At 69.2% G+C, this 111238-nt stretch carries 111 protein-coding genes and 4 pseudogenes (2 of these 115 running past the window's edge); 42 read left to right on the top strand and 73 right to left on the bottom strand.

The window, feature by feature from the left end; all coding sequences use genetic code 11:
* On the top strand, positions 1 to 556 hold the 3' portion of the coding sequence (gene lexA / locus ABIC28_RS05760; protein WP_097211233.1) for a transcriptional repressor LexA. It extends 176 nt beyond the left edge of the window; only the last 556 of its 732 coding nucleotides appear in the window; its start codon lies beyond the left edge, outside the window; it ends in the stop codon at positions 554 to 556.
* 78 nt (positions 557 to 634) lie between these two features.
* Here lexA and ABIC28_RS05755 read toward each other — a convergent pair whose 3' ends face one another.
* Together ABIC28_RS05755 and ABIC28_RS05750 are read right to left on the bottom strand one after the other, a co-directional pair.
* Positions 635 to 1780, bottom strand: a complete 1146-nt coding sequence (locus tag ABIC28_RS05755; protein WP_027499503.1) for an acyl-CoA dehydrogenase family protein — start codon at positions 1778 to 1780, stop codon at positions 635 to 637.
* 122 nt (positions 1781 to 1902) lie between these two features.
* Positions 1903 to 3180, bottom strand: coding sequence for a uracil-xanthine permease family protein (locus ABIC28_RS05750; RefSeq protein ID WP_502944995.1), 1278 nt, complete (start codon positions 3178 to 3180; stop codon positions 1903 to 1905).
* A gap of 147 nt (positions 3181 to 3327) precedes the next feature.
* Here ABIC28_RS05750 and ABIC28_RS05745 point away from each other — a divergent pair.
* Positions 3328 to 3987: pseudogene (locus ABIC28_RS05745) on the top strand (pyridoxamine 5'-phosphate oxidase family protein); the annotation flags it as partial.
* A gap of 282 nt (positions 3988 to 4269) precedes the next feature.
* Here the strand turns inward: ABIC28_RS05745 and ABIC28_RS05740 are convergent.
* The 3 genes from ABIC28_RS05740 to ABIC28_RS05730 all read right to left on the bottom strand — a co-directional run bounded on the left by ABIC28_RS05740 (position 4270) and on the right by ABIC28_RS05730 (position 7286).
* Positions 4270 to 5280 (bottom strand): PHP domain-containing protein, encoded by a 1011-nt coding sequence (locus tag ABIC28_RS05740; protein ID WP_269588122.1) that lies wholly within the window; start codon positions 5278 to 5280, stop codon positions 4270 to 4272.
* 60 nt (positions 5281 to 5340) lie between these two features.
* Positions 5341 to 6669, bottom strand: coding sequence for an alpha/beta hydrolase (locus tag ABIC28_RS05735; RefSeq protein WP_097211230.1), 1329 nt, complete (start codon positions 6667 to 6669; stop codon positions 5341 to 5343).
* An 83-nt stretch (positions 6670 to 6752) separates the two neighbouring features.
* Positions 6753 to 7286 (bottom strand): PadR family transcriptional regulator, encoded by a 534-nt coding sequence (locus ABIC28_RS05730; protein WP_354577887.1) that lies wholly within the window; start codon positions 7284 to 7286, stop codon positions 6753 to 6755.
* A gap of 97 nt (positions 7287 to 7383) precedes the next feature.
* Here ABIC28_RS05730 and ABIC28_RS05725 point away from each other — a divergent pair, with 97 nt between their 5' ends.
* Positions 7384 to 7944, top strand: a complete 561-nt coding sequence (locus ABIC28_RS05725) for a hypothetical protein (RefSeq protein WP_097211228.1) — start codon at positions 7384 to 7386, stop codon at positions 7942 to 7944.
* Between the two features lie 37 nt (positions 7945 to 7981).
* Complete coding sequence (locus ABIC28_RS05720) at positions 7982 to 9277, top strand: carotenoid oxygenase family protein (protein WP_269588124.1); 1296 nt, start codon at positions 7982 to 7984, stop codon at positions 9275 to 9277.
* Between the two features lie 26 nt (positions 9278 to 9303).
* On the opposite strand, the gene ABIC28_RS05715 is transcribed toward ABIC28_RS05720, so the two are convergent.
* From ABIC28_RS05715 to ABIC28_RS05680, 8 genes are all read right to left on the bottom strand, one after another.
* Entirely contained in the window at positions 9304 to 10362 is a 1059-nt protein-coding gene (locus tag ABIC28_RS05715) for a beta-ketoacyl-ACP synthase 3 (protein ID WP_354577884.1), read from the bottom strand.
* A 94-nt stretch (positions 10363 to 10456) separates the two neighbouring features.
* Positions 10457 to 11512: a hypothetical protein gene (locus ABIC28_RS05710; protein ID WP_354577882.1), complete on the bottom strand. Its 1056-nt coding sequence runs from the start codon at positions 11510 to 11512 to the stop codon at positions 10457 to 10459.
* Complete coding sequence (locus tag ABIC28_RS05705; RefSeq protein ID WP_097211226.1) at positions 11505 to 12446, bottom strand: hypothetical protein; 942 nt, start codon at positions 12444 to 12446, stop codon at positions 11505 to 11507. Before ABIC28_RS05705 ends, ABIC28_RS05710 begins: the two co-directional genes overlap by 8 nt.
* A gap of 86 nt (positions 12447 to 12532) precedes the next feature.
* Positions 12533 to 14032, bottom strand: a complete 1500-nt coding sequence (gene hflX, locus ABIC28_RS05700) for a GTPase HflX (protein WP_097211225.1) — start codon at positions 14030 to 14032, stop codon at positions 12533 to 12535.
* Positions 14033 to 14077: 45 nt separating this feature from the next.
* On the bottom strand, positions 14078 to 14947 hold the full coding sequence (gene dapF / locus ABIC28_RS05695) for a diaminopimelate epimerase (protein ID WP_097211335.1): 870 nt from the start codon (positions 14945 to 14947) through the stop codon (positions 14078 to 14080).
* A gap of 134 nt (positions 14948 to 15081) precedes the next feature.
* Positions 15082 to 15927: a TrmH family RNA methyltransferase gene (locus ABIC28_RS05690; protein ID WP_097211224.1), complete on the bottom strand. Its 846-nt coding sequence runs from the start codon at positions 15925 to 15927 to the stop codon at positions 15082 to 15084.
* Positions 15924 to 16841 (bottom strand): tRNA (adenosine(37)-N6)-dimethylallyltransferase MiaA, encoded by a 918-nt coding sequence (gene miaA, locus ABIC28_RS05685; protein ID WP_097211223.1) that lies wholly within the window; start codon positions 16839 to 16841, stop codon positions 15924 to 15926. Before miaA ends, ABIC28_RS05690 begins: the two co-directional genes overlap by 4 nt.
* Positions 16838 to 17551 carry a class III extradiol dioxygenase subunit B-like domain-containing protein gene (locus tag ABIC28_RS05680; RefSeq protein WP_097211222.1) on the bottom strand — a complete coding sequence of 238 codons (714 nt, stop codon included), beginning with the start codon at positions 17549 to 17551 and terminating at the stop codon, positions 16838 to 16840. The genes miaA and ABIC28_RS05680 overlap by 4 nt, the downstream gene beginning before the upstream one ends.
* Positions 17552 to 17712: 161 nt before the next feature.
* On the opposite strand from ABIC28_RS05680, the gene ABIC28_RS05675 reads away from it, so the two are divergent.
* Positions 17713 to 19062, top strand: a complete 1350-nt coding sequence (locus ABIC28_RS05675; RefSeq protein WP_354577878.1) for a DUF349 domain-containing protein — start codon at positions 17713 to 17715, stop codon at positions 19060 to 19062.
* Here the strand turns inward: ABIC28_RS05675 and ABIC28_RS05670 are convergent.
* The 4 genes from ABIC28_RS05670 to ABIC28_RS05655 all read right to left on the bottom strand — a co-directional run bounded on the left by ABIC28_RS05670 (position 19059) and on the right by ABIC28_RS05655 (position 22709).
* Positions 19059 to 20000: a tellurite resistance/C4-dicarboxylate transporter family protein gene (locus ABIC28_RS05670; protein WP_097211220.1), complete on the bottom strand. Its 942-nt coding sequence runs from the start codon at positions 19998 to 20000 to the stop codon at positions 19059 to 19061. The genes ABIC28_RS05675 and ABIC28_RS05670 overlap by 4 nt on opposite strands.
* Before the next feature lie 97 nt (positions 20001 to 20097).
* Positions 20098 to 20673, bottom strand: coding sequence for an Rv2732c family membrane protein (locus ABIC28_RS05665; RefSeq protein ID WP_097211219.1), 576 nt, complete (start codon positions 20671 to 20673; stop codon positions 20098 to 20100).
* Positions 20670 to 22220 (bottom strand): tRNA (N6-isopentenyl adenosine(37)-C2)-methylthiotransferase MiaB, encoded by a 1551-nt coding sequence (gene miaB / locus ABIC28_RS05660; protein WP_354577875.1) that lies wholly within the window; start codon positions 22218 to 22220, stop codon positions 20670 to 20672. The genes ABIC28_RS05665 and miaB overlap by 4 nt, the downstream gene beginning before the upstream one ends.
* Before the next feature lie 57 nt (positions 22221 to 22277).
* Positions 22278 to 22709 carry a group III truncated hemoglobin gene (locus tag ABIC28_RS05655; protein WP_097211217.1) on the bottom strand — a complete coding sequence of 144 codons (432 nt, stop codon included), beginning with the start codon at positions 22707 to 22709 and terminating at the stop codon, positions 22278 to 22280.
* A gap of 167 nt (positions 22710 to 22876) precedes the next feature.
* Here ABIC28_RS05655 and ABIC28_RS05650 point away from each other — a divergent pair, with 167 nt between their 5' ends.
* The 4 genes from ABIC28_RS05650 (at position 22877) to ABIC28_RS05635 (ending at position 26198) form a co-directional block, all read left to right on the top strand.
* Positions 22877 to 23605 carry an amino acid ABC transporter ATP-binding protein gene (locus ABIC28_RS05650; RefSeq protein WP_097211334.1) on the top strand — a complete coding sequence of 243 codons (729 nt, stop codon included), beginning with the start codon at positions 22877 to 22879 and terminating at the stop codon, positions 23603 to 23605.
* A gap of 73 nt (positions 23606 to 23678) precedes the next feature.
* Positions 23679 to 24512 (top strand): glutamate ABC transporter substrate-binding protein, encoded by an 834-nt coding sequence (locus tag ABIC28_RS05645; RefSeq protein WP_097211216.1) that lies wholly within the window; start codon positions 23679 to 23681, stop codon positions 24510 to 24512.
* A 100-nt stretch (positions 24513 to 24612) separates the two neighbouring features.
* Positions 24613 to 25293, top strand: a complete 681-nt coding sequence (locus ABIC28_RS05640; protein WP_097211215.1) for an amino acid ABC transporter permease — start codon at positions 24613 to 24615, stop codon at positions 25291 to 25293.
* Complete coding sequence (locus ABIC28_RS05635) at positions 25290 to 26198, top strand: amino acid ABC transporter permease (RefSeq protein ID WP_097211214.1); 909 nt, start codon at positions 25290 to 25292, stop codon at positions 26196 to 26198. Before ABIC28_RS05640 ends, ABIC28_RS05635 begins: the two co-directional genes overlap by 4 nt.
* A 20-nt stretch (positions 26199 to 26218) precedes the next feature.
* Here ABIC28_RS05635 and ABIC28_RS05630 read toward each other — a convergent pair.
* Positions 26219 to 26988, bottom strand: a pseudogene (locus tag ABIC28_RS05630) (alpha/beta fold hydrolase).
* Positions 26989 to 27153: 165 nt separating this feature from the next.
* Between ABIC28_RS05630 and ABIC28_RS05625 the strand changes: the two are divergent.
* The 3 genes from ABIC28_RS05625 to ABIC28_RS05615 all read left to right on the top strand — a co-directional run bounded on the left by ABIC28_RS05625 (position 27154) and on the right by ABIC28_RS05615 (position 28750).
* Positions 27154 to 27612, top strand: coding sequence for a pyridoxamine 5'-phosphate oxidase family protein (locus ABIC28_RS05625; protein WP_209926145.1), 459 nt, complete (start codon positions 27154 to 27156; stop codon positions 27610 to 27612).
* A 50-nt stretch (positions 27613 to 27662) separates the two neighbouring features.
* Positions 27663 to 28145, top strand: coding sequence for a hypothetical protein (locus tag ABIC28_RS05620; RefSeq protein WP_209926144.1), 483 nt, complete (start codon positions 27663 to 27665; stop codon positions 28143 to 28145).
* A gap of 164 nt (positions 28146 to 28309) precedes the next feature.
* A complete protein-coding gene (locus tag ABIC28_RS05615) occupies positions 28310 to 28750 on the top strand; it encodes a DUF6841 family protein (RefSeq protein ID WP_097211210.1) in 441 nt (146 codons plus the stop codon).
* Here the strand turns inward: ABIC28_RS05615 and recX are convergent.
* The 5 genes from recX to ABIC28_RS05590 all read right to left on the bottom strand — a co-directional run bounded on the left by recX (position 28747) and on the right by ABIC28_RS05590 (position 32994).
* Positions 28747 to 29307, bottom strand: coding sequence for a recombination regulator RecX (gene recX, locus ABIC28_RS05610; protein WP_097211209.1), 561 nt, complete (start codon positions 29305 to 29307; stop codon positions 28747 to 28749). The two genes, ABIC28_RS05615 and recX, sit on opposite strands and share 4 nt — an antisense overlap.
* Positions 29308 to 29314: 7 nt before the next feature.
* Complete coding sequence (recA, locus tag ABIC28_RS05605) at positions 29315 to 30358, bottom strand: recombinase RecA (protein ID WP_077041372.1); 1044 nt, start codon at positions 30356 to 30358, stop codon at positions 29315 to 29317.
* Between the two features lie 234 nt (positions 30359 to 30592).
* Entirely contained in the window at positions 30593 to 30787 is a 195-nt protein-coding gene (locus ABIC28_RS05600) for a DUF3046 domain-containing protein (protein WP_209926143.1), read from the bottom strand.
* A gap of 22 nt (positions 30788 to 30809) precedes the next feature.
* Positions 30810 to 31958 carry a glycosyltransferase gene (locus ABIC28_RS05595; RefSeq protein ID WP_097211207.1) on the bottom strand — a complete coding sequence of 383 codons (1149 nt, stop codon included), beginning with the start codon at positions 31956 to 31958 and terminating at the stop codon, positions 30810 to 30812.
* A gap of 52 nt (positions 31959 to 32010) precedes the next feature.
* Positions 32011 to 32994: an LLM class F420-dependent oxidoreductase gene (locus tag ABIC28_RS05590; protein WP_179800505.1), complete on the bottom strand. Its 984-nt coding sequence runs from the start codon at positions 32992 to 32994 to the stop codon at positions 32011 to 32013.
* Between the two features lie 165 nt (positions 32995 to 33159).
* On the opposite strand from ABIC28_RS05590, the gene ABIC28_RS05585 reads away from it, so the two are divergent.
* Entirely contained in the window at positions 33160 to 33780 is a 621-nt protein-coding gene (locus ABIC28_RS05585) for a pyridoxamine 5'-phosphate oxidase family protein (RefSeq protein ID WP_097211205.1), read from the top strand.
* Here ABIC28_RS05585 and ABIC28_RS05580 read toward each other — a convergent pair.
* The 3 genes from ABIC28_RS05580 to ABIC28_RS05570 form a co-directional block, all read right to left on the bottom strand.
* A complete protein-coding gene (locus tag ABIC28_RS05580) occupies positions 33777 to 34331 on the bottom strand; it encodes a DinB family protein (RefSeq protein ID WP_097211204.1) in 555 nt (184 codons plus the stop codon). The genes ABIC28_RS05585 and ABIC28_RS05580 overlap by 4 nt on opposite strands.
* Positions 34332 to 34454: 123 nt before the next feature.
* Positions 34455 to 35960, bottom strand: coding sequence for a glycerol-3-phosphate dehydrogenase/oxidase (locus ABIC28_RS05575; protein WP_354577868.1), 1506 nt, complete (start codon positions 35958 to 35960; stop codon positions 34455 to 34457).
* A gap of 8 nt (positions 35961 to 35968) precedes the next feature.
* A complete protein-coding gene (locus ABIC28_RS05570) occupies positions 35969 to 36574 on the bottom strand; it encodes a TetR/AcrR family transcriptional regulator (RefSeq protein ID WP_097211202.1) in 606 nt (201 codons plus the stop codon).
* Positions 36575 to 36660: 86 nt separating this feature from the next.
* Here ABIC28_RS05570 and ABIC28_RS05565 point away from each other — a divergent pair, with 86 nt between their 5' ends.
* Together ABIC28_RS05565 and ABIC28_RS05560 are read left to right on the top strand one after the other, a co-directional pair.
* Positions 36661 to 38241, top strand: a complete 1581-nt coding sequence (locus tag ABIC28_RS05565) for an FAD-binding oxidoreductase (RefSeq protein WP_354577989.1) — start codon at positions 36661 to 36663, stop codon at positions 38239 to 38241.
* Positions 38238 to 39122, top strand: coding sequence for a diacylglycerol kinase (locus ABIC28_RS05560; RefSeq protein ID WP_097211200.1), 885 nt, complete (start codon positions 38238 to 38240; stop codon positions 39120 to 39122). The genes ABIC28_RS05565 and ABIC28_RS05560 overlap by 4 nt, the downstream gene beginning before the upstream one ends.
* A 62-nt stretch (positions 39123 to 39184) precedes the next feature.
* Here the strand turns inward: ABIC28_RS05560 and ABIC28_RS05555 are convergent, their stop codons facing one another.
* The 3 genes from ABIC28_RS05555 to ABIC28_RS05545 are packed head-to-tail and all read right to left on the bottom strand — an operon-like array spanning position 39185 to position 40627.
* Positions 39185 to 39676, bottom strand: coding sequence for a hypothetical protein (locus ABIC28_RS05555; RefSeq protein ID WP_354577865.1), 492 nt, complete (start codon positions 39674 to 39676; stop codon positions 39185 to 39187).
* 24 nt (positions 39677 to 39700) lie between these two features.
* A complete protein-coding gene (locus ABIC28_RS05550) occupies positions 39701 to 40408 on the bottom strand; it encodes a PIG-L deacetylase family protein (protein WP_097211198.1) in 708 nt (235 codons plus the stop codon).
* A gap of 45 nt (positions 40409 to 40453) precedes the next feature.
* Positions 40454 to 40627, bottom strand: a complete 174-nt coding sequence (locus tag ABIC28_RS05545; protein ID WP_169310579.1) for a hypothetical protein — start codon at positions 40625 to 40627, stop codon at positions 40454 to 40456.
* Between the two features lie 227 nt (positions 40628 to 40854).
* Here ABIC28_RS05545 and ABIC28_RS05540 point away from each other — a divergent pair, with 227 nt between their 5' ends.
* From ABIC28_RS05540 to ABIC28_RS05530, 3 genes are read left to right on the top strand one after another with little or no spacing between them, the layout of a single operon-like run.
* Positions 40855 to 41460, top strand: a complete 606-nt coding sequence (locus ABIC28_RS05540) for a biotin transporter BioY (protein WP_097211197.1) — start codon at positions 40855 to 40857, stop codon at positions 41458 to 41460.
* Between the two features lie 8 nt (positions 41461 to 41468).
* The gene (locus tag ABIC28_RS05535) at positions 41469 to 42149 is read left to right on the top strand and encodes an energy-coupling factor ABC transporter ATP-binding protein (RefSeq protein WP_097211196.1); all 681 of its coding nucleotides are present in this window, start codon (positions 41469 to 41471) and stop codon (positions 42147 to 42149) included.
* Complete coding sequence (locus ABIC28_RS05530; protein ID WP_097211195.1) at positions 42146 to 42751, top strand: energy-coupling factor transporter transmembrane component T family protein; 606 nt, start codon at positions 42146 to 42148, stop codon at positions 42749 to 42751. Before ABIC28_RS05535 ends, ABIC28_RS05530 begins: the two co-directional genes overlap by 4 nt.
* Here the strand turns inward: ABIC28_RS05530 and pspM are convergent.
* The 5 genes from pspM to pgsA all read right to left on the bottom strand — a co-directional run bounded on the left by pspM (position 42748) and on the right by pgsA (position 46250).
* The gene (gene pspM / locus ABIC28_RS05525) at positions 42748 to 43599 is read right to left on the bottom strand and encodes a phage shock envelope stress response protein PspM (protein WP_245220902.1); all 852 of its coding nucleotides are present in this window, start codon (positions 43597 to 43599) and stop codon (positions 42748 to 42750) included. The two genes, ABIC28_RS05530 and pspM, sit on opposite strands and share 4 nt — an antisense overlap.
* Positions 43600 to 43622: 23 nt before the next feature.
* On the bottom strand, positions 43623 to 44456 hold the full coding sequence (locus ABIC28_RS05520) for a PspA/IM30 family protein (protein ID WP_097211193.1): 834 nt from the start codon (positions 44454 to 44456) through the stop codon (positions 43623 to 43625).
* A gap of 186 nt (positions 44457 to 44642) precedes the next feature.
* The gene (locus tag ABIC28_RS05515) at positions 44643 to 45020 is read right to left on the bottom strand and encodes a helix-turn-helix domain-containing protein (RefSeq protein WP_097211192.1); all 378 of its coding nucleotides are present in this window, start codon (positions 45018 to 45020) and stop codon (positions 44643 to 44645) included.
* Between the two features lie 91 nt (positions 45021 to 45111).
* Positions 45112 to 45612, bottom strand: coding sequence for a CinA family protein (locus tag ABIC28_RS05510; RefSeq protein ID WP_097211191.1), 501 nt, complete (start codon positions 45610 to 45612; stop codon positions 45112 to 45114).
* The gene (pgsA, locus tag ABIC28_RS05505; protein ID WP_097211333.1) at positions 45609 to 46250 is read right to left on the bottom strand and encodes a CDP-diacylglycerol--glycerol-3-phosphate 3-phosphatidyltransferase; all 642 of its coding nucleotides are present in this window, start codon (positions 46248 to 46250) and stop codon (positions 45609 to 45611) included. The genes ABIC28_RS05510 and pgsA overlap by 4 nt, the downstream gene beginning before the upstream one ends.
* 147 nt (positions 46251 to 46397) lie before the next feature.
* Here pgsA and ABIC28_RS05500 point away from each other — a divergent pair, with 147 nt between their 5' ends.
* Positions 46398 to 46922, top strand: a complete 525-nt coding sequence (locus tag ABIC28_RS05500) for an amino-acid N-acetyltransferase (protein WP_077041355.1) — start codon at positions 46398 to 46400, stop codon at positions 46920 to 46922.
* Positions 46923 to 46956: 34 nt separating this feature from the next.
* On the top strand, positions 46957 to 47238 hold the full coding sequence (locus ABIC28_RS05495; protein WP_097211190.1) for a YciI family protein: 282 nt from the start codon (positions 46957 to 46959) through the stop codon (positions 47236 to 47238).
* Positions 47239 to 47319: 81 nt separating this feature from the next.
* On the opposite strand, the gene ABIC28_RS05490 is transcribed toward ABIC28_RS05495, so the two are convergent.
* The 3 genes from ABIC28_RS05490 to ABIC28_RS05480 all read right to left on the bottom strand — a co-directional run bounded on the left by ABIC28_RS05490 (position 47320) and on the right by ABIC28_RS05480 (position 51848).
* The gene (locus ABIC28_RS05490) at positions 47320 to 48300 is read right to left on the bottom strand and encodes a TerC family protein (protein WP_097211189.1); all 981 of its coding nucleotides are present in this window, start codon (positions 48298 to 48300) and stop codon (positions 47320 to 47322) included.
* A 202-nt stretch (positions 48301 to 48502) separates the two neighbouring features.
* Positions 48503 to 51163 (bottom strand): DNA translocase FtsK, encoded by a 2661-nt coding sequence (locus ABIC28_RS05485; RefSeq protein ID WP_269588142.1) that lies wholly within the window; start codon positions 51161 to 51163, stop codon positions 48503 to 48505.
* Between the two features lie 61 nt (positions 51164 to 51224).
* Positions 51225 to 51848, bottom strand: a complete 624-nt coding sequence (locus tag ABIC28_RS05480) for a TIGR03085 family metal-binding protein (protein WP_097211188.1) — start codon at positions 51846 to 51848, stop codon at positions 51225 to 51227.
* Positions 51849 to 51928: 80 nt separating this feature from the next.
* Here ABIC28_RS05480 and ABIC28_RS05475 point away from each other — a divergent pair, with 80 nt between their 5' ends.
* Complete coding sequence (locus ABIC28_RS05475) at positions 51929 to 52693, top strand: sulfite exporter TauE/SafE family protein (RefSeq protein ID WP_179800513.1); 765 nt, start codon at positions 51929 to 51931, stop codon at positions 52691 to 52693.
* Between the two features lie 67 nt (positions 52694 to 52760).
* On the opposite strand, the gene ABIC28_RS05470 is transcribed toward ABIC28_RS05475, so the two are convergent.
* The 3 genes from ABIC28_RS05470 to thyX all read right to left on the bottom strand — a co-directional run bounded on the left by ABIC28_RS05470 (position 52761) and on the right by thyX (position 56513).
* Positions 52761 to 54791 carry a ribonuclease J gene (locus ABIC28_RS05470; RefSeq protein WP_097211186.1) on the bottom strand — a complete coding sequence of 677 codons (2031 nt, stop codon included), beginning with the start codon at positions 54789 to 54791 and terminating at the stop codon, positions 52761 to 52763.
* Positions 54788 to 55693, bottom strand: a complete 906-nt coding sequence (dapA, locus tag ABIC28_RS05465; RefSeq protein WP_354577855.1) for a 4-hydroxy-tetrahydrodipicolinate synthase — start codon at positions 55691 to 55693, stop codon at positions 54788 to 54790. The genes ABIC28_RS05470 and dapA overlap by 4 nt, the downstream gene beginning before the upstream one ends.
* A 67-nt stretch (positions 55694 to 55760) precedes the next feature.
* Positions 55761 to 56513, bottom strand: coding sequence for an FAD-dependent thymidylate synthase (gene thyX / locus ABIC28_RS05460; RefSeq protein ID WP_354577853.1), 753 nt, complete (start codon positions 56511 to 56513; stop codon positions 55761 to 55763).
* A 166-nt stretch (positions 56514 to 56679) separates the two neighbouring features.
* On the opposite strand from thyX, the gene ABIC28_RS05455 reads away from it, so the two are divergent.
* The 3 genes from ABIC28_RS05455 to ABIC28_RS05445 all read left to right on the top strand — a co-directional run bounded on the left by ABIC28_RS05455 (position 56680) and on the right by ABIC28_RS05445 (position 58534).
* Positions 56680 to 57486: a tyrosine-protein phosphatase gene (locus tag ABIC28_RS05455; protein ID WP_354577851.1), complete on the top strand. Its 807-nt coding sequence runs from the start codon at positions 56680 to 56682 to the stop codon at positions 57484 to 57486.
* Between the two features lie 47 nt (positions 57487 to 57533).
* Positions 57534 to 58010 carry a toxin-antitoxin system HicB family antitoxin gene (locus ABIC28_RS05450; RefSeq protein WP_097211183.1) on the top strand — a complete coding sequence of 159 codons (477 nt, stop codon included), beginning with the start codon at positions 57534 to 57536 and terminating at the stop codon, positions 58008 to 58010.
* Between the two features lie 89 nt (positions 58011 to 58099).
* On the top strand, positions 58100 to 58534 hold the full coding sequence (locus ABIC28_RS05445) for an SRPBCC family protein (RefSeq protein ID WP_097211330.1): 435 nt from the start codon (positions 58100 to 58102) through the stop codon (positions 58532 to 58534).
* Between the two features lie 27 nt (positions 58535 to 58561).
* Here ABIC28_RS05445 and ABIC28_RS05440 read toward each other — a convergent pair whose 3' ends face one another.
* Positions 58562 to 59782, bottom strand: coding sequence for a winged helix-turn-helix domain-containing protein (locus ABIC28_RS05440; protein WP_209926095.1), 1221 nt, complete (start codon positions 59780 to 59782; stop codon positions 58562 to 58564).
* Between the two features lie 195 nt (positions 59783 to 59977).
* Between ABIC28_RS05440 and ABIC28_RS05435 the strand changes: the two genes are divergently transcribed.
* A complete protein-coding gene (locus ABIC28_RS05435) occupies positions 59978 to 60496 on the top strand; it encodes a DUF2231 domain-containing protein (protein WP_097211181.1) in 519 nt (172 codons plus the stop codon).
* Between the two features lie 135 nt (positions 60497 to 60631).
* Here ABIC28_RS05435 and ABIC28_RS05430 read toward each other — a convergent pair.
* Positions 60632 to 60856: pseudogene (locus ABIC28_RS05430) on the bottom strand (glutathione-dependent formaldehyde dehydrogenase); the annotation flags it as partial.
* Between the two features lie 161 nt (positions 60857 to 61017).
* Positions 61018 to 61350, bottom strand: a complete 333-nt coding sequence (locus ABIC28_RS05425; RefSeq protein WP_097211180.1) for a MerR family transcriptional regulator — start codon at positions 61348 to 61350, stop codon at positions 61018 to 61020.
* A gap of 393 nt (positions 61351 to 61743) precedes the next feature.
* Here ABIC28_RS05425 and ABIC28_RS05420 point away from each other — a divergent pair, with 393 nt between their 5' ends.
* The 4 genes and pseudogenes from ABIC28_RS05420 to ABIC28_RS05405 all read left to right on the top strand — a co-directional run bounded on the left by ABIC28_RS05420 (position 61744) and on the right by ABIC28_RS05405 (position 64068).
* On the top strand, positions 61744 to 62190 hold the full coding sequence (locus ABIC28_RS05420) for an STAS domain-containing protein (protein ID WP_097211179.1): 447 nt from the start codon (positions 61744 to 61746) through the stop codon (positions 62188 to 62190).
* A gap of 21 nt (positions 62191 to 62211) precedes the next feature.
* Entirely contained in the window at positions 62212 to 62394 is a 183-nt protein-coding gene (locus tag ABIC28_RS05415; RefSeq protein WP_097211178.1) for a hypothetical protein, read from the top strand.
* Positions 62395 to 62610: 216 nt separating this feature from the next.
* Positions 62611 to 63144 (top strand): phosphodiesterase, encoded by a 534-nt coding sequence (locus ABIC28_RS05410; RefSeq protein ID WP_257017337.1) that lies wholly within the window; start codon positions 62611 to 62613, stop codon positions 63142 to 63144.
* Between the two features lie 506 nt (positions 63145 to 63650).
* A pseudogene (locus tag ABIC28_RS05405) lies at positions 63651 to 64068 on the top strand (Hsp20/alpha crystallin family protein).
* Between the two features lie 522 nt (positions 64069 to 64590).
* Here ABIC28_RS05405 and ABIC28_RS05400 read toward each other — a convergent pair.
* From ABIC28_RS05400 to ABIC28_RS05370, 7 genes are all read right to left on the bottom strand, one after another.
* Positions 64591 to 65226 (bottom strand): superoxide dismutase family protein, encoded by a 636-nt coding sequence (locus ABIC28_RS05400; RefSeq protein WP_354577846.1) that lies wholly within the window; start codon positions 65224 to 65226, stop codon positions 64591 to 64593.
* 46 nt (positions 65227 to 65272) lie between these two features.
* Positions 65273 to 66421 (bottom strand): carboxylate-amine ligase, encoded by a 1149-nt coding sequence (locus ABIC28_RS05395; protein ID WP_097211175.1) that lies wholly within the window; start codon positions 66419 to 66421, stop codon positions 65273 to 65275.
* Between the two features lie 81 nt (positions 66422 to 66502).
* A complete protein-coding gene (locus ABIC28_RS05390) occupies positions 66503 to 66985 on the bottom strand; it encodes a CinA family protein (RefSeq protein ID WP_097211174.1) in 483 nt (160 codons plus the stop codon).
* On the bottom strand, positions 66975 to 67484 hold the full coding sequence (locus ABIC28_RS05385) for a flavodoxin family protein (protein WP_097211173.1): 510 nt from the start codon (positions 67482 to 67484) through the stop codon (positions 66975 to 66977). The genes ABIC28_RS05390 and ABIC28_RS05385 overlap by 11 nt, the downstream gene beginning before the upstream one ends.
* A 40-nt stretch (positions 67485 to 67524) precedes the next feature.
* Complete coding sequence (locus ABIC28_RS05380; RefSeq protein ID WP_097211172.1) at positions 67525 to 67995, bottom strand: hypothetical protein; 471 nt, start codon at positions 67993 to 67995, stop codon at positions 67525 to 67527.
* Positions 67992 to 68735 (bottom strand): 4-hydroxy-tetrahydrodipicolinate reductase, encoded by a 744-nt coding sequence (gene dapB, locus ABIC28_RS05375; RefSeq protein ID WP_097211328.1) that lies wholly within the window; start codon positions 68733 to 68735, stop codon positions 67992 to 67994. Before dapB ends, ABIC28_RS05380 begins: the two co-directional genes overlap by 4 nt.
* A 79-nt stretch (positions 68736 to 68814) precedes the next feature.
* The gene (locus ABIC28_RS05370) at positions 68815 to 69264 is read right to left on the bottom strand and encodes an SgcJ/EcaC family oxidoreductase (RefSeq protein WP_097211171.1); all 450 of its coding nucleotides are present in this window, start codon (positions 69262 to 69264) and stop codon (positions 68815 to 68817) included.
* Between the two features lie 91 nt (positions 69265 to 69355).
* Here ABIC28_RS05370 and ABIC28_RS05365 point away from each other — a divergent pair, with 91 nt between their 5' ends.
* On the top strand, positions 69356 to 69859 hold the full coding sequence (locus tag ABIC28_RS05365) for a MarR family winged helix-turn-helix transcriptional regulator (RefSeq protein WP_354577841.1): 504 nt from the start codon (positions 69356 to 69358) through the stop codon (positions 69857 to 69859).
* On the opposite strand, the gene ABIC28_RS05360 is transcribed toward ABIC28_RS05365, so the two are convergent.
* From ABIC28_RS05360 to ABIC28_RS05325, 8 genes are all read right to left on the bottom strand, one after another.
* Positions 69807 to 70730 carry an esterase/lipase family protein gene (locus ABIC28_RS05360; RefSeq protein WP_354577839.1) on the bottom strand — a complete coding sequence of 308 codons (924 nt, stop codon included), beginning with the start codon at positions 70728 to 70730 and terminating at the stop codon, positions 69807 to 69809. The two genes, ABIC28_RS05365 and ABIC28_RS05360, sit on opposite strands and share 53 nt — an antisense overlap.
* 58 nt (positions 70731 to 70788) lie before the next feature.
* Positions 70789 to 71895 (bottom strand): alcohol dehydrogenase catalytic domain-containing protein, encoded by a 1107-nt coding sequence (locus ABIC28_RS05355; protein ID WP_097211168.1) that lies wholly within the window; start codon positions 71893 to 71895, stop codon positions 70789 to 70791.
* A gap of 4 nt (positions 71896 to 71899) precedes the next feature.
* Positions 71900 to 72277 (bottom strand): VanZ family protein, encoded by a 378-nt coding sequence (locus ABIC28_RS05350; RefSeq protein ID WP_257017334.1) that lies wholly within the window; start codon positions 72275 to 72277, stop codon positions 71900 to 71902.
* Between the two features lie 3 nt (positions 72278 to 72280).
* Positions 72281 to 73612 carry a M16 family metallopeptidase gene (locus tag ABIC28_RS05345; protein ID WP_097211167.1) on the bottom strand — a complete coding sequence of 444 codons (1332 nt, stop codon included), beginning with the start codon at positions 73610 to 73612 and terminating at the stop codon, positions 72281 to 72283.
* Positions 73613 to 73748: 136 nt separating this feature from the next.
* The gene (locus tag ABIC28_RS05340; protein ID WP_209926087.1) at positions 73749 to 76031 is read right to left on the bottom strand and encodes a polyribonucleotide nucleotidyltransferase; all 2283 of its coding nucleotides are present in this window, start codon (positions 76029 to 76031) and stop codon (positions 73749 to 73751) included.
* 374 nt (positions 76032 to 76405) lie between these two features.
* Positions 76406 to 76675: a 30S ribosomal protein S15 gene (gene rpsO, locus ABIC28_RS05335; protein WP_097211165.1), complete on the bottom strand. Its 270-nt coding sequence runs from the start codon at positions 76673 to 76675 to the stop codon at positions 76406 to 76408.
* 135 nt (positions 76676 to 76810) lie between these two features.
* Positions 76811 to 77791, bottom strand: coding sequence for a bifunctional riboflavin kinase/FAD synthetase (locus tag ABIC28_RS05330; protein WP_179800502.1), 981 nt, complete (start codon positions 77789 to 77791; stop codon positions 76811 to 76813).
* 43 nt (positions 77792 to 77834) lie between these two features.
* Positions 77835 to 78569, bottom strand: coding sequence for a TetR/AcrR family transcriptional regulator (locus ABIC28_RS05325; protein ID WP_245220901.1), 735 nt, complete (start codon positions 78567 to 78569; stop codon positions 77835 to 77837).
* 177 nt (positions 78570 to 78746) lie between these two features.
* Here ABIC28_RS05325 and ABIC28_RS05320 point away from each other — a divergent pair, with 177 nt between their 5' ends.
* The 4 genes from ABIC28_RS05320 to ABIC28_RS05305 all read left to right on the top strand — a co-directional run bounded on the left by ABIC28_RS05320 (position 78747) and on the right by ABIC28_RS05305 (position 81596).
* The gene (locus ABIC28_RS05320; RefSeq protein WP_097211163.1) at positions 78747 to 79472 is read left to right on the top strand and encodes a metal-dependent transcriptional regulator; all 726 of its coding nucleotides are present in this window, start codon (positions 78747 to 78749) and stop codon (positions 79470 to 79472) included.
* Positions 79473 to 79485: 13 nt separating this feature from the next.
* Positions 79486 to 79857, top strand: a complete 372-nt coding sequence (locus ABIC28_RS05315; RefSeq protein WP_209926082.1) for a hypothetical protein — start codon at positions 79486 to 79488, stop codon at positions 79855 to 79857.
* A gap of 123 nt (positions 79858 to 79980) precedes the next feature.
* Positions 79981 to 80745 (top strand): DsbA family protein, encoded by a 765-nt coding sequence (locus ABIC28_RS05310; protein WP_354577833.1) that lies wholly within the window; start codon positions 79981 to 79983, stop codon positions 80743 to 80745.
* The gene (locus tag ABIC28_RS05305) at positions 80745 to 81596 is read left to right on the top strand and encodes a cytochrome c biogenesis CcdA family protein (RefSeq protein ID WP_097211160.1); all 852 of its coding nucleotides are present in this window, start codon (positions 80745 to 80747) and stop codon (positions 81594 to 81596) included. Before ABIC28_RS05310 ends, ABIC28_RS05305 begins: the two co-directional genes overlap by 1 nt.
* A 16-nt stretch (positions 81597 to 81612) precedes the next feature.
* On the opposite strand, the gene ABIC28_RS05300 is transcribed toward ABIC28_RS05305, so the two are convergent.
* Entirely contained in the window at positions 81613 to 83562 is a 1950-nt protein-coding gene (locus ABIC28_RS05300; protein WP_354577830.1) for an AfsR/SARP family transcriptional regulator, read from the bottom strand.
* Between the two features lie 111 nt (positions 83563 to 83673).
* Between ABIC28_RS05300 and ABIC28_RS05295 the strand changes: the two genes are divergently transcribed.
* A complete protein-coding gene (locus ABIC28_RS05295) occupies positions 83674 to 84552 on the top strand; it encodes an alpha/beta fold hydrolase (RefSeq protein ID WP_097211325.1) in 879 nt (292 codons plus the stop codon).
* Between the two features lie 3 nt (positions 84553 to 84555).
* Here ABIC28_RS05295 and truB read toward each other — a convergent pair whose 3' ends face one another.
* The 11 genes from truB to rimP all read right to left on the bottom strand — a co-directional run bounded on the left by truB (position 84556) and on the right by rimP (position 95321).
* Positions 84556 to 85476 (bottom strand): tRNA pseudouridine(55) synthase TruB, encoded by a 921-nt coding sequence (gene truB, locus ABIC28_RS05290; protein ID WP_097211158.1) that lies wholly within the window; start codon positions 85474 to 85476, stop codon positions 84556 to 84558.
* An 11-nt stretch (positions 85477 to 85487) separates the two neighbouring features.
* Positions 85488 to 86156, bottom strand: coding sequence for a 4'-phosphopantetheinyl transferase Npt (gene npt / locus ABIC28_RS05285; protein ID WP_097211157.1), 669 nt, complete (start codon positions 86154 to 86156; stop codon positions 85488 to 85490).
* Positions 86153 to 87079, bottom strand: a complete 927-nt coding sequence (locus ABIC28_RS05280; protein ID WP_097211324.1) for a metallophosphoesterase family protein — start codon at positions 87077 to 87079, stop codon at positions 86153 to 86155. Before ABIC28_RS05280 ends, npt begins: the two co-directional genes overlap by 4 nt.
* A 5-nt stretch (positions 87080 to 87084) precedes the next feature.
* Positions 87085 to 88452 (bottom strand): MATE family efflux transporter, encoded by a 1368-nt coding sequence (locus tag ABIC28_RS05275; RefSeq protein WP_269588150.1) that lies wholly within the window; start codon positions 88450 to 88452, stop codon positions 87085 to 87087.
* 6 nt (positions 88453 to 88458) lie between these two features.
* The gene (locus ABIC28_RS05270) at positions 88459 to 89439 is read right to left on the bottom strand and encodes a DHH family phosphoesterase (RefSeq protein ID WP_097211155.1); all 981 of its coding nucleotides are present in this window, start codon (positions 89437 to 89439) and stop codon (positions 88459 to 88461) included.
* 8 nt (positions 89440 to 89447) lie between these two features.
* Entirely contained in the window at positions 89448 to 89921 is a 474-nt protein-coding gene (gene rbfA / locus ABIC28_RS05265) for a 30S ribosome-binding factor RbfA (RefSeq protein ID WP_077041329.1), read from the bottom strand.
* A 76-nt stretch (positions 89922 to 89997) separates the two neighbouring features.
* Complete coding sequence (locus ABIC28_RS05260) at positions 89998 to 90288, bottom strand: DUF503 domain-containing protein (protein WP_097211154.1); 291 nt, start codon at positions 90286 to 90288, stop codon at positions 89998 to 90000.
* 77 nt (positions 90289 to 90365) lie between these two features.
* Positions 90366 to 93227, bottom strand: coding sequence for a translation initiation factor IF-2 (gene infB / locus ABIC28_RS05255; RefSeq protein WP_354577825.1), 2862 nt, complete (start codon positions 93225 to 93227; stop codon positions 90366 to 90368).
* A gap of 69 nt (positions 93228 to 93296) precedes the next feature.
* The gene (locus ABIC28_RS05250; RefSeq protein ID WP_097211153.1) at positions 93297 to 93671 is read right to left on the bottom strand and encodes a YlxR family protein; all 375 of its coding nucleotides are present in this window, start codon (positions 93669 to 93671) and stop codon (positions 93297 to 93299) included.
* Positions 93672 to 93715: 44 nt separating this feature from the next.
* A complete protein-coding gene (nusA, locus tag ABIC28_RS05245) occupies positions 93716 to 94747 on the bottom strand; it encodes a transcription termination factor NusA (RefSeq protein ID WP_097211152.1) in 1032 nt (343 codons plus the stop codon).
* Between the two features lie 4 nt (positions 94748 to 94751).
* The gene (gene rimP, locus ABIC28_RS05240; RefSeq protein ID WP_097211151.1) at positions 94752 to 95321 is read right to left on the bottom strand and encodes a ribosome maturation factor RimP; all 570 of its coding nucleotides are present in this window, start codon (positions 95319 to 95321) and stop codon (positions 94752 to 94754) included.
* Positions 95322 to 95485: 164 nt separating this feature from the next.
* Between rimP and ABIC28_RS05235 the strand changes: the two genes are divergently transcribed.
* Both ABIC28_RS05235 and ABIC28_RS05230 read left to right on the top strand, forming a co-directional pair.
* Positions 95486 to 96001 (top strand): hypothetical protein, encoded by a 516-nt coding sequence (locus ABIC28_RS05235; protein ID WP_097211150.1) that lies wholly within the window; start codon positions 95486 to 95488, stop codon positions 95999 to 96001.
* A complete protein-coding gene (locus tag ABIC28_RS05230; protein WP_097211149.1) occupies positions 95998 to 96456 on the top strand; it encodes a ferritin-like domain-containing protein in 459 nt (152 codons plus the stop codon). The genes ABIC28_RS05235 and ABIC28_RS05230 overlap by 4 nt, the downstream gene beginning before the upstream one ends.
* Before the next feature lie 11 nt (positions 96457 to 96467).
* Here the strand turns inward: ABIC28_RS05230 and ABIC28_RS05225 are convergent, their stop codons facing one another.
* On the bottom strand, positions 96468 to 97901 hold the full coding sequence (locus tag ABIC28_RS05225) for a DHA2 family efflux MFS transporter permease subunit (RefSeq protein ID WP_354577821.1): 1434 nt from the start codon (positions 97899 to 97901) through the stop codon (positions 96468 to 96470).
* Positions 97902 to 98047: 146 nt separating this feature from the next.
* On the opposite strand from ABIC28_RS05225, the gene ABIC28_RS05220 reads away from it, so the two are divergent.
* The 4 genes from ABIC28_RS05220 (at position 98048) to ABIC28_RS05205 (ending at position 101590) form a co-directional block, all read left to right on the top strand.
* Positions 98048 to 98671, top strand: a complete 624-nt coding sequence (locus tag ABIC28_RS05220; RefSeq protein WP_420030199.1) for a TetR/AcrR family transcriptional regulator — start codon at positions 98048 to 98050, stop codon at positions 98669 to 98671.
* Between the two features lie 115 nt (positions 98672 to 98786).
* Positions 98787 to 99287 (top strand): nuclear transport factor 2 family protein, encoded by a 501-nt coding sequence (locus tag ABIC28_RS05215; RefSeq protein ID WP_097211117.1) that lies wholly within the window; start codon positions 98787 to 98789, stop codon positions 99285 to 99287.
* On the top strand, positions 99284 to 100132 hold the full coding sequence (locus tag ABIC28_RS05210) for an SDR family NAD(P)-dependent oxidoreductase (protein ID WP_373560239.1): 849 nt from the start codon (positions 99284 to 99286) through the stop codon (positions 100130 to 100132). Before ABIC28_RS05215 ends, ABIC28_RS05210 begins: the two co-directional genes overlap by 4 nt.
* A gap of 147 nt (positions 100133 to 100279) precedes the next feature.
* On the top strand, positions 100280 to 101590 hold the full coding sequence (locus tag ABIC28_RS05205; RefSeq protein ID WP_097211116.1) for a condensation domain-containing protein: 1311 nt from the start codon (positions 100280 to 100282) through the stop codon (positions 101588 to 101590).
* Between the two features lie 376 nt (positions 101591 to 101966).
* Here the strand turns inward: ABIC28_RS05205 and ABIC28_RS05200 are convergent, their stop codons facing one another.
* Positions 101967 to 103388 (bottom strand): MFS transporter, encoded by a 1422-nt coding sequence (locus ABIC28_RS05200; protein ID WP_245220897.1) that lies wholly within the window; start codon positions 103386 to 103388, stop codon positions 101967 to 101969.
* Positions 103389 to 103488: 100 nt separating this feature from the next.
* Between ABIC28_RS05200 and ABIC28_RS05195 the strand changes: the two genes are divergently transcribed.
* Complete coding sequence (locus ABIC28_RS05195; RefSeq protein ID WP_245220896.1) at positions 103489 to 104145, top strand: TetR/AcrR family transcriptional regulator; 657 nt, start codon at positions 103489 to 103491, stop codon at positions 104143 to 104145.
* A gap of 118 nt (positions 104146 to 104263) precedes the next feature.
* Here the strand turns inward: ABIC28_RS05195 and ABIC28_RS05190 are convergent, their stop codons facing one another.
* Positions 104264 to 111238: the final stretch of a non-ribosomal peptide synthase/polyketide synthase gene (locus tag ABIC28_RS05190; RefSeq protein ID WP_354577816.1), read on the bottom strand. Its footprint extends 19863 nt past the window's final position; the window shows 6975 of its 26838 coding nt (coding positions 19864-26838); its start codon lies beyond the right edge, outside the window; its stop codon occupies positions 104264 to 104266.

The raw sequence follows: 111238 nt of genomic DNA, 5'->3' as shown, positions 1-111238 counted from the left end.
CTCGTCGGTCGCGCACCAGCTCCGCACGCTCGAACGCAAGGGATTCCTGCGACGCGATCCCAACCGTCCGCGCGCCGTGGACGTCCGCGGGCTGGACGACGGTGTGGCGGCCTCCGACACCGAGGCCGGATTCGAGCACGCGGCGCAGCCCGCGGGCGAGGGCACCGAGACCCAGCTGCCGAAGCCGACTTTCGTCCCCGTGCTCGGACGGATCGCCGCAGGCGGTCCGATCCTCGCCGAGGAGGCCGTCGAGGACGTGTTCCCCCTCCCCCGCGAGCTCGTCGGCCAGGGATCGTTGTTCCTGCTGAAGGTGGTCGGCGAATCGATGATCGAGGCGGCGATCTGCGACGGCGACTGGGTGGTCGTCCGGCAGCAGAGCGTGGCCGACAACGGCGACATCGTGGCCGCGATGATCGACGGCGAGGCGACCGTCAAGACATTCAAGCGGAGCAAGGGCGAGGTGTGGCTGATGCCGCACAATCCGCTGTTCGAACCGATCCCCGGCAACGACGCGGCCATTCTCGGCAAGGTCGTCACGGTGATGCGCAAGATCTGATCGGCCGAGACCGAACCCCGGTACGCACGAGAAAGGCCGCGGCACCCGGTGCCGCGGCCTTTCTCGTGTCCGGTCCGATCAGGACAGGTTCAGTCCCCGGCCGATGATCTCCTTCATGATCTCGGTGGTGCCGCCGTAGATGGTCTGCACGCGAGAGTCCATGTACGCCTTGGCGATCGGGTACTCGCGCATGTAGCCGTAGCCGCCGTGCAGCTGAAGGCAGCGATCGATCAGCTTGACCTGCGCCTCGGTGGTCCACCACTTGGCCATCGCGGCCTCCTGGACGGTGAGCTTGCCTTCGTTGAGCTGCTCGATGAACTTGTCCACGAGGATCCGCACGGCGGTGGTCTCGGTGGCGAGCTCGGCGAGCACGAAGCGGGTGTTCTGGAAGCTGCCGATCGGCTTGCCGAACGCCTTGCGGTCGCGGACGTACTGCATCGTCATCTCGAGGCAGGATTCCATCGCTGCGGCGGCGACGACGGCGATCGACATGCGCTCCTGCGGCAGGTTCTGCATCAGGTAGATGAAGCCCATGCCCTCCTCGCCGAGGAGGTTGGCAGCGGGGACCCGCACGTCGGTGAAGCTGAGCTCGGCGGTGTCCTGCGCCTTGAGGCCGATCTTGTCCAGATTACGACCGCGCTCGAAGCCCTCCATGCCGCGCTCGACGACGAGGAGCGAGAAGCCCTGGGCGCCCTTGTCCGGGTCCGTGCACGCGACCACGACCACCAGGTCGGCGTTGATCCCGTTGGTGATGAAGGTCTTCGAGCCGTTGAGGACCCAGTGGTCGCCGTCGCGCACCGCGCGGGTCTTGATGTTCTGCAGGTCGCTGCCGGTTCCTGGCTCGGTCATCGCGATCGCGGTGATGATCTCACCGGAACAGAAACCGGGCAGCCAGCGCTTCTTCTGCTCCTCGTTGGCCAGCTTGAGCAGGTACGGCGCCACCACGTCGTTGTGGAGCATGAAACCGACGCCACTGAAACCACCACGGGTGGTTTCCTCGGTGATGATGGCGTTGTAGCGGAAGTCCTCGACGCCGCCGCCGCCGTACTCCTCGGGCACGTCCATGCCGAGGAAGCCCTGCTCGCCCGCCTTCTTCCAGACCTCACGGTCGACGATGTTCTGCTCTTCCCACTTGTCGTGGTTGGGAGCGACCTCCTGCTCGAGGAACTTCTGGTAGGACTCCCGGAAGAGAAGGTGCTCGGGCTCGAAAAGCGTGCGTTCCATCAAGGCTCCTGTGTGTCGACGTAGCTGCCTGCCAGGCTAGGCGTCGTCCGACTCGGCGGTCGATGACCCTAGCGAGCGCAATCTGTGACCAACAGCGACTCCCGGCCGCGGCGACGAGTGGGTCACCCACGCAGCCGCGCCAGCGCCCGCATCAGCGGGTACCCGACGAGGATCCCGACCGAGCCCCACGCGATGCCGCCGAGCTCAACCGAGCCGACCATCAGGGTGAGGTTTCCGATGCCTGCCACCAGCGCCGCGGCGACCACCGTGAGATTCACCGGATCGGTGAAGTCGACCATGGCCTCCATCCAGATCCGCACGCCGAGAATGCCGATGAGCCCGTAGAGCACCAGCGTCGCGCCGCCGATCACGCCGTCCGGCACGGTGAACACGAGGGCACCGAACTTCGGCGAGAACGCGAGCACGATCGCCGTCGCCGCCGCCACCCAGTAGGCGGCGGTGGAGTACACCCTGGTCGCCGCCATCACGCCGATGTTCTCCGCATAGGTGGTGGTGCCGGAGCCACCGCCCGCGCCGGCGAGGGTGGTGGCGAGACCGTCCGCGAAGAGCGCGTCGCCCGCGACGTCGTCGAGCGACCGACCGGTCATCGCCGCGACCGCCTTGACGTGACCGACGTTCTCGGCGATCAGCACGATCACCACTGGGAGCGCGAGCGCGATCGCCGACCACTGGAAGCTCGGCCCCCGCAGGTGCGGCAGGCCCACCCAGGCCGCCTCACGCAGCGCGTCCACCCGCTCGGTCGACAGGCCGCCGGTGACCGCCGCGAACACCCACCCGATCACCACGCCGACGAGGATTCCCAGCCTGCCGAGCAGCCCAGGACCGGCGGCGGTGACGACGAGGATCGCGACGAGGGTGACGGCCGCGATCAGCGGCTGGGCCTGAAACGAGCCGACCGCCGCAGGCGCCAGGTTCAATCCGATCAGCATGACCACGGCACCGGTCACCACCGGCGGCATCACGGCGTCGAGCACCCTGGCGCCCGCGAGCTTGACCACGATGCCGACCAGCATCAGCACGACGCCGACGGCCAGCACCGCGCCGAGCTGCGCGGCGGGTCCGTCGGCCGCCGAGGCGGTGAGCGGAGCGATGAAGGCGAACGACGAACCGAGATAGCTCGGGATCCGGCCCCTGGTGATGACGAGAAACAGCACGGTGCCGATCCCCGAGAACAAGAGCGTGGTCGTCACCGGGAATCCGGTGATCGTCGGCACCAACAATGTCGCGCCGAACATCGCGATCACGTGCTGCATGCCGATTCCGACCGTGCGGGGCCACGACAGCCGCTCGTCGGGTGCCACGACAGCACCGTCTGCGATTCGCTTGCCGTCGCCGTGCATCTGCCAGCGGAATCGGGATCCGCCGGCGCCCGTCGTCATCTCCTGCTCAGTCACGGGGGCCAATTCTAGGACGCGACACCGCATTCGCGCCCATGGAGGAAACGGTGCGATCGATCGGCCCCTCGGCTAGCGTTACCGCCCATGAACGGGCCAGCTGGTCCGTGACTTCCGTTCCCGAGGAGTTCCATGTCTATTCGTCCCACTTTGGGGAGTGTTGGCGAACATGAACTGCAGAACGAATTCGGCACGACAGAACGTGCCGAGCGGTTCTATTCCGATCAGATGCTCAATCACCTGAACCCGACAATGATCGAGTTCGTAGCCCGGCAGGAAATGGCGTTCATCGCGACCGCCGATGCACACGGCGAATGCGACTCCACATTCCGGGCGGGTGAACCGGGCTTCATCCACGTCATCGACCCGCGGACCGTCGCGTATCCGGAGTATCGCGGCAACGGGGTGATGGCCAGCCTCGGCAACATCAGGGAGAACCCTCATGTCGGGATCCTGATGATGGATTTTGTCCGCGACCTGATCGGTCTCCACGTCAACGGTTCGGCCCGCATCGTCGAGGACGTCGACCTCCGTGCCCAGCTGGCCGACCTGCCCGACACACACGCCAACGGCCGCACGCCCGAACGCTGGGTGGTCGTGGATGTCGAAGAGGCATACATTCACTGCCGCAAGCACATTCCACGGATGGCGCCCGTCGACCGGGATCGGTCCTGGGGCACCGATGACGTGCGCCGAAAGGGTGGCGACTACTTCGACGCCAAGGGAACCCCGCACGAGCTGCCGGAGCCGGTCGCGCCGGCCGCAGAGATCCCGGCCGAGCCCGCGAAGGCGCCCGCGCGGAAGCGGACCTCGAAGAAGGCGGCCAGCGGAAAAGCCCCTGCCAGCAAGACGACTCCGGCGACCAAGACTCCGGCCACAAAGACACCGGCGGCCAAGACACCAGCCAAGAAGGCCCCCGCACGAAAGGCCGCTCCACGAAAGGCGGTCGCCGCGACGGCTGCCACCTCACGGACCCCGGTCAAGAAGAGCGTCACCCAGAAGACCACCGCCGCACGCATTGCGGCGAAGCGGGCGGGCGCTTCGGAGCCGGCCGTCAAGGAGTGACCGGAGGATCTACTGCCGGGTCCAGGCGATCAGATCGTCGGCGGTCCACGTGTTGACCACCCGGTCGGCCCCGATCCCGGCCGCCTGAGCCCGCTCACACCCGTATCCCTGGAAGTCGAGCTGGCCGGGCGCGTGCGCGTCGGTGTCGATCGCGAACAGGCAGTCGCGTTCGAGTGCCAGCTCGATCAGGCGCGCGGGCGGATCACGACGCTCGGGCCTGCTGTTGATCTCCACCGCCGTGCCGAACTGGCGGCACGCCTCGAACACGACCTCCGCGTTGAACTTCGACTCCGGCCTGGTCCCTCGGGTGCCCTCGACCAGCCTGCCGGTGCAGTGCCCGAGCACGTCCACATGCGGGTTCGCGACGGCCCGCACCATCCGTCTGGTCATCGCGTCGGACTCCATCGCGAGCTTCGAGTGCACGCTCGCGACAACGATGTCGAGTTCGGCGAGCAACTCCTCCTCCTGATCCAGGGAGCCGTCATCGAGGATGTCCACCTCGATCCCGGTCAGGATGCGGAACGGCGCGAGCTCCGAGTTCAACTCCGCCACCACCTCGAGCTGTCGGCGCAACCGCTCCGCGGATAGTCCGTTCGCCACCGTCAGCCGCGGCGAATGGTCGGTCAGTGCGCAGTACTCGTGACCGACCATCGCGGCCCGGCGCATCATCTCCCCGATGGGGCTACCGCCATCGGACCAGTCCGAGTGCGTGTGCAGGTCGCCGCGCAGCGCCGCGAGCAGCGCCCGCCCACCCTCACCGATCTGGCCGGCCTTCGACTTCACCTCGGTCAGGTAGGCGGGCACCCCGCCCGTATACGCCTCCGCGATCACCGCGGCCGTCTTGGGCCCGATCCCGCTCAGCGCGGCCCAGGTCCCGGTGCGGCCGAGCCGGTCCCGCTGCTCGTCGCTCAGTGCCTCGACGATGTCCGCGGCGCGGCGGTAGGCCTTGACGCGGTGCGTCTCGGCCCGCGATCGCTCGAGCCAGTATGCGATCTCCCGCAACGCCTCGACAGGGTCCATGTGTACATCCTGAGCCTTCGGTGGTGGCCTGGCCACCGATTACGAACAACGCCCGTCGTTCTACTGCGCGAGCAAGCCCGTGCGCTCGGCGACCCAGTCGAGCTCGCGGGCCAGCGCTGGTCCCCACACCTGCGGGCTGTGGCCCCCGGGCAGCTCGTAGTAGCGGACGTTCATCCCGGCGGACCTCGCTGCCGCGAACATGCGCTGCTGTTGGGGTCGGTACTCCTCGTCACCGCTGCCCGACACGAACACCCCGGCCAGCTGCGGCATGGAGGTCACGGCCAGCAGGTCGCGCGCGTTCACCGCAGCGAACGCGGACTCGTCGCCCCCGAACGTCGCGGCAACCGTGCTCGCGTGGTCACCGAGGGACGGCTCGTCCTGGCCCGAAATGTCCACGAAGGTCGGATAGACGTCCGGGTGGCGGACCGCCAGCTGGACCGAGCAGGTCCCGCCATAGGAGAAGCCCCCGATCGCCCGGTGCTCGGGATCGTTGTCCACCTGGAGGTGGCCTGCGATCCAGTCCGGCACGTCCCGCGCCAGATAGGTGTCCACGTTTCCGAGCTGTGAATCCAGGCACAGCGGCAACGCATCGGTGGCGCCGAGCGCGTCCGGGACCACGACGACCGGGGCGAGTCCGTCGTGTTCGGCGGCGAATGCGGTGACCGTCTCGGCCAAAGCGCCGAGGGTGAGCCAGTCGTCCGGCTTCCCGGGATTGCCCGCCACGAGTACCAGCACAGGAAGCATCGCCCGCGGGGAATCCAGATAGGCGGGCGGCAGGTAGAGCAGCGCGGGCCGTGACGCGAAACCCGACACCGCGCCAGGGATCTCGACGTGCGTGAGCATCCCGTCCCGGGTCGAGCGCAACGGCCGTCGCCAGACACTGGCCACGGGATCACCCGTCTGGACCGCGGCCTGTGGTCCTGGCACCGCGGCGAAATCCGTCGCCAGAGCGCCGGGGGGCGCACGATGGCCGATCACCGCACCGAGGGTGGGAAAGGTGCCGAGATCCTCGTTCACCACTCCTGCACCGCACGCGAGAAGCGCCGTGGCCGTCGCGAACGCAAGCGCCACCCTCCCACGACCCCGGGGACGAAGCAGGCAGACCGCTGCCGCGAACACTCCGAAGAGGCCGACTGCGATCCCCAGACAGCTCTGCACCGACAATTGAGGTGGCAGCGGTCGCAGTGCCGACCACACCGCGACCGCGATGCAAGCGGATGTCGCCACGGCGAGGCCCGCGACCGTCCCACGCACCCGAATCGAGACCCCTCGCAGCGCCGTGCTCGCGCCGACAAGCCCTCCCACCCCAAGAACGACAACAGCGGTCGCTGCAAGGGCGCCGGTCATCGACACCTGCGAGAGCGCGCTCAACACGGCATTGGCGTACATCGGACCAGTATCACGAGCGGTCCGGTCCCGACACCAATCGGACAATCGTGGCCGCCTGCGCCGGCGTGGCGCTCGGCGTCGAATCAGGTCCGACGACTGGCGCGGGGCGTTAGCTGAGTTTGCGCCCACTCCGCCCACTCGCGGTTCATGGTGTGGAAGCGTTCGCCCCACTCCATGGCGATCCGACCGTAGACCGACAGATCGGTGTCGTCCCAGTCGATGGTGGTCTTCAGTGCGGCCAGCTCGCCGTGTGCTTTGAGTGAGCGATCCTCGACATCGCGGAGGTACTGGCGAGCATGCTCCTGGGAGTCGACGCCGAGGAAGAACACGCGCAGCAGCATTTCGTTCCGCGCCACCCGCTTGGGTTTCGTGGTGGTGAGCCAGGTGCGCAGGTCATCGAGCCCGGCGTCGGTGATCGTGTATTCCTTGCGCCCGCGCGGACCCTCGTCGGTGACGGCGATCAGTCCGGTATCGGCGAGTTTGGTGAGCTCGGTATAGATCTGGCTCTGGGTCGCGGGCCATACGTTCGCGAGGGACTCCTTGAAGCGCCGTAGCAGGTCGTAGCCGCTGGCCGGTCGATCGGACAGCAGCCCTAGCAGCGCGTAGCGGAGACTCATGACATTCACTCTACATTCCAGTATTGACATGTCGAGACTGGAGGCTCATTGTTTGACATGTCAGAACTGGAATGTCAACGGCTAGGAGCCTGACGAGATGACGTACCTTCGCACTTTCGCCCCGTGGATCGTCTACGCCGTGATTCCGTCGCAGCACTGGCAGTGGTCCGCGGTGATCGCGCTCGTCATCGCGCTGGCCGGTATCGCCCAGCAGATCCGCGCCGGGCAGCGATGGGACGCGCTGATCATCGATATCGGATCGGCGGTGTTCTTCACCGCACTGACGGTCCTGGCGCTCACCGATCCGGACACCGCGCTGCATCCGTACATGCCCGCCATCTCTTCCGGGGTGCTCGCGCTGATCGCCGGCGTCTCGCTGCTCGTGCGGGTGCCGTTCACCCTGCCGATCGCCAAACAGACTACGCCGCAGGAGTTCTGGGATCAGCCGATGTTCATCCGGACCGCCTACATCCTGACCTCGGTGTGGACGGCGAGCTTCGCGATCGGCTGCATCGCGCTGACCGCGCTCGCCCATTCCTCCTCGGGCCTGCGCACCACGGTGCAGGTGCTCGCCTTCGTCGTCCCGGTGTTGTTCACCCTCCGCTACGTCGCCCACATCCAGGCCAAGGCGAAGCTACTCGGCCAGCCCGCAGCCTGACCCTTCGCGAATCCCTTCGAAAGAACAGGTACGGATCATGACCGTCCCACATCTGACCGGCAATTACGCACCGGTCACCGAGGAACTCACCGCCTACGATTTGCCCGTCACCGGAACCATCCCGGCCGAGTTGACCGGCTGGTACCTGCGCAACGGCCCCAACCCACACGCCGCGGCCTCCAAACACTGGTTCCTCGGCGACGGCATGGTGCACGGCGTGCGTCTCGAAGGCGGACGTTCAGTCTCCTACCGCAACCGGTGGGTCCGCACCACGACCTTCACCGAGGGCGCACACGGTCGTGACAGTCGGGGCAATCGGGATCTCGTTGCCGGCGTGGCCAATACCCACGTCATCCGGCACGCGGGGCGCACCCTCGCACTGGTCGAATCCTCGTACCCGTACGAATTGACCTGCGACCTCGACACTGTCGGCCCGCACGACTTCGACGGCAAACTGACGACCGCCATGACCGCGCACCCCAAGACGTGCCCGATCACCGGCGAACTGCACTTCGTCGGCTACGACGTCTTCGAGCCGTATCTGACCTATCACCGCGCCGATGCCGCAGGCAACCTCGACGTGAGTCGAGCGGTCGAGGTGCCGGCCGCCACCATGCATCACGACTTCAATCTCACCGCGCAGCACGTCGTATTCATGGATCTCCCGGTGTGTTTCGACCTGGAGTCCGCGCAAGCCGGAACGGGTATGCCGTTCCGGTGGAACGACGACCATCAGGCCCGGCTGGGCGTACTGCGCCGCGATGATCCATACGGTGAGATCCGCTGGTTCCCGATCGACCCTTGCTATGTCTTCCACGCGCTCAACGCGCACGACGAGCCCGGACGAATCGTCCTGCACGTCATGCGGTATCCGAGCATGTGGCGGGCCGATTCGCACGACTTCGAGCAGGCCACACTGTGGCGGTGGACCATCGATCTGGTCGCCGAAACGGTTCAGGAGGAGCAGCTCGACGACCGTGTCGCGGAATTTCCTCGGATCGACGATCGGCTCGCCGGTCTCGACACCCGATTCGGACATGCCAGCGTCTCGGGCAGCAGTGGCGCACTGATCCGTTACGACTTGCACAAGGGGTTCAGCTCGGCTCACGAATTCGGCCCCGGCCGGATTCCGGCCGAGGCGTCATTCGTCGCCGCCGATGAAAACCCCGGCGGCGACGGCTACCTCATGACCTATCTCTACAACGCCGACAGCGATCGCAGTGATCTGGTCATCCTCGATGCGGGCGATCTCGCCGCACCGGCGGTTGCGACCATTCACCTACCGAGCCGGGTGCCCTACGGGTTCCACGGTAATTGGCTCGCCGACAGCTGAGGTCGATCGGCGCGCTGCGTGTCAGCTCAGAAGCTCGTTTCGACGGGCACCGGCGGCAAGGTGACGACCTGGCCCGCGTAGCTCAGCCCGGCGCCGAAGCCGAGCAGCAGGGCCAGCTGTCCGCCCTTCGCCTTGCCCGTCACCAGCATCTCCTCCATCGCGAGCGGAATCGACGCGGCGGACGTGTTGCCGGTGTTCTCGATGTCGTTCGCGACGGGCACGCCGTCCCCGAGGCCCAGGTTCTTCTTCATGAGGTCGTTGATCCGGGCATTCGCCTGGTGAGGGACGAAGACCTCGATGTCCTCGATCGCGACGCCGGACTCCGACAGGATGCTGCCGAGGGCCTTGGGCAGGGTGATCGCGGCCCATCGGAAAACCCGGGGGCCCTCCATCGACACCACCATGCGGCCGATCTGCTCGGCGTCCGCGCCCTGGGCCTGCAGGGCCTCCGCGCGGTCCATGTAGGCGGGGATGTCGTAGTTCTGGCTGATGGCGGCGGAGTTCTCGCCGTCGCTACCCCACACCGTCGGCGAGATGCCGTTCCGCTCGCTGGGGCCGACCACCACCGCACCCGCGCCGTCGCCGAAGATGAAGGCGGTGTTGCGGTCGGTCGGTTCCATCACCACGGACATGGTCTCGACACCGATGACCAGGACATACTCGGCCGAGCCGGACCTGATCATGTCGGTGGCCACGCCCAGCCCGTAGCCGAAGCCGCCACAGCCGGACGCGAGGTCGAACGCCGCGATGCCGTTGATCCCCAGCTCGTGCGCCACCTGCGGGGCGCCGTGCGGGATCTTCGTCTTCCAGCTGCCGGTGGCGAGGACGAGCGCGCCGATCTGCTCCTTGTCGATGCCGCTGTTCTTGATCGCCCGCTCGGCCGCGGCAACGGCCATCGACTTCGCGGTCTCGTCGCCGCTGATCCAACGACGGTTGCGGATCCCGCTGCGCTCGTAGATCCACTCGTCCGACGAGTCGAGTACCTCGCACACCTCGGCGTTGCTGACGATCCGCTGGGGCCGGTAGGCGCCGATACCGAGCAGCGACACGTTCTCGTGCCCCTTCTTGACCGCAATGTTGAACATCTGGAGCTTGCCCCTTCGCCGCTGTGAGAGTTGTCCGCCGTTCGGCTGACGTGTGAATCGGCATGGAGCCTACCGACCCGAACCCGACAACTGTTCAGTTCCGTCGACGCCGCGAGCGGATCCGCCACCACAGCACGCCGCCGACGATGACCACGAGCCCGGTGCCGACGGCCGCGGCGATCAGCGCCGCGGGGTCCACCTGCAGCGCGTACCCCACCGACGCGGCCCCGGGGGTGACCAGCCCCTCCGCCCCGTACAGGACCCGGATCGGTGGCAGCGGTCCGCCGTTCGCCTCGGACGCGCTGAGCAGGTCGCCTGCCGGGGTGAAGGCGATGGCCTCACCCTGCGGCTGGTCCGACATCGGCACCCGGGTCGGTTCGGCACCGGTCAGCGCCGCCACGACGTCGCCGTCCGGCGCCGGGTACAGGTACACGTCGGTGTAGGTGCGCAGCGCCACCACTGTGCCGTCCGCGCTGACCGCGCCGCCGGTGATCATGGTCGAGGCAGCGAACGGGATCGGGCCGCCGGGCGTCTCGGTGGGCTCGAATCCGATCTGCCCCACCCGTTCCAACGCGGTGGGTCCCGGGCTCGGCAACTGCTCGGCGCGTAGTGCGCCGGCGGGACGGTAGATGCCGCTCGCGCCGAACAATTCCTTCGTCACGAGCACCGGGACCCCGTCGCTGCCAAGGAGGATCGCCTCCGCGTCGTGAGCGCCGTCCGGGTAGGTGAGCCGGCGCAAGGTGCCTGCGCCGGTGCCGGTGTCCATGTCGGTCAGCGCGACGGTGGTCCGCGCACCGGCGTTGTCGCCGGTGTCCGAAAGCCACAACCGCCCGTCGGCCTGGGCGAGGTCTTCCACGTCGAACGGGTCGACGGGCAGGGGCAACGTGCCGGTCACCCGGCACTGATCGTCGAGGACCCGGATCGCATCGTCCGTCCCGCTGTCGGCTGCCGCGTAGATCCCGTCGTCGGTGACGGCCAGACCGGACACCTCCTCCAACGCGGGATCCGTTGGAGTGCAGAGGTTCTCCCACGCGACATCGACGGTCTCGATGGGCCCGGGCGCCGAGCTCGGCTGGGCCGCCGCGGGCAGCGTGCTGAGAACGGCCGAACCAAGGACAGTGACGGCCACCGCCGCGAGGCGGCTACGCACCGAGGTCGACCAGTCCGGTGGCGCCGCGCAGGACCTGAATCGGCGGCAGCGGACCGCCGTTCGTCTCGGACGCGCTGAGCAGGTCGCCGTCCGGGGTGAACGCGATGGCCTCACCCTGCGGCTGATCCGGCATCGGGACCCGCACCGGCGTCGCGCCGGTCAGCGCGGCCGCGATGTCGCCGTCGGGCGCAGGGTAGAGGTAGACGTCGGTGTAGGTGCGCACCGCGACGACCCGGCCGTCGGCGCTGACCGCGCCACCGGTGACCAGGATCGACCCCGCGACCGGCATCGGGCTGCCGGGAGTGTCGGTGGGCGCGTACGCGATCTGCCCGATGCGTTGCAGCGGCGCCGGGCCGGGGCCGAGCTGGTCCAGGGTTGCGCCGCTCGCCGGTCGGTAGATACCGCTGGCCGCGAGGATCTCCTTGGTGACGATCAACGGTCGGCCGTCGTGGCCGACCAGCAGCGTCTCCGCGTCGTGCGCGCCGTCCGGGTAGGTGAGCAGGTGCCTCGCGCCTGCGCCGGTGACGGGGTCCACGTCGGTCAGCGACACCTGCTGGCGGACCTTGGTGTTGTCGCCGGTGTCCGAGAGCCAGAGCCGACCGCCCACCATGGCCATGTCCTCGACGTCGACCGGGGTCGGCGGCACGGCCACCGTGCCGGTGACCCGGCACTGGTTGTCGAGCACCCACACGACGTCGTCGGTGCCACTGTCACCGATGGCGTAGATCGTCTCACCGGTAGAGACCAGCCCGGAGATCTCCGCGAGCCCGGGATCGGTTGGGGTGCAGAGCGTCTCGAAACGCGCGTCGGACGCCTCGGAACCGGTCGAGGAGCCGGCGGACCCGCTCGAGCCCGGCGCGGCCCCGGCCGAGGCCGCGGTCACCACGGCCGACGCGACCACCGCCAGCGCGAGTACCGCCAGCCTGCTATGCATCGGCGCAGCAGCAGGATCCGGCCGCGGTGCCCGCAGCCTCGAGACAGGCAGCAGCGCCCGGTTCCGTCATGTCCGTTCCCGTCCGGTCAGGCGCTGTGTCGGTACTCCTGGAGTGCGGAGGCCAGCGCCTCCGGCACCTTCGCGCGCACCAGTGTGCCTTCCGCCTCGTGCGAAGACCCGAGAATTCGCCCATCCGAGTGGATGCGGGCCACCAGGTCGCCGCGGGTGTACGGCACCAGCACGGTGACCTCCACCTCCGGCGCCTTCACGATCTCGGCGAGGCACTCCCTCAGCTCGGCGATCCCCTCACCGGTCCGCGCGGAGACGAACACCGCACCGGGCAGCAGCCCCCGCAACTGGGTGAGCATCACCGGATCCGCGGCGTCGATCTTGTTGACCACCAACAGCTCGGGCGGCGCAGGCGAATCGGTCTCGCGGAGCACCTCGGTGACCACCTCGCGCACCGCCTTGATCTGATCGGTCGGCAGCGGGTCGGAGCCGTCGACGACGTGCAGCAGCAGGTCGGCGTCGGCGACCTCCTCCAGCGTCGACCGGAACGCCTCGACCAGCTGGGTCGGCAGGTGCCGGACGAAGCCGACGGTGTCGGTCAGCACGTACTGGCGGCCGTCCTCGAACTCCGCCTTGCGGGTGGTCGGGTCGAGGGTGGCGAACAGTGCGTTCTGCACCAGCACGCCCGCCCCGGTGAGCGAGTTGAGCAGGCTGGACTTGCCGGCGTTGGTGTATCCGATGATCGCGACCGAGGGCACCTCGTTGCGCAGACGCTGGGTGCGTTTGGTGTCGCGGGCGCCCTTCATCTCCTTGATCTCGCGGCGCAGCTTCGCCATCCGCTCGCGGATCCGGCGGCGGTCGGTCTCGATCTTGGTCTCGCCCGGTCCGCGCGTTCCCACGCCGCCGTCCTTGCCCGCGCGGCCACCCGCCTGCCGGGACATCGACTCACCCCAGCCGCGCAGCCGCGGCAGCATGTACTGCATCTGCGCGAGCGCGACCTGCGCCTTGCCCTCGCTGGAGGTGGCGTGCTGGGCGAAGATGTCGAGGATCAGCGCGGTCCGGTCGATGACCTTGACCTTCACGACCTTCTCCAGCGCGTTGAGCTGCGCGGGGGTCAGCTCGCCGTCGGCGATGACGGTGTCGGCGCCGGTGGCGAGCACCACCTCACGCAGTTCGTTGGCCTTGCCGGAGCCGATGTAGGTGGCGGCATCGGGCTTGTCGCGGCGCTGCACCAGCCCCTCGAGCACCTCCGAACCCGCGGTCTCGGCGAGCGCGGCCAGCTCGGCCATGCTCGCCTCGGCCTGCTCGGCCGTGCCGTGGGTCCAGACGCCGACCAGCACCACCCGCTCGAGGCGGAGTTGTCGGTACTCGACCTCGGTGACGTCGGTGAGCTCGGTGGACAGTCCGGCGACCCGGCGCAGCGCCGCGCGCTCGTCCAACTGCATCTCGCCGACCGAGGGGTCATGGCCCGCCCAGTCGGTGTCGCGGTCGGTGGCGTCGTGGCCATCGGCGCCGTCGTGCTCGGCGTCGATGTGATCGAGGATCGGTGTCTTCGTGATACGCGGTGTTTTCGTCATACAAGACCCATGGTCCCACGACCGACCCTCCTGGTGCACGCGCATTTACGCGAGCGCGTTCCACCAGTCGTCGTCGATGCGCCCGGAGCCGACCAGAACCGACGGCCCCCGCAGTTCGGCGGCGCCGTCGCGCACGGCGACCAGGACCTCCCCGCCCGGCACCCGCACCCGGACCTCGCCCTCCTCGCGCCCGTCGGCCCGCAGCGCAGCGGCGGCGGCCGCGACGGTGCCGGTACCGCAGGACCGCGTCTCGCCGACCCCGCGCTCGTACACGCGCATGTCGACGACGCCGTCGACGAGCGGCGTGAGGATCTCGATGTTGACCCCGTGTGGGAAGAAGTCCGCCGCGAACTCGGGCGCGGCGGTCAGGTCGAGCGCGGCGAGCTTGTCGGCGGTGAGCGACTCCTCGACGCAGGCCAGGTGCGGATTGCCCACGTCGATGCCCAGCCCGGTGAACGTCTGGCCGCCCACGGTGGCGCTGGAGGACCCGAGCTCGGTGACCGTGCCCATGCCGACGCTCACATCGGCCGTCCATCCGTCGCAGCGGTGCACGACCACGGGCCTGGCACCCGCGCGGCTGCCGACCACGAATTCCGCGGCTCCCTCGAGGCCGGTGGCCCGGAGGTAGTGCGCGAACACCCGGACCCCGTTGCCGCACATCTCGGCGATCGAACCGTCGCCGTTGCGGTAGTCCATGAACCAGTCGTCCTCGCCGACGCCCTCGGGCAGCGCGTCGAGGACGCCTGCCGCGCGCAGGGCGCCCGCCCTGGCGACCCGCAGGACGCCGTCGGCGCCGAGTCCTCGACGCCTGTCGCACAGCGCGGCCACCCGATCGGCGCGAAGGTCAAGGCGCACGTCGAGGTCTGGCAGCACCACGAAGTCGTTCTCGGTGCCGTGGCCCTTGCTGAATTCCATGCCGATCATGCTACCGAGCGGCGGGTACGGTTCGCCGACCCCGGCGAACAGCGCCATCCGCGCGGCGAGCCGGCCCGCGAGGGCCGCCGACGACCCGTCCGGGTGCGACGTCCAGTCCGAATCCCACTCGTCGCTCATCCGCGCTGCCTCGCAATCTCGTAGAGGCAGACCGCGCCCGCGCTCGGCGCGCCGAGGGAGCTGGCCGCACCGCCGATCGGGATGCTCACGGTGACGTCGCAGGCCGCGCGCCAGGAGGCGCTCATCCCGCGGGTCTCGTTGCCGATGACCAGGATCGTGCCCCCGGTGAAGTCGTGCTCGAAGATCGGCACGTCGCCGTCCTCGTCGGTGCCGACGATCCGCAGCTCGGTGCCGCCGTCGCGGACCCGCGCCCGGTAGGCCAGCACCTCGTCGGCGTCGGAGGCCGTCAGCACGGGTACGGCGAACAACGATCCCGTCGAGGCGCGAACGCACTGCGGGTCGTAAGGATCGGCCGCGTGCCCGGCGACGATCACCGCGTCCGCGCCGAAGGCATTGGCCGACCTGATGAGGGTGCCAAGGTTGCCGGGCGAGGAGGGCCGGTCGAACACCACGAGCAGGGGCGACGCACCGGTGAGGTCAAGCGAACCCAGCCCGCGATGCCGCTGCTTCGCGACCGCGATCAGTTCGGGTGAGGCGTCCTTCTCCCCCAGCTCCGCCATGAGTTCGCCACTGACGCCGACCTTCTCGTGCTGCCAACCGTCGAGCACCCCGCGGGCCCAGGACGAGAGCGGTGGCCCGTCGATCCGGTACAGCAGAGCCTCCAACGGCCAGTCGTGCTCGATCGCGAGCGTCAGCGGTCGCACGCCCTGAATCAGGAACCGCGCCGACTTCGTCCGCTTGGCGCGGGTGTTCAGGTACGACTCCCACTGCTGAAAGCGCGCATTGCGCACCGTGACCCGCGCCTCACGGGCCGCGAGTCTGCTCACCGGCTTCTTGCTCACTGGCTCCCCACAATCGTCATTGCTCTAGAGATCACATCGCGGTCACCGCCGTCGAGCCAGTGCACCCGCTGGTCGCGCCGGAACCAGGAACGCTGCCTGCGGACGTACCGCCTGGTCCCGATCAGGGTCCGCTCCCTGGCCTCGTCCATGTCGTACTCGCCGTCGAGGGCGGCCAGCACCTGGGCGTAGCCGATGGCCCGCGGGGCCGTCACACCCTCGCGCAGTCCCACCTCGATGAGGCCGAGAACCTCCTCGACGAGACCGCCGTCGAACATCAACCGGGTGCGCAACCCGATTCGTTCGTCGAGCTCCGCGGTGTCGCGATCCACACCGAGAATAACCGTCCCCCAACGCGGTTCGCCGATGGCCGGTGCGGAGGCCGCGAACGGCCTGCCGGTGAGCTCGACGACCTCGAGGGCCCGGACCATCCGCCTGCCGTCGGTCGGCAGGATCGTCGCGGCGGCCTCGGGGTCCGCCTTGAGGAGTTCCGCGTGCACCCCCGCCACCCCGCGCTCGGCCAGCACGGCCTCCCAGCGTGCCCGCACGGTGGGATCGGTTGCGGGGAACGACCAGTCGTCGAGCAGGGACTGCACGTACATCATCGAGCCGCCGACGATGATAGGCACCGCACCGCGGGCTGCGATCTCCTCCACGTCCGCCCTCGCCGAACTCTGGTAGTTCGCGACGGTGGCCGTCTCCGTGACGTCGAGCACGTCGAGCTGGTGGTGCGGGATGCCGCGGCGCTGATCCGGTGGCAGCTTGGCGGTCCCGATGTCCATGCCGCGGTACTGCTGCATCGCGTCGATGTTGACGATCTCACCGCCGAGCCGCTCCGCGAGGTCGAGTCCGAGGTCCGACTTCCCGGTCGCGGTCGGGCCGACCACCGCGACCGGTACGGGTGTGCGCTCGCTCACGGCAACCACATGCCCACGTGGTAGCCGACGCCGAACGGCGCGCCCCGGTAGTAGGTCCGGCACTCGCTCGGAGCGCCCCTGAACAGCCCGGCCAGCACCTGCCAGGCCGCGCGCCCCTCGATCCCGATGTCGAGGCAGACCACCGGATCGAGTTCCGCCAGGTACTCGGCGTCGCCGGAGTCCAGTGCCCGGTCCAGCTCGGCCTGCGCCTCGGGCGCCCGCTCGTCGAACGAGCCCGGCGCCTTGGCCGTGAGCGTCCGGGCGCCGTCGGCTACCACCAGCACGCCGTGGGGTCGGGGGTCGGCCTCGAGGCGATCACGCAGCCGGGCGCCGAGTTCGGCGCAGTACACCGGCGAGGTGTCCTCGGCCACGATGATCGCGTCCACGACGGTCTCGGCGGGCGCCGCGGCTCGCAGCCAGCCGGCCATCAACGCGGCCAGCGGCAGCTCCGGGTCCAGGCCCGCGGCGGCGGGCGACAGCGCGACGCGCACGTCCGCCCCGTAGCCGCGGAAGGTGCCCGCCGCGGTCGCCGGGATCTCGCATTCGGTGCGTCCGACGCCGATCGCGGTCCAGCGGGTCGCGAGCGCGCCGAGCCGCGCGGCCACGTGCTTCGAGGCCAGTCGCAGCTCGTCCGTCTCGGTCGCCGCGCCGCCCGCCAACTCGGGTATCAGCAGGGGTGGCGAGGGGATGAGAGCCGCGGCGGTGAACACACTGGGCCACGGTAGTCGACGGCGGAATCCCCGACTTCGGGGTCTGACCTGTTTCAATAGTCCTGGCCACGTGCAGCGGGTTGAATGGAACCCACATGTACGAGTGGCACTGAGACCTACGACGCAACGGCAGCCGTGACGCGCGGCAGAGATGAGGAGTCATGACCGACAGCAGCGCACCCAAGCCAGGCGCCCCGAAGCCAGGAGCGCCCAAGCCCGGCGCCCCCAAGCCCGGCGCGATCAAGCCGTTGGCCGCCGCCCCCGCCGTGGCGCACCCGCCCACCCTGGCTCCGCCGAGCGACCCGAGCCTCTTCGGCCGGGTGGACGAGGACGGCACCGCCTGGGTCAAGACCACCGACGGCGAGCGCCAGATCGGTTCCTGGCAGGCCGGTGACGCGGCCGAGGGCCTTGCCCACTTCGGTCGCCGATACGACGACCTTGCCACCGAGGTCGGATTGCTGGAGGCCCGGCTCGCCTCGGGCGCCGGCGACGCGAAGAAGACCAAGGCCGCCGCCGTCGCGCTCGCGGAGTCGCTGCCGACGGCCTCGGTGATCGGCGACATCGATGCGCTCGCCCGCAGGCTGGACGTGATCGTTGCCGAATCCGATCAGGCCGCGGCGGCCGCGAAGGTCGAACGCGAGCACGAGCGGGAGGAGCACACCCACCGCAAGGAGGAGCTCGCCGCTGAGGCCGAGCAGATCGGCGCCGAGTCCACCCAGTGGAAGGCCGCGGGCGATCGGCTGCGCGAGATCCTCGACGAGTGGAAGACGATCCGCGGCGTGGACCGCAAGATCGACGACGCGCTCTGGAAGCGGTACTCGAAGGCCAGGGAGGCGTTCAACCGGCGTCGCGGCGCGCATTTCGCGGAACTCGACCGCGACCGTGCCTCCGCGAAGGTCGTCAAGGAGGAGCTCGTGGTCCGCGCCGAGGCGCTGTCCGACTCCACCGATTGGGGCCCGACGGCCGCCGCCTTCCGCGATCTGCTCACCGAGTGGAAGGCCGCGGGCCGGGCGCCGCGCGACGCCGACGACGCCCTGTGGAAGCGGTTCAAGGGCGCCCAGGACGTGTTCTTCGCAGCCCGCAACGCCGCGGCGTCCGAGCGCGACGCCGAGTTCGACGAGAACGCCACCGCGAAGGAGGCGTTGCTGCGCGAGTTCGGCGACATCAATCCCGAGAAGGACCTCGAGGCCGCCCGCGCCGCGCTGCGGGACCTGCAGGACAAGTGGGACGCCATCGGGAAGGTGCCGCGCGAGCGCATGCACGATCTCGAGGGCAAGCTGCGCGCGATCGAGAAGAAGGTCCGCGACGCCGTCGATTCCCAGTGGCGCCGGACCGATCCCGAGGCCATGGCCAGGGCCGCGCAGTTCCGCGAGCGGGTCGCGCAGTTCGAGGACCAGGCCGCGAAGGCGACCGCCGCGGGCAAGACCAAGGACGCGGAGAAGGCCCTCGCCCAGGCGCAGCAGTGGCGCGAGTGGGCCGAGGCCGCCGAGGGCGCGGTCAACGGGCTCTAGCCGGCGCTGGTGTCCGCGGATCCCGCGGACACCAGGTGCCCGGCCGAGGCCACCAGCAGGATCACGCACACCACCGCCGCGGGCCAGATCAGCACCAGCCCGATCGATCTGAGCCAGGGCGCTCCGATCGCGTCGGCGACCGTGATCGTGGCCGCGGCGGTCATCCCCATCGGAAACGCGGTTGACCAGCGCCGCACGTCGAATCCCAGGCGCGGCCACCGCACCTCACAGATCACCAGCGCCACGTACCCGGCGAGGTCCAGGGCCAGGATCACCGCCGCGGCGACCCGGATCACGGTGTGCGGCCAGCCATTCCAGCCGGCCGCGTCCATCGCGACGATGAGCTTGCCCGCCGCGAGCGCGCTGATGGCCAGTCCACCCGCGCACACCCAGTGGTCACCCGCGCCGGTCTTGAACTGCGCGAACGAGAACCGCGAGAGCACCACGAGGTACGCGATCAGTCCGAGGACGAAGGTCGCCGCCGCCACCGGGGTGAGCCAGGACGCCGGGAGCGCCACCGCGAGGGTCGCGCCGAGGACCACCAGTCCCTGCGTCGCCACGCACAGCAGGAAGTGCGCCCCGACGGTCGGTCCGGTCCAGTGCCCGATCACGGCGGGCATCAACACCGCCCAGACGAGAGCGGCCAGGCACAGCGCGAGCACCGCGATCGCGTCCCAGCCGAGCGGGGCGACCCGGGTGCCGAGGACCGTGGTCGCCGCGACCGCCGTCAGGGCTGCCGGGGTGTCGGCCTCCGCCACCCAGCGGGCCCGGTCCCCGACCAGTCGCGTGAGGAAGACGCCGACGAGCACCGCCCAGATGCCGGCCCCGATGACCAGCCAGATCCTGGAGAACCACTCGATGTCGGCCAGGTGCAGCGCGACCGACACGATCCCGGTCGCCATGGCGGCGGCACCGGCCCCAGGCGGCACGGCGCTCATGGCGCGGTCCGCGGCGACTACATCGTGATGGTGACTGCGCACCGACCCAGCATGACGGCAGCCACGGCGCCGCGCCGGACGAATCCGGTCGGGCCGGTCAATCCTTCTGGTCGCCCCAGATCGTCCGCTGCTCTGCCTCGGCCGTCTTCTGCCTGCGTTCCTGCTCCGCGGCCAGCTGCAGCGAGGTGCGGCTCCAGACCACCTTGAGCCAGTGGAAGGTCAGCACCAGCACCGCGATCCAGCCGAGGATCAGGCCGATGCCGGGCCCGCCGCCCGTGCTGGTCGGGGGCAGCGTCTGCCGCGACCAGATGGCCAGCATGCCGAACACGAAGGCCACCGCGCAGCCGGCCGACGCGATCCAGGCCAGCGCCCAGCGGCGGGTGACCAGAGCAAGCACGCTCACCCCGACGCCGAACACCATGGCGAGCCACACGAATATGCGGGACGGCAGCGCGATCGACTCGGCGATGGCGGTGTCGTCGCCCGCGAGCACGTCCCACCCGTTCGCGGACCCGGCGTGGGGCAGCATGAACGAGAGCAGGAGCACCAGCACGGCCACCGCGACGACGACAGCGCGCATCCCGGGGTCGATCTCCCCGGCGACCTTCCGCTCGGCCGCGTCGATGTCCTTGCGGTACTGCTCGATGGGGTCCTCGTGCGCGTCTTTGCTCATGCTCCACATCCGGTTGCGGTGGGCAGCGGCGCGGGCGCGCCGATCTGCGGTAGGCCCAGCCCCACGCCGATGGGCGGCGTCTTGGGGGTGATGCCACGTTCGTGCGAGTCGCCCGCCCTGGTGCGGCGGTGGCTGAGCACCGGGCCGTCGGCGATCAGGTGGTGCGGGGCGGCGCCGGTGATCGTCGCGGTGATCACGTCGCCGGGGCGGATGACGCCGTCGAGCCTGCCCTCCGGGCGGAAGTGCACCAGCCGGCCGTCGCGGGCGCGCCCGCTCATCCGCTGGGTCGCCTCGTTCTTGCGGCCCTCGCCCGCGGCGACGAGCAGCTCGACCTCGGCGCCGAGCAGCTTCTGGTTCTCCTCGAGGGTGATCTGCTCCTGCAGCGCGATCAGCCGCTCGTACCGTTCCTGGACGACCGCCTTCGACAGCTGGCCCTCCATCTCGGCGGCGGGGGTACCGGGACGCTTGGAGTACTGGAAGGTGAAGGCGCTGGTGAAGCGGGCCTTCCGGACCACGTCGAGGGTCTCCTGGAAGTCCTCCTCGGTCTCCCCGGGGAAGCCCACGATGATGTCGGTGGTGATCGCGGCGTGCGGCATGGCCGCCCGGACCTTCTCGATGATGCCGAGGAACTTGGTCTTGCGGTAGGAGCGGCGCATCGCCTTGAGCACGCGGTCGGAGCCGGACTGCAGCGGCATGTGCAGCTGGGGGCACACGTTGGGGGTGGTGGCCATCGCCTCGATCACGTCGTCGGTGAACTCGGCGGGGTGCGGGGAGGTGAAGCGGACCCGCTCCAGACCCTCGATGTTCCCGCAGGCGCTGAGCAGGGCGGCGAAGGCGCCCCGATCCCGGGGGACCTCGGGGTCGGCGAAGGAGACGCCGTAGGAGTTGACGTTCTGGCCGAGCAGGGTGACCTCGAGGACACCCTCGTCGACCAGGGCCTGCACCTCGGCGAGGATGTCGCCGGGACGGCGGTCCACCTCCTTGCCGCGAAGCGCGGGCACGATGCAGAACGTGCAGGTGTTGTTGCAGCCGACCGAGATGGACACCCAGCCCGCGTAGGCGGACTCCCGCTTGGCGGGCAGGGTGGAGGGGAAGGCCTCGAGCGACTCGAGGATCTCCACCTCGGCCCTCTGGTTGTGCCTGGCCCGGTCGAGCAGGGTGGGCAGCGAGCCGATGTTGTGGGTGCCGAACACCACGTCCACCCAGGGCGCCTTCTTGACCACGGTCTCGCGGTCCTTCTGAGCCAGGCAGCCCCCGACGGCGATCTGCATGCCCGGGTGCGATGCCTTGGTGGGTCGGAGCATGCCGAGGGTGCCGTACAGCTTGTTGTCGGCGTTCTCGCGGACGGCGCAGGTGTTGAACACCAGCAGGTCGGGCTCGGCCCCCGGCTCCGCCTTGGTGTATCCGGCGTCCTCGAGCAGACCGGACAGGCGCTCGGAGTCGTGCACGTTCATCTGGCAGCCGAACGTGCGTACCTCGTAGCTACGCGCCACCTGGTCGTCGGAGTCGCTGTACGCCGCGGGGGTCTCTCGGTCGATCGTGTCCACGTCAACAAGGGTACGGCCCCGTCAGGGGGCGCTCGCACGCCCACGTTTGCCTGCGGCTCAGGCCGGCGGGGCCGACCCCGGTACGCCGAGCCGCAGTGCTTCCGCGGCGACGCTCGGCAGCCCCGACAACCGCCGGTTCATCGAGGTCGCGATCCCGGCGCCCTGGACCTTGGCCCGGTCCGCGTGCGGACCCGCGAACATCTCGTCGACGGTGCGGTGCCAGAGCTCGAGCCAGCGGTCGAAGTGGGCGGCCCCGAACGGATGCTGTGACCGGACCCGCTGGTGCACCCGGAACGCGCTCCCCCGGTACGTCCCGGCGCCGAACAACACCGTCTCCCAGAAGTCGCACATCACCGGCAGGTGGGACTCGAGGCCCTGTTCGCGCACCTCCGTGAACGGCTCCGCGAGCAGGTCGTCGACCAGGGCCCGGCCGTAGAACCGTCGGAGCAGGGCCTCCACGTCGGCCCGGCAGGTCAGGTCCCCGGTCATGCGCTCCCCTTTGCTTCCTGGCGTGTTCGGCCCGGCAAACCTACCGGGACCACGGCGCGGCGCGGCCCGCAAAGGTCGCGGTGCGCCGTCCCGACCCCCTAGGGTCTTGGGCTATGACGAACGCGGGTGAATCGGGGGCTGCCACCTCGGTGGCCGACTCCCCCACCATGATCTCGATGAAGTCGGTCCAGAAACACTTCGGTGACCTGCACGTGCTTCGCGACATCGACCTGGAGGTCCCGACCGGTCAGGTCGTGATCGTGCTCGGGCCGTCGGGGTCAGGAAAGTCCACGCTGTGCCGAACGATCAACCGGCTCGAGCCGATCGACTCCGGAACGATCGCGATCGACGGCAAGGAGTTACCCGCCGAGGGCCGGGCGCTCGCCGCGCTGCGGGCCGACGTCGGGATGGTGTTCCAGTCCTTCAACCTGTTCGCGCACAAGACGATTCTCGAGAACGTGATGCTCGGGCCGATGAAGGTGCGCAAGAAGAGCAAGAGCGAGGCCAAGCAGCGGGCGACGGAACTGCTCGAGCGGGTCGGCATCGCCAACCAGGCGGACAAGTATCCGGCCCAGCTCTCGGGCGGGCAGCAGCAGCGGGTGGCGATCGCGCGGGCGCTCGCGATGAACCCCAAGGTGATGCTGTTCGACGAGCCGACCTCCGCGCTGGATCCCGAGATGGTCAGCGAGGTCCTCGAGGTGATGATCTCGCTGGCGAAGGAGGGCATGACGATGCTCGTGGTCACCCACGAGATGGGGTTCGCGCGCCGCGCGGGCAATCGCGTCCTGTTCATGGCCGACGGCCTGATCGTCGAGGACACCGATCCCGAGACCTTCTTCACCGCACCGGAGACCGACCGCGCCAAGGACTTCCTTGGCAAGATCCTGGGCCACTGAGCTCGGGACACTCCTCCTGGCAGGGCCCCACCCGCCACCCTTCACCACCGTTCTGACCACAGAGAGGAACACCATGAGGATCACTCGCGCACTACGACTCGGCGTCGGCATGGTCGCGATCGCCGTCGTCGCCACCGCATGCGGAGGCGACGAGCAGAAGAACGCCTCGGAGAGCGCCGAGAGCGGCAAGCTGACCGTCGGCATCAAGTTCGACCAGCCCGGACTCGGCCTGCGCAATCCGGACGGCACGTTCACCGGCTTCGACGTCGACGTCGCCACCTACGTGGCCGACAAGCTGGGAGTGCCCGCCAGCGGGATCACCTTCAAGGAGTCCCCCTCCGCCCAGCGCGAGACCCTGATCCAGAACGGCGAGGTCGACTACATCGTCGCGACGTACTCGATCACCGATGCCCGCAAGGAGAAGGTCGACTTCGCAGGCCCGTACCTGACCACCGGCCAGTCCCTGCTGGTGCGCTCGGACAACACCGACATCACCGGCCCCGAGTCCCTCAACGGCGGCAAGAAGCTGTGCTCGGTGACCGGTTCGACGCCCGCACAGAAGGTCAAGGACAACTACGCCAAGGACGTGCAGCTGCAGGAGTTCGACACCTACTCGGCCTGTGTCGAGGCGCTCCGCAACGGCGCGGTGGACGCGGTGACGACCGACGCGGTCATCCTGGCCGGCTACGCCGCCCAGTACCCCGGCCAGCTCAAGGTCGTCGGGCAGCCGTTCACCACGGAGAACTACGGCATCGGACTCGCCAAGGGCGACACCGAGACCCGCAACAAGATCAACGACGCGATCGAGGCGATGATCGCGGACGGCTCCTGGCAGGCGGCGCTGGAGAAGAACGTCGGCCCGTCCGGCTACCCGATCCCGGCTCCGCCCACCGTCGACCGCTACTAGCCGGCGCTACGCGCCAGTGGTGCGGTTACGGAGGGCCTGCTCTCTGTAACCGCACCACTGCGGCGCAGCCGCATCATCTTCACGACTCGGGAGAGGCCGCGTGGACATACTCAGTGAGTATTGGGATCAACTGATCTCCGCATTCTGGATGACGATCAAACTGACCGCTCTGTCCGCGGTTGGCGCGCTCGTCCTCGGCACGATTCTGGCCGCCATGCGTGTCTCCCCCATCCCGGTGGCCCGGTGGATCGGCACCGCCTACGTGACCATCTTCCGCAACACCCCGCTGACGCTGATCATCATCTTCTGCTCGTTCGGCCTGTATCAGACGATGGGCGTCAGCCTGGCCCCGGAGAACTCACCGACCTTCCTCGTCGACAACAACATTCGGCTCGCAATCCTGGGCCTGAGCGTGTACACCGCCGCGTTCGTCTGCGAGTCGCTGCGCGCCGGGATCAACACCGTGCACGTCGGACAGGCCGAGGCCGGGCGCTCGCTCGGCCTCACCTTCGCGCAGAACCTCCGGTTGATCGTGCTGCCGCAGGCGTTCCGGTCCGTGATCGCGCCCCTGGGCAGCGTCCTGATCGCGCTGACCAAGAACTCGACGATCGCCTCGGTGATCGGTGTCGCCGAGGCGTCGCTGCTGATGAAGTCGATGATCGAGAACGAGGCCGCGATCTTCGTGGTCGGCGGCATCTTCGCCCTCGGGTTCGTGATCCTGACACTGCCGATGGGACTGCTCTTCGGCTATCTGGGCAAGCGGCTGGAGGTCGCCCGATGAGAGCCGAACCGACCCTCCTCTACGACGTGCCCGGCCCGAAGGCACGCAATCTGTACCGACTGCTGTCGGTGGCGGTGGCGGTGGCGCTTGGCGTCATCGGATACCTCGTCTACCGCGCGCTGGACTCCAAGGGCCAGCTCACTTCCGAGAAGTGGAGCCCCTTCACCGAATCCACCTCGTGGACGACGTACCTGCTCCCCGGCATCCGAGGCACCCTGATCGCCGCTGCCCTCTCGATCGTGCTGGCGCTGATCCTCGGCGCGGTGCTCGGCATCGCCCGACTGTCCGATCATCGGGTGATCCGGAGCGCGGCCGGTTTCTTCGTCGAGCTGTTCCGCGCGATCCCGGTGCTGATCCTGATGATCTTCGCCTACCAGCTGTTCGCCGACTACCAGGTCTTCAAGGCGAAATATCTGGCGCTCGCGGCCGTGGTCACCGGACTGACGCTCTACAACGGCTCGGTCATCGCCGAGATCGTCCGCGCGGGCATCAAGTCGCTCCCGAAGGGTCAGACCGAGGCCGCGAAGGCGCTCGGCATGCGCAAGAGCATGATCATGCGGACCATCCTGTTGCCGCAGGCGGTGACCGCGATGCTGCCCGCACTCATCTCCCAGATGGTGGTCGCGCTGAAGGACTCCGCGCTCGGTTACCTCATCGGCTACGTCGAGGTGGTCCGCTCGGGGCAGCAGCTCGGCTCGTTCTATGGCAACTATCTACCGGCCCTGCTGGTGGTGGCCGCGATCATGATCGTGCTGAACTCGGCGCTGACCCTCCTCGCCACCCGGGTCGAGAAGCGGTTGCGCACCGGCAGGCGCGGCCGCGCCGCTGTGGTCCCGACCGCCGTCCCTGTCACCGCTGTACCGGGGATGGACCTGACCGGCAACGAACCCGAGGTTCGCGGCTAGCCGGCGAACCCGAGACTCGTTCAGTTCGACTCCGGCGCAAGATCGTTCGCCACCAGCGCGAGAATGTCGTCCGCATGGCTGACGGCGATGAAATGGCCACCTGCGTCGATCGGGTGCCAGAGCGCCCCCGGGGTCTTCTCCGCCACCGTCTTGTTGATGATCTCGGGCACCAGGGCGTCATCGCTGCCCTGCCAGAAATGCACCGGGCGCGTCACGCTGGTCATGTCGAACGGCCAGGCCTCGTAGAGCATGGTGGCGTCTACCACGAGGCCGTCCGCGCCGTGCAGGAAGCACTCCCGGCTCGCGCCGAGAAACAGCCCGAGGACGTCCTCATCGGCCAACACCTCCCGATCCGCGATGCTGACCGACTTGGTGATCGCCTTCGCATAGCGATCCTCGAAGTGGGTGGCGCTCATACCGAGCAGGTCGTACATGAGGGTGAAGCCGGGGTGGAAGTGCAGCGCCAGGCGGCCGCGAGGGCCCACGGTCCACCCTCGGACCAGCCGGTCACCGCGAATCGGTGTGCGCCCAGGGAGTCGGCCAGTAACAGGAGGTCATCGGTCCAGCCCTCGAAGGTGCGGCCGGGCTGAGGATCGGACCCGCCCATGCCCGGCCGATCCGCGCACACGAATCTCACTCCGTTGGCCTTCGCGGACGAATCGAACAGCTCGGCCTCGAGTCGACTCGAGGGTCCACCGTGGTTGTGCAGGACGAGCGGGCCGCCCGAGTCACCGACTTCGAGATAGGTGACGGTCCGGTTGCCTGTCCGGATACTTCCCTCTCGAGTCATGTGGACTCCTCACAGTGTTGGCCGGACACTCCCACTGGGGTGGTCAGGCGTCGAAACTGCAGGTACTCCGATCTCCTCCATCGTAGGCACCACCGAGGCCCTGGTCGGACCTCCGGAGGATGAGGTTGTCGGAATACCTGGGCGCACACGAAAGTTGACCACGTCATGGCTCAAGGTCCAGCACCCCGCACCCTGTCCGACGACGCACTCTCCGAGCTGCTGCGCACTCAGCAGTTCGGCACCCTTGCCACCAATAAGCGCAGTGGCCATCCCCATCTCACGACCATGCTCTACAACTGGGACGCCGAAGCGCGCATCGTGCGGTTCTCCACCACGGCCGACCGCATCAAGGTCACGCAACTTCGACGTGACCCGCGCGCGGCCGTACATGTTCCTGGCGGCGACGTATGGTCGTTCGCCGTGGCCGAGGGCGAGGCCGAGGTCTCCGAGATCACCACGACGCCGGGTGATGCGATCGGGCGAGAGCTACTCGCGATGGTTCCCGAGGCCGCGAAGCCGGAGGATGAGGATGCGTTCCTCGAGCAGTTGGTCGCCGAGCGTCGCGTGGTGATCCGGCTGAAGGTGGATCGGCTGTACGGGACGGCACTCGACATCGACGGCTAGGAGACCTAGTCGTCGAGCCCCGAACCGGCCTACCCACCTAGAGTTGGATCGTGAGCAACATCGATCTGAGTTTGCAGGTGGACGAGGACGGTTTCGTCTGTGTAGTCGCACCGGATACCTATCGCGGGTTCGTAGATGAGGATTGGGCACTCGACGACCTCCTTGCGCGTTTCGTGGAGCAGATGAACCGAGGTTCACTATTCGTCGCTTATCCTGGCTCCGACAACGCGAACAGCAACCTGATTGTTGAGTCCGAGTCTTCGCCCGTGCAGGCACTCCGCGAAGCTTCTGGCATTGTGCAAGTCGGCGCTGAAGGCCTCTGGGTCACGGACTACACCCAGTTGTCGATGGCCGCTCAGTTCGCAGATGAGTCGCCGCTCGCAGGATATTCGCAGCGACTTCCGGCAGAGCCTGGGATGTATAGGGTCACTCTGCGCGAGGACGCCGAGAACGGCTCCACATTCTTGCTCACCATATCGCTGACAAGCGCGGACACGGCCTTGGAGCACCTCTCGGTCCCCTGGTTCGACTAGATCAATCAGCGACTGCGTCGCTCGCAGCGTGAGCAACGATCTGAGGAACGATTCGCCCAAGGTTCGCGCACGATGAGTGTCGATGACCTTAGGCACTTCTTCACTAGCCGCAGTGCGGCGCGCCTAACGCCGAATCGTCTTCCGCCACGGTATAATTAGAGTGCATGCAATCATGCGATTCTGCTCAGATCGAAGCCTTCCTCGCGCGCTACGCCAACGCTGACAGCGCCGAACAATTCGCGCCGCTCTACGAAGACCAGGTACTGGTCGGAGATCCGGACGGCAACCAGCACATCAGCCGCGAACAGTTGCTCGCCGGCATCTCCGCACGTTCGGAGCTGTTCGAGGCGATCGGCTACGGCGGCACCACCCTCGCCTCGCACTCCGCCACCTGGCTGGGCGAGCACTACTGTCTCGCCAGCACCACCTGGTCCATCCCGCTACGGCCACGCTCCTCGGACCCCGTCACCCTCACGATGGCTTCGGACTTCCTGCTGCGCCGACGCGGCGATGAACTGCGGATTGCGGCGTACCTGACCCGCACGTCGATGCTGGACGAGCTCAGGAGGGTGGGGGTCCTCCCGGCCGCGGGAGGGACGCCCTAGCCGTCCACCAGGCCGTCGAGCTCCGAACCGGCCTGCGCGAGTTCGCTCTTCACCACATCGAAGGCCATCGACTGCGGGTAGCCGCGGCGGGCCAGCATGGACACCAGCCGGCGTACGGCCCGGTCCCGTTCGCTGCTGCGCCCGCCAGGTCCGTCCACCTCGAAGTCCAGGGACATGGTGCGCAGCTTCCGCTGCACCAGTTCGATGGCGCGGGCACGCTCGTCGTCACCGTCGATCTGGTCGAGCGCCTGCGCGGCGATCTCCGGCGCGACCCCCTTGGTGCGCAGTTCCATCGCAAGCGCGCGCTTCCCCTTGCCGGAGAAGGTGTGCCGCGAATGCACCCATTGGGCGGCGAAGGACGCATCGTCGATCAGGCCGACCACGGTGAGCCGATCGAGCACCCGCACGGCGACATCCTCGTCGAAGCCCTTGTCCGCGAGCTTCTTCGCCAGCTCCGCCCGGCTACGCGCCCGATCCGTCAAGAGGCGCAGGCACACATCCTTTGCCTGCGCCTCCTGAGCGGCGGGAGTCCGGGGGGCATCGTCACCGGAGCGCACGGTGGTCCTAGAAGTCGACCGGGGCAGCAGGCGCCGCGTCCGCCGTCACGTCGGCGCCGATGCCCAGCTTTTCCTTGATCTTCTTCTCGATCTCGTCGCGGATGTCGGTGTTCTCCAGCAGGAACTTCCGGGCGTTCTCCTTGCCCTGGCCCAGCTGGTCGCCCTCATAGGTGAACCAGGAGCCCGACTTCCGGATGAAGCCATGCTCGACGCCCATGTCGATCAGCGAGCCTTCCTTGCTGATCCCGTGACCGTAGAGGATGTCGAACTCGGCCTGCTTGAACGGCGGCGCCATCTTGTTCTTGACGACCTTGATGCGGGTGCGGTTACCGACCGCGTCGGAGCCGTCCTTCAACGTCTCGATTCGCCGGATGTCCATGCGGACGGACGCATAGAACTTCAGCGCCTTACCACCGGTGGTGGTCTCCGGCGAGCCGAACATGACACCGATCTTCTCGCGCAGCTGGTTGATGAAGATGACGGTGGTGCCGGAGTTGCTCATCGCACCCGTGATCTTGCGCAGCGCCTGGCTCATCAGGCGGGCCTGCAGACCGACGTGGCTGTCGCCCATCTCGCCCTCGATCTCGGCGCGCGGCACCAGCGCCGCCACCGAGTCGACTACCAGGATGTCGAGCGCGCCGGAACGGATCAGCATGTCCGTGATCTCCAGCGCCTGCTCACCGGTGTCCGGCTGGGAGACCAGCAGCGCATCGGTGTCGACGCCGAGCTTCTTGGCGTAATCCGGATCGAGCGCGTGCTCGGCGTCGATGAAGGCCGCGATTCCGCCGTTGGCCTGTGCGTTGGCGACCGCGTGCAGGGCGACCGTGGTCTTACCGGAGGATTCCGGACCGTAGATCTCGATCACACGACCGCGCGGCAGACCGCCGATGCCGAGGGCGACATCCAGCGCGATCGAGCCGGTCGGGATCACCGCGATGGGCTGACGAGACTCGTCCCCGAGGCGCATCACCGAACCCTTGCCGAAGTTCTTGTCGATCTGCGCCAGTGCGAGCTCGAGCGCCTTGTCGCGATCGTGTGCCTGTGGTGCCATCTTCGGTTCTCCTTAAGTCAACGACTCGTCCAGCGATCTGGGATTCATCAGCGATCTGTTTCAAGCGATGCCGTCACGTTAGAGCGGGGTACCGACAAGTTCGTGATCAGTCGACTTGTCCAGGGACAAGGTCACCGATCCGGGCGATCACCGAACACACCCCAGCATAGGGGAACACCTGTTCGAGTCAACATCCGCGGCGGCGTGGCGCCGGACCGATCGACGGATCCGGTTTCACCAGCGGGCGCGCGGGACCTCGAACTCGGCACACAGCGCGCGCCAGACCTCGCGGGGATCGCGACCTGCCTCGATGGCCTCGGCCGCGGTCTTGCCGTCGAGGCTGATCAGGACGTGGTCCACCAGCAGCGAGTCGCCGTACAGTCGGCCGAACTCGCTGTGGACCATCTCGTTGAACTCGGTCAGTCGCACACGGCAACGGTAGCGCGCACCGTCACCGGGCCGCCGCCCTGCACACCGCCACCGGGTCCGCCACCTCGGTCAGGCCTGCCGCCGCGCCCGCCGCGGCCGCTCCGAACCCGGGTTCGGACAGCACGCGCAGGACGGCCTCGCGCAGGGCGTCCACCCCGAGCGGGCGCACCACCACCGCGCTGCCCTGCCTGGACGCGCGGTTCGCCAGTTCCCATTGGTCCCCTCCGCCGGGCACCGTGACCGCGGGAACCCCGGCCAGCAGGGTCTTGGCGAGCATGCCGTGCCCGCCGCCGCACACGACAGCGGCGGACTGCGCGAGCAACGCGTCCTGCCTGCCCAGCCCGGCTCGGGCCCAGTCGGGCAGGTCGGTCGGCGGCGCGTCGAGCATCGAGGCGACCACCCGCACGCCCGCGCCGTCGAGGGCCTTCAGCGCCGTCTCCAGCATGCCCTCGGCGCCGGTGAACGCGGTCGAGGGCGCGATCATCACCAGCGGCTCGTCGCCCGGCGGCGGCGTCAGCAGGTCCGAGGTCGGCTCCCACAGCAGCGGGCCGACCACGTGCGCGTTCTCCGGCCAGTCCGGCCGCGGTACCTCCAGCGCGGGCAGGGTGGCGATCAGCCGGGCGACCGGGCCGGGGTCCGTCGCGGGCAGCCCGACGCCGACCCGGGCGGCGGATCGCTGGCGTGCGCCCTGGCGGATCGAGCGCGCGGTGGCCGCGCGCATCAGCGCGTCCCTGGCCTGGCCACGCAGGCCCTCGCCCGGCGCGAGGCCGCTGCCGATGGGCGGCAGCCCCTTCGATGCCGAATACAGGGGGTGCGGCGACAGCTCCACCCATGGCACGTCGAGGCGTTCGGCCGCCATCCCGCCGCCCGCGGTGAGGATGTCGGACACCACCAGGTCAGGGAGCATCGCGCTCAGGTCCGGCAGCACCTCGGTCGAGATGTGCGCCGCCCGCGAGTGGATGCGCTGACCCGCGTCCATGTCGTCGTCCTCGGGGCGCGGCGCCAGGCCCTTGAGCTTGCGCGCGGTGATGCCGGCCTCCCGCGCCGCCTCCAACCAGCGGACCCCGGTGAAGAGAACGGGATCGTCACCGGCCGCAATGAATCTCAGGCAGAGCGCAATGGCTGGAATGGCATGACCCGGATCCGGTCCGGCGACGACGGCGACTCGCATCCGGTCAGCGTGCCACAGCGGCCCGAGCGCCATGACCGCCGCTCGCCTCCTCCTAGCGGCGCACCAACCCGCCCAGGGTCCGGCCCGCCAGCTCGACGATGCCCGGCTCGTGGCCGTTCGCGACCAGGTTGATGATGACGCCGTCGATCCCGCGATCGAGGACCCGCGACGCGATCTGCTCGGCCACGTCGTCGGGATCGCCGACGAACTGCCGGTCCGTCGCGGCGGCGCGTTCGTCCTCGTCGAGCGCGCTCAGGTCGATGCCGCGGGCGAGCAGGAAGTCCCGTTGCAGGCGGCGGGCGCGATCGCCGTCCTCGTCGATCATCACGAACGCCAGGAAGCTCGTCTCCAGCGTGCTGCGGTCCCGGCCGATCTCCGCGCAGCGCGCCTCGAGCGCGTCGAGTTTGCGGGGCAGCTCGGATGCGTTGCAGATGACGTTGAGATGGTCGGCGAACCGGGCGGCATATGCGAAGGTCTTCTTCTCTCCGCTGCCGCCGATCAGGATGGGGAGATCGTCGCGGATCCGCGGTTCGTTGATCGCCGCCTCGGTCCGGTACCACTTGCCCTCGAACGTCGGCCGCTGCCCGCGCAGCATCGGCACGATGATCTCCAACGCCTCGCCGAGCCGCTCGAAGCGATCGGTGAAAGTGCCGAACTCATAACCGAACTGGCGGTGTTCGAGCTCGAACCAGCCGGCTCCGATGCCCAGCACGGCCCGCCCGCCGCTGACGACGTCCAGGGTCGTCACCGTCTTGGCGAGCATGGGCGGGTTGCGATAGGTGTTGCCGGTGACGAGCGCCGAGAGCTGGATGCTCTGGGTCGACGCCGCCAGCCCTGCCAGCGCGGTGTAGGCCTCGAGCATCGGTTCGTCGGGCTCCCCGATGCCGGGCAGCTGATAGAAGTGGTCCATCACGAACGCGGTGTCGAATCCGGCCGCCTCGGCCTCGCGGGCTTGGGCGATCACGGTGGGGAACAGCTCCCGCACCGACCGCGAGTAGCTGAAGTTGGGCATCTGATATCCGAGTCGAATGCTCACGAACTCCGACGCTACTCCCGGCGGGCCGGATCCGCGCGGCACCGAGGCGGGCCACCCCGAGGGTGGCGGATCGTCACCCCAGGGTCGGTGGTGGCGGACCCTGGGGCGGACGGAGCATGAGGGTGATCGCTTCGCACCACATGCCTCGACTCGAGGAGAACCACGATGTCCAGCGCCGAACTCCCGGCGAACGGAACCAACGGCGAGCGGACGATGCAGGACGACCTGGGGACCTCGTTCCGCGCCGACCGTTTCTACGACCGCCAGATGTGCGCCCACCTGAACCCCGCGATGATCGAGTTCATCGCGAGAATGGACCTGCTGTTCGTCGGCACGTCCGCGTCGGATGGAACCTGCGATGTGTCGCTGCGGGCCGGCCCACCGGGCTTCGTCCAGGTCTTCGCCACGGACCTCGTCGGATATCCCGAGTACCAGGGCAACGGGGTGATGGCCAGCCTGGGAAATATCGTCGAGAACCCGCACATCGGGCTGTTCATGGCGGATTTCGTCACCGATCTGATCGGCCTGCACGTCAACGGCACGGCGCAGATCGTCGCCGATGACGAGCTGCGCCGCGCGCACCCGGACATTCCGACGGAGCGGGTGCGCGGCCGCCGCGCGGAGCGGTGGGTCCTCGTTCACGTCGAGGAGGCATACATCCACTGCCGCAAGCACATCCCCCGATTGGTGCCGATCGACAGGGTCCGCGCGTGGGGCACCCACAACCCGGAGCACAAGGGCGGCGACTACTTCGGAGTCGCCGCCGAGCGCGACCTCCCCCGCTAGAACTCCATGCCTGCGTCGGCCCCCATCTGCATGGTGGTGTTCCCGCCGTCGAGCGACTCGCGGATGATGTCCGCGTGACCCGAGTGCTGCGCGGTCTCCCGGAGGATGTGCAGCAGGATCTTTCGGGCCGTCCACCACTCGCGCTCGGGGGCCCACGGCGCGGTCGGCATCGGGATGAGCGCGCCCAGGTCCGGCACCCCCGACACCGCGGCCTCCGTCGCGCGCGCGACTGCCGCGTAGTCCTCGAGCAGCGAGGCCAAGGTCTCGTCCTCGCCCACGGTCCACGCCGCGGTGGCGGTCTCCATGTCGAACTCGGCGTTCTCGTCGGGCTCGAGCATCGTCTCGATCCAGTGCCGCTCCACGGTGGCGACGTGCTTGACGAGGGCGATCAAGGTGAGTTCGCTCGCCGTCGACCGCGTCCGAGCCTGCGCGTCGTCGAGTCCCCGAAATGTGATGAGGAACGTCTGGCGCTGATCGGCCAGCATCGCCAGGATGTCGGCATGCTCTCCGGTGACGGTGGACTGTGCGGCGGCGTTCTGAACGGTGCTCATGTGATCGGCCTTCCCTTGTCTGTTGGTAGGGATGACGCTACGAGCAATTGCGGTCAGAAACGGTCCTCAATTGCCGGGGTCGCGGACAAACCCCGAAAATCCTCGCCGTCAACCGTTCAGCCGTCAGCCGTTGAGCGCGGCCTCGGCCGCCTCCGTCGCACGTTCGCGATCCGCGGGCACCAGCCCGATCCGGGTCCGCCGGTCCAGCAGGTCGTCGACGTCGAGGGCGCCCTCGTGGCTGACCGCGAAGGCCAGCTCGGCGTGCGTGACGTCGATGCCCTCCGCGATCGGGGTGAGCTCGCCCGCAGCCGCCACCTGTGCCGACTCGCTGCCGTAGCGGGCGACGAGCGAGGCGGGCAGGTCGCCGGCGACCGGCCCCGCGCCGACCACCGGGAGCTTCGTGGTCACACACGGCCGCGCCACGAGACCTCCCGCGCGGACGGCCGCGTCGACCGCGTCCTGCGCCATCTTCCGATAGGTGGTGAGCTTGCCGCCGACCACGCTGATGACGCCGTTCGACGAGCGGAGCACCGCGTGGTTGCGCGAGAGATCGGCGGTGGAGCCCTCACCGGTGTCGAGAAGCGGCCGCAGGCCCGAATAGGTCGCCAGCACGTCCGCTCGGGTCAGCGGCGTACCCAGCGCGGTGTTCACCGTGTCGAGCAGGAAGTCGATCTCGAAGTCCGCCGCCTGTGGCACGTCGGGGATCTCGCCCTCGATCGCCTCGTCGGTCAGGCCGAGGTAGACCCGCCCGAGCTGCGCGGGCAGCGCGAACACGAATCGGTTGGTCTCGCCCGGGATCGGCACCGTCAGCGCAGCGGTGGGATTCCCCAGCGCCTGCGCAGGCAACACCAGGTGGGTTCCCCGGCTCGGCTTCAGCCGGATGTCGGGATCGACCTGCCCGGCCCAGACCCCCGCCGCGTTCACCACCGCGCGCGCCCGGATCGTCAGTTCCTCGCCGGTCTGCTCATCGCGCAGCCGCGCCGAGGTACCGGTCACGTCGTACGCGCCCACCCGGGTCAGCACGGTGGCGCCGTGCTGCGCAGCGGTGCGCGCGATGGCCACCACCAGCCTGGCATCGTCGATCAGCTGGCCGTCGAACGCCAGCAGCCCGCCGCGCAGGCCGTCCCGCCGGACCGCGGGCGCGAGCTCCGCGGCGCGGTCGGCGGACACCCGGCGCGAGCGCGGCAACACCTTCGTCGACGTCCGGGCCGTCGCCCGCAGCACGTCGCCCGCCAGGAATCCGGTTCGCACCAGGGTCTTCTCGAAGGCCCCGACCGACGGCAGCAGCGGAACGAGCTGCGGCATCGCCCGCACCAGGTGCGGCGCGGTGCTCGTCATCAGGATCCCGCGCTCGACGGCGCTCTCCCGCGCGATGCCGACATTTCCCGAGGCCAGGTAGCGCAACCCGCCGTGGGCGAGCTTGGAACTCCACCGGCTCGTCCCGAACGCCAGGTCGTGCTTGTCGACGAGCACCACCCGCAGGCCGCGCGAGGCGGCGTCGAGGGCGGTACCGACACCGGTGATGCCGCCGCCGACGACGAGCACGTCCACCGCGGTCCCGTCGCCGAGCCCGGACAGTTCCCGGCTGCGCCGGTCCGCGTTCAGCGCCGACTTCGATTGCTGGTTCACCGTTGCTCCTATGTGAGGGGTGGTCTGAGGTACGCGTCGACCGCGTGCGCAAGCTCCGCGATCAGCGCCTTCGGCGGCAGAATCTCCGCGACCATGCCGGCGGACTGCACGGCCGACTGCGCCATCAGCAGGATCATGGTGGCGATGCCGGTGGCATCACCCGCGCGAATCGAGCCGTCGCGTTGCCCGACCAGAACGACCGGGGTGAGCGTCTCGACGATCGCCCGCTGGCTCGCCCCGAGCCGGTCGACGATGTAGGTGATGAGCAGTTCGGGGTCCGAGCGCAGGATCTTGACGAACAGCGGGTGGGTCCGGACCGTCTCGGCGGTCTCCGCCACGCCGCGCACCAACAGCTCACGCGCATTCCCCGACCCGGACATCTCCGGCAGCGCCTGCTCGATCTCCCTGGTCAGCAGGTCCGCGACGACGGCCTTGGTGTCGGGCCAGCGGCGGTACACGGTGGGTCGGCTCACCCCCGCGCGGCGGGCGATCTCGGCCAGGGTGGTCCGTCTCAGGCCAAACTCGAGCACGCAGGCTCGGGTTGCGTCGAGAATGAGGTCGTCGACGGTGGGCGCTGCAGCTGCAGTCTGCGGATCAGCGTTACGGATAGACATCGTATGTAACACTGTAACGCATGCCCGACACCGCAGCTCCGCAATCAGCCTCCACTCCGCAGTTCCCCGACACCGCTGCACCCACCATGGAGTGGGACGCCTGGGGAGTCGCCGAGTTCCGCAAGCAGCTCTCGCCGCAGGTGCTCACCCTGCTCCGATCCGCACTCGGCGTCAGCGCCGAGCAGTCGCCGCCGCCCGAGGAGTCGGCCGCGGTGCTGCGCCCGACCAGCCTGACCGAGGGCCACCGCACCGACCTCGACGAGCTGATCGGCTCCGAGCACGTGCACACCGACGACGCGACCCGGCTCCGCCATGCCGGCGGCAAGAGCACGCCGGACCTGTTGCGCCGCAAGGATACCGAGCCGCAGGATGCCCCCGACGCGGTGGTCATGCCCGGCTCACACGACGAGGTGCTCGCCCTGCTGCGGTACTGCGCGGCCGAGTCGATCGCGGTGGTGCCCTTCGGCGGTGGCACCAGCGTCGTCGGCGGCGTCGACCCGGCGCGCGGCGGATTCGACGAGGTGATCGCCCTCGACCTGCGCCGCCTGGACGCGCTGCTCGAGCTCGACACCGTGTCCGGCATCGCGACCCTGCAGGCAGGCGTCACCGGCCCGCAGGCCGAGCAACTCCTCGGCACGCACGGCTTCTCGCTCGGCCACTTCCCGCAGAGCTTCCAGTTCGCCACGATCGGCGGGTTCGCCGCGACCAGGTCCTCCGGCCAGGCCTCCGCCGGTTACGGCCGCTTCGACGACATGGTCCAGCGGATCCGGGTCGCCACCCCCACCGGCGATCTCGATCTCGGCCGGGCGCCCGCGTCCGCCGCCGGACCGGACCTGCGCGAGCTGTTCGTCGGGTCGGAGGGCGCGTTCGGGATCATCACCGAGGTCGCCGTTCGGGTGCACCCGGTCCCCGAGACCACCGCCTACCGGGCCTGGTCGTTCCCCGATTTCGAGACCGGTGCCGCCGCGCTGCGCACGGTGATCCAGACCGGCGCGACCCCGACCGTGATGCGACTGTCCGACGAGGCCGAGACCGGCCTCAACCTGGCGCTGGCGGGCGACGTCGGCGGCGAGAGCCCCGCGGCGGGCTGCCTGGCGATCACCACCTTCGAGGGCACCACAGCGCACGTCGAGTCCCGGCACACCGAGGCGAGCGCACTGCTCGCCGCCGCGGGCGGCACCGACCTGGGCGAGCAGCCCGCCAGGGCCTGGGAGCACGGCCGCTACGACGCGCCGTACCTGCGCGATGCGCTGCTCAACGCGGGCGCCATCGTGGAGACCCTGGAGACGGCCACCACCTGGTCGAACCTGTCGAACCTGCGCACTGCCGTCACCAGCGCGCTCACCGAATCGCTGACCGCACAGGGCACCCCGGCGTTGGTGATGTGCCACATCTCGCACACCTACCCGACCGGCGCCTCCCTCTACTTCACCGTGGTCTGCGCACAGACCGCCGATCCGCTGCCCCAGTGGGCGGCGGCGAAGAAGGCCGCGGGCGACGCGATCGTCTCCGTCGGCGCCACCATCACCCACCACCACGCCGTCGGGCGCGATCACCGTCCGTGGATGTCGGACGAGGTCGGCGAGCTGGGCGGACGGGTGCTCCAGGCAGTCAAGGACGCCGTTGATCCCACCGGAATCCTCAACCCTGGCAAGCTGATTCCATGAGATCAGTCACGGTTCTGACGAACCCCGCCGCAGGCAATGGCCACGCCCCTGAGGCCGCCGCGGCCGCGATCGCCCGACTACGCGAGCTCGGCGTGCAGGTCTCCGAGATCGAGGGAGACTCCGCGGCCGAGGCACTCGAGCTGGCACGGAAGGCGGTCGCCGACGGCACCGACGCGTTGGTCGCGGCCGGCGGCGACGGGCTGATCAGCATCGCCTGGCAGGCCCTGGCCCAGAGCGGCATCCCGCTCGGCATCATCCCCGGCGGCACCGGCAACGACCACGCCCGGCTGTTCCACATCCCGGTCGACGACCCGGCCGCCGCCGCCGATGTCATCGCCCGCGGCACCACCGAGACGATCGATCTCGGCAAGATCGGCGACCGCTGGTTCGGCACCGTGCTCTCCAGCGGCTTCGACTCGCTTGTCACCGACCGGGCGAACCGGCTGCGGTGGCCCCGCGGTCCGATGCGCTACAACGTCGCGATGCTCGTCGAGCTGGCGCAGCTGCGCCCGATCCCCTACCGGATCGTGCTCGACGACCAGACGATCGAGCTGGACGCGGCGATGGTCACGGTCGGCAACGGCACCTCCTATGGCGGCGGCATGCTGATCACCCCGAACGCGGAGGTCACCGACGGACTGCTGGACGTCACCGTGGTGGCGGCGAGCAGCCGGTTGCGGCTGGTTCGCCTGTTCCCGACGGTCTATAAGGGCACCCACGTCGACCTGGACGAGGTTCAGACGTTCCGGTCCCGCCGGGTCCGGCTCGAGGCGGCGGGCATCACCGCGTACGCCGACGGCGAGCGGGTCGCCCCGCTGCCGATCGACATCGAGGCGGTCCCCGGCGCCGGATCCGTCATCGTCGGGGCACCGATCCGCTGACGGTCCGCTCGCCGAGGTGGGCGTTCAATCCACCTCGGCGAGTGCATCGGCCGACTGGTCGATCAGGAATCCCGCGGACGGATGGCGGTGGCGATTTCCTCAGCGCTGGGGTCATACCAGTCTCCGCCCGGACTTCGGCGACGGTTGAACAGCTGTGGACGGTATCGGGTGCAATTTCGACGCAACAGCGCGGCATACCAGCGATCGAGATACGGACCGAAGCTGCCGGCGAAACCGTCTGCGATGGGCACCGGGTGTGTCATCGCCCGGTGAACCAGTGTTATCAGCTCGGCATATGAGATGTCTTCCACGACTGGCGGATCCGGGAGACTGAGCCGAAAGGCGAGGACCTCCTCGCCTTCGCTTTCCCATGCGTAGAGAAGCTCGGAAGGCTCGACCGTCTTGGACGTGAGCCGTCTGATGTCTTCTGCGGCGCGTTCAGACGCCGGTCCCCCATCACCGTGCTCGTCGACCTCGCGCATCAACTGCGTCATGCGGGCGAGAACCCTTGGATACAACCTCTCTGCTTCGTCCATGTTCGGTTCGAGTTCCACACGCAGTTGCCCATCCACTGGTCGTCAGAACTGGAACAGCTCGAAACCGACGGCACGATCGGCCGCGAAACCGTCCCTCGGACCGGTCGCCATCTCGATCTGCGCCCGCGCCTGGTCCAGCACCGGGACGTCGCTGAGCGCCTGCAGGTAACGGCTGTGTTCGGCGAGCGACGCCACCGCGGTGTCGATCGCGGCGCTGACGTCGACGGCGTGCGTGGCCCCGACCATGACGTTGACCGCCACCCACTGCACGCCCGTCCACTGCGGTTCGGTGAGCTCGGGAAAGATCCACTCGTTGGCCGCGTCGGACACCGCGTCGAGCACGCTCTGCCCGAGCGCCCGATGGTCAGCACTGTTGAGGAAGCCCGGCCCCCAGGTCTCGCGATGATTCATGGTGAGCACGAACTCGGGCCGATGCCGCCGGATCGCCCCCGCCAGATCGCGTCGCAGGTCCAGCCCCTCCTGGAGTCTGCCGTCGGGGTGGCCAAGGAATTCGACCTCGTCGACACCGACGACGGCCGCCGAGCGACGTTCCTCCTCCTCGCGCAGCGGCCCACACTCGGCGGGCGGCAGGCCCGCGATGCCCGCCTCACCGCTGGTCGCGAGGACGTACCGGATGTCCTTGCCCTGTCCGGTCCAGCGGGCCACCGCCGCGGCGGCCCCGTACTCGATGTCGTCGGGGTGGGCGACGATGACGACGCCCCGCTTCCAGTCCTCGGGAATCGGCTCCATGCGCCTCAGCATGCCCGGCCCCGGGCGGTACCGCGCGGCGCCGCGCTAGAGCCGGGTGACGTCCTTCGTGTCGCTGTCGGACATCGCCTTGAAGAGCAGGTACAGCCCGAATACCACCGCACCGACGACCAGAACCCAGAACAGCCCCTTGACCAGCGCGCCGACCACGGCGAGCGCGATCCAGACGAGGGCGACAATACCTACGATCTTCCAGAACACCGGGTTCTCCGTTCACTCGATCCGACCGCCGCACTTGACGGCCCGATGCGTCCAGCCTGGCAGGACTCGATAAGAAAAGCACCAGCTCAGAGGCAAGATCAGGGAAAGATCAGGGTGATCCCTTAGGGCGCCGACGTCGCGGCGGTCCGGGTGAACACCGCGGGTACCTGCCGCTGGCATAGGCTCAGCGGGTTGTCCCCACGTACTCGCAAGGAGCTCGACCGCTCGTGTCTACACGCACCGCAGGCGCCCCCCGCAACACCGCTCGTGACCTCGCCCAGGTCGCGGTGTTCGCCGCCCTGATCATCGCCCTCGGGCTGCCCGGCACGATCACCATCGGCTCCTCCGGCGTCCCCATCACGCTGCAGACGCTGGGCGTGATGGTCGCGGGCGCGCTGCTGGGACCCCGCAAGGGCGTCCTGACCGTGCTCACCGTCATCGTGCTCGGTCTGGCCCTGCCGGTGCTCGCGGGCGGCCGGACCTCGCTCACCTCGCTGTCCAGCGTCACCGGTGGATTCCTCATCGGCTGGATTCCGGCTGTCGCGCTGATCGGCTGGCTCACCGTCAAGATGCTGCCCCGCTACAACGTCTTCATCGGCATCGTCATCAACGCGCTCGGCGGGATCGTGGTGATCTACGCCTTCGGCATCGCGGGCATGATGCTCCGCAGCGACCTCACCTTCTGGCAGGCGCTGAGCGCCAACGGCACCTTCGTCCCCGGCGACCTCCTCAAGGCCGTCATCGCGGCGGTCGTGGCCGCCCAGGTGCATCGCGCCTACCCGGCGTTGCTGACGTCGGCGGCACCCGCCCGCACGCCCGCCGACGTCGTCTAGTCCCGCCGATGCCCGAGATCCGCTTCGAGTCCGTCGCCCACCACTACGGTGAGCGCGCCGTGCTCGCGGATGTCGATCTGGTCCTCACCGAGGCGCGGATCGGGGTCATCGGCGCGAACGGCAGCGGCAAGTCCACCCTGGCCCGGATGATCAATGGCCTGGTGACACCGAGTGGCGGTCGGGTCACGGTGGACGGCCTCGACACCGCGCGCGAGGGCCGCAAGGTGAGGCGCAAGGTCGGCTTCGTGTTCACCGACCCTGACCATCAGATCATCATGCCGACGGTCGCGGAGGACATCGCGTTCTCGTTGCGCCGCAGCTCGATTCCCGCTGCCGATCGGGCGGCCCGGGTCGCGACGGTGCTCGAGACGTTCGGGCTGGCCGGGCACGCCGAGCACCCGACACATCTGCTCTCCGGTGGCCAGAAGCAGCTGCTCGCCCTCGCCGCGATCATGGTCACCGACCCCGAGCTGATCGTTGCCGACGAGCCGACCACACTGCTCGACCTGCGCAACACCAGACTGGTCGCCGAGACCTTTGCGACGCTGAGCCAGCAGGTGATCGCGGTGACCCACCAGCTAGACCTGCTCGGCGACTTCGACCGGGTGCTGGTGATCGATTCGGGCCGCGTGGTCGCGGACGGCGCCCCGGACGAGGCGATCGGCTTCTACCGGCGACTGATCGGATGACCACGCTCGGCATCTACCACCCTGGCTCCTCGCTCCTGCACCGAGCGCCCGCAGGAGCCAAGCTCGCCTGCCTCGTCGTGGCGCTCATCGCGCTCGCGGCGGCGGTGCGCTCCCCCTGGCAACTCGTCCCCGCCGCGCTGCTGGTGGCGGCGGGATTCGCGACGGCGCGCATCCCATGGCGGCTCACCCTCGGGCAGCTGCGCCCGGCCATCTGGATGCTCCTGTTCGTCGGCGCCTTCCAGGTGATCTTCACCGGTTGGCAGCGCGCACTGGTGGTGTGCGGGGTGCTGCTGCTGTCGGTGGCGCTCGCCGCGCTGGTCACGCTCACCACGAGGGTGATGGACATGCTGGACGCGGTGGCGCGAATGCTGGCCCCGCTGAGGCGGTTCGGCGTCAACCCGGAGCGGGTGGGACTCGTGCTCGCCATGACCCTCCGGTGCATCCCCCTGCTCAGCGGCCTCGTCTCCGACGTGACGGAGGCGAGAAAGGCCAGGGGCCTGGGATTCTCGCTGCGCGCACTCGCGGTGCCGGTCGTGGTGGGCGCGCTGCGCACGGCCGACGCGATGGGCGAGGCACTGGCCGCGCGCGGCGTCGACGACTAGGCGCGGTGCCTGCGCCTGATCGCCTCGATCTCCTCGAGCGCCCCGGCCAACCCCTCCAAACGATCCGACGCCGACAGCATCTCGGACCGCTGCCTTTCGAGGGCTCCGAGCGAATCGGCCGTGGCAGGCACCGTCATCTTCGCCACGGAGGCGAGGAGCTCCTCGTACTGCTCCACGCCTGCCGACAGCCGGGCCGCCGTGGCCTCGATCGCGTCGCCGAGCTGCAGCCCGGCCGTCGTCGCACCCGCCCGTTCCATCGCGATGACGTCATCGGCGACCGCGAACAGCGCCTCGGCGGCCGACGCCGCGGTCTCGCCGATCTGCTCGATGTCCTCCTCCGCGACCAGCGCGGACCTGGTGAGCACTCCCAGCAGCTCCTGCAGACCCGTCTGTGCGCCGAGCAGCCGACCAACCGGCTCGCGTGCCGCCGACCCGACCGGTGGCAGTGCCCGTCGCGCCGGGGCGCGCGCGGGCAACGGAATCTCGTTGAGCCGCCGGTAGGTTCGCCATGCGGCGACCGCAGGAACCGCGAACAGCGCGGTGGCGCCGCCACCCACGATCAGCGACCATTCCGGCGCCGACGCCACGGCCAGGCCCACCGTGCCCACCGCCGAGGCACCCGAGACGGTGCCGTACCGCATCCGACGCCGATTGGCGCGGCGCCGCCTGCGGAGCAACTTCGCACGGGGATCGGACCATTTCCGCACGGCCGACGCCACCGACCCGCTCACGGTGCGGGCCGCCTCGGAGGCCGCGACCACGCTGGAGGCGCCGTTCGCCGCGACGGCGAAAAAGGCAGCGGCCGAACGGGAATCACTTCCCGCTCGGCCGCGCCTCGAACTCGTCATCTCACCCTCATCGGACCACGCGACTACTGCGCGGCAGGTCCCGCTGCATCGGGCTTGGCCGCCGGGGTGGCGGGTGCTGCCGGGGTGGCGGGGGCTGCGGCGGGGGTCGCCGTGCCGCCGGTGGGCAGCGCGTCGCCCTTCATCGAGGCCCGGATCTGCTCGAGCCGGCTGTGCCCGGCCATCTGGACGCTGGCCTGCTGGACCTCCATCATGCGGCCCTGCACCGAGTTCTGCGCCAGCTCGGCGGAACCGAGCGCATCCGCGTAACGACGCTCGATCTTGTCGCGGACCTCGTCCAGGTTCGGGGTGTTGCCCGGCGCGGAGAGCGTGCTGTCCATGGAGCGCAGCGAGTCGCTGACCTTCTCCTGCATCTTCGCCTGCTCGAGCTGGCTCAGCAGCTTGGTCCGCTCGGCGACCTTGGCCTGCAGGGCCATCGCGTTCTGCTCGACGGCCTTCTTGGCCTGGGTGGCGGCCTGCAGCGACTGGTCGTGCAGCGCCTTGAGGTCCTCGACGCCCTGCTCGGCGGTGACGAGCTGCGCGGCGAACGCCTCGGCGGCATTGGTGTACTGGGTGGCCTTCTCGACGTCACCGGCCGTGGCGGCCTGATCCGCCAACGTGACCGCCTGACGGGCATTGGCGTTGAGCTTCTCCACCTCGTCGAGCTGGCGGCTGAGCTTCATCTCCAGCTGGCGCTGGTTACCGATCACCGACGCGGCCTGCTGGGAAAGTGCCTGGTGCTGACGCTGCGCGTCCTCGATCGCCTGCTGAATCTGAACCTTCGGGTCGGCCTTCTCGTCGATCTTCGCATTGAAGAGCGCCATCAGGTACTTCCATGCCTTGACGAACGGATTAGCCATGGGTTGATCCTGCCTCCATTTGATGCGCCGCGCGATGCGCGACCCGATGCGCGACCGTCACGCACCGGAACACGGGCACTGCCCTACCTGCTGGTCGGACCCACCAGTCGAGCACTGGTGGTCACACACAAATCTATCGGTTCGGACGACCGCTGGCATCCTCGCCACGGCCCAATTGTCAAGAACTTATGCGGCGGCGAGCGCGGTGGCGTTCGGAGCCGGGATCACCATGCGGGTGTCCTCGGCGATGCGTGGCGAACCGCCTGCCACACCGGGGGTCGCGCTCGCGGGGGCCACGTTGGAGTTCGCCGGGGCGCCGCGATCGGCGGCGGAATCCGACAGCGACTCGCTGACGTCGTACAGAACCTCGGACAGGGGCACTTCGAGGGCATCGCAAATGGCCGCCAGCAGCTCGCTGGAGGCCTCCTTGCGCCCGCGTTCCACCTCGGAGAGATAGCCCAGGCTCACCCGCGCCGTGCCCGAGACCTCACGCAGGGTTCGGCTCTGCGAGACCCTCGCACGCCGCAGACTGTCACCGATTGCTTCACGCAACAGCACCGCCATGTGGCTCCTCCTTCATCTCCGCCCAACAGCTTGTTCAACGCCCGAGGGTTCCGAAATGGTTCCCGGTGGCCGCGGCTTGAGCAAACCGAGCCTATCCCGCCGCGGCCGCGCGCATGCGGACTAGGAGTGCCGACACGGCCGATCTGACCGCGCCGCTCCGAATCGCCCACCGATCACCGGCGAGTTCGAGCCGCTCCGCCGAGACCCCGTCGGGTCCGGCGATACCGAGGTAGACCGTGCCGACCGGCCTGCCATCCTGCGGGTCGGGTCCCGCGACACCGGTCAAACCCACACCCCAGTCGGCCCCGCACCGGGCCTGCGCGCCCACCGCCAGCGCCCTGGCCGTGCTCGCGGCGACAGGACCGTCCGAGGCCAGCACCGCGGGATCGACGCCCGCGAGGCCGGCCTTGAGATCTGTCGCGTACACCACCAGGCCGCCGCGCAGCACCAGGCTCGCGCCCGGAATACCGGCGATGGTGGCCGCGAGCAGCCCCGCGGTCAGCGACTCCGCGGTGGCGACCGTCTGGCCCCGCGAGGTGAGAGCGGACACCAGATCAGCCGCCTCGGTCCCGGCGACCAAGGGGTCGGTCATCGCCCGGGTTCGTGCGGGTGAACGCCTGCCCTGAGGCGAACCGCCTGGATCACGTAGTCCAGTCCGGTCACGACCGTGAGGAAGACCGCCAGGCCCATCGCGATCGCGCTCACCGTCGCCCAACCGGCGGGCAGCGGCAGCAGATACATGCCGATGGCAAGGGATTGCACGAGCGTCTTGAGCTTGCCGCCCCGTCCCGCGGGAATCACTCCGTGCCGCAGGACCGCGAAACGCATCAGGGTGATCCCGAGTTCGCGGGCCGCGATGATCGCCGTGACCCACCAGCTGAGATCGCCGAGCACCGACAGCCCCACCAGTGCGGCACCGATCAGGGCCTTGTCGGCGATGGGATCGGCGAGCTTGCCGAAGTCGGTGACGAGTCCGTACTTCCGCGCGAGCTGGCCGTCGATCCGGTCTGTGATCGCCGCGACCGCGAAGACGATCGTGGCGATGATCCGCCAGAAGGTCGAGTGCCCGCCGTCCATGAACAGCGTCACCAGGAAGACCGGGACCAGGAAGATGCGGAGCACGGTGAGGATGTTGGCGATGTTGACCACGGGCACCGGCTTCTCGTGCGGCACGCCGCCGGAGACCGGTGCCACCTCAGTCCCCGAGTCCCGGCGCCCGCCGGACGCCATCTCGTCGTGCGACTGCGCGGTCACCGGGCCGCCACCCACGCAGCGCGAGACGCCACCCCGTAGAAGAGGGTTTCGTCGCGGGAGCTGTCTAATCGGGCGGGCACATGGCTAAGAATATCGGTTGGCTCCATGACTACTCTTCACCACATGACCTCTGGGCCCATGACCTCCGATCCAGACGCTCCGACCGTCCGCCGCGCGCGAACCTCCGACGTGCCGCAGATCAAGCGCCTGATCGACATCTACGCGGGCCGGATCCTGCTCGAGAAGAACCTCGTGACCCTCTACGAGGCCGTTCAGGAGTTCTGGATCGTCGAACTCGACGGCGAGGTGATCGGTTGTGGCGCACTGCATGTCCTGTGGGCCGACCTCGGCGAGGTACGCACGGTCGCCGTCGACCCGAAGGTCAAGGGCCGCGGCATCGGGCACCTCGTGGTCGCACAGCTCGTCCAGGTCGCGCGCGAGCTCGAACTCGGGCGCGTGTTCGTGCTCACCTTCGAGGTCGACTTCTTCGGCAAGCACGGTTTCGTGGAGATCGAGGGGACCCCGGTGACCGCGGAGGTGTTCGGCGAGATGTGCCGGTCCTACGACACCGGCGTGGCGGAGTTCCTCGACCTCAGCTACGTGAAGCCGAACACGCTCGGCAACACCCGCATGCTCCTCACCCTCTAGAGACCCGCCAACCCCTCACCGAAAGCGAGCCCCCATGCCCATCGTCGCCGTCGAGTACACCTACAGCGAGGCCACCACCGCCGCCAGGGACGAGATCCGGCCCGACCACCGCGCGTGGCTGTCCGGACTGGTCGAGCGCGGCACCGTGCTGACCACGGGACCGTTCGCGGACGGCAGCGGCGCACTGATCCTGGCGACGGCCGAGGACGTCGCGGCCGTGCGCTCGCTCTTCACCAACGACCCGTTCGCCAAGGCCGGCCTCGTCGAGGCCGCACGGTTCACCGAATGGACGCCGGTGATGGGCGCATTCTCCTGATACAGCTGCGCCGCGGGTGGTGCGGTCACGAGTCCTCGGACTCCGTGATCGCGCCACCGCGGCGTCAGCGTATTGCTCGGCTTACTTGGCGGCGGTGTTGCGGGTCTTGAGCAGGCTCGCCACCGCGGTCACCACCAGCACACCGAGGATCACGAGCAGCGAGAATCCCGTGGAGATCACGGGGACGCTCACGGGCTCGCCGCCGTTGATGAACGGCAGGGTGTTCTCGTGCAGCGCGTGCAGCACCAGCTTCACGCCGATGAACGCGAGGATGATCGAGAGGCCGTAGGACAGGTACACCAGCCGCTCGAGCAGCCCGCCGATCAGGAAGTACAGCTGCCGCAGGCCCATCAGCGCGAACGCGTTCGCGGTGAACACGATGTACGGCTCCTTGGTGAGGCCGTAGATCGCCGGGATGGAGTCGAGCGCGAACAGGATGTCGGTGAACCCGATGGCGACGAGAGCCAGGAACAGGGGCGTGACCAGACGCTTGCCGTCGATCCTGGTGGTCAGCCGGTCGCCGTCGAACTCCTCGGTGGTCGGCAGGAACCGCTTGGCCAACGCGATGATCTTGCTCTCGCGTTCCTCCTCGACCTCCGCCTCGTGACCTGCCTCGCGGATCAGCTTGTACGCGGTGTAGACGAGGAAGATGCCGAACAGGTAGAAGACCCAGCTGTACGCGTTGATCGCCGCCGCGCCGACGGCGATGAAGGCACCGCGCATCACCAGGGCCATCACGATGCCGATCAGCAGCACCTTTTGTTGGTACTGACGGGGAATGGCGAAGGTCGACATGATGATCACGAACACGAACAGGTTGTCGACCGAGAGGGCCTTCTCGGTGACGTACCCGGCGAAATACTCACCGCCGTAGGTGCCGCCCCAGCCCCAGATGATCACGAAGCCGAACAGGATCGCGATGCAGATGTAGACGGCCGACCAGAAGGCGGATTCGCGGAAGGTGGGCTCGTGGGGGGTGCGCACGTGCGCGAAGAAGTCGAATACGAAGAGCCCCAGGATCACCAAGATGGTGACGATCCAGATGAGCGGAGTGACATGCATCAGCCAACGACCTCCGGTTGCCGATAGGTAGGGCACCGGAGGTCTCTCCCGCCGACGGTGCAGTCGACCGGCAACCCCGGAGCGGCAATGGTGCCGTTCGTGCTGACGAGGTTGCCACAGGAATGGGGGATACTCCCCTCCAAGGCCCGTTCATTCAACCACAACGCGGCCGGCCCGCCGGTCAGGCGCGAGCCGTTCCGACTCAGTCCTCCGGCTCGGACTCCGGGTCCCCGCCGCGGATCGACCACAGCAGCCCGTCCAGCTCGTCAGGCTTGATCAGCACGTCGCGGGCCTTGGAGCCCTCGCTGGGGCCGACCACTCCCCTGGTCTCCATCAGGTCCATCAGGCGACCCGCCTTGGCGAAGCCGACCCGGAGCTTGCGCTGCAGCATGGAGGTCGACCCGAACTGGCTGGTGACCACCAGTTCGACCGCCTGCAGCAGCACGTCCATGTCGTCACCGATGTCGGGATCGACGTCCTTCTTGTCTGCCGCCTTCGAGGCCGTGACGCCCTCGGTGTACTCGGGCTCGGCCTGGTTCTTGGAGAAGTCGACGATCGCGGAGATCTCTTCGTCGGTGATGAAGGCGCCCTGCAGACGGGTCGGCTTGCCTGCCCCCATCGGCAGGAACAGCGCGTCGCCCATACCGATCAGCTTCTCCGCCCCCGGCTGGTCGAGAATGACCCGCGAGTCCGTGAGCGAGGACGTCGCGAACGCAAGGCGGGAGGGCACGTTGGTCTTGATCAGTCCGGTGACCACGTCCACCGACGGACGTTGGGTGGCCAGCACCAGGTGGATGCCCGCCGCGCGCGCCTTCTGCGTGATCCGGACGATCGCCTCCTCCACGTCCCTCGGCGCCGTCATCATCAGGTCCGCGAGCTCGTCGACGATGGCGAGGATGTACGGGTACGGCCGGTACACGCGCTCGCTACCGAGCGGCGCCGTGATCTCCCCCGAGCGGACCTTCTTGTTGAAGTCGTCGACGTGCCGGACCTTGTTGGCCTGCATGTCCTGGTAGCGCTGCTCCATCTCCTCGACCAGCCACGCCAGCGCGGCCGCCGCCTTCTTCGGCTGGGTGATGATCGGGGTGATGAGGTGCGGGATGCCCTCGTACGGGGTCAGTTCCACCATCTTCGGGTCGATCAGGATCATCCGGATCTCGTCCGGGGTGGCCCGGGCGAGAAGCGAGACCAGCATGGAGTTCACGAAGCTGGACTTACCGGAGCCCGTCGAACCCGCAACCAGCAGGTGTGGCATCTTCGCCAGGTTGGCGCTGACGAAGTTGCCCTCGATGTCCTTGCCGAGGCCGATCACCAACGGGTGGTGATCCTTCCGGGTCGACGGCGCCGACAGCACATCCGCCAGGCGCACCATCTCCCGGTCCGAGTTCGGCACCTCGATGCCCACCGCGGACTTGCCGGGAATCGGCGCGAGCAACCGGACGTTGTCGGTCGCCACGGCGTACGCGATGTTGCGGGCCAGGGCGGTGATCTTCTCGACCTTGACGCCGGGACCGAGCTCCACCTCGTATCGGGTGACCGTCGGGCCGCGGGTGAAACCGGTGACCGCGGCGTCGATCTTGAACTGCTCGAGCACCTCGGTGATGGCCTCGATCATGGTGTCGTTGGCCGAACTGCGGGTCTTCGGCGGATCGCCCTCGATCAGCAGCGACGTCGGCGGCAACGTGTAGTCGCCCTCGATGACGCGGTCCGGGATCAGCATCGCGGGCGTCGTGTCCTCGGCCGCGGCCGGGGCGGGGGTCGGCTTCGGCTTCGGCCGCGGTCGGGCCGGGGGCGCCGGAGCGGCGGGCGGCGCCGCGATGACCTCGGTGACCGCCTCGTTCGCGGTCTCCTCGACCGGGTAGTTCGCGGCGGGCCCCACCGGCTCCTCCACCGGGTAGCCGTCGGCGTCGAACAGGGCCGGGTCGAAGTCCGACGGGTCCTGGCGCGCCCGACGGGATCGGCGCGCCGGCCGCAGGTTTCGCAGGTCCTCGAGGTCGTCGTGCCCCGGGTCGTCGTGCCCGTGGTCGTAGCCGTCCTCCGGGTCGTACGGCTCGTACTCGTCGGCGTGCCCGTGCACGCCGAACAGCGTCCGCATCCGCTCCGGGACCTCACGGACGGTGGTGCCGGTGACAAGCAGGACCCCGAACCCCATCGCCAGGATCAGCAGCGGGATGGAGAGCCACATGGTGAGGCCGTCGGTCAGCGGTCCACCGATGACATATCCGAGGAACCCCGCCGCGCCGGCCCTGCCCTCCGCATCGACGGGCGCCCCGCTGATGACGTGCCACACGCCCAGCGCGGGCAAGCCGATCAGCAGCGAACCGAGGATCAGCCGTGGCCGCACCTCCGGGTGCGGTTCCGAACGCATCAGCACCACCGCGATCGCGCCCGCGATGATCGGCAGGACCGCGCCCGCGCCACCGAAAAGCGCCCGCACCCCGGTCTCGATCCAGTCCCCGACCGGGCCGCCCGCGGCGAACCACATGGCGGCCGCGACGATCGCGCTGCCCGCGACGAGGCCGAGCGCGATTCCGTCCCTGCGGTGTCCCGGCTCGATGTCGGCGGCCTTGCTGACCGTCCTCGTCGTCGCGCCGACGCCGCGCGCCATCAGGGCCCAGCCGCGGCCCAGCCCTCGCCCGGCGGCCTTGAGCGGGCTCACCGGCGCCTTAGCGGCCGGCTTGCGCCTCGCCGCCTGTGCGTTGCTGCGCGGCGCCGTCGGCCTCCGCGGGGTGGTCACCGTCTTGGTGGTCCGGCCGCCCGACCGCGCCTTCGAACCACCCGACGCCGACGATCCCGAGCTCGCGGAGGACCGCGGCGAGGATGACGCGCTCTTGGTAGTTCTGGTCCCGGTCTTACCTGCCATGCACGTCAGGTTAGTCGCTGAGGCCCCATCAGGACCATCCGCAACACCCGCAACAGGGCTTCTAGATGCCGCGATCGAGCGACATCACACCCTGGACGGCCTGATCGGGGCCGGTGGCCTCGAGCCGGACCGCGTCGCGCCCGAAGGCGTGCAGGGCGAGCTCCGCGGGGTCACCGCGCAGCACCACGGTCTCGCCGCCTGCGCTGCGCACCGTGGCCCGACGTCCGTCCGGGCGCTCCAGCACGACCGAGCAGGACGCCAGTCGATATGCGCGCCTGCCCATCCGCCGGGCAACCGCCCACAGCGGACCCGCCCAGGCCGGATCGAGGATCCGGGGCTCCCAGTCCGGACCACCGCGCCGCACGTCCTCGTGGTGGACGAACATCTCGGCCAGATTCAGCTGCTCGTCGAAGGGCCGCATCAGCGACCACACGGGCGGACCCGTCCTGATCTGCTCGAGGAGGTCCTCGAAGGAACCGCGGGCGATCGACGCCTGCACCCGCTCGGTGTACCCGGAAAGGGCGGAGACCATGATGCCCGCGGCCGCATCGGGCCGTCGTTCGCGGAGCACCAGGTGTGCGGCCAGATCCCGGACGGTCCACTCGCCGCACAGCGTTGGCGCGTCGGGCCCGAACTCGGCCATCGTGACCACGAGCGCGAGACGCTCGTCGTGGGCCAGCTTCATGCCCGCCACGCTACTGCCGCGGCGGCCCGTCCGCGCGCTGACACGCACCCAGTACCGTCCCTGCGGTGCCCATCACCGAGATGATCGTCATCGCCCTCGCCGGTTTCGGCGCGGGCGCGATCAACGCCCTCGTCGGCTCGGGAACCCTGATCACCTTTCCCACCCTGGTCGCGTTCGGCTATCCGCCGGTGGTCGCCACGATGTCGAATGCGGTCGGCCTCGTTGCGGGTGGCGTGTCGAGCACCTGGGGATACCGCCGCGAGCTCCGCGGCCAATGGGACCGGCTGCGCTGGCAGATCCCGGCATCGCTGGTGGGAGCGGGCCTCGGCGCCTGGCTGCTGCTGCACCTGCCCGAGAAGGCGTTCGTCACGATCGTGCCGGTGCTGTTGGCACTCGCACTGATCCTGGTGGTCGCCGGTCCGCGGATCCAGGCCTGGGCCCGCGAGCGCGCGGAGGCCCAGGGCCGGGACGCCGAGCACGTCGGGCCTGGCCGGATGGCCGCACTGACCGCGGGTACCTTCGCGGTCGGGGTGTACGGCGGCTACTTCACGGCCGCACAGGGAATCCTGCTGGTGGGCGTGATGGGCGCCCTGCTGCCGGAGTCGATGCAGCGGATGAACGCCGCGAAGAACCTGCTCTCACTGCTGGTCAACATCGTTGCCGCCACGGCGTACACCCTGGTGGCCTTCGACCGGATCAGTTGGGCCGCAGCGGGACTCATCGCCGTCGGATCGCTCATCGGCGGAGCCATCGGCGCCAGGTACGGCCGACACCTCTCCCCGACGGCGCTCCGCGCCGTCATCGTCGTCGTCGGCCTGATCGGACTGTGGCGACTACTGTTCTGACACCCGCGCGCGGGCCGGCCCGGTGATCGAACCGGGCCGGCCGTCGCGAGGAGTGGTGGTGCGGCGGCTAGACGCCGATGACGGTCGGCACGATCATCGGCCGACGCCGGTACTTGTCCGCCACCCAGCGACCGACCACGCGCCGAACCGCCTGCGCGATCCGATGGGTGTCGGTGATGCCCTCGGACGCGAGCCGGGCGAGCTCCGCCTCGACGAGCACCGCGGCCTCCTTGAGCGCCGCCGGGTCGTCGGAGAAGCCGCGCCCGTGCACCTCGGGGGTGCTGACGGCCTTGCCGGTGTGCGTGTCCACGGCGAGCGAGATCGAGATGAATCCGCCCTCGCCGAGCACGAGCCGGTCCGAGAGGGTCGAGTCACCGACGTCGCCGACGGAGTTCCCGTCCACGTAGACCATGCCGACCGGGACCCGGCCCACGATCTCCGCGAGGCCGTCGACCATGTCCACCACGACGCCGTCCTCGGCGAGCACGATGCGCTCCTCCGGGACACCGGTGGCCTTGGCCAGCGCCGCATTGGCCCGCAGGTGCCGCCACTCGCCGTGCACGGGCATCGCGTTGGTCGGCCGCACCGCGTTGTACAGGTACAGCAGCTCGCCCGCCGAGGCGTGACCCGAGACGTGCACCTTCGCGCTCTGCTGGGTGACGACGGTGGCGCCGCGCTTGGCGAGGCCGTTGACCACCGCGAACACCGAGTTCTCGTTGCCGGGGATCAGTGAGGACGCGAGGACCACGAGGTCGTTCGCGCGGACGTTGATCTGCCGGTGCTCCCCACGGGCCATCCGCGACAGCGCGGAGAGCGGTTCGCCCTGCGAGCCGGTGGAGATGAGCACCAGCCGGTCGTCGGGCAGGTTCGCCGCGGTGTCGACGTCGACGACGACGCCGTCGGGAACGGACAGATAGCCGAGGTCCTGGGCGATCTGCATGTTGCGGACCATGGACCGGCCGACGAACGCGATCCGGCGGTTGTACCGCACCGCGACGTCCACCACCTGCTGGATGCGGTGCACGTGGCTGGCGAACGACGCGACGATGACGCGCTGCTTGGCCTTGCCGATGACGTTGTCCAGGACACCGCCGATCTCCCGCTCGGGAGTGACGAAGCCGGGCACCTCGGCGTTGGTGGAGTCCACCAGGAAGAGGTCGACACCCTCGTCGCCGAGCCGCGAGAAGCCCGCGAGGTCGGTCAGGCGGCCGTCGAGCGGCAGCTGGTCCAGCTTGATGTCGCCGGTGTGCAGCACGACGCCCGCGTCGGTGCGGATGGCGATGGCGATGGCGTCCGGAATCGAGTGGTTGACGGCGAAGTACTCGCACTCGAACGGGCCGTGCGTGGTGCGCTGACCCTCGATGACCTCGATCAGGTTCGGCCGCTGCCGGTGCTCGCGGCACTTGGCGGCGACCAGCGCGAGGGTGAACTTCGAGCCGATGACCGGCAGATCCGGGCGCAGGCGCAGCAGGAACGGGATCGCGCCGATGTGGTCCTCGTGACCGTGCGTGAGCACCACGGCCTCGACGTCCGCCATCCGGTCCTCGATGTACGCGAAGTCCGGGAGGATCAGGTCGACACCGGGCTGCTGGTCCTCGGGGAAGAGGACGCCGCAGTCGACGATGAGGATCTTGCCCTTGTGCTCGAAGACCGTCATGTTCCGGCCGATCTCGCCGATGCCGCCCAGCGCGACGACCCGCAGGCCGTTACGGGGCGCCTTCGGCGGGAGGCCGAGCCGTTCGGTCGGGTCGACGCCGACGCGGCCGTCCGGGCGCTGCCCACCGCCCGCGTTCTTCGGCTGCCGCTGCGGACGTCCCGAACCGCCCTGCGAACGAGACTTGGGGGCGTTGCCACCCTGCGACTTGGCGGCGGCGCCGCCCTGCGACTTCGCGCCACCGCGGCGACGCTTGGGTGCCTGCTCCTGCGCCGCAGGTGCCGACTCGGCCGGTGCCTGCTGCTGCGGCTGTTCGGGAGCAGGGGCCGGCGCCTGCTGCTGCGGGGCGGGGGCCTGCTGCTTCGGGGCGGCCTCGGGAGCCGCGGTGGGAGCCGGGGGTCCGGCCTGACGGCTGGCGCTGCGACGACGCGGCGGGCGAGTCATGACAGCACCCCTGCCGCGCGCAGGTCGGCGGCGAGGACCTCGACCTGATCCGGGCTCGGCGGCACCTGTGGCAATCGTGGGTCACCGACGTCGATGCCCTGCAGTCGCAGCCCGGCCTTCGAGGCCGAGACGCCACCGAGCAGGCCGAGCGAACGGATCAGCGGGAGCAGGCTCACGTTGATCTCACGGGCGCGGTCGTTGTCGCCCGCCAGGAACGCATCGCGCAGCTCGCGCAGGCGCCCCGGGACGAGGTGACCGATCACGCTGACGAAACCGGTGGCTCCGACGGAGAGCCACGGCAGGTTCAGCGGGTCATCGCCGGAGAAGAACTGCAGGTCCGTGTTCGCGATCAGCTCCGCGCCCGCGTTCAGGTCGCCCTTCGCGTCCTTGACCGCCAGGATCCGCGGGTGCTCGGCGAGCAGGTAGATCGTCTCGGTCTCGATCGGCACCACCGAGCGCGGCGGGATGTCGTACAGCATCACGGGCAGGTCCGTCGCGTCGGCGACCGCGGTGAAATGCGCCAGCAGGCCGGCCTGCGGCGGCTTCGAGTAGTACGGGGTGACGACGAGCAGTCCGTGCGCGCCCGCCCGAGCGGCGTCACGCGCCAGCTCGACGCTGTGTGCGGTGTCGTTGCTACCCGCGCCCGCGATGATCCGGGCCCGGCTGCCGACGGCGTCGATGACCGCGCGCATCAGCTCGAGCTTCTCGTTCTCCGTGGTGGTGGGAGATTCACCGGTGGTGCCCGCGAGCACCAACCCGTCGCAGCCGCCGTCGACGAGGTGCGTCGCCAGCCGAACGCCCGCATCGACGTCCAGCTTCCCGTCGCCGGTAAACGGGGTCACCATCGCGGTCAGGATGGTGCCGAACGGATGCTCGACGGGGGCGGATTCACCGTTGGTCATGGTCAGAAGGTTACCCGGTGGGCAGGTGAAGATTGAACACCGCAGTGCCCGTGCCGAATCGCCCCGCTCAGTCGCGGTTGTCGAACTCGCTCACCGCGACCTCGGTGCCGTCCGGCAGTGTCGCGATCTCGAAGTCTCCGAACACATTCGGTGCTGCCTCCGTGAGCTGACGAAGGCATTCGATTGCCAGGCTGCGAATCTCCACGTCGGCATGCTCGGAGGCACGCATCGCGATGAAATGCCGCCACGCCCGGTAGTTGCCGGTGACGACCACCCGGGTCTCGGTCGCATTGGGCAGCACGGACCTCGCCGCCTGCCGCGCCAGGCGCGCCCGCAGCGACCCGTTCGGGACGTGCGCGAGCTTGGTCTCGAGCGCCTCGAGCAGTTCCACGTAGGCGGCGCGGCTGGCATCGGTCGCCGCCACGAACAGCGCTTCGAGTTCGGGGTCGCCGACCACGGCGGGCGGCACCACGACGTTCGCGTCCCGCTCGGTGACCGATCGCTGCGAGAGCTGCGAGTACGACAGGTGCCGATGCCGGATCAGCTCGTGCGTGCAGGAGCGCGAGATCCCCGTGATGTAGAAGCTCACGCTGCCGTGTTCGAGGACCGACAGGTGCCCGACCTCGAGCAGGTGACGCAGGTAGCCGGCGTTGGTCGCGGTTCTCGGGTTCGGCTTCGACCAGCTCTGATAGCAGGCCCGACCGGCGAACTCGACGAGCGCCTCGCCGCCGTCGGCATCGGTCTCCCACGGCACGTCCGCCGGTGGGGCGAACTCCGTCTTCGCGATGAGTTGCACATTCAGGGACACCGCTTGCCGCACTGCGTTCCTTCCTTGTCCTGCTCGTCCTGCTGAGTCCTGCTCGCCGAATCACCGCACCCTATCGGCGCGACTCCTCGCGTTCACCTGAACGGTGTACCAACTCCTGTGTCCGAACGTCTTGGATCACCGCGCCGTGATCCGCGCCGACCCCCCATGGAGACACCTCGTGGCCCTCACCCCGAACCGTGCCCGCGTCCTGCGCGCGGCCGCCGCCCTCGCCATCGGAACCTCGATCTTCGTCGGTTCCGCCGCAGGCACCGCACTCGCCGCGGCGCCGGCGGCCGTCGAGCAGTCGACCTTCGACCGGTCTCTGCACCTCGACGGCGCCAAGAACGCCCGCGACGTCGGCGGATACACCACCGTCGACGGCCGCACGGTCAAGACCGGGCTCGTCTTCCGCACCGATGCGCTGAACAAGCTGTCCCCCGCCGACCTCGCCAGGCTCGAGGGCCGCAACGTCAAGGCCGTCGACGACCTGCGCACCGTCTACGAGCGGGCCCTGCAGCCCGACCTCGTACCCGCAGGCGCCAAGGCCAACTGGTACGACGTGCTCGGCGCCTCACCCGTCACCACGCTGGTCGACCTGAACTCGGCGTACCGCGCCTTCATCACCGGCCCCGGTGCCAACCAGGCCTTCGCCGCCGTGCTCCGCGACATCCGCGACACCGACGGCGCGGTACTCTTCCACTGCAGCGCGGGCAAGGACCGGACCGGCTGGACCGCGGCGGTGCTGCTGACGATCCTCGGTGTCGACCGCGCGACGGTGAACGCCGACTTCATGCTCAGCAACGTCTACCGCGGGGTCGACGCAACCAGCCCCACCGCGATGCTCGACGGCGTCAAGCAGGAATGGCTCGACAGCGCCTTCGCCACCGCCGACGAGCGGTACGGCAGCTTCGACAACTACGTGTACCAGGGCCTCGGTCTGACCGACGCCGACATCGCCGCACTCAAGGCGAAGCTGCTCGCCTGACGCCATGGCATCTTGACCGACGTCAACAATGGCGTCACACTGACGTCATGGAACTGTCGGAGTACACCACCACCCTGCGTGACGACCTGATCGCGGCGGCCGCCCTCGGCGACGAGAACACCAAGAGGATCGCCGAGGCGCTGGCCGTCGCGGCCGAGAACTCGGCGCGATTGATGCTGCTGTCCGCGCTCTCCGACCTGGCGGCGGAGGTGTCGACCGCGCTCGGCGACCGGACGGTGCACGTGCGACTCGACGGCGATCGAACGCATGTCGAGGTGGCTCGCCGTGCGCGGCCCGGATCCGGCCCGCGCGGCGAGAGCACGACGAGCGACTACATCAATGACGCCGTTGATGACGTCACCGGTGACATCTCCCGGGTGACCCTGCGCCTGGTGGATCAGATGAAGTCACGCGCGGAGGAGGCGGCATCCGAGAACGGGATGTCACTGAATTCCTGGGTGTCGCAGGCCGTCCAGGGCGCGCTCCGGGACCAGGTGCGCAAGGGCAGGCGTACGGAGGAATGACCTGGACGCGCGTCCGCAACCCAGGACGGTCCCGGAGTGATGTAATGACGCACTGAGTTTGGACGCAATCGCATTAAGGGGTGGGCTCGATGGCCGTGTCAGGCAACAAGGAATTCCACATCAAGGCCGATCCGGCCAAGGTGATGGAGGCGATCGTCGCGGTGGAGCGAGTACCGGAGTGGTCGTCCTCGCACAAGTCGGTGATCGTCGAGAGCACCCACCCCGACGGCCGTCCGCTGCGCGTGCGCATGAAGGTCTCGGTGCTGGGCGTCAACGACGAGCAGGTCGTGGACTACCAGTGGGTCGGCGACGAGAAGGTGAGCTGGAGCCTCGTGGAGAGCGACCAGCAGAAGACCCAGGACGGCTCGTACACGCTCGTCGCGGACGGCGACGGCACGAACGTGACCTTCGATCTGACCGTCGACCTGAAGATCCCGATGCCCGGGTTCATCGTCAAGCGCGGCCAGAAGATCGCCCTCGAAACCGCCTCGAAGGGCCTGACGAAGTTCGTCGAAACCCTCTGACCGACAACCGGATCCGATCCGGCGTGATCAGACCCGATCGGCGAGCGCGGCGGCGAGATCGCCGCGCTCGCCGACCCTGACGTCCGAGAGCCCGAGCCAGTCCGCCATCTCGCGCAGCGACGAGGCCAGCGACTCCACCACGCGCCCGTCCCCGCCCTCGCCCTCGCCCTCCGCGAAGGCGCCGTGCACCTGGAGCGCGTCGGCGCCGCGATCGGCCTTCAGATCCACGCGGGCGACCAACTCGCCGTCGAGCAGGAACGGGAACACGTAGTACCCGTGCACCCGCTTGTGCTGGGGCGTGTAGATCTCGAGCCGGTAGTGGAAGTCGAAGATCCGTTCGGTTCGCGGACGGAAGAACACCAACGGGTCGAACGGGCACAGCAACGCCGCTCCGGTGATCCGACGCGGCGTCCGCGCCTCGACGTGGCGGTAGGCGGGCGCTCCCCAGCCGCGCACGGTCACCGGGACCAGAGTCCCCTCGTCCACCAGGTCCGCGATCGCGGCGGCGGCCTGGGCGCGCGAGAGCCGGTAGTAATCGCGCAGGTCCGGCTCCGTTCCGACGCCGAGTGACCGCGCGGCGCGACGGATCAGTTCGCGCACCGCGTCCGCGTCGTCGATCCGGCTGGACACGACGCCTGCCGGGAGCACCCGGTCGGCGAGGTCGTAGTGCCGGACGAAGCCGACCCGCCTGTCCACCGACAGCGCACCCGCCGCGAAGAGTTGCTCGCAGATGACCTTCGTATCGCTGCGATCCCACCACGGCCCGGCCCTGCGACCGCGGTCGATCTCGAGGTGCCGCTCGATGTCGCCCGCGCTCGCCGACCCGACAGCCGAGATCACGTCGACGACGTCGCGAATCAGGGCCGGGTTCCGCTCGAGCACCTGACGTTCCCCGGCCCAGCGACCGCCCTCGTAGGCGCGCATCCGCCAGCGCAGCAGCGGCCAGTCCCCCACCGGGATCAGCGCGGCCTCGTGGGCCCAATACTCGACCAGCGCACGGGGCTTCGCGGCGGTGTGCCGCCACGCGGCGTCGTCCAGGAGGCCCCGGTCGTAGGCGCCGATCCGGCTGAACACCGGCATGTAGTGCGCCCGTACGGCCACCGCGACCGAATCGATCTGCAGTAGCGAGGTCGTACCGACCGCCTTGAGCAGGTGCCTGCGGGTGGGCGCGGTGGTCGGGCGCGCGTCGGCGAACCCCTGCGCGGCCAGCGCGGTTCGCCTGGCGGCGGCGGCCGTCATCTCAAGCATGTCCCCACCCTGCCATCGGGGTCCGACATCAGCCCGAGAGCGAGGGGCAGATTCACCGCTGCAGACGGGATCTCAGGTTGGACAAGGGTAAGGGTCGTGAGGATTACCGAACGTCGGTGTGGGTACCCGCTGGAAGGCCAATGGTGATGTGACGGTGGCCCTGACCGGGCCGGCCCCGAACAGAAAGTCGATGTGATGAAGGTTCATGAACTCCTCGACCTGCCCGAGTCGGTCGACGCGCTGGATCGGGTCAGCGCACCTCTTCAGCAGCGTCTCGACGGACTGCTCGATCACGGTCCGACCGCCGGGTTCCTGCGCGGTTCCTGGCTGGGCCACCCGATACACCCGATGGCGGTCACCGTCCCCGTCGGCGCATGGACAGCGGCGGTCGTACTGGAGACCGTCATGCGCGACCACCACGCGGCGCGGCGCCTGATCGGTCTCGGGCTCGCCGGAGCGCCATTCGCGGTCGTGACCGGATGGGCGGATTGGGTGGAGCGTGACGAGGCAGACCGCCGGGCCGGGCTGATCCATGCGCTCGGCAATACGGCGGCGGCCACCGCGATGCTCGTCTCGTTTCGGCTGCGCAGGCGCGCACCGAGCGTCCGCGCGCAGGCCTGGAGCTGGACGGGTCTGGCGGCAGCTGCGGCCAGCGGCGCCCTCGGCGGTCACATCGCGTTCGGGTCGTCCCGCCGGGCAACGGCCTCCGAGTAGGCAGGGTGCGGGTCGACAAAGCTCCCGCGCGCGACATCAACGGGGCTGCCACGCCAGAGGGCAGCAGTCCTGCCGCCGTTACACCGGTTCCATCCCCGCTATACCGCCCGTCGCAGGCGATCGGGCACCAGATCACCCGGGCACGGCGACGGCATCGTCGGCCGGGATGTCTGCGTCCTCGACTGCCTGAAATACGGTCGGCAACACGTCCGAGAGGAATCGAATCGAGAATCTTGTGGGCCCTCGGACACCAGGACGTGGGTCGAGTCCGCGAACGGGTTTCTGGGGTACTCCGAAAAGCGCTGCCCCAGTGCCATGCTCGCGAACCTGGGTGGTCTCGCACTGTGATTGCAGTCCTCGCGCAGAATCCGATCGTTTCGGCACCACCGCACGGGAGGCCGAGTTCGGTGAGACCCTCGATGAGCGGCTCGCCCAGGAGGAGCCCAAGGACGGGTGATTTTAGGTGGCGCGCCCTGTCAGGTCGACGTCTTGCTGATGCAGTTCATGACCGTCTGGACCACTCATTTGACGCGCTCGTTGTCGACCGGCCGGGCTTCGCGCTCTGCCCGTAGGTCTGCGTTCTCGATCTCCAGTCGGAGTTTTTCGGCCTCGAGTTGCAGGATCCGCGCAATTCCCGCAAGGTTGATTCCGCCGGCGACGAGTTCGGCGATATGACGCAAGGCCATCAGGTCGTCGTCACTGTAACGCCGAGTGCCGCCCTCGGTCCGGGCCGGGGCGAGCAGTCCCCGCTGCTCGTACAGACGCAATGTCTGCGGATCGATGCCCGACAGTTCAGACGCGACCGAGATGCCGTAGACGCCCAGCCGCGAACGAGGGGTGGACTCTTGCGTCATTGCGGTACCTCCAGCGTCTGATGTCCTCTTGCACCAGGCTAGCAGCAGTGGCACCATAATCTGTGCCCGCGATAAGAGATAACTTTACACTTGAAGCTTTGATTATCCAGCGCCGCTTCCATCAGTATTGACCCGCCTGGAGGTGACGGTGATGTTGATGCCCGCAGACCAGTTTCGCGGAAGCGACCGCCTCGCTCGGCAGAAGGTGCAGAGGGTGGCTCGTCCGGCAGTGATACCAGCGGACATGTGGCGCACCGCGCACAGGACCTGACTCCGATCGCATTTCAGCGCTATTCGATCTCGCGGCTACTCACGCACGATCCCTGACCCTGTTCGGCTACCGATGCCTGCTTCTCGCTCTCACAGCGCGACCCGAGTGGAGGAGGTCTGGAAATGCACATTCACATTCGTCAGTACAGCCGCTTGGATGACTGTCTCTGCGAAGCACGGGGCCGAAGCCGGGGCCCTGGATCAACTGTTGTCGAAGTCGGCGGTGAACTCGACTACACGTCCGTCGAAGCTCTGCGATCGGCCCTCGAAACCGGCATCGACACAGCGGTCATGAGCCTGATACTGGATCTGACCCACACGACTTTTCTCGGGATTTCTGGTGCACAGTTGCTGGCGCGAGCGAACATCCGCGCCTCCGCCAATGGCCTCCAACTCCTTCTCGTCGCACCTGCGCGCGGTGTCGTGCGCGCGCTTGATGTGGCCGGCTTGGCGAACCAGTTCCGAATCTTCACGACGATTCAGGACGCGGTCGATGAGAACCGGCGCCTACGCCTGGCTCCAGCCGAAACGCCAGAAGTGCAACTTTTCCCAGCCCCAAGAGGGGCATGAGATCGCCCTGGCAGACTCGACCTGATCTGGTTCACGGAAGCGTGTCTGACCAATGCACTCGAGATGGATTCCTTCATCTCTGATGCCGAACGTTGCGGCGACACGGAAGTGGCCGACTTCTTCCGACGCGCGCAGGCAGACAGCAGGAAGGGCGCGGAGCAAGGCAAGCAACTGATGCTCAGCAGACTTGGCGCCACTGGCTGAGTCCTTCGGCTCCCGAACTCCGGCATGCTCGCCCGATTGCATCCCGCTTTCGCGGGTACCCGGTCTGGCATGAAGGAACTCGATGCAGTGCTAGGTGCCCCGTTCACGTTCGCCTCAGCGTTCCGCCGAGCGCGTATCTTCCACCCGCGTGGGGTGCTCACCCAGGGGCACGCGGAACTGGGAGCGCACTGGTGGCCGGTTCAAGGACGGATACCGGTGACCGCCCGACTCTCCCGGGGAATCGGTCTCCCCGGCGTGCTACCGGACATGATGGGTCTCGCAATTCGTTTACACCTGATCGGTGGGCCGTGGGACCTGCTGCTGGTGTCGGCCCAGCTGTCCACGCGGGTGGTGCTGTGGCCGGCCCGCGGCTGGTCCAGCGCAAGATACAGCAGCGTCACCGCCTATTGCGCGGAGGACGGACCTGCTACCTGGGTTTTCGCCGTGCCGGACCACGGGCAACCACGAACGGGTTCGACGTCGGCGCTGATCGACGGCGGCCCCTTGCACTTCACGCTCTCCCTGGCGACTGCCCGCGGCAAGGCGACCCCGGCGGGCCGGATCTGGCTGGACTCTCCGAGCGCAGTCGCCGACGACGCGCAGCCCGCGTTCGATCCCGTGATCAACCTCCCGCCCGAGCTGCGGATGTGGCCGGAATGGCTTGCCACCCCGCGGAGGACGGCGTACTGGGCGAGCCGAGTCGGGCGCGGCGCCGCGCTCCCCGTACCCGAAGCCGAACCGCGCGCGTAGCGCGCCCTCCCGGCACTGCTTACCGCCAGCCCGCGCGTCCGGAACAACACTCATAGAGGTCGTTCCCACACCACCGCGCCCTGCTCACTTGAGGTCGCCTCTGTGCAGTGAAGTGTCATCTTCGGGTGAGTCGTCACCGCTCGAACCGTCGATTCCCTCTTCTGCTTGCTCTCCATTGCCCACGATGTCCCCGTCCATGAAGAGGATCCCGTGTGCGACAGCCCTCCATTTCGGAATCGATCGCAGAAGAAATCCAGGTCCATGCTGAAGTGCTGGTCAAATCGCATGCTGGCCCCTCTGGATGTGCACCCGCACTCGAGGGTTCCATGGGCGTCCCGCGGCGCGTCAGCGGTATCGGGAGGGCGAGTACGCGAGAGGCTCCTGCATCTCTTGCACCAGGAAGGTGAGGAGTGCCAAAATAATCTGTGGTGGGAATAGAAGATAACCTAAGTACGTTGACACTGGTATCAACTGTTCATTTGGGAAGTTGCCTGGAGGTGACGATGATGTTGATGCGTACTGATCCCTTCCGTGACTTCGACCGGCTCGCCCAGCAGGTCTTCGGCACAGTGGCGCGTCCGGCTGTGATGCCGCTGGATGCATGGCGCGACGGCGACAGGTTCATCGCCGAATTCGACCTTCCCGGTATTGAGGCCGACTCGATCGATCTCGACGTCGAGCGAAACGTCCACCGTTCACGCGGAACGCCCAGAGTTGAGCGGGGATTGCGAACTGGTCTCCGCCGAGCGGCCCCGTGGCGTGTTCAGTCGACAGCTGTTCCTCGGCGAAACCCTGGATACCGACGGCATCGAGGCGAGCTATGAGGATGGCGTCCTGAGGTTGTCCATCCCGGTGGCGGAGAAGGCGAAGCCCCGCAAGATCGAGATCGCAGGCAAACATGAACAGAAGGTGATCGACGCCTGACAGGCGCGTTGTCCCCAACAGTCCAGGTGCTCTTGAAGTTCAGGCGAATGCGGAATCGAAACCATCGCCGCGGCTCCCCTGGCACTGCCCTGGCGGCTGGAGCCGATTTGAGCGGTGCCATACGAGGGCATTCCCAGCTTCGATCGATTCGCCACGGATGCTGCGGAATTCACTTCCCGCGCTTGGTTCTTTGCATTGTGCGCGTTCCTCGTGGTCTTCTGGGTGCCGTCGATTGCCGGTGCTACCCACGTGGCTGTTGCGCGCCGCTATCAGATTTACGCGAACCTTCTCCCGGAATGTCGGACGGGCCGTCGTGATCGAAAACCACCCGAGACCACCACTGGTCGAGGGGGCTCGATTCCGGCCAGATCACTGAGTCCTGGGCTGTCTCTGGCTGGCGTCGCTCACCCGTACGGGACGACCGATGAGTTGTACGGTCCACAACCTCGCCTCCCCATCTACCCCGCGCAGAAATACCATCGTTCGCCGGTTCGGAACCGGCACAGCGGCTTTGGCGAACCGTCACAGATCCTCGTCGATACAGGCCAGGCGGTCACCGGCCATGCCGGCCACGCCGGGACCGGTCTTGGTGCGCTGTGCGTGGAGGACGACGGAATTGGCCTCGTCGTCGCGAAACTCCCAGTTGACGGCCGTCGACGACTGCGCGTTGCCGTTCCCATCGGTGGTGACGTCGAGCCAGATCTCGTTCTGTGGGTTCGCGTAGGCAGGATCCGACGACGGCGATTCCGGGGTGGCCATCGGATCGACATCGTTCTGATAATGCGGACCCGAATCCGACGGTTCCCGCCCACACGCCCGCGTGTGCACCTGCACGCCGAAGTCGCGGTTGGGCGCGAGGCCGGTCGCGCTGAATGTGACCGTGGTGCGGCCATCCTGCTCCTCGGAGTCGACGTTCACCGACGAACCCACCGGGACGGCGGCTTCGTCGTAGGTGAAGGCATTGTCGGTGCCGCCTTCCACCGGCAAAGTGAAGCCGCCGCGGGGGGTGAGCAGGCTGGTGGTCGCCGTTTCGAGCGACGTCGGAGGCGTCTCGACTGTCGCGCTGTCGTCAGTCGATTCATCGTCGTTGCCGCACCCCGCGACGACGAGGACAGTCACGGAAGCCCCTGCAATCAAGGTCGCGCATCGTGTGTACATGACTAGGCACTACCCACAATGCGGGGTGCTGAACCACGACCGGCGCTCACCAGCGTGCGATGTCCTGAACCGTGCGGGTGACCGCGAGTTTCACGACCTGCGTGAGGTCACCGGATCGGAGCAGGGTTCGATGCTGCCAGTCGGCGCCGTTGCCGTCCTCGAGCCGGTTCGCGAGGGCCGACTTCACCCGTCGATATTCGCCGAGCTCGTCGAGCGCATCGTGTACGTGATCGAGCAGGGCTCCTACGAGGGCGGCCGGCGTCTTCGGTCTACCGGTGTGCGGGTCCAGGGCCGTTCCGGACACTCCCACCCGAGCGGCCGCCCAGCTTGCCGCGCGCAGTGTCTCGAGCGCAACCGGCGGCGCACCTGCGCCACGTTCGATCGCGCGAGTCGCAGTCATCACGAGCGCCCGGACGATGGTGGCCAGAAGCACGGCGTCATCGACCGTCGGCTGCACGTCACTGACCCGGACCTCGACCGTCGGAAGATGACTGGACGGTCGAACGTCCCAATACACCATCCGTTCATCCATGATCGTCCCGCTGTCGACCAGCATGTCGACGAGTGCCTCATAGTGTCGCCGTGAGTCGAAGTAGGGTGGCGGCCCCGACACCGGCCATCGAGACCACAGGATCCATCGCCAACTGGCGAAACCGGTGTCCAGGTCCCGGTGGATCCGTGAGTTTCCTCCGAGGGCGAGGAGAATCGGCAGCCACGGCCGCACATGGTTGCAGACCTCGATCGCCGTCTCGCGCTCCGGGACGTCCACATGGACGTGGCAACCACAGATGCCCTGCTCGAGTGCAAGCGCGCCATACCTCTCCGCCATGGCGCGATAACGATCGGAGTCGGTGACACTGATCCGCCACGGACCGATCAGGGGTGCCGCCGTGGCCACCAGCCGGCAGTCGTGGCGCAGAGCTGCGGCCGCGGCCACTGTGCGCATCCGAAGTAGGTGCGCGCGCAGTTCGCGGGCATCGTGGCAGATGGGGGTGTTCGTCTCGACCTGGCATTGGGTGAGCTCGAGTTGCAGCTCGAGTCCGAGTTCGGAAGCGCTACGGGCGACGGCAGCGTTGTCCATACGCAGCATTGCCGTGTGTGCGTCGACGAGCAGGAATTCCTCCTCGACGCCGATCGTCGGGCCACTCGAACCCTGCCGAGATGCCCGGGAACCGCTGCCCAGAATTCTGCTCATCCCCGCGACTACCCGCCCGAAAGGTCCCGGAAACGTGATCGGCGATGTTTGAAGGGACGCCTGTTCAAGCGCTGTGGTTGATCATCCGATCGCACACTGCGCCAGCAATTCCAGTGCCCGCTCCAGCGATGCCTGCACCACCTCCGCAGGTGTCCCATCGAAGCGGCTCATCTCGCAGAACTCGGCGACGGGCGAGGTCACCGCCAGCCAGACGGTGCCGGGTTCCTGCCCGTCTTGCCCCTCGGGCCCACCCGCGCCCGTCACGCTCACAGCAAGATCGGCGCCGAGCAATCGGGCGACCCCCGTGGCCATACTGCGCGCCGCGGCCTCCGATACCACCGGCCCGTCGGGCACCCCGAGCACCGACCGCTTCACGTCGCTCGAGTAGGCAACGACTCCACCACGGAACCACAACGAGGCATCCGGCGCCGCGCCGAGTGCGGCCGCCACCTGTCCCGAGGTGAGGGATTCCGCGGTAGCGACGGTCCAGCCCCGTCCGGAGACTGAGCCGGCGACCCGTTCCGCCAGATCACTGACCGAGACCGATTTCGATTCATTTCCCATCGCGACCTCCCGATCGGCGTGCCGCCTGGGCTTCCGCCAGCGTCACCGCAACGGTCGCCCCCAGCTCGTAACAGAGTTCGCGGGCGCGGGCATCGATCCCGTCGGTGACCTCCACCGTCTGCGCCACCTTCGTCAGCGCGAGCCCGGCGACGATCTTGTCCACCGACCGCACCGCCCCGGCGGTGTCGTTGTTGCCGTGCACCCACAGCCCGTACGGGCGGCCCGCGACGGCGTCGAGGCACGGGTAGTAGACGGTGTCGAAGAAATGCTTGAGCGCCCCCGACATGTAGCCGAAGTTCGCCGAGGTGCCGAAGACGTAGCCGTCCGCGGCCAGCACATCCGGGATGGTGGCCCCGAGCGCGGGCAGCGAGCGCACGGTGACCCCCTCGATCTCCGGGTCGTTGGCACCGCCCAGCACCGATTCGAGCAACTCGCGGGTGGCGGGCGAGGGCGTGTGGTGCACGACCAAAAGGGTTGGCTGCCTGCGCTCGTCCGTCACGCGGTCCAGAGTACGGCCGAGGCGGGACCGACGGTGCGGGTCAGCCCTGCTCCCGCTCGGCCTGCTCCAGCGCGACGGCCCGGCGCATGGTGTCGCGGGCCCGGCCGCGATCGCCCGCGTAGTCGTACGCCCGCGCGAGCCGGTAGGAGTTGCGCCAGTTGTCCGGATCGGCCTCCCACTCCGACTTCACCTGTGCGAAAAGCTCATCCGCGGCATCCCTGTCGATCCGACCCGAGGGCCGCCTCGGCAGCTCCGACACATCGAGCTCGAGTCCCTCGTCCGCGATGCGCTGCGCGAGGTGCTGGTGCTGGAATCCGGCACGCAGCGTCACCACCACGATCCAGACCCCCAGCACCGGCAGCAGGAGCACGCCGATGCCCAGTCCGATCGGCGCCACTCCCCCCTCCCGGATCAGGTCGAGGCCGCGCTGGCCGAGCAGCACGAAGTAGAAGCCGAGCGCGAGGACGATCGCCGCGATGGTGACGACGACCTTGGTGGTGCCGTTCTTCACAGGTCGAGCAGGGGGTCGATGCCGACGGTGAGCCCCGGACGACCCGCGATCTCCCGGACACCGAGCAGGACGCCGGGCGCGAAGGAGTTGCGGTCGATCGAATCGTGCCGGATGGTCAGCGTCTCGCCCTGGGTTCCGAGCAGGACCTCCTGGTGCGCAACGAGTCCCGCGAGGCGGACCGAGTGAACCCGGACCCCGTTCACGTCGGCGCCGCGCGCACCCTCGAGCTCGGTGGAGGTCGCGTCCGGGCTCGGCCCGCGGCCGGCCTTCTCGCGTGCCGCCGCGATCAGCGCGGCGGTGCGGTAGGCGGTGCCCGACGGGGCATCCGCCTTGTTCGGGTGGTGCAGCTCGATGACCTCGACCGAGTCGAAGAAGCGCGCTGCCTGCTCGGCGAACCGCATGGACAGCACGGCGCCGATGGCGAAGTTCGGCGCGATCAGCACGCCCACCTCGGGGTTCTCCACCAGCCAGGACTGCACGGTGGCCAGCCGTGCGTCATCGAAACCGGTGGTCCCGACGACCGCGTGGATGCGGTTGGCCACCAGGAACTCCAGGTTGCCCATCACCACGTCGGGGTGGGTGAAGTCGACCACGACCTGTGTACGGGTGTCGACGAACGTCTCGATCCGGTCGCCCTGGTCGACCTGCGCGACGAGTTCCAGATCGGGCGCGGCCTCCACTGCCTCGCATATGGCGCGGCCGACCTTGCCGCTGGCACCAAGAACACCGACCCGGATCATCGTCACTCGATTCACTCTCCGTCTATCACGTTGACTCTCGAAGGAAGCCTACGCAATCGCACCGGGGGTGCGAACGGCGCTACCGATCCGCCGCGGGCACCAGGCCGGGCGCGGTCCGGAACGAGATCCGCTCCATCAGCGGCCTGCGCTTGGTGTTGTGAAACGCCGCGATCCGCCACCGCCCGTCGGCCTCGCGGACCATCGCGTACGTCTGGACCTTGCTGAGCTTCGCGGGCGGATCGCCCTTGTAGGTGTCGCCGCGGCCGGTGACCACGGCGGCGTCCGCGCCGAGGAACCTGACGTCGAGCACCCGGTCCGCCAGGCGGGTCCCCTTGACGAACTTGTCGAACAGCACCCGATGACTCTCGACGATGTCGGCGCGGCCCCGGTAGTAGGTGCCGACATAGGTGACGTAGGTGGCGTCGTCGGTGAACTGCGCGCCGTAGGCATCGGCGTCGTGGCGCCCCCACGCGTCGACGAGCGCATCGATGACCTGATCGATCGCGGCGCGATCCTCGGTGGTGCCCATACCGTCCTCCTCCTCGTTAGACTGGAGCAGATACTGCACATGAGCATTATCTGCATACGTGCAGATATAATACTAGGAGGGATGCACGGTCATGGCAAGCGACACCGAGGCGAACCGGCACGCGATCTTCCGCGAATACCTCGACGCCGTCGGCCTCAACGGCCTTGCCGGCGCGGAAGCGGCGGGGCTGCACACCTCCGAATGGCACGCCATGAGCAGGATCGGCCTGCACGGCAGCCTGACCTCGGGTCAACTGGCGGCCGAAACCGGCCTCACCACGGGCGCCACCACCCGCCTGATCGACCGACTCGAACGCGCCGGGTACGTGCGGCGCGCGGCCGATCCCGCCGACCGGAGGCGGGTGATCATCGAACCGGTCGCGGAGGCCCTACCCGAGATCGACGAGGTGGTGGGCCCGGCCCGCCGACACCTGGCCGAGGTCCTCACCCGATACTCCCCCGAGCAGCTCGACCTGCTGTTCGATTACTTCGCGCACGCCGCGCCCGCCTTTCGCGCGGCCACCGAGGAGATCCGCGCCGCGACTATTTCCCGGAACAGCGGTCCGCGGAGAAGCTCGGGTCCAGCGCCTTCCTGACGATATAGCCGGCCGTCGGCGAGGTGGCGAGCGCGATGTGATCGGAGTGGTCCGCGGCGCACAGGTCCTGGATCCACAGATTCTCGACCGTGGCACCGGGGCCCGCGGCGAGGAAGGTCGCCTCGGGCGGCGTGGAGATCGAGTCGTTCCGGCTGGCGACAACCGTGTAGTCGATCCCGGGCATGGTGTCACCACCGGAGTTCAGTGCGGTGATCACCGGGCTGTCCACGAGCTGCTGGACCGAGGCCTTGCCCGCGACGCCCTCGGCCACACCGACCATCGGCGGGATCCGCTTCGCCAGCTCGGACATCCCGGACATCGTGGTGCCGTGGTTGGTCGCGCCAAGCGTGATCAGATTGCGCACCTTGTTGCGCGATGGATCCTCGGCGTTCGCGCCGCCCTCGAACTTGAGGAACTGGCGGGCGACCACCCCGCCCTGCGAATGCGCGACGACGTCCACCTGATCGGCGCCGGTGCTCTGCAACACCCGACCGACGAACGCACCGACCTGCCTGGCCGACGTCGGGATGTCGCCGGTCGCGTACATGCCCATCGCGCCCATCATGCTCGTCGGGTCCTTGCCGTAGTTCAGCGTGAAGACGCAGTACCCGTCCGCCGCGAGTTCGGGCGAGAGACCATCCCAGCTGTTCTGGTTGCTCATGGTGCCGTGCAACAGGACGACGGGACGCGGATGATCGGCGGTGGGCCTGCACTCCCAGAGGTTTGCGCCGGGCGGTGCCTCCGCGGGCTCGGAATCGCCGACCGACCCGGCGCCCGCCGGTCCCGCGATGGCAAACGTCAACGCGCCCAGTGTGATCAACGCTGTTCCGGCCCGACGGATCAGGGTCCAGGCGCTCGTAGGTCTTGTCACGGCTGGACAGTAACGGAGATCACAGCATCTCGCGCGCCGGAGCGGCCGGCTCGCCGGCTCAGTCGAAGACGATCACCTGACGGATCGCCCGGCCCTCGGCCAGCTCGTCCATGCCGCGATTGATGTCGTCGAGCGTGATCTGCGAGGAGATCAGCCGCTCGACGGGCAGTCGGCCCTCGCGCCACATCTGCGCGTACCTCGGGATATCCCTCGAGGGCACGGCCGATCCGAGGTAGCTGCCGACGATGGTCCTGGCCTCGGCGACCAGCAACAGCGGTGAAACCGAGGACCTGGCCTCGGGACTGGGCAGCCCGACCGTGACGGTGGTGCCGCCGGGGGCCGTCGCCGCCACCGCGGACTCGAAGGCGCGCGCGTTGCCCGCCGCCTCCACCACCAGCGATGCCCGCACGCCGCGCTCCGCCAGCTCGCCCGGGGTGTACACCTGCGTGGCGCCGAGTTCGGTTGCCACCGCGAGCTTCTCGGGCATCGCGTCGACGCCGATCACCTCGCCGAGGCCGAGCGACACCGCGGTCAATATCGCGGCCATCCCTACCCCGCCGAGGCCGACCACCATGATCGAATCCCCCGGCGCTGTCCGTGCCGCGTTCAGCACCGCGCCGCCGCCGGTCAAGACGGCGCACCCGAGCACCGCCGCGACCGCGGGTGGCACGTCGTCGCCCACCGGCACCACCGACCGGCGGTCGACCACCGCATGCGTCGCGAACCCCGACACCCCGAGATGGTGGTGCACCGGCTCGCCGTCGCGGTGCAGGCGCTCGCCCCCGCCGAGCAGTGTGCCCGCGTTGTTCGCGGCACCGCCCGCGCTGCAGGGCATCCGGCCGTCGGTCGCGCAGCCCGCACACTCACCGCAGCGCGGCAGGAAGGTCATCACCACGCGCTCGCCGACCCGGACGTCGGTGACGCCGTCGCCGACCCTCTCGACGCGGCCCGCGGCCTCGTGACCGAGCAGCATCGGCACCGGACGCACCCGGTTCCCGTCCACCACGGACAGGTCCGAGTGGCACAGGCCCGCCGCCTCGATGCGGACCAGCAGCTCGCCGGGGCCGGGCCCGTCCAGCTCGAGCTCCGAGATCGAGATGGGCCGCGACTGTGCGAACGGACGCTCCCGACCGATCTCCTCCAGCACCGCACCACGAATCCGCATGCCGCTACCTCTCCTCGTCGCGACCGCCCGTCGCCGGTCGCCCCCGTCCAGCCTGCCACGCCCGGAAGATCAACAGCCCGACTGCCACACCCACGATGTCCGCGACCCAGTCCCAGACCGACGCGCTCCGGTGGATCGGCAGCAGGCCCTGCAGAACCTCCGACGCCGCCGCGTAGAGCCCGGCCCAGACGATCACCGCCGTGACCCCGACCCCCGCGAACCGCGCGCTGTAGGCCAGTGCCGCGAACATCAGCAGGTGGGTCACCTTGTCGATGTTCGGCGGCCCGCTCGGCACCGTGGAACCGGGAGAGAACAGCATCACGAGGGTGATGAGCGTGACGACGGCCAGCGGCACAGCACGCCGCGACCGGAAAAGCGCCACCGGTCAGACGATTCCGCGGACGGCGGCGGGCAGGTCCCTCTTGCGCTTGTAGGGGCCGACGACCGAGGCGCCGTACGGCCGGCTCAGCAGCATCGCGGCGACCTCACGCACCTCCTCGGTGGTGACCTCGTCGATCCGGGCCAGCGTCTCCGTGATGCTGCGATGGTTGCCGTAGTTCAGTTCGCTTCGGCCGATCCGGTGCATCCGGGAGCCGGAATCCTCCAGTCCGAGAACCAGTCCCCCGCGGATCGAACCCTTGGCCCGCGCGCATTCGTCGTCGGTGATGCCGTTGGCCGCGACGTTCGCGAGCACCTCGCGGATCACCGTCGTGACCTCGCCGAGGTTTTCCGGCTGGCATCCGGCGTAGACCGAGAACGCCCCACTGTCCGCGAACGTGTCGATGCTCGAGTACACCGAGTACGCGAGGCCCCGCGACTCCCGGATCTCCTGGAACAGACGGGAACTGAGCCCACCACCGACGGCGGTGTTCAGCACGGACAGCGCCCAGCGGTGACCCTCGTGCCGCCCGAAGGCGCGCACACCCATGCACAGGTGCGCCTGCTCGCTGTCGCGCCCACGCAGGGTGAGCTCGGGGACCGTGCGCAGCCGCAGCCGGCCCTCGCGCCGCTCCGCCGGTTTCGGCCCCCTCGTCAGGTGCCCCTTGAAACTGCGCTTCACCAGTGCGACGGTCTCGTCGTGGTCCACGTTGCCCGCCACCGCGACGACCATCCGCGGCGGCGTGTACCGGCGGACGTGGAACGAGTGCAGCTGGGTCCGGGACATCGACTCGATCGACTCGACGCTGCCGATCACCGGGCGGCCCACCGGGTGGTCACCGAAGAGCGCGGTCAGGAAGTCGTCGCCGAGCAGGTCCTCGGGGTCGTCGTCGCGCATCGAGATCTCCTCGAGCACCACCTGGCGCTCGACGTCGACGTCGTCGGAGCGGCAGCGTCCCCGCAGCACGACATCGCTGACCAGGTCGATGGCCAGCGGCAGGTCGTCGTCGAGCACGTGCGCGTAGAAGCAGGTGTGCTCGCGGGAGGTGAAGGCGTTGAGCTCGCCGCCGATGCCGTCGACCACCTGGGCGATCTCCAGCGCGCTTCGGGTCGGCGTCGACTTGAAGAGCAGGTGCTCGAGGAAGTGCGCGGCCCCCGCCACCGACGGTTGCTCGTCGCGAGACCCCACGCCCACCCACACGCCCACCGATGCGGAGCGGACGCCCGGCATGTGCTCGGTGACCACCCGGAGACCGCCGGGGAGCACGGTGCGTCGGACTCCGAAGTCCTCGGATCTGGTCGTCAATGCGGAGGTTCGACTGCGATTGTGTGCGGCCATGAAGTGGGTCTACGGTCCTCGTCAGCTGTGCGGGTGTGAGGCTCAAACAGTACACACCGGGCGGGATACGAAAACACCGGTGCTCCCGCGCGAGCGCGCGGGAGCACCGGTGTTCAACCAGCCGATAGGGCCGGATCTACTCCGAGTCGGTCGCCTCGTCGGCGGCCGCGTCAGCAGGCGCGTCCGATGCCGAGGACTCGTCCTCGACGGGGATCAGCGAGATCTTGCCACGGTTGTCGATGTCGGCGATCTCGACGCGGAGCTTGGAGCCCACGTTGACCACGTCCTCGACCTTGGCGATCCGCTTGCCGTTGCCCAGCTTCGAGATGTGCACCAGCCCGTCGCGGCCCGGGAGCAGCGAGACGAACGCGCCGAAGGCGGTGGTCTTGACGACCGTACCGAGGAAACGCTCGCCCACCTTGGGCAGCTGCGGGTTGGCGATGGCGTTGATCATGTCGATCGCGGCCTGCGCAGACGGACCATCGGTGGCGCCGACGAACACGGTGCCGTCGTCCTCGATGGAGATGTTCGCACCGGTCTGCTCGGTGATCGAGTTGATCATCTTGCCCTTGGGCCCGATGACCTCGCCGATCTTGTCCACCGGCACCTTGATGGCCGTGACGCGCGGGGCGTACGGGCTCATCTCGTCCGGGGTGTCGATGGCCTCGGCCATGACCTCGAGGATCGTGGTGCGGGCATCGTGCGCCTGCGAGAGCGCGCCTGCCAGCACCTTGGACGGGATGCCGTCGAGCTTCGTGTCCAGCTGCAGCGCCGTGACGAAGTCCTTCGTGCCCGCGACCTTGAAGTCCATGTCGCCGAACGCATCCTCGGCACCGAGGATGTCGGTCAGCGCCACGTACCGGGTCTCACCGTCGACCTGGTCGGAGACCAGGCCCATGGCGATGCCCGCGACCGGAGCCTTCAGCGGCACACCGGCGTTGAGCAGCGACAGGGTCGAGGCACAGACGGAACCCATCGAGGTGGAACCGTTGGAGCTCAACGCTTCCGAGACCTGACGGATCGCGTACGGGAACTCGTCCTGGCTCGGCAGCACCGGCATCAGGGCGCGCTCGGCGAGGGCGCCGTGGCCGATCTCGCGACGCTTCGGCGAGCCGACGCGACCGGTCTCACCGGTGGAGTACGGCGGGAAGTTGTAGTGGTGCATGTAGCGCTTGCTGGTCTCGGGCCCCAGCGAGTCGATCTGCTGCGCCATCTTGACCATGTCGAGGGTGGTGACGCCCATGATCTGGGTCTCGCCACGCTCGAACAGCGCGGAGCCGTGGGCCCGCGGGATGACCGCGACCTCGGCCGACAGCGAACGGATGTCCGTGATGCCGCGGCCGTCGATCCGGAAGTGGTCCTTGAGGATCCGCTGGCGCACGAGCTTCTTGGTCAGCGAGCGGAACGCCGCGCCGATCTCCTTCTCGCGACCCTCGAAGTTCGGGGCGACCAGCTCGAGGACCTCGACCTTGATCTCGTCGGTCTTGTCGTCGCGCTCCTGCTTGCCCGCGATGGTCAGTGCGGCGCTGAGCTTGTCGGCTGCGGCCTTCTCCACGGCGGCGAAGACGTCGTCCTGGTAGGCCGGGAACACCGGGTAGTCGCCGGTCGGCTTGGCGGCCTTGGCGGCGAGTGCCTGCTGAGCGGTGCACAGACGCGCGATGAACGGCTTGGCCGCCTCGAGGCCCTCGGCCACGATCGCCTCGGTCGGCGCCTGCGCGCCGCCCTCGATCAGCTCGATCACGTGTGCGGGCGCCTCGGCCTCGACCATCATGATCGCGACGTCGGCGTCGTCACCGGAACCGGAGACGATACGGCCGGCGACGACCATGTCGAAGACCGCGGTCTCGAGCTGCTCGACGGTCGGGAAGGCGACCCACTGGCCCTTCTTGTTCTCCTCCGAGGTGAGCAGCGCGACACGAACGCCACCGACCGGGCCGGAGAACGGCAGGCCCGCGATCTGCGTCGACGCCGAGGCGGCGTTGATCGCGACCACGTCGTACAGGTCCTTCGGGTCCAGGCTCAGGACCGTCACGACGACCTGGATCTCGTTGCGCAGACCGTCGACGAAGGACGGGCGCAGCGGCCGGTCGATCAGGCGGCAGGTCAGGATCGCGTCCGTGGAGGGGCGGCCCTCACGACGGAAGAAGGAGCCGGGGATGCGGCCCGCGGCGTACATACGCTCCTCGACGTCCACCGTGAGGGGGAAGAAGTCGAAGTGCTCCTTGGGGTGCTTGCTGGCCGTGGTGGCCGACAGCAGCATGGTCTCGTCGTCCAGGTAGGCGACGACCGCGCCTGCGGCCTGCTGTGCGAGACGACCGGTCTCGAAACGGATGGTGCGGGTGCCGTAGCTCCCGTTGTCGATCACGGCGGTGGATTCGAACACGCCCTCGTCGACCTCTACTGCGGAATTCTCTGTCATCTTTTCTCTTCTCGTCCTCTCGTCTTTTGCCGTATCCGTGTGTGGGCGTCGCAGCCCTCCTGGCTGCGACGCGCACCATCACGACGGTCCAGCGCCCGAGGCGGGCGGGAACATCGCTGCGCGGAGGCGGTCATCGATCGAAGCCCTCCGGATTGGCGCCGTCGTGAGATCGACGCGTCCGAGTGACCACTACCGAGGACCGACGCCACGGCTTCAGGTACGTACGGCTGGATCCCGTGGATCCGATGCTAAAGCTGCGGCGTGAAAAACGCCGGTAGCCAGCGAGGCCAAGTCTATGCACTCGGCTCGCTGGCTACCGGGAAGTTCACGTCCAGATGACCCGCAACGTGTCACGGGTCACCGTGTACGCCGAATTATCGACGCAGGCCCAGACGCTCGATCAGCGAGCGGTAACGCGCGATGTCGACCTTCTGGACGTACTTGAGCAGACGACGACGGCGTCCGACCAGCAGCAGCAGGCCGCGGCGGGAGTGGTGGTCGTGCTTGTGCTTCTTCAGGTGCTCGGTGAGGTCGACGATGCGCTTGGTGAGCATCGCCACCTGCGCCTCCGGCGAACCGGTGTCGGTCTCGTGCAGTCCGTACTCGCCGAGTACGGCCTTCTTCTCTTCGGTGGTCAATGCCACTGTGAATCTCCTGTAACTGACGTCCGCGTGATTGGAACCGGGGCTCACACCCGAAGATGTTCGCCCCAGTTGGTGCGGCCACCGCGGACCGCAGCACACACCGACAGGAGATACTACCAGGGCATACGAGGCGAACTACTCGCCGTGACGCAGGTCGGCCTCGATCAGGATCTCGCGCGAGCGATCCGCGTCCCGGCCCATCTCCGCGACGAGTTCGTCGACCGAGTCGAACTTCTCCATGCCGCGCAGTCGCTCCACGAAGTCGACCGCGACGTGCTGGCCGTACAGGTCGGCCTCACCGTCGAGCACGAACGCCTCGACCGTGCGGGTGCGTCCGGAGAAGGTCGGGTTGGTGCCCACCGACACCGCCGCCTGGTGCCGCTCGCCGGGAACGACGGTTCCGGTCAGTGGTCCGGCGCCCAGGACGGTGAACCAGGCCGCGTACACGCCGTCCGCGGGGATCGCCGAGTACATCGGGGGCGCGATGTTCGCCGTGGGGAAGCCGAGCTGGCGGCCGCGCCCGTCGCCGTGGACCACCACACCCTCGACCCGGTGCGGACGACCCAGCGCCTCGGAGGCGGCCGCGACATCGCCCGCGTCCACGCACGAGCGGATGTACGTCGACGAGAAGGTCACCGCGTGTTCGGCCAGCAGGCTGACCCCGTCGACCGCGAAGCCGAATCGTTCGCCGGTCTTGCGCAGCAGGTCCACGTTGCCTGCCGCCTTGCGCCCGAAGGTGAAGTTCTCGCCGACCACCACCTCCGCGACGTGCAGCCGCTCCACGAGGATCTCGTGCACGTAGCGCTCGGGGGTCAGCTTCATGAACTCCGGGGTGAACGGCATCACGCAGAAGACGTCGATACCGAGTTCCTCGGCCAGTTCCGCCCTGCGCGCGAGCGTCGTCAACTGCGCGGGGTGACTGCCCGCGCGCACCACCTCGGCCGGATGCGGATCGAAAGTCATGAGCACACTTGCGATTCCACGCTCGCTGGCAGCCTTGACCGCCCTGCTGATCAGTTGCGCGTGCCCACGGTGCACGCCATCGAAAACGCCGATCGTGAGAACGCAACGACCCCAGTCGGCAGGCACTTCGTCGAGACCACGCCATCTCTGCACGAGTGGCAGCCTACGGCCCCGGTCCGAGTGCGTCACCTTCGGCTCAGGACTCGACGGCCTTCGCGGCGATCGCATTCGCGACCTCGGCGAGCCCGAGGGCGATCGCATCAGTGTCCCGATCGACCAACCAGCGCAGCACCAGACCGTCGACGATGGACAGGCTGCGGTGCGCGATCGACGCGACCGGCTCCGTCCAGACCATCCCGGTGCGGTCCGCACACTCGACGAGAAACGCCGTGACCTCGCGGTCCATCATCCGGTACTGCTCGCCGACGACATCGCCCGCATCCGGCGATCCCGCCTCGCGCAGGCGCATGGCATGCGTGGCGATCTCATAGGTCAGCAACCTGCGGTTCGGATTGGCCTCGACGATCGACCACATGGCCTTCAGCCCGATCCGGACCAGCTCACGCAGGCCCGCCCGGCCGTCCGCCTGCGTTGCATCGCCCACCGCGGCCAGCACCATCTGCGAAGCAGTGCTCAGCTCGTACACCAACCGCTCCGCCATCTCCGTGAGGAGCGCTTCCTTGCTCGCGAAGCAGTAGTGCACCATCCCCAGGGATATGCCCGCCTCCCGTGCGATCGCCCGCACCGTGACCGCGCCGATGCCGCCGCGCTCGGCGACGTCCAGCGCGCACTCGATCAGTTGGCGGCGGCGCTCGTCAGCGGAGAGCCGGGCTGTCGAGACCGGGGCGGAAGCCGCGGGGCCACCCGAGGGCGCCGACTGAAGCGTCACCGCGCCGGTCGCCATCGTGTCGGTCATCATCGTGGAGGTCATCGCATATTGATACCAGCGCTAAGGGGCTCTGGTGGGATGCCGGACACGCGTTAGGGGTCGAATAGGGGCAGGCCCGTGTCCCCAGCCCCTATCCCCCGCGAATCCCCCTGTCCGGTCCCCCGACCCCGGGTCCCGAGAGTGTCGGCTCACACCCGCAGGCGTGCATTGCCTAAGCTCATGATCGTGGCCGAGAGCAAGAGTGGACCGAGCGAGACCGGGAGCGCGGCGGCGCCGGAATCCCTGACCACCGTCGCGCAGGACTACCTCAAGGTGATCTGGACGGCCGGCGAATGGTCCGGCGAGCACGTCTCGACGAAGATGCTCTCCGAGAAGATCGGGGTGTCTGCCTCCACCGTGTCCGAGGCGATCCGCAAGCTCGCCGGCCAGGGTCTGGTCGACCACGCCCGTTACGGATCGATCGCGCTGACCGACCGGGGCAGGACCGCCGCGATCGGCATGGTCCGCAGGCATCGGCTGATCGAGACCTTCCTGGTCAACGAGCTCGGCTACGGCTGGGACGAGGTCCACGACGAGGCCGAGGTCCTCGAGCACGCGGTCTCGGAGCTGATGATCGCCCGGATCGACGCCAAGCTGGGCCATCCGGAGCGGGACCCGCACGGCGACCCGATCCCGACCGCCGACGGCGCCATCCCGACCCCGCCCGCCCGGCAGCTCAGCGATTTCGCGGACGGCGAGAGCGGCCGGGTTGCACGGATCTCCGACTCCGACCCGGCGATGCTCCGGTACTTCGACACGGTGGGGATCGCCCTCGACCTGACGATCACGGTGGTCGAGCGGCGCGATTTCGCAGGCACCGTCTCGGTCCGTCTCGGGGACGGCGTCGACGACACCGTGGACCTGGGCAATCCGGCCGCCGAGGCGATCTGGCTCGTCGAGGGCTGACCGGGTGCGGCGAGTGAGGACCATGCGGCTCGGCGGCGTGCTGACCGCGATCATCGGACTGTTCATCGGGATCATCGCGGCCTGCCCGCTCGCCGAGCGGACCGTGCTCGCCGAGGGTTCTCCGCTCGCTCATACCGCGCCGGCCACCGCCGACCAACGCGATGCCATCGGCAAGTCGCCCGGCTGCCGCAAGGACCCGGCCGCACCGGTCGCGCCGATCCAGGCGGGGGTTCCCCATCGCGAGGACCTTCGGATTCCGCTCGCCGCCCACCACGCACCCGCGCCGGTGATGCTCGGGCGCTCGATCCACACCGGCTCCGGACCGGTCGACACCAACGGTCCGCCGTCGCCTGCCCTGGACCTGACCACAATTCTGCGAATTTAGACGACCGTTCCCGGCCTCGACGTCGCCCCGATGGGCGGTACTCGGGCCGGGCTTCGTCATGTCCTCAATTCGCGGTTTCGCGTGCCAACCGAGTCGGCGCGCGCCCAGTCAGGAGCCATCCCCATGTCCAACCGTTCCCAGAGTCGTGCCAGAAAGTCCACTCCCGCACCAGTTCGCAAGATCGGCGCGGCGCTCGCCCTCCTCGCGGCGGTCGGATTGCTCTTCCTCGCGATCTCACAGATCGGTGATCGCACCGAGTCCGAACAGCTGGACAAGGCCGCGGCGACGCAGTCCGGCGACAGCGAGATGTACCGACAGCTGGCCGCATTCGCGCGCCGCGATGCGGCCGATCCGATGGCACGGGGCTCGGTGACCGCACCCGTGGTCATGATCGAGTACTCCGATTTCCAGTGCCCGTTCTGCCGCCAGTTCGCACAGAACACCGAGCCCGAGCTGATCGAGAAGTACGTCGACAGCGGCCAGTTGCGGATCGAATGGCGCAACCTCGCCATCTTCGGCGAGGAATCCGAACTCGCGGCGCGCGCCGCCTGGGCGGCCGGGCAGCAGGGCAAGTTCCCGGAAATGCACGCGATCATGTTCGAGCACTCGCCCGCCAAGAAGAACACCGGCGTCTACACCGCCGATCAGCTGACCGAATGGGCCGGGCAGGCCGGAGTCGCGGACCTGACCAGGTTCCGCGCCGACATGGATTCCGACGCCGCACGCGCCTCCGTGAACACCGATGTCGACGAGGCGGTCGGCATCGGCATCAATTCCACCCCCGCTTTCCTGATCAACGGCAGGCCGGTCCTCGGCGCGCGTCCGATCGAGCAGATGATCGCGGTCATCGAAGCCGGACTCAAGGACGACACCGAGGCGGGCCGGTAGTGGGCTTCGGAATCGGATACGGCGCGGCCTTCCTCGGCGGGCTGCTCGCCCTGCTGAGCCCGTGCAGCGCGCTGCTGCTGCCCAGCTTCTTTGCCTACTCCTTCAACTCCACCGGCAAGCTGCTCACCCGCACCGGCACGTTCTACCTGGGCCTGTGCACAACGCTCGTACCGCTGGGCGCGGCCGGTTCCCTCCTGGGAGGGGTGCTCACCCGGCACCGCGACACGGTGATCACCATCGGCGGGGTGACCATCATCGTGCTGGGCATCCTCCAGATCCTCGGCCGCGGTTTCTCATTCGAGTTCGCGCAGCGCACGATGGCCGAGCACGGCCGCTCCGACAGGGGTGGCGCCGTCTATCTGCTCGGCATGGTCTACGGCCTGTCCGGGTTCTGTGTCGGGCCCATTCTCGGCTCGATCCTCACCGTTGCTGCGCTGAGTTCCTCTCCCCTCCACGGTGGTTCGCTGCTGGCCGTCTACGCCCTCGGGATGGCCATGCCGCTGTTCCTGATGGCGATCCTCTGGGACCGCTTCGATCTGGGTCATCGCCGCTGGCTGCGAGGTCGCGCCATCACGGTCGGCCGCTTCCACCTGCACACCACATCGCTGATCTCCGGCGTCTTCTTCATTGCCGTCGGCGTCCTGTTCCTCGTGTCCGACGGCACCTCCGCCCTGGCCGGAACCGTCGGAGCCGATACCGGTTTCACGCTGGAGACCCAGGTCATGCGGCTCGGTGATGCCGTCCCGACGACGGCCCTCCTGCTCCTGCTCGGCGTCGCGGCGCTGCTGGTGCTGGCCTGGCGACTGCTGCGGCCGGGGGTGCGGGTCGAGGATTCGCCCGATTCGGGCTAGCGGTCGCGCGGCGCCGTCAGCACCCCAGCCGCGCGAGCCAGTCCGCGACCGGTCCGAACGTCAGCATCCCGCTGCCCGCGCCCGCGACCTCGTCCCGCGCGGGGGCGAGGGCCGCGCGTGCGCGGTCCGCCGCGCCGTCGTGACCCGTCTCCAGCGCCGCCTGCGCGACGACGCACCACAGCGCCTCGAGCAGCAGACCGGGCGGCGGGTCGGCGAGGCCGTCGAGCAGCGTCCACGCCGAATCCGGGTCGCCGCCGCGCGCCACTGCGAGCGGTCGCACCCACGGGGCGTACGGTCCCCAGCCGTCGGTCGCGACTTCGGTTGTGCGCCCGCGGATCATGTCGAGCCCCAGCAACGCGAGCGGGAGCAGGCCGTCCGCGACGCCGGGCATCCCCGCTCCCCGGAGCGTCCGGTCGGCCAGGGCAAAGCGGTCCGCGGCATCCGGCGCCCCGTCCTGTGCCGCGCGCATCGCGCGGTACCAGGCGACGAGGACGGGTGCGCGCGGGCGCTCGTGGCGGGCCGAGACGGCCTCGATCTCACGGGCGAGGGCGTCGCCGTCGTCTGGCCTGCCAAGGGCCCCCGCCGCCTGTAGGCGCAGCAGCAGCCCCTGCACCTCCGGGGTCGGGAGGTCGTGCGTGCGTGCGAGCGGAATGATCTCCGCGCCGATCCGGTCGCGCTCGGCGGCGAGACCGGCGCGGCTGCAGGTGTGCACGGCGAGGGCGCCGAGGGCGGAGCACAGCAGCGCCGGGTTGTGCAGCTCACGGGCGAGGCGGACCGCTTCCTCGGCGTGGGCGCGGCCCGATGTCCCTGGCAGTCCGCGCGTCTCGACGGCGGCCAGCACGTGCAGCCGCGCCCGCGCGGTCGGCGCGGCGTCGTCGGGCAGGGCCGCCAGGGTGCGCCCGGCGAGCGCGGCGAGCTGCCCGGAGCGTTCCGGGTCGTCGCTGCGCGGCCAGACGCTCGGCACGTCGAAGCCCCCGAGGACCCGCGCGGTGAGGGCCGGGTCCCCGAGCTCCTCCGCGGCCGTCCCGGCGGCGAGCAGATCCTCGTGCGGCTCGGCGGGAGCGGGGGCGGACACGGCCATCCGGCGGAGCATGCTCACGGTGGTCTCGAGCCGGGCACGCGATCCAGGGCCGAGCACGCGCAACGAGTCGTCCGCGACGCGCCGGAACACGTCCTCCGGCCCCCGCACCCGCGGGTCGTGCCGCAGGATGTCCGCCTCCAGGCCGGTGAGCGCCGCGGACGGGTCGAGGCCGAGCTCGTCGCGCAGGACCGCCCGCGCGCGGCGCAGGACGTCGAGGGCGTCGGCCTGCCGTCCCGCGCGGTAGAGGGCCAGGGCCAGCAACCGCCAGCCCTCCTCGCGCCACGGGGACGCGCCGACGTACGGGGTCGCCAGCGTCACGGCCTCGTCGGCGCGCCCGGTCTCCGTGAGCGCGCCGACCAGCCGCTCGACCGCGGTCGCGCGCAGCGCTGCGAGGCGCACCTGCTCGGGCCCCGCCCATGCACGGTCCGCCACGTCGGGGTAGGCGTCGACGGGCCAGTCTGCGACGACCGGCCCGAGCGCACGCACCACGCGCTCGGCGGGGGCGTCCACGGAACCGGCCACCGCGGCGTCGGCACGCCAGGCGTCCACGGCCGAGTCGGGCAGCCGCAGGGCGTACCCGCTGCCCTCGGTCACCAGGACGCGCACGGGAGAGCGGGCCGGCCGCGCGGGCTCGAGAGCCGCCCTCAGGTCCGCGACGAACGTGCGCACGGTCCCCACGGCGCGGACCGGAGGCGAGTCGCCCCACAGGTCGTCGACCAGGCTCGCCACCGGCACGACGCGTCCGTGCGCGGCAACCAGCCGGGCCAGGAGCTCCCGGTGCCGCGGACCGCGCAGGTCGATTCGGGCCCCGTCGTCGTCCCAGGCGGCGGTCGGCCCGAGGACACGGACCCGGGCCACGCCGCTCGCCCGCCCGTCGTCCCGCACCTCGCCAGCGTAAACGCGGGACCCGGCGGACATGCCCGCCGGACCGGCACTGATCCGGTGCTGATCGGCGCGCCGGAGGCTCGTGCCACCCCCCTCGACGGAAGGAACTCCATGACCACCACCATCCCCGGCTTCGAGACCCGACGCGTGCCCACGGCCGACGGCGTCGCGCTCCACACCGCGGTCGGAGGACAGGGCGACCCGATCGTCCTGCTGCACGGCTTCCCACAGACGCACCTCATGTGGCGGCACGTCGCCGCCGACCTGGCACGCGACCACACGGTCATCTGCCCCGACCTGCGCGGCTACGGCGCGAGCGACAAGCCGATCGCTACGGACGAGAGCACCTACGCCAAGCGCACGATGGGTTCCGACGTCGTGGCGCTCGCCCGCGAGCTCGGGTTCGAGCGGTTCGCCCTCGCCGGGCACGACCGCGGCGCCCTCGTCGCGTTCCGGACGGCGCTCGACCACCCCGGCGCGGTCACGCACCTGGCGACCCTCGACGTGCTGCCGACGCTGGACATGTGGGAGATCCTGCGCGGTGCCGACGCGCGGGTCGCGTGGCACCTGTATCTCATGGCCCAGCCGGCGGGTCTGCCCGAGGCGATGATCGAGAGCACGGCCGACGCGTTCTTCGGGTCGTTCCTCGACGGCTGGACCGGCCGTCCCGACGCCATCCCGGCGGAGGTCCGCGCCGAGTACCTGCGCGCGTCGCGCGACGCAGTGCCGTCGATCGTGGCGGACTACCGCGCCTCGGCGGGCGTCGACCTCGAGCACGACCGCTCGGACCGTGCGCAGGGCCGGACCCTCGCGATGCCGACGCTGGTGGTCCAGCAGGACTGGGGCGCCCGGCTCGGGTACGACGCGGCCGCCCTCTGGGGCGCCTGGGCCACCGACCTCGTGCACCGCACGCTCGCCGTCGGCCACTTCATGGCGGAGGAGTCGCCCGAGACGATCTCGGCCGAGCTGCGGGGACTCCTCACCCGCTGAGCGTCAGTGCTCCCGCAGAGTCGCGGGGCGGACCACCATCACCGAGCTGGCGCGTCTTCCGCGCTCCTGCAGCAGTGCGATCGTGTGGCCGCCCGGGTCGATGGCCGCGTAGGTGCCCGGGATCCCGATCGGCTCGAGCCACCGACCCTGGCTGATCGACTCGGCCTCGTCCGCGGTGACCTGCCGGTGCGCGAACGCGGTCTGGGCGGCCTGATCGATGTCGAGGCTGACCGCCGGGTCCTCGGCGAGCGCCTCGAGGGTGCGCGCGTGCTCCAGGGTGAACGGGCCGACCCGGGTGCGCCGCAGCACCGTCAGGTGTCCGCCGACGCCGACCGCGGCACCCAGGTCGCGGGCCAGCGCCCGGACGTAGGTTCCGGAGGAGCACTCGACTTCCACGTCGAGATCGACGAACGGCCCCTCGCGCCTGGTCTCGGTCAGCGCGAACCGGTCCACCGTGACGGGCCGGGCCTTGAGTTCGAACTCCTCGCCGGCGCGGATCAGCTTGTGGGCCCGCTGCCCGTCCACCTTGATCGCGCTGACGCTGGCCGGGACCTGGGAGATGTCGCCGGTCAGCGTGGCCATCACGGCCGCGATCTCGGCGTCGGTGACGGCGGAGGCGTCGGCCTCCGAGATCAGTTCGCCCTCGGCGTCATCGGTGGTCATCGCCTGGCCCAGCCGGATCGTCGCCGTGTACGCCTTGGTGGTCAGGGCCAGCAGCCCGAGCAGCTTGGTGGCCCGCTCGACGCCGAGCACCAACACGCCTGTGGCCATCGGATCGAGGGTGCCCGCATGCCCGACCTTGCGCGTGTTCAGGATCTTGCGACACCGCGCCACGACGTCGTGGCTGGTCATCCCCGCGTCCTTGTCGACGATCAGCAGCCCGGCGCCAACGAGGCCGGAGGACGGTTTGCGGTGAGAAGACACGGGTTTCGAGACTACTGGACGGTGATCGCGGTGATCACCAGGCCGTCGGCGACCATCCAGCGGCCGTCGAAGGAGGACAGCGGCGGGCCCGACGTCGCCTCCCCCGGCACCAGCAGCTTCGAGTGGAAGGTGCCCGCCGCCGCGCCCTCCCCGGCCTCGGACAGGGTGAAGGTGATGTGCGCGTCCTCGAACCCCAGCCAGCGACCGGTCACCGGGAACCATGCCTTGTACGTGGTCTCCTTGGCGCAGAAGAGGATCCGGTCCCAGTGCACGATGCCGGGTTCGGCGGCCGCGATCGCGGTGCGCTCCTCCGGCAGGCTGACGGCGTCGAGGACACCGTCCGGCAGCGGGCCGTGCGGCTCCGCGTCGATGCCCACGGATCGCACCTGCATCGCGTAGCCGAGCACCGCAGCGCGGTATCCGTCGCAATGCGTCAGGCTGCCGACGACCCCGCGCGGAAACAGCGGAACGCCCCGTTCGCCTCTCAGGATCGGTGCCGGGTCCATGCCGAGCTTGTCGAGCGCGACCCGCGCGCAATGCCGCGCGCTGGTGAACTCGCGGCGGCGCTTCTCGACCGCCCTGGCGATCAGCGACTCCTCCTGCGGGTGCGGCACGAGACCCGGCGGATCCTCGAACAGCTCGGCGGATACGACGCCGGTAGGCAGAATCTTCTCGATCACGCGCGCCCCGCCCTCATCGCATCGAACTCGGCTTCCTGCTCCGGGGTGACCTTGAAGTGGCCGCCCCACTTGTTCAGCGTGCCCGGCGGGTACTCCGGCACCGGCAGGATCTGGCGCAGCAGCCGCTCGGGCATCCCGCGGCGCTGCCACTCACGCGGATAGCCGAGCGAGACCTCCTCGAAGCGGACGCCGTCGTAGTAGGTGGTGCGCGGGATGTGCAGGTGGCCGTACACGCTGCAGATGGCGTTGTACCGGGTGTGCCAGTCGGCCGTCAGCTCGGTGCCGCACCACAGCGAGAACTCCGGGTAGAACAGCACCGAGGTGGGCTCGCGGACCAGCGGGAAGTGATTGATCAACACCGTCGGGATGGTGGGGTCCAGCGCGTCCAGCCTGGCCCGGGTCGACTCCACCCGGGCGTGACACCACGCCTCCCTGGTGCTGTACGGCTCGCAGGAGAGCAGGAACTCGTCGGTGGCGACCACGTTCTTGTCCCGCGCGATCTGCAGCGCGTGCGCCTTGGAGATCGATCCCGGCGGCCGGAACGTGTAGTCGTAGAGCAGGAACATCGGAACCAGGGTGGCCGGGCCACCCTCGCCCTCCCACACCGGATAGGGATCCTCGGGCGTGATCACGTCGAGCTCGCGGCACATCGCGACGAGGTAGTCGTACCGGGCCGCGCCGTGGATCTGGACGGGATCCTTCGCCGTGGTCCACAGTTCGTGGTTGCCGGGCACCCAGATCACCTTCTCGAACCGGCTGCGGAGCAGTTTCAGCGCCCACGCGATGTCGTCCGTCTTCTCCGAGACGTCGCCCGCCAGGATCAGCCAGTCCTCCGGCGAATCCGGGTACAGCTCCTCGGTGATCGGACGATTCCCCCGATGCCCGACATGGGTGTCGCTCACCGCCCACAGCTTGCGTGTCACGTGCACTACCTTCCCGCCTGAATATCGGCACCGGTCACTGCCCATCGCCCGGAACCCACCCGCCACACGACGGCCAGCATCCGCAGCACCATGAACACCGTAAGCCCCGACCAGATTCCCGCCAGACCCCAGTCCCGCACGAGCGAGAGCCAGATCAGCGGCAGGAACCCGACGATCGCACAACCGAGCGTCGCGTTGCGCAGGAACGGCGCGTCGCCCGCGCCGAGCAACACCCCGTCCAGCGCGAAGACCACCCCGGCGACCGGCATGATCGCGACGAAGAACCACCAGATGACGTCGATCTGGCCGAGGACGGCGGTGTCGTCGGTGAACAGCTCCGGAATCACCGTGTGCCCGAGCGCGAATGCCGCGGCGAGCGCCACCGCGAACACCGTCGACCACTCGGTGAGCCGGCGCGCGAGCCCCTTCGCCTGGGCCGCCCTGCCCGCACCGAGCGCCGCACCGACCAGCGTCTGCGCCGCGATCGCGAGCGAGTCCAGGGTCAGCGCCACCAGGTTCCAGAGCTGCAGCACCACCTGATGGGCGGCGACCGCGGCAGCCCCGAACCGGGCCGCGACGGCGGCCGCCGACAGGAAGCAAGCCTGGAAGGCGAGGCTCCGCAGGATCAGGTCTCGGCCCAGCACGATCTGGGCCCGCATCACCGCGGAGTCGGGCCGCAGGGAAACCACCGATCCCGAGGATCGGGCCTGCCGCAGCAGCGCCACGACGAAGAACACCGCGGTGACGGCCTGGCCGACGACATTGGCGACCGCGGAGCCGATCAACTCCCAGCGCGGCGCGCCGAGGAGTCCGTGCACCAGAACCGGGCACAGCACGGCGGACAGCCCGAGTCCCACCAGCACGAAGCGCAGCGGGCGCACCGTGTTCTGGACCCCGCGCATCCAGCCGTTGCCCGCCATCGCCACCAGGATCAGGGGCGCGCCGAACACCGCGATGCGCAGCCACGACAGCGCCTCGGCGGCGATGTCGCCGCCGCCTGCGATCAGCGAGGTGACCGGCTCGGCCAGGACCTGGACCGCGGCGATGATCGCCAGCCCGATGCCAACGGCCAGGTAGGTGGCCTGCACGCCCTCGCGGACCGCGCCCGCCTCGTCGCCCGAGCCGTGCATCCGGGCGGCGCGGGCGGTGGTGCCGTAGGACAGGAAGGTGAGCTGGGTACTGACCTGCGCCAGGATCAGCCCACCGACGGCCAGCCCGGCGAGCGCGAGCGCGCCGAGCCTGCCGACCACCGCGATGTCGAAGAGCAGGTACAGCGGTTCGGCGGCCAGCACGCCGAGAGCGGGCAGCGCGAGCCCCAGAATCCGCGAGGCGGACGGTTCGGCCCGGCGCCGCCGGGCGGTCTGCTCAGCCAATGTCTCTCAGGAGAGGGCGCCGAGCAGCGCGGCGACGACGTACTCGCTGTCGCCCTCGGCGGTGTACCCGGACGCGAACCGGTGACCGCCCCCGCCGAGCCGAGCGGCGACGACGGACACGTCGACGGCGGCCTTCGACCGCAGCGACACCGACCAGTGACCGGGTGCGGTCTCCTTGAGCACCGCGGCGACCTCCGCCTCCGACGTGGTCCGCACGATGTCGATCACGCTCTCGATCTCCTCGGAGCGCATCCCGATGGTGTCCTCGTGGCGGAGCAGCGCGTACACGAGCCCCAGCCCCTCGGCGGAGTCGGGGACCAACTGCGCCGACCCGAGCACCGCGGCGAGCATCGGCAGCCAGCCGAATGGATGGGTGTCGAGCAGCACGCGGGCGATCTCCGCCGAATCGATGCCGGTGTCGATGAGCCGCTCGGCCAGCAGGTGGGTACCGGGCTGGACCCAGCGGAACGAACCGGTGTCGGTGACCAGGCCTGCGTACAGGCAGTGCGCGATGTCCCGATCGATCTCCACGCCCCACTCGTCGAGGAGGCGCGCGAGGATCGCGGTCGTCGACTCGGCCGATTCGTCGACCAGGTTGTGCTGGGCGTACCGGGTGTTGGAGCGGTGGTGATCGATCACCAGACTGGTGCGCGCGCCGTCGAAGCGATCGGCCAGGTGACCGAGCCGACCGCGGCTACCGCAGTCGACCGTCACCAACAGGTCCACCTCGGGGTTGACCTCCGAGGCCGCCGCCAGCAGGTGTGTTCCCGGCAGGCCGCTCATCGACTCGGGCAGGTCGTCCGGGCGGGCGAACGCCACCTGAACGGGGATGCCCTTGCGCTCGAGGACGATCGCCAGCGCGAGTCCGCTGCCGATGGTGTCCGCATCCGGCTGGATGTGGCACAGCACCGTCACCGATGCGGCGGCGGACAGCAACCCGACCGCGCCTGCCAGGTCGACGTCAGAGTTCTGCTCGGTCACGGTCATCCCGGGCCCTAGTCGTCCTCGCCGGCCCGGTCGTCGTCCTCGTCGTCCACCGAACGCGGCTCCTTGTACGGATCGGCCTCGCCAGCATGCGTTGCGTTCGCCCTGGCGCGCGCCACCTCGTCGTCGGCCGCGCGGGCCTTGGCGAGGAGCTCCTCCATGTGCCGGGCCGTGTCGGGCACGGTGTCGGCGACGAAGGTCAGCGTCGGGGTGAACCGGACGCCGGTACCCGCGCCCACCTTGGAGCGCAGCGATCCGGTGGCCTTCGCGAGGCCGGCCGCGGCACCCTCGTAGTCGGGTTCGGTCTCGAGGTCGACACCACGAACCGTGTAGTAGACGGTCGCGTCGTGCAGGTCCGCGGTGACCTTGGCGTCGGTGATGGTGACGAAGTCGAGGCGCGGATCCTTGATCTCGCCCCCGATCGCCGACGCGACGATCGTCGCGATGCGCTTCGCCAGCTTGCGCGCTCTCGCCGGATCTGCCATGACGGGATGTCCCTTCTCGAAATCATCCGACGGCAGTGCCGTCGTTGAAGCCATTCAATTCCATGCGGACACCGAGTCAATCCTCGGGTCCGAAGATCCTTCGCCGTACCGCGAGCAACTGCAACTCGGGTCGGCCCGCCACATGACGCTCGCAGGTGTCGAGCACCTCGGTGAGATGGCCGACGTCGGCACTCGCGACCGCGACACCGAGCAGTGAACGCCGGTAACGGTCGTGCTCGCCGGTCTCGGCGACGGACACCCCGTATCGGGCAAGGGCAGCGATCACGGGCTTGACCACAGACCGCTTCTCCTTGAGCGAACGCACGTCGCCCAGCAGGATGTCCAGCTCAAGAGCACCGAGATACAACGAGCCTCCCGCCGGTCTGCCCAGTGCGCGCCCCGTCGACCAGCGGTCGACGGGGCGCGCACAAGGTGTCACACTGCTCAGTCGCGCGGCTTCTCGCGAAGCTCGTACGCCTCGATCACGTCACCGACCTTGATGTCGTTGTAGGTGACGGTCAGGCCGCACTCGTAGCCCTCGCGGACCTCCGTGACGTCCTCCTTCTCCCGCTTGAGCGAGGAGATGGTGACCGTCTCCGCAACCACGACGCTGTCGCGGAGGAGGCGTGCCTTGGCGTTGCGCTTGATCGACCCGGAGGTGACCAGGCAGCCGGCGATGTTGCCGACCTTCGAGGAGCGGAACATCGCACGGATCTCCGCCTTGCCCAGCTCGACCTCTTCGTAGATCGGCTTGAGCATGCCCTTGAGGGCCTTCTCGATCTCGTCGATCGCCTGGTAGATCACCGAGTAGTACCGGATGTCGACGCCCTCGCGGTTCGCCAGCTCCGTTGCCTTGCCCTCGGCCCGGACGTTGAAGCCGATGATGATCGCGTTCGAGGCCGAGGCCAGGTTCACGTTCGTCTCGGTCACGCCACCGACACCGCGGTCGATGACGCGCAACTGCACCTCGTCGTCGATCTGGATGCCGAGCAGGGCCTCCTCGAGCGCCTCCACGGTGCCCGAGTTGTCACCCTTGAGGATGAGGTTGAGCTGACTGGTCTCCTTGAGCGCTGCATCGAGATCGTCGAGGCTGATCCGCTTGCGGCTGCGTGCGGCCAGCGCGTTGCGCTTACGCGCATTGCGACGATCCGCGATCTGCCGGGCGATGCGGTCCTCGTCGACCACGAGCAGGTTGTCGCCTGCACCGGGGACCGACGTGAAGCCGACCACCTGGACGGGACGCGAGGGCAGCGCCTCGAGCACGTCGTTGCCGTGCTCGTCGACCATCCGGCGAACGCGTCCGTAGGCGTCGCCCGCCACGATCGAGTCGCCGACCCGCAGCGTTCCGCGCTGGATGAGCACGGTAGCGACGGGGCCGCGGCCACGGTCGAGGTGCGCCTCGATGGCGACACCCTGGGCGTCCATGTCCGGGTTGGCGCGCAGATCCAGGGAGGCATCCGCGGTCAGCAGCACCGCTTCCAGGAGGGCATCGATGTTGGTGCCCTGCTTGGCCGAGATGTTGACGAACATGGTGTCTCCGCCGTACTCCTCGGTGACGAGGCCGTACTCGGTGAGCTGCTGGCGGATCTTGTCGGGGTTCGCCCCCTCCTTGTCGATCTTGTTCACCGCGACCACGATCGGCACGTCGGCCGCCTGGGCGTGGTTGATCGCCTCCACCGTCTGCGGCATGACGCCGTCGTCGGCCGCGACCACGAGGATCGCGATGTCGGTGGCCTTCGCACCACGGGCACGCATGGCCGTGAAGGCCTCGTGACCGGGGGTGTCGATGAAGGTGACCAGGCGCTCGTTGCCGTCCAGCTCGGTCAGCACCTGGTAGGCGCCGATGTGCTGGGTGATGCCGCCGGCCTCGCCCTCACGGACGTTGGCCTTACGGATCGTGTCGAGCAGTCGGGTCTTACCGTGATCAACGTGGCCCATGACGGTGACCACCGGCGGACGGGACTCGAGGTCCTCCTCGCCACCGGCATCCTCGCCGTAGGTCAGGTCGAACGAGTCGAGCAGCTCGCGGTCCTCGTCCTCCGGGCTGACGACCTGGACGACGTAGTTCATCTCGCCGCCGAGCAGCTCGAGGGTCTCGTCGTTCACCGACTGGGTGGCCGTGACCATCTCGCCGAGGTTGAACAGCGCCTGCACGAGTGCTGCGGGGTTCGCGTCGATCTTGTCGGCGAAGTCGGACAGCGACGCGCCGCGGGCGAGACGGATGGTCTCGCCGTTGCCGCGAGGCAGCCTGACGCCACCGACTGCGGGAGCCTGCATGCTCTCGTACTCGGCGCGCTTCGCCCGCTTCGACTTACGGCCACGACGAACGGCGCCACCGGGGCGACCGAACGCGCCTGCCGCGGCACCACGCTGGCCGGGACGGCCACCGCCGCCACCGGGACGACCGCGGAAACCACCGGCGGGAGCGCCACCGGCGGGAGCGCCCGTGCCTGCACCTGCGCCGGGAGCTCCGCCACCGCGGTATCCGCCGCCACCGGGCGGACGCCCGCCCGGACCGCCGGGACGACCGCCGCCGCCGGGCCTACCGGCACCGGGAGCGGGACGTGCCGAACGAGACGGCATGGCACCCGGGTTCGGGCGAGGAGGCATCGAGCCGGGGCTCGGACGCGGGCCACCCTGGCCGGGAGCCGGACGGGGACCGCCCTGACCTGCGGCCGGACGCGGTGCGCCGGGCGCGGGACGGGGACCGCCCTGGCCGGGAGCCGGACGCGGGGCACCCGGACGGGGTGCACCCGGGGCCGGACGCGGCGCGGGACGCTCGGCCGGGGCCGAGGAGTACGGGTTGTTACCGACGCGCGGCGGCTTCGGGCCGGGCTTCGGACCTGCGGGGGCCGCAGGAGCGGCCGGAGCCGCGCTCGCGGCGGGTGCCGCAGGCGCTGCCGGTGCCGCGGGTGCGGGGACCGGCGGGGCAGCCGGGACCGGCGCCGCGGGCGCGGCCGGACGCGGTGCCGACTGCTGGGCGACGGGGGCCGGGGTCGGCGCTGCCGGGGCCGCGGGGGCGACCGGCTGAGCCGGAGCTGCCGGTGCGGGTGCAGCCGGCTTCGGGCCGGGGCGCGGGGCACCGGGCTTCGCCGCGCTGGGCGACGGGGTCTTCGGCTTTGCTGCCTCGGCATCTGCCGACTGTGCGCCGGGGAATGACTCCCTGATGCGCCGTGCAACCGGGGCCTCCACGGTGGAGGACGCCGACTTCACGAACTCGCCTTGCTCCTTGAGCCTCGCGAGTAGTTCCTTGCTTGTGACACCGAGTTCTTTTGCCAACTCGTGCACGCGGGCCTTGCCTGCCACTGCTCTCCTCACTGAGAGGTCGAGCGCGGCTGGGTGCCCGCACGACCTCGGGTTATCTCCGATGGACGATCATCGCTGGTGCTTCACGGTGTGCTCATGATGTGTTTGCCTGACTTCTCGAGAGGTACTGCTCTGTTGTGGGAGCGATTCGATCATGTGATCGAGGGCCGCCGTGTCCAGGCTTCCGGACACTCGCAGTGCTCTGCCGAATGCTCGGCGCTTCTCGGCCTGACTCAGACACTGCGGGTCGGGGTGCAACCAGGCACCTCGCCCCGGGAGTCTGCGTCGCGGGTCGGGCACCAGCGTCCAGCCTTCTGGCTGCACCTCTCGCGCAACGATCCTCAGCAGATCAGCGGCCAACGCTTGTTTACGGCATCCGATGCATGTGCGGACCGGTTTCCCGGGTTTCGCACGCGCCTGTACCGAAAGCTCACGCTGAGCCATTGACCACTCTACCGCTGTTCGGGCCAGTTTCCCGCATGCCGCCCCTAGACACGCGAGGAAGCGGGTCCGGCAGGCCGATCCTGGGAGGGTTCGGCGTCACTGCGGATGTCGATTCGCCACCCGGTCAACCGCGCTGCCAGGCGGGCATTTTGCCCTTCCTTGCCGATGGCGAGGGACAACTGGAAATCAGGGACGACCACCCGGGCTGCACGCGCATCCGCGTCCATGACTGTGACCGACACCACTTTCGACGGCGAGAGTGCGTTTCCGACGAACCGGGCCGGATCCGGGTCGTAGTCGATGATGTCGATCTTCTCGCCCGCGAGTTCGCTCATCACATTGCGCACCCGCTGACCCATCGGACCGATGCACGCACCCTTGGCATTGAGACCCTGGACGCGCGACTGCACCGCGATCTTCGACCGGTGACCGGCCTCGCGGGCGACGGCGATGATCTCGACCGAGCCGTCCGCGATCTCCGGGACCTCGAGCGCGAACAGCTTGCGGACGAGGTTCGGGTGCGTCCGGGACAGGGTGATCTGCGGACCACGCTGGCCGCGGGTCACGCCGACCACGTAGCACTTGATCCGCTCGCCGTGCTCGTAGGTCTCCCCCGGCACCTGCTCGGCGGCCGGGATGATGCCCTCGGCGCCGCTGGCCTCGCTGCCGATGTGCACGACGACCATGCCTCGGGCGTTGGCCCTGGTGTCGCGCTGGATGACGCCGCCGACGATTTCGCCTTCGTGCGTGGAGAATTCACCGAAGCTGCGCTCGTGCTCGGCGTCGCGCAGACGCTGCAGGATCACCTGGCGAGCGGTGGTCGCGGCGATCCGCCCGAAGCCCTCGGGGGTGTCGTCGATCTCTTCGCCGATCATGTTCCCGTCGGCGTCGACGTCATGGGTCATGACCCGGACGACACCGGTCTTGGTGTCCACGTCGATCCGTGCGTGCGCATGGTGGCCCTCGGTATGCCGGTACGCGGTCAGCAGCGCGGTCTGGATCGCCGCGATGATGGTGCCTGCGGAGATTCCCTTCTCCACCTCGATCGCGCGCAGCGCGGCAATGTCGATATTCACTTGTCTACCCCTCTACCTCTTCATCAACCTGAAAATCTGTCTCATCGATCTGCGCCGAGGCCACCCGACCCTCGGCCACGCCACCGGCCAGTTCGAGCTCGCGCTCGTTCGGGGGCGAGAACTCCACCTGCACGACCGCCTTGTCGATGTCCGCGAGCGCGATCTCGCGCACCGACGGACCACCCTTGCCGGGCAGCACGATCGCGATCACGCCGTCACCGAGCACACCGATGCGACCGGTCACGCTCTCGTCGGCGAGGTCGATCTTGACCTTGCGGCCCCGCGCCCTGCGCCAGTGCCGGTCCTCCGTCAACGGACGGTCGATCCCGGGAGAGGTGACCTCGAGCGTGTAGGGCGCCTCCCCGAATTCGGGTGTCGCGTCGAAGATCTCGGAGATCGTCCGGCTGAGCTCCGCGACGTCGTCGAGGTCGAGGCCGGTGTCGCTGTCGATCATCACCCGGACCACACTGTGCTTGCCCGCGAGGGTGACCGCCACATCCTCCAGGTCGTATCCCTGGCGATGAACCAGATCGGAGAGAAGCTCGATCACCCTCTCCTTCGGCGGAACCGGCATCAGTGGAGCTCCCTCGTTCAGTTGTGGTCGGCAGGTCTCGTGTGCACAAGTCGTGCGCGCCCGAAAATGGTTTCCGGCGCGATGATCAAGGATATCGCGCATTCGACCGCTCCGTGACCAGCCTCGGTCGCCGCGATCGACGGGGCACCTGCCAAGATGGTCGGGTGCCTGTAGCCGTCACCCCGTCACCGATCTCCCGGCGTTCGGCCTTCCGGATCGCGGGCGCCGCGTCGGTCGGACTGACCGCGCTCGCGCTGTCCGCCGGGTGCACGTCCAACTCCTCCGACCGGGACTCCTCCGAGCCCGATCCCCTCATCTCCGCGGCGGAAACGGCGCGCCGGGACGCGGCCACCGCGACCGCCGCGACCGCCCTCGCGCCCGAGCGTGCCGGGGCGCTGAGTGTCATCGCGAGCGAGCGGGGTGCCCACGCCGACGCACTCTCGGCCGAGGTCGCGCGCGCGGCCGGGGTCGATCCGACCGCGATGCCCTCACCCAGCCCGACCGGCTCCCCCACCGAGCCGGCACCGCCCCCACCGACCATCGACGAGTTGCGCACACAGCTGGCCACCTCCCAGCGCGACGCCGCGGGCCTGGCCCGTCGCCTGTCCGGATACCGGGCCGGCCTACTCGGTTCGATCAGCGCCGCCGTCGCGGCAGAGCAGGCGGTGTTGCTGCTGTGACCTCCCCCAGCCCCACCTCGTCACTCGGACCGGAGCAGCAGGCCCTGTCCGATGCACTGCGCGCCGAGCACGCCGCCGTCTACGCCTACGGCCTGATCGCCGCGTTCTCGAACCCCGCGCGGATCGGCGACATCACGACCGATGCAGCGGCCCACCGGGCCAGGCGCGACGCCACCATCGATGCGCTCACCGCAGCCGGGGTCCGTGCGCCCGCGGCCGAGTCGGGCTACACCATGCCCTTCCCCGTCGTCGATCCGATCTCCGCGATCCAGCTGGCGGCGGCGGTCGAGGCCGATACCGCGGTCGCGTGGCGGTCGGTGATCGAGCGGGCCGAGTCCGAGCACACCCGCCAGGCGGCGGTCGACGCACTGACGGAAACGGCTCTGCGCGCGGCGAATTGGCGCGCGATCCTGGGAACGGCACCTCCGACGGTGCCGTTCCCAGGCCAGCCCTGACCGTCCTCCGGCTAGACCTGCTGCGCCTGCCTGCTCGGCATGAACAGTGCCGCGACGATCGCGACCCCGACGGCGCCCGCGCCGACGAACAGCGCCGGCTGCAGTCCCTCCGCGTAGCCGGCCGGGGTGAGGCTGCCGCCGTTGCCGAGGAACACCGCCGTGAGGATCGCGATGCCGAGCGCAACACCGATCTCCCGGATGGTGGAGTTCGCGGAGCTGGCGGTCGCGTGGTCCACCTCCGCCATGTCCGCGAGCACCGCGGTCGCGCTCGGGGCGAAGGTCAGTCCCATGCCGACGCCTGCCATCACGAACGCGGGCACCATCTCGCCGTAGGCGGCGCCCGGCTCGAGCAGCTGGGACATCCACACCAGTGATGCCGCCTGCAGGGCGAGACCGAGGATCAGCAGCGGCCGCAGGCCCACCCGCGGCGCCAGGATGCCCGCGATGGGTGCCACCACCATCGGCGCGGCCGTCCACGGCAGGGTTCGCAGGCCGGCCTCGAAGGGGCTGTACCCCATCACGATCTGGAGGTACTGGGCCAGCAGGAACACCGCCCCGAACATGCCCAGCGTGAACGCGAGACCGATGATGTTGGCCATCGAGAAGCTGCGCGAACGGAACAGCCGCAGCGGCATCACCGGGTTCGACGTCCGCGCCTCGCGGAACACGAACGCGGCGAGCGTGACCACCGAGCCGGCCAGCGCGCCCAGCACGCTCGCGGAGGTCCAACCGTCGTCGTTGCCGTGCACGATTCCCCAGACACCCAGGAAGACGCCCGCGCCTGCCAGCACCACGCCGAGCACGTCGAGTCGCTCACGCCTGCCGCGGGATTCGCTGAGCGCGGAGAGCGCGAGCGGCACCGCGATCAGCGCGACCGGGACGTTGAGCCAGAAGATCGCCTGCCAGGAGACGCCGTCGACCACGGCCCCGCCGACCACCGGGCCGAGCGCGACGCCGAGACCGGACACCCCGCCCCAGACACCGATGGCGAGCGCCCGCTTGGCGGCGGGCACCGCACCCGCGAGCAGGGTCAGCGACAGCGGCATGATCGCGGCCGCGCCCGCTCCCTGCAGTGCGCGCGAGGCGATCAGCAGCTCCGGCGTCGTGGACAGCGCGGAGGCGATCGAGGCGACCGTGAACAGCCCGATGCCGAACAGGAACATGCGCCGCCTGCCCCAGCGGTCCCCGAGCGTCGCCGCCGAGAGCATCAGCGTCGCGAAGCACAACGTGTACGCGTTCATGAACCACTGCAACTGCCCGACCGAGGCGCCGAGATCCGCCTGGATCACGGGCAGCGCGCTGGTCATCACCAGGTTGTCCAGGGTCGCCATGAACATCGGCAGCGAGGCCGCGAGCATCGCCAGCCAGATCGGCACCCGGCGCCCGGCCTGCGTTCGAGACGGGCTCTCGATCAGGACATCGAGCTCATCGGTTGTTGCGGTCATCACCACTCCTCGAAGCGAAGATCTGACTTGTAAGCATCGAATGATTACTTAAATGAAAACGCTAAGGCATCGAGTGATAACCTGTCAACATGGCAGTGCAAGGCGGCTCCGCTGAGTCGACGAAGTCCCCCCGTCCCGCGACCCGGATGAGCGCGCCGGAGCGTCGCGAGCTCGTGCTGGCCGCGGCCTCGCGGGCCTTCGCGCGCGGCGGCTACGCCGGCACCAGCACGGACGCGGTCGCCAAGGAGGCAGGCGTGTCGCAGCCCTACGTGGTGCGCATGTTCGGCTCCAAGGCCGAACTCTTCCGTGAGGTGTTCGCCCGCGCGCTGACGAGCATCGTCGCGGCCTTCGACGAGGAACTGGACCGGATCGCGGCCGAGCCGGGCGGCATCGATCCCCAGAGCGAGGATTTCTGGTCCCGGCTCGGCGCCTCCTACGGCGAGCTCGTCTCCGACGGCGACCTGCTGCTGGTGATGATGCACGGGTTCTCCGCGGGCGGAACCCCCGAGATCGGCGCGCAGGCGCGGGCCGCGATGTCGGAGATCTACACCCAGATCCGGACCCGCACCGGGTGCACCCCGGAGGAGGCGCGGGAGTTCATCGCGAAGGGGATGCTGCTCAACGTCCTGCTCGCCATGCAGGCGCCCGAGCATTTCGACGAGGACCCGGCGCTCGCCGAGCTCTCCGAGTGCGCCTTCGGCCAGACCCTTGACGCCGCGATCTCGGGTTCGGCGGCCATCCTGAACGCCGCCGAGGCCGCGCGGGGATAGCTCCGCCGCCGGCTCGTCTTTTGCCCGCAGTGTGGGAAGGGTTGCTGCGCGGTGTGACCCGGGCCACCTATCGTCCAGGTCACAGAAGATCAGTGACCAGAGAACGGGACACACCTTGGACCTCGCGCAACGGATCGCCGCCCTCGAAGCGATCGAAGCGATCAAGAACCTCAAGCACCGATACTGGCGGGCGTGCGACGGCAAGGACCCGAAGTCCTTCCGCGCCTGCTTCATCCGTTCGGGAGCGAACATCGACTACGGCCGGCTCGGCGCGTTCGACGACGTCGAGCCGATGGCCGAGATCTTCGAGAAGATCGCCCTGCACCGGGTCGGCGGCAAGCACGTCATCCTCGACATGCACCACGGCATGCACCCCGACATCACCATCACCGGCGAGGGCACCGCGACGGGGCGGTGGACGCTGCGCTTCCGTCAGTTGAACCTGCTCGAGAACACCGAGACCGTCTCGACCGGCGAATACGACGACGAGTACGTGCTCGAGGACGGCGAGTGGCGCATGTCGAAGTGCCACTTCACCGAGACCTGGTCACTGACCCGCCCGCTCTCCCCCGACGCCGTGGTGTCCGAGGGCAAGTTCGCGGGGGTGGCGCAGTGAATATTCATGAAGCAACGAGTGAGCGGCGGGTCGCCCTCGTCACCGGCGCCAGCCGAAGCGTCGGCAAGGGCATCGCGCTCGCCCTCGGCTCGGACGGCTGGACGGTCTACGTCACGGCCCGCGGCGAGGTCGGGACCGACGGCCCCCTCGACGCGACGGCGGCCGAGGTCACCGCGCGCGGCGGCACCGGGATCGCCGTGCAGTGCGACCACACCGACGACGCGCAAATCGAGGCGCTGTTCGCCCGCATCGCCGACGAGCAGTCCGGGAGGCTGGACCTGCTGGTCAACAACGTCTGGGCGCACCCAAAGGGTTTCGCCGGCTTCTCCGACCCGTTCTGGAAGCGTCCCATCAGCGACTGGGACACGCTCATCGGCGTCGGACTGCGCGCGCACTACGTCGCCAGCGTCGAGGCCGCCAAGCTCATGGTCCCGCGCGGTTCCGGCCTCATCGGCAACATCTCCTCGTTCGGCACCCGCGGCTACCTGCACTCGGTGCTGTACGGGATGTCCAAGGCCGGCCTCGACAAGATGGCGGCGGACATGGCGGTCGAACTCAAGGGCACCGGCGTCACGGCCCTGTCCTTCTGGCCCGGACTGGTGCGCAACGAGGCGATGCTGGCGAGCGGGATGGAGAGCTTCGCCGGCTTCCCCCTCTCCGAGGCGGAGACCCCCGAGTTCATCGGCCGGGTGATCGTCGCCCTCGCCAACGACCCGGAGGTCGGCAAGCTCAGCGGGAGCACCCAGATCACCGCGGAGACCGCGCTCGAGTACGGGATCACCGACGTGGACGGCGCCCAGCCGGCCTCGCACCGCGCCGCGTTCGGCGGCGGTCCCCTGTTCTGACACCGACGCCACCCAGGGTGGTGAATCCATCACCCTGGGTGTCTCCCGCCCCACCGCTTGGGGGCCTGTCCGCACCCTCCCCCTCCGACGAGACTTTGAGACCAGAGCAGTTCCCGGTCACCGAAGTCCGAGTCGAGGGAGAGTTTCGTGAACCAGCCAGTGCAGCCCACCAGCATCTCCGGTTGCGGTACCCGGGCGCGGGTCATCGCGCTCTCCGCCGCCGCGCACTCGGTCTGGTTCTCCCAGCGCGTCTCCGGTGACGCGCCGATCTCCGTCGCGCAGTACGTCGACATCCGCGGCGCGCTCGACATCGACCTGCTCATGGACTCGGTCCGATGGGCGGGACGGGAATTCGGGGCGGGACGGCTGCACGTGGTCGAGGTCGACGGGTTCCCGTACCAGACCCTCGCCGCCGCCGCCGACGACTTCGTCGCCGCGGTCGACTTCCGCGGCCGGGTGAACCCGGTGGCCGCCGCACAGCAATGGATGCGCGAAGAACAGTCCCGCCCGGTCGACATGTCGGCCGACCAGCTCATCGTCGCGGCCGTGCTGCGGATCAGCGAGGTGCACACCTACTGGTACGTGCGAGCACACCAGGTCGCCCTCGACGCCTACGGGCTGCGCACACTGATCGAACGCTCCGCCGAGCTCTACACCCATGCATTCGTCGGCGCCTCCGCCAGCCCGTCCGAGGCTCTCGACCTCGAGGCCGTGGTGGCATCCGACGCGACCTACCGGACATCCGACCGTTTCGAGCGCGACCGCGAGGCCTGGGCCGAGCATCTCGCAGGCGTCCCGGATCCGGTCACGTTCGCAGGCGCGGCGGCACCGGCACAGTCCGAGCCCGTGGTGATCGGCGGCGAGCTGGCGCCCTCGGGCCCCGGTGCCGCCCTGTCGGCGCCGACAGTGGTCGCCGCGTTCGGGGCCTTCCTGGCGCAGCACACCGGACGAGACGAGATCACCGTCACGCTCCCGACCCCCGCCCGGGGCACCGCGGCACTGCGCCGCTCGGGTGGATCGCTCGCCAACGTGGTCCCACTGCGCCTGTCCTCGGGCGCGGGGATGACGGTCGGCGACGCGAGCATGGCGGCGGGCCGGGAACTCGCGGGAGCACTGAGCCGTCAGCGCCACCGCCAGGAGGACATCGCACGCGAGGTCGGCGTGATCGGAGACCGCGCGGCCTCCTTCGGCCCCACCATCGAGCTGATGCTCGCCGACAGCGAGGTCCCGCTCGGACCGCTGGACGGCGCGCTCCACGTCCTGACCACGGGCCGGGTCGACGACCTGACCGTCCGGGTCCGACCGGGCGCGGTCGAGGGCGCCACCCGGATCGACTTCCTGGCGAACCCGGACCTGTACTCGGAGACCGAACTCCGCCGGCTGCACCAGCGGTTCCTGGTCTTCGTCGAGGGCTTCCTCGCCGCGGACGCGGACAGCCCGCTGTCAACGGTCGTCTGACCCCACCCACCGCGGCGGTGGGTGAGGGTGCTGGGCGGTCAGGCTGCGAGTTCTTCGATGTCGTACTTGACGTTCCTGTCGCTGATGAGCAAAGCGAATCCGAGTCCGAGGGCGGCGCCCGGAAGTCCGAGCATGATGAATCTCCTCAATGAATGGCTGGTTTCCGGGCCCGTGCGTACGGGTGGGGCATCACCGGAATTCCAGAACGCGTGAACACGCGCGGTCCACCCGAGAGCTCAGACGTACGAACTCCATCGAAATCACCTCGGCTGCGAACGTCCTCAGAAGACGCCGTCGAATTCGGCCCGACACCCGTCGCGGTCACGGATCTGTGCTCTGGGCGGCTCCTCGAGCCCGGTGTCGCGCCCGCAGCTCGCTACCGAGCGGTGCGCAGCCCGGCCGCAGTGCCCGCGCCGAGCAGGCTCAGCACAACTGCGACCACGAATGCACCTACGTACGCCGAGCGGTCCTGGCCGCCCGCGACGAGCACGGCGGTGGTGACCGGCGCGCTGATCGCCGACCCGATCGTGCGGATCACGCTGTTGAGGCCGCTCGCCGCCGCCATCTCGGTCGGCGGCACCAACACGGCCAACAGCTGCGCACAGATCGCGTATCCGAGTCCGTTCCCCAGGCCGATAAGACTGAAGAACACCACTAGCGACCAAATCTGAGTGGGCCACACGGCCATCCCGGCCGCTCCGAGCCCCATCAGCACCATCGCCGCAACGGCCGGCGTCCGCAGGCCGAACCGCGCGGTGATGCTCGAAGCAATCCGCCCGCCGAGGAAGACCATTACCGCCGACGGCAACAGTGCCAGCCCGGTCTGGACCACCGTGAACCCGCTGCCGTAGCCAGTTGCATGCGGGGCCTGCAAGATGCGCGGGATGCACAGATAGAAGACGTACGGAATGAAGCCCAGCACGAGAGTGACCAGGCTGGTCAATGCCATCGGCGCGTCCACGAGGCTGCGGACGTCCACCAGCGGGTTCGGCTGGCGGAGTTCAGCTACGACCAGCGCCACCGCCGCGAGCAGTGCGACTGCGAACAGCCCCAGGGTCGCCGGTGCCGTCCAGCCCCAGGTGCCGCCCTGCGTCGTCGCGAGGAGCAGCGCGACCAGTGAGCTGCTGAGGAGCACCGTACCGACCCAGTCGGTCCGTGATGCGACCTCGGCGCTTTCAGCCTGCGGCACCCATCGCGCCACCATGGCCAACGCAACAAGGATCAGGATGCCGGTACCGACGAACAGCCACTGCCAGCTCAGGTACTCCAGGATCAGTCCGCCGAGGACGAGCGCAGCACCCGCGCCGAGACCGAGCATGCCGGCGACCCAGCCGATGCCGGCCGCCATGGCGGGACCCGACAGGTTACGCCGCAGCACCGCCAGCGCCAGCGGGAAGGCCGCCGTGCTCACACCCTGCACCATGCGCATCACCACCAGCATCTCGATGGTGCTGGCGAGCGCGGCACCGAAGGTGGCGGCCGCGAACACCACCAGCACGGCCAGCAGGACGCGCTTGTCGCCGTATCGGTCGCCGAGAGACCCGATCACCGGAGCGAGCACCGCCCCTGCCATCAAATAGGCGGTGAGGATCCACCCCGTCGCCGGAACCGAGGCGCCGAAGGTCTCGCCGAGCACCGGCAGCGCCGGTACCAGGAGCGTCTGCATCATCGAGTAGATCAGCACGGTGAAGGCCAGCGCCACCACGAGCAGTCCCGGGTGCACCGATGTCGACGACGCACGTGAATGCTTCGGCGACGACGCACGTGAGTGCTTCGGCGCAGTCAGTGGCATGTTCATGGAGGTCCCTTCGGAGCAACGAGCTTCTCGGCCATATGGATGCAAATCGGAACGGAGCGTTCCGGTCCGAAATCAGAACACGGATTGATAGCCTCTGGCAATGCGACAGGACGAGATGCACGGACCCGACCGGGCCCCGACCGGGCCGGGACGGGCCCGGGAAGCACGGTCGAACGACATCGGCGTCTTGCGCGCCGCCCGCGAGATATTCGCCGAGCGCGGCTGGGATGCACCGGTTTCCGCGATCGCCGACCGGGCCGGAGTAGGCGTCGGCAGCATCTACCGCCGATACCGCACCAAGGAGGAACTCGCCCAGTCCCTGCGTGTGTATGTCATCGATCACCTCACCCAACTGGCCCGTGACTGCGTCGCGCGCACCGACCCCGACCAGCGACTACTCGAGGTGTTCTTCCGTCGCCATCTCGCCGAGTTGGACAGCCCGCTCATCCCGACACTCGGCGGACACCTCCCCCGCGACCCAGAAGTGGACCGGGCCACCGGGGACCTTTCGTCGGCACTCGAGGCACTGATCGACCTCGCCCGCGACCGAGGCCAGGTACCGGACAGCTTCACCGCTGCCGACATAATGCTCATGACGGTGCACCTGCGTCCCCGGCTGCCCACGACCACCGAACGCGCCCGCGAACTGCACGAGCGCTACCTCGACTTCATGCTGATGGGGATCGCACACGCCGCGGACCGCGCGGAGCATGGGCCGAGCTGGGACGAGTGGTATGCGATGTGGCAGCCGAACTGACCGCCGCCGTCGCAGACCGCACTCGGCCGCCCCTATATTGGGCGGTGGGCGTGTCTCGAACCATCCCGTTTCACCCGGATGACTTCATGCACAACCAATTACCTGGAAACCGGATGCTCTAGTCCCCCTCCGCGGCGATCCAGCTTTCCGTGGCCATCCCGCGCCCGCCCGGGGCATCGAGGTGCTCCGCCAGCACCGGACCGATCACCGCGACCGCCTCTGGCTCGATCATCTGGTTGTGTTCGCAGTCCACCTCGATCTCCAGGAGCTCGCCGGTGATCGCCTGCCGCCATTCCTGGGCGGAGTGCCCGCTCTCCGACCTCACCGCGGAGAAGAACAGCAGGTCACCGTCGAAGAGCGCCGGGCTGAACCGGGACATGTTCTCGGCGGAATCGGCGAAGCCGTCGGCGATCCGCTCGAGGTGCGCCGCGGTCAGTCCCATGTCCTGGCCCAGCGAATCGTTCAGAAGCTCGGCGGCGCGCTCGTAGGTCAGGCCGCCGTTGCCCGTGTCCTCGGCCTCGAGGCCGAGGCCGGCGAGCAGTTCCTCGGCAGTCAGCCGCGGCTGGACGGGCTCCCCGGTCACCGCGTAACTGTCCAGGAGGGCCAGGGTCGCCACCTCGTTGCCTGCCCCGCGCAGTTCGACCGCCATCGCGTGCGCCACACACCCGCCCAGTGACCAGCCCAGCAGGTGGTACGGGCCCTGCGGCTGGATCGAGCGCAATTCCTCGACGTAGCGGTGCGCGAGCTGCTCCACCGAATCGAAGTGCACGCCCTCGCTGATGGTCGGCAGCTGCAGTCCGTAGACGGGCCGATCCGCGGTGAGCTGCGCGGCCAGGCCGGCGTAGCCCCAGGACAGACCGATCCCGGGGTGCACACAGAACACCGGCGCCTTGCTACCGGTCGCGCGCAGGGAGATCACCACCGACAGCGCCTCTTCGAGGCCCGACGCGCCGACCCCTGTGACCTCACCGTCCAGGTCCGCGATGCGCCGGGCGAGACCCGCGGGTGTCGGATCGAAGAACATCAGTTGCAGCGGGATCGGCCTGCCTAGCCGCTCGTGCAGTTCCGCCATCACCCGGGTGGCGACCAGCGAGTTCCCGCCGAGGTCGAAGAAGCTGTCGTCGACGCCCACCCGCTCGAGGCCGAGGATCGCCTCGAAGGCGCCGACGACGGCCTCCTCGAGCGGACTGCCCGGCGCCCGGAACCCCTCCGCCCGCGCCCCGAATTCGGGCGCGGGCAACGCATTTCGGTCGAGCTTTCCGACCGGTGTCAACGGGACCTCGCTCAGCACGCGGATCGACGAGGGAACCATGTACCCGGGGAGGAACGCCGCGGCGTGGGCCTTGACCTCCCCCGGCTCGAGGGTGACGCCCTCGTGCGGGAGCACGTACGACACCAACACTGTGTCGCCGGTGGGTCCGGCGTGCCCGATCGTGGTCGCGAAGCTGACCCCCTGGTGACCCATCAGCACGGCGTCGATCTCGCCCAGCTCGATCCGGAACCCGCGCACCTTGACCTGGAAGTCGCTGCGGCCGAGGTAGTCGAGGGTGTGGTCGGGCAGCCATCGCACGAGGTCCCCGGTCCGGTACATCCTCGACCCATTCGCTGAGACATTCCCCGTCGCTTCGCTCGCCCCGCGGAACGGATTGGCCACGAATCGCTGGGCCGTCAGCCCGCCCTTGCCGTTGTAGCCGCGAGCGAGGGCGGGACCGAACACGTACAGCTCGCCGGACACCCCCATCGGTACGGGCCGCAGGCGGGAATCGAGCACCGCCACACCGAAACCGATTGCGGGCCCACCGATGTCCACCGGCTTCCCGGAGATCATCGGCCCGCCGACCGCTGCCTGAACCGTCGTCTCGGTGGGGCCGTACCCGTTGTACATCCGGCGTCCCGGCGCCCAGCGCGCGACGAGTTCCGGCGGGCACGCCTCCCCCGCTACGACGAGGACCTCCACGTCCTCGAGTCCGCGGTGGTCGATCGACGAGAGCGCCGTCGGGGTGACCAGGGCGTGGGTGACGCCCTCCTGGCGCAGCAGGTCGGCGAGCTCGGCGCCGCCGAAGACGGTGGGCGGGACGATCACCAGGCACGCGGCCGCCCCGAACGCCATCAACAACTCGTACACCGACGCATCGAAACTGGGCGACGCCAGGTGCGAGACCCGCGACTCGTGCGTCACCTCGAAGAGCTCGCGCTCCTGTCTCGCGAGGTTCGCCAGCCCGCCGTGGGTGACCACGACGCCCTTGGGCACGCCGGTCGAGCCGGAGGTGTAGATCAGGTAGGCGGGGTGCACGTGCCGCAGCGGGGAGATCCGGTCGTGGTCGGTCAGCGGCGTGGCCGAGTAGCCATGAACCCAGGCCTGCACCTCGGCAGCATCGAGCGCCAGCCACGGCACGAGGTCCGGCAGGTTCGCCCTGCTGCCGCTCGCAGTCAGCCCCAGCAGCGCCCCGGAATCGGTCAGCATGTGGCCGATGCGCATCGCGGGATGGTTCGGGTCCACCGGCACGAAGGCGGCGCCCGCCTTGGTCACGGCCCACACCGAGAGCACCGATTCGACGGATCTCGGCAGCCCGAGCGCCACCACCGACTCGGGTCCGACACCCCGGTCGACCAGGGCGCGCGCCAACCGGTTCGAGCGCTCGTCCAGCTCGCGGTAGGTGATCGAGGATCCCCTGTAGGTCAGCGCCACCGAGTCGGGCCGGGCCGCGACCGCGTCAGCGAGCAACTCCGGCCAGGTCCGCGGCGGCTCGCCCGGCAGTCCCATCGCGGGTGCCAGGTCTGCCCGTTCGCTGCCGGCGAGTATCTCGATGTCACCGACCGGCCGAGCCGGATCCGCGGTGACGGACTCGAGGATGCGCAGGAACCGATCCGCGAAGCCGCGCACCGTGCCGGGGTCGAACAGATCGGTCGCGAAGTCGAAGCCGGCCGCCATCCCCGCGGGGGTGCCGTCGGTGCCGAGCTCCTCGGACAGCAGCAGTTCCAGGTCCTCCTTCGCCACGTTCACCTCGAGTTCGACGCCGGACACGGTCAGTCCTGGCAGTTCCAGGCGGGGACGGAGGTTGTTCTGGAACTCCAGCGACACCTGGAAGATCGGCGAATAGGAGGTGGATCGGATCGGGTTGAGCGCCTCGACGATCCGCTCGAACGGGACGTCGGCATTGCCGAACGCCGCCAGATCGATCTCGCGCGCACGGGCGAGCAGTTCGGTGAACGACGCGGCCCCGTCCACGCGGCTGCGGAGCACCAGCGTGTTGACGAACATTCCGACGAGGTCGTCGAGTTCCTCCTCCCCCCGGCCCGCGACCGGCGTGCCGATCGCGACGTCCTCGGTGCCGCCGAGCCTGCTGAGCAGCACGGCGAGCGCGGCATGGACGACCATGAACACGCTCGTGTTGTTCTCCCGCGCCAGCGCGACCAGCCGGCGGTGCAGGTCGGGTTCGACGGTGAAGTCGACACGATCGCCGTGGAAGGACTGCTGAACGGGTCGGGGCCGATCGGCCGGCAGCTGCAACACGTCGGGCAGACCCGCAAGCGTCTCGGTCCAGAAGTCGAGCTGGCGCGACGCCAGGCTGCCCGGATCGTCCGCGGAGCCGAGCAGTTCGTGCTGCCAGAGCGCGTAGTCGGCGTACTGGATCTCCAGTGGCGCCCAGTCCGGCGCGCGGCCGTCGATCCGACAGGTGTAGGCGGTCATGACGTCGCGTGCCAGCGGCGCCATCGAGAACCCGTCGGCGCAGATGTGGTGGACCACGATCGCCAGCACGTGCTCGTCGGGCGCCAGCCGGAACAGGGCGATGCGGTGCGGGATGGCGGTGGTCACATCGAATCCCGTCGCCATGAACCGGCCGAGGCGATCCGGCAGATCGGTCTCGTCGCCGAGATCGATGGGGGTCAGATCGGGCACGATGCCGGTCGCCGGGTGGATCACCTGGCGTGGCCCCTCGGTCGACTCCGGGAAGGTGGTCCGCAACGACTCGTGCCGGGCCACGACATCGGCGAGCGCGGTCTGCAGCGCAGGCAGGTCGAGATCGCCGGAGAGGCGGACCGCGAGCGGGATGTTGTACGCGGCCGAGGACGGGTCGAACTGGTTGATGAACCACATCCGCTGCTGGGCAAGGGAGAGCGGGATGTCCGCGGGGCGCGGGCCCGCGGACAACGCGGGCCTGGCGGTGCCGACCCCCGCGTGTCGCTCGACACGGTTGGCCAGCTCCCACACCGTGGGGGCCTCGAACAGCGCGCGCACGCCGATCTCGGTCTGCAGCGCCGCGTTCAGGCGGGCCATCACCCGGGTGGCGGTCAGCGAGTTGCCACCCAGATCGAAGAAGTTGTCGTCGAGGCCCGCGCGATCGCATCCGATGACGGCGGTGAAGACGTCCGCGACGGTCTCCTCGATCGGCGTCGTCGGGGCGCGGAACTCGGTGGTGGCGAAGACGAAGTCGGGTTCCGGCAATGCCTTTCGGTCGAGCTTGCCGACCGGGTTCAACGGGATCTCGTCGAGCACGGTGATCGCCGATGGCACCATGTGCGCGGGCAGCCGACTCGCGAGGTGCTCGGTGAGTTCGCGGGTCGCCACCGGCGCGCCACCGGCGGGCAGCACGTACGAGACCAGCACGGTGTCGCCCGATCGTCCGGTGTGCCCGAGAGTCGCGGCGAAGGCGACGTCGGGATGATCGGTGAGCGCCGTGTCGATCTCGCCGAGCTCGACGCGGAACCCGCGGACCTTGACCTGGAAGTCGCTGCGGCCCACGTACTCGATCGCCAGGTCGCCACTCTCGGTGTCCCTCGTCCACCGGACGATGTCCCCGGTCCGGTACATCCGGGCGCCCGGCTCGAACGGGTTGGCCACGAAGCGGCCCGCGGTCAGCGCCGCCCGCCGGTGGTAGCCGCGCGCCAGCCCGACACCGGCGAGGTACAGCTCGCCCGCGACGCCGACCGGCACCGGTTGAAGCCTGGAGTCCAGTACCAGCTCCGCGACGCCGCGGAGCGGCCCGCCGATGGTGATCGGCTCCCCCGGGGTCATCGCCACGCTGATGTTCGACATGACGGTGGTCTCGGTCGGGCCGTAGGCGTTGAACAGCCGGCGCCCCGGCGCCCACCTGGCCACCAGGTCCGGCGGGCAGGCCTCGCCGCCGAAGACCACGAACTGGAAGTCGTCGAGCCCGGCGGGATCCATGGTGGAGAACGCCGCGGTGGTGATGAACCCGTGCGTGACCCGTTCCGCCGCCAGCAGCCGGGTCAGCTCGATGCCGCCGTAGACAGTCGGGGGAACCACCACCATGGTCGCGCCCGCTCCGCAGGCCTGCAGGTATTCATAGATCGACCCGTCGAAACTCGGCGAGGAGAAGTGCAGGGTCCGCGACGCGGGCGTAGCGTGGAACCGCTCGGTCTGCATGGCCGCGAAGTTGTCGAGCCCGCGGTGGGTGACGACGACGCCCTTCGGCACGCCGGTCGACCCCGAGGTGTAGACGATGTACGCGGCGCAGTCCAGGGTGATCGGCGACGTCCGGTCCGCGTCGGTCAGGTCCGTGCAGGAGGTTTCGGCACAGTCCGACTCGAACGCGGGGTCGTCGAGCGCGATCCAGTGCGCAGCTGCGGGGAGTCGATCCCGCTCGGCCGCCGTCGTCAGACCGAGGGTGGCGCCTGCGTCGGTGAGCATGTGCTCGATCCGCTCGGCCGGGTAGTTCGGGTCGACCGGCACGAAGGCGGCCCCGGTCTTGGCGACCGCCCAGACCCCGAGTACCGATTCCACCGATCGTGGGATGCCCAGCGCGACAAAGGTCTCCGGCCCGGCGCCCCGTGCGATCAGCAGGCGGGCGATCCGGTTCGAGCGCTCGTCGAGTTCGCGGTAGCTGACGTCCCGGCCCTGGAAGCTCAGTGCGATCGCCTCGGGGTCCCTCGCCGCGGCGTCCGAGAAGATCTGCGGCAGCGTGCGGATCGACCCGCCGGGGTGCCCACGCACCGGCGCCAACTCGCGGCGCTCGCGCTCGTCGAGCACCTGTATCCGGGCCACCGGCTGGTCGAGGTCCAGGAGGTCGAGCACGCGCACCACCCGCCGCGCGATTGACTCGACGCTGTCGCGGTCGAACAGATCTGGGAGGTACTCGAGCTTGAGGTGCATGCGCGAGTCCACGGACGCGACGAGGCACAGCGGGTAATGCGCGGAGTCGGATCCCTCCACGTCGACCACCCGCATGCCCGCGATGTCCGTCTCCTCGGACAGTCCCGAGCGGTCCACGGGGTAAGACTCGAACACGGCGAGCGTGTCGAAACCGAGCCCCTCCCCGACCGCACGCTTGATCTCGGGCAGGCCCATGTAGTGGTGATCGAGCACGGCGGCCTGTTCGGTCTGGACCCGGTCCAGCAGTTCGCCGAGGGTCTCCCTCGGCAGCAGCCGGACCCGCACCGGGATCGTGTTGATGAACAGTCCGATCATCGATTCGATCCCGGAGATCTGCGGCGGGCGGCCGGACACCGTTGCGCCGAAGACGATATCGTCGCGGCCGGTCATGGTGCCGAGCACGATGGCCCACACGGCCTGCACGACGGTGTTGAGGGTCAATCCGCGCTCGCGGGCCACCGACCGCAGACGATCGGTCTGCTGCTCGGTGAGCGAGAGCTCCACCTCGTTCGAGACCGTGGACACCTCCCGGCCCGGATCGGCGGGGACGATCAGGGTCGGATCGGTGACCCCCGTCAGGGCGGTCGTCCATGCCGCGGTGGACTCGGCGGCATCGCGCTCCGACAGCCATTCCAGGTAGTCGCGGTACGAGCGGACACGCGGCAGGACCTCCTGGTCGCCGTCCGTCGCGTAGAGGACCAGTAGTTCGCGCAGCAGCAGCGGGGTGGACCAGCCGTCGAGCAGTACATGGTGGTTGGTCATCACCAGGCGGTAGTGCTCCGGCGCCGTCCTGATCATCGTGAACCGCAGCAGTGGCGCCCGTGCCATGTCGAAGCTGGTGACCCGGTCCGCGGCGAGTCGTGCCGTCAGCTCTGCCTCACGCACCACCGGATCCAGGGCCGAGAGGTCGACCTCGGTCCACGGCAGTGTCACCCGGTCCTGGATGACCTGTACCGATCGGCCCTCCTCGTCCTGGAC

The organism is Rhodococcus sp. PvR044 (assembly GCF_040548995.1).
Classification (GTDB): domain Bacteria; phylum Actinomycetota; class Actinomycetes; order Mycobacteriales; family Mycobacteriaceae; genus Rhodococcus_G; species Rhodococcus_G oryzae.
The sequence above is the reverse complement of the archived record's forward strand: the minus strand, read 5'-3'. Positions and strand labels throughout refer to the sequence as shown.

Excerpts from the sequence above, each read along its gene's own strand:
- ABIC28_RS05755 (WP_027499503.1), bottom strand. The coding sequence starts at position 1,780 with ATGGAACGCACGCTTTTCGAGCCCGAGCACCTTCTCTTCCGGGAGTCC.
- ABIC28_RS05750 (WP_502944995.1), bottom strand. The coding sequence starts at position 3,180 with ATGACGACGGGCGCCGGCGGATCCCGATTCCGCTGGCAGATGCACGGC.
- ABIC28_RS05740 (WP_269588122.1), bottom strand. The coding sequence starts at position 5,280 with ATGGACCCTGTCGAGGCGTTGCGGGAGATCGCATACTGGCTCGAGCGA.
- ABIC28_RS05735 (WP_097211230.1), bottom strand. The coding sequence starts at position 6,669 with ATGTACGCCAATGCCGTGTTGAGCGCGCTCTCGCAGGTGTCGATGACC.
- ABIC28_RS05730 (WP_354577887.1), bottom strand. The coding sequence starts at position 7,286 with ATGAGTCTCCGCTACGCGCTGCTAGGGCTGCTGTCCGATCGACCGGCC.
- ABIC28_RS05725 (WP_097211228.1), top strand. The coding sequence starts at position 7,384 with ATGACGTACCTTCGCACTTTCGCCCCGTGGATCGTCTACGCCGTGATT.
- ABIC28_RS05720 (WP_269588124.1), top strand. The coding sequence starts at position 7,982 with ATGACCGTCCCACATCTGACCGGCAATTACGCACCGGTCACCGAGGAA.
- ABIC28_RS05715 (WP_354577884.1), bottom strand. The coding sequence starts at position 10,362 with ATGTTCAACATTGCGGTCAAGAAGGGGCACGAGAACGTGTCGCTGCTC.
- ABIC28_RS05705 (WP_097211226.1), bottom strand. The coding sequence starts at position 12,446 with ATGCATAGCAGGCTGGCGGTACTCGCGCTGGCGGTGGTCGCGTCGGCC.
- hflX (WP_097211225.1), bottom strand. The coding sequence starts at position 14,032 with ATGACGAAAACACCGCGTATCACGAAGACACCGATCCTCGATCACATC.
- dapF (WP_097211335.1), bottom strand. The coding sequence starts at position 14,947 with ATGGAATTCAGCAAGGGCCACGGCACCGAGAACGACTTCGTGGTGCTG.
- ABIC28_RS05675 (WP_354577878.1), top strand. The coding sequence starts at position 17,713 with ATGACCGACAGCAGCGCACCCAAGCCAGGCGCCCCGAAGCCAGGAGCG.
- ABIC28_RS05670 (WP_097211220.1), bottom strand. The coding sequence starts at position 20,000 with ATGAGCGCCGTGCCGCCTGGGGCCGGTGCCGCCGCCATGGCGACCGGG.
- ABIC28_RS05665 (WP_097211219.1), bottom strand. The coding sequence starts at position 20,673 with ATGAGCAAAGACGCGCACGAGGACCCCATCGAGCAGTACCGCAAGGAC.
- ABIC28_RS05655 (WP_097211217.1), bottom strand. The coding sequence starts at position 22,709 with ATGACCGGGGACCTGACCTGCCGGGCCGACGTGGAGGCCCTGCTCCGA.
- ABIC28_RS05650 (WP_097211334.1), top strand. The coding sequence starts at position 22,877 with ATGATCTCGATGAAGTCGGTCCAGAAACACTTCGGTGACCTGCACGTG.
- ABIC28_RS05645 (WP_097211216.1), top strand. The coding sequence starts at position 23,679 with ATGAGGATCACTCGCGCACTACGACTCGGCGTCGGCATGGTCGCGATC.
- ABIC28_RS05635 (WP_097211214.1), top strand. The coding sequence starts at position 25,290 with ATGAGAGCCGAACCGACCCTCCTCTACGACGTGCCCGGCCCGAAGGCA.
- ABIC28_RS05625 (WP_209926145.1), top strand. The coding sequence starts at position 27,154 with ATGGCTCAAGGTCCAGCACCCCGCACCCTGTCCGACGACGCACTCTCC.
- ABIC28_RS05615 (WP_097211210.1), top strand. The coding sequence starts at position 28,310 with ATGCAATCATGCGATTCTGCTCAGATCGAAGCCTTCCTCGCGCGCTAC.
- recA (WP_077041372.1), bottom strand. The coding sequence starts at position 30,358 with ATGGCACCACAGGCACACGATCGCGACAAGGCGCTCGAGCTCGCACTG.
- ABIC28_RS05595 (WP_097211207.1), bottom strand. The coding sequence starts at position 31,958 with ATGCGAGTCGCCGTCGTCGCCGGACCGGATCCGGGTCATGCCATTCCA.
- ABIC28_RS05585 (WP_097211205.1), top strand. The coding sequence starts at position 33,160 with ATGTCCAGCGCCGAACTCCCGGCGAACGGAACCAACGGCGAGCGGACG.
- ABIC28_RS05580 (WP_097211204.1), bottom strand. The coding sequence starts at position 34,331 with ATGAGCACCGTTCAGAACGCCGCCGCACAGTCCACCGTCACCGGAGAG.
- ABIC28_RS05570 (WP_097211202.1), bottom strand. The coding sequence starts at position 36,574 with ATGTCTATCCGTAACGCTGATCCGCAGACTGCAGCTGCAGCGCCCACC.
- ABIC28_RS05565 (WP_354577989.1), top strand. The coding sequence starts at position 36,661 with ATGGAGTGGGACGCCTGGGGAGTCGCCGAGTTCCGCAAGCAGCTCTCG.
- ABIC28_RS05560 (WP_097211200.1), top strand. The coding sequence starts at position 38,238 with ATGAGATCAGTCACGGTTCTGACGAACCCCGCCGCAGGCAATGGCCAC.
- ABIC28_RS05550 (WP_097211198.1), bottom strand. The coding sequence starts at position 40,408 with ATGGAGCCGATTCCCGAGGACTGGAAGCGGGGCGTCGTCATCGTCGCC.
- ABIC28_RS05535 (WP_097211196.1), top strand. The coding sequence starts at position 41,469 with ATGCCCGAGATCCGCTTCGAGTCCGTCGCCCACCACTACGGTGAGCGC.
- ABIC28_RS05530 (WP_097211195.1), top strand. The coding sequence starts at position 42,146 with ATGACCACGCTCGGCATCTACCACCCTGGCTCCTCGCTCCTGCACCGA.
- pspM (WP_245220902.1), bottom strand. The coding sequence starts at position 43,599 with ATGACGAGTTCGAGGCGCGGCCGAGCGGGAAGTGATTCCCGTTCGGCC.
- ABIC28_RS05520 (WP_097211193.1), bottom strand. The coding sequence starts at position 44,456 with ATGGCTAATCCGTTCGTCAAGGCATGGAAGTACCTGATGGCGCTCTTC.
- ABIC28_RS05515 (WP_097211192.1), bottom strand. The coding sequence starts at position 45,020 with ATGGCGGTGCTGTTGCGTGAAGCAATCGGTGACAGTCTGCGGCGTGCG.
- ABIC28_RS05510 (WP_097211191.1), bottom strand. The coding sequence starts at position 45,612 with ATGACCGACCCCTTGGTCGCCGGGACCGAGGCGGCTGATCTGGTGTCC.
- pgsA (WP_097211333.1), bottom strand. The coding sequence starts at position 46,250 with ATGGCGTCCGGCGGGCGCCGGGACTCGGGGACTGAGGTGGCACCGGTC.
- ABIC28_RS05500 (WP_077041355.1), top strand. The coding sequence starts at position 46,398 with ATGACCTCTGGGCCCATGACCTCCGATCCAGACGCTCCGACCGTCCGC.
- ABIC28_RS05495 (WP_097211190.1), top strand. The coding sequence starts at position 46,957 with ATGCCCATCGTCGCCGTCGAGTACACCTACAGCGAGGCCACCACCGCC.
- ABIC28_RS05490 (WP_097211189.1), bottom strand. The coding sequence starts at position 48,300 with ATGCATGTCACTCCGCTCATCTGGATCGTCACCATCTTGGTGATCCTG.
- ABIC28_RS05485 (WP_269588142.1), bottom strand. The coding sequence starts at position 51,163 with ATGGCAGGTAAGACCGGGACCAGAACTACCAAGAGCGCGTCATCCTCG.
- ABIC28_RS05480 (WP_097211188.1), bottom strand. The coding sequence starts at position 51,848 with ATGAAGCTGGCCCACGACGAGCGTCTCGCGCTCGTGGTCACGATGGCC.
- ABIC28_RS05475 (WP_179800513.1), top strand. The coding sequence starts at position 51,929 with ATGATCGTCATCGCCCTCGCCGGTTTCGGCGCGGGCGCGATCAACGCC.
- ABIC28_RS05470 (WP_097211186.1), bottom strand. The coding sequence starts at position 54,791 with ATGACTCGCCCGCCGCGTCGTCGCAGCGCCAGCCGTCAGGCCGGACCC.
- dapA (WP_354577855.1), bottom strand. The coding sequence starts at position 55,693 with ATGACCAACGGTGAATCCGCCCCCGTCGAGCATCCGTTCGGCACCATC.
- ABIC28_RS05450 (WP_097211183.1), top strand. The coding sequence starts at position 57,534 with ATGGAACTGTCGGAGTACACCACCACCCTGCGTGACGACCTGATCGCG.
- ABIC28_RS05445 (WP_097211330.1), top strand. The coding sequence starts at position 58,100 with ATGGCCGTGTCAGGCAACAAGGAATTCCACATCAAGGCCGATCCGGCC.
- ABIC28_RS05440 (WP_209926095.1), bottom strand. The coding sequence starts at position 59,782 with ATGCTTGAGATGACGGCCGCCGCCGCCAGGCGAACCGCGCTGGCCGCG.
- ABIC28_RS05435 (WP_097211181.1), top strand. The coding sequence starts at position 59,978 with ATGAAGGTTCATGAACTCCTCGACCTGCCCGAGTCGGTCGACGCGCTG.
- ABIC28_RS05425 (WP_097211180.1), bottom strand. The coding sequence starts at position 61,350 with ATGACGCAAGAGTCCACCCCTCGTTCGCGGCTGGGCGTCTACGGCATC.
- ABIC28_RS05420 (WP_097211179.1), top strand. The coding sequence starts at position 61,744 with ATGCACATTCACATTCGTCAGTACAGCCGCTTGGATGACTGTCTCTGC.
- ABIC28_RS05400 (WP_354577846.1), bottom strand. The coding sequence starts at position 65,226 with ATGTACACACGATGCGCGACCTTGATTGCAGGGGCTTCCGTGACTGTC.
- ABIC28_RS05395 (WP_097211175.1), bottom strand. The coding sequence starts at position 66,421 with ATGAGCAGAATTCTGGGCAGCGGTTCCCGGGCATCTCGGCAGGGTTCG.
- ABIC28_RS05390 (WP_097211174.1), bottom strand. The coding sequence starts at position 66,985 with ATGGGAAATGAATCGAAATCGGTCTCGGTCAGTGATCTGGCGGAACGG.
- dapB (WP_097211328.1), bottom strand. The coding sequence starts at position 68,735 with ATGATCCGGGTCGGTGTTCTTGGTGCCAGCGGCAAGGTCGGCCGCGCC.
- ABIC28_RS05370 (WP_097211171.1), bottom strand. The coding sequence starts at position 69,264 with ATGGGCACCACCGAGGATCGCGCCGCGATCGATCAGGTCATCGATGCG.
- ABIC28_RS05365 (WP_354577841.1), top strand. The coding sequence starts at position 69,356 with ATGGCAAGCGACACCGAGGCGAACCGGCACGCGATCTTCCGCGAATAC.
- ABIC28_RS05355 (WP_097211168.1), bottom strand. The coding sequence starts at position 71,895 with ATGCGGATTCGTGGTGCGGTGCTGGAGGAGATCGGTCGGGAGCGTCCG.
- ABIC28_RS05345 (WP_097211167.1), bottom strand. The coding sequence starts at position 73,612 with ATGGCCGCACACAATCGCAGTCGAACCTCCGCATTGACGACCAGATCC.
- ABIC28_RS05340 (WP_209926087.1), bottom strand. The coding sequence starts at position 76,031 with ATGACAGAGAATTCCGCAGTAGAGGTCGACGAGGGCGTGTTCGAATCC.
- ABIC28_RS05325 (WP_245220901.1), bottom strand. The coding sequence starts at position 78,569 with ATGACCTCCACGATGATGACCGACACGATGGCGACCGGCGCGGTGACG.
- ABIC28_RS05320 (WP_097211163.1), top strand. The coding sequence starts at position 78,747 with ATGATCGTGGCCGAGAGCAAGAGTGGACCGAGCGAGACCGGGAGCGCG.
- ABIC28_RS05310 (WP_354577833.1), top strand. The coding sequence starts at position 79,981 with ATGTCCAACCGTTCCCAGAGTCGTGCCAGAAAGTCCACTCCCGCACCA.
- ABIC28_RS05295 (WP_097211325.1), top strand. The coding sequence starts at position 83,674 with ATGACCACCACCATCCCCGGCTTCGAGACCCGACGCGTGCCCACGGCC.
- ABIC28_RS05270 (WP_097211155.1), bottom strand. The coding sequence starts at position 89,439 with ATGACCGTGACCGAGCAGAACTCTGACGTCGACCTGGCAGGCGCGGTC.
- rbfA (WP_077041329.1), bottom strand. The coding sequence starts at position 89,921 with ATGGCAGATCCGGCGAGAGCGCGCAAGCTGGCGAAGCGCATCGCGACG.
- ABIC28_RS05250 (WP_097211153.1), bottom strand. The coding sequence starts at position 93,671 with ATGGCTCAGCGTGAGCTTTCGGTACAGGCGCGTGCGAAACCCGGGAAA.
- rimP (WP_097211151.1), bottom strand. The coding sequence starts at position 95,321 with ATGCCGGTTCCGCCGAAGGAGAGGGTGATCGAGCTTCTCTCCGATCTG.
- ABIC28_RS05225 (WP_354577821.1), bottom strand. The coding sequence starts at position 97,901 with ATGACCGCAACAACCGATGAGCTCGATGTCCTGATCGAGAGCCCGTCT.
- ABIC28_RS05220 (WP_420030199.1), top strand. The coding sequence starts at position 98,048 with ATGAGCGCGCCGGAGCGTCGCGAGCTCGTGCTGGCCGCGGCCTCGCGG.
- ABIC28_RS05200 (WP_245220897.1), bottom strand. The coding sequence starts at position 103,388 with ATGAACATGCCACTGACTGCGCCGAAGCACTCACGTGCGTCGTCGCCG.
- ABIC28_RS05195 (WP_245220896.1), top strand. The coding sequence starts at position 103,489 with ATGCGACAGGACGAGATGCACGGACCCGACCGGGCCCCGACCGGGCCG.